The organism is Mycobacterium conspicuum, assembly GCF_010730195.1.
Classification (GTDB): domain Bacteria; phylum Actinomycetota; class Actinomycetes; order Mycobacteriales; family Mycobacteriaceae; genus Mycobacterium; species Mycobacterium conspicuum.
This window is the reverse complement of sequence record NZ_AP022613.1, coordinates 169768-284643: the sequence shown is the minus strand read 5'-3', so window position 1 is coordinate 284643 and position 114876 is coordinate 169768. Positions and strand designations below refer to the sequence as shown.

The 114876-nt window shown below is 68.1% G+C and carries 102 protein-coding genes, 1 tRNA gene and 2 pseudogenes (2 of these 105 cut by a window edge); 49 read left to right on the top strand and 56 right to left on the bottom strand.

Going from position 1 to position 114876, the window contains the following annotated elements:
- The 3 genes in view from G6N66_RS01310 to fgd are tightly spaced (each overlapping or abutting the next) and all read right to left on the bottom strand, a layout consistent with a single transcriptional unit that may run on beyond the window.
- A protein-coding gene (locus G6N66_RS01310; protein WP_085235164.1) for an acetate kinase crosses the window boundary here: on the bottom strand, positions 1–322 show its 5' portion. Its footprint begins 827 nt before the window's first position; 322 of the gene's 1149 nt are visible here — the first part of the coding sequence; its start codon is at positions 320–322; its stop codon lies beyond the left edge, outside the window.
- Positions 312–2402 (bottom strand): phosphate acetyltransferase, encoded by a 2091-nt coding sequence (pta, locus tag G6N66_RS01305; protein ID WP_085235165.1) that lies wholly within the window; start codon positions 2400–2402, stop codon positions 312–314. The genes G6N66_RS01310 and pta overlap by 11 nt, the downstream gene beginning before the upstream one ends.
- On the bottom strand, positions 2399–3406 hold the full coding sequence (gene fgd / locus G6N66_RS01300) for a glucose-6-phosphate dehydrogenase (coenzyme-F420) (RefSeq protein WP_085235166.1): 1008 nt from the start codon (positions 3404–3406) through the stop codon (positions 2399–2401). Before fgd ends, pta begins: the two co-directional genes overlap by 4 nt.
- Positions 3407–3448: 42 nt before the next feature.
- On the opposite strand from fgd, the gene G6N66_RS01295 reads away from it, so the two are divergent.
- Positions 3449–4204, top strand: a complete 756-nt coding sequence (locus tag G6N66_RS01295; protein WP_085235167.1) for an MBL fold metallo-hydrolase — start codon at positions 3449–3451, stop codon at positions 4202–4204.
- Here the strand turns inward: G6N66_RS01295 and G6N66_RS01290 are convergent, their stop codons facing one another.
- Genes G6N66_RS01290 through G6N66_RS01265 form a run of 6 tightly spaced genes read right to left on the bottom strand, consistent with a single transcriptional unit; the run spans position 4205 to position 9372 of the window.
- Positions 4205–5527, bottom strand: a complete 1323-nt coding sequence (locus tag G6N66_RS01290; protein WP_085235168.1) for an NtaA/DmoA family FMN-dependent monooxygenase — start codon at positions 5525–5527, stop codon at positions 4205–4207.
- Positions 5524–6633 (bottom strand): LLM class flavin-dependent oxidoreductase, encoded by a 1110-nt coding sequence (locus tag G6N66_RS01285; RefSeq protein WP_085235169.1) that lies wholly within the window; start codon positions 6631–6633, stop codon positions 5524–5526. Before G6N66_RS01285 ends, G6N66_RS01290 begins: the two co-directional genes overlap by 4 nt.
- Positions 6630–7703 (bottom strand): LLM class flavin-dependent oxidoreductase, encoded by a 1074-nt coding sequence (locus G6N66_RS01280; protein ID WP_085235170.1) that lies wholly within the window; start codon positions 7701–7703, stop codon positions 6630–6632. The genes G6N66_RS01285 and G6N66_RS01280 overlap by 4 nt, the downstream gene beginning before the upstream one ends.
- On the bottom strand, positions 7700–8185 hold the full coding sequence (locus G6N66_RS01275) for a GNAT family N-acetyltransferase (RefSeq protein ID WP_085235171.1): 486 nt from the start codon (positions 8183–8185) through the stop codon (positions 7700–7702). The genes G6N66_RS01280 and G6N66_RS01275 overlap by 4 nt, the downstream gene beginning before the upstream one ends.
- Before the next feature lie 57 nt (positions 8186–8242).
- The gene (locus G6N66_RS01270) at positions 8243–9004 is read right to left on the bottom strand and encodes a class I SAM-dependent methyltransferase (protein WP_085235172.1); all 762 of its coding nucleotides are present in this window, start codon (positions 9002–9004) and stop codon (positions 8243–8245) included.
- Positions 9001–9372 carry a DUF3054 domain-containing protein gene (locus tag G6N66_RS01265; protein ID WP_085235173.1) on the bottom strand — a complete coding sequence of 124 codons (372 nt, stop codon included), beginning with the start codon at positions 9370–9372 and terminating at the stop codon, positions 9001–9003. The genes G6N66_RS01270 and G6N66_RS01265 overlap by 4 nt, the downstream gene beginning before the upstream one ends.
- A 59-nt stretch (positions 9373–9431) precedes the next feature.
- Here G6N66_RS01265 and G6N66_RS01260 point away from each other — a divergent pair, with 59 nt between their 5' ends.
- From G6N66_RS01260 to G6N66_RS01250, 3 genes are read left to right on the top strand one after another with little or no spacing between them, the layout of a single operon-like run.
- Positions 9432–10178: an SDR family NAD(P)-dependent oxidoreductase gene (locus G6N66_RS01260; protein WP_085235174.1), complete on the top strand. Its 747-nt coding sequence runs from the start codon at positions 9432–9434 to the stop codon at positions 10176–10178.
- 5 nt (positions 10179–10183) lie between these two features.
- On the top strand, positions 10184–11368 hold the full coding sequence (locus G6N66_RS01255) for an acyl-CoA dehydrogenase (protein WP_085235175.1): 1185 nt from the start codon (positions 10184–10186) through the stop codon (positions 11366–11368).
- Between the two features lie 18 nt (positions 11369–11386).
- Entirely contained in the window at positions 11387–12004 is a 618-nt protein-coding gene (locus G6N66_RS01250) for a hypothetical protein (RefSeq protein ID WP_085235176.1), read from the top strand.
- Positions 12005–12006: 2 nt separating this feature from the next.
- On the opposite strand, the gene G6N66_RS01245 is transcribed toward G6N66_RS01250, so the two are convergent.
- Positions 12007–12393, bottom strand: a complete 387-nt coding sequence (locus G6N66_RS01245) for a DUF4333 domain-containing protein (RefSeq protein WP_085235177.1) — start codon at positions 12391–12393, stop codon at positions 12007–12009.
- 186 nt (positions 12394–12579) lie between these two features.
- On the opposite strand from G6N66_RS01245, the gene G6N66_RS01240 reads away from it, so the two are divergent.
- Positions 12580–13377, top strand: a complete 798-nt coding sequence (locus G6N66_RS01240; RefSeq protein ID WP_232079176.1) for a helix-turn-helix domain-containing protein — start codon at positions 12580–12582, stop codon at positions 13375–13377.
- A gap of 7 nt (positions 13378–13384) precedes the next feature.
- Here the strand turns inward: G6N66_RS01240 and G6N66_RS01235 are convergent, their stop codons facing one another.
- Positions 13385–14092 carry a sensor domain-containing protein gene (locus G6N66_RS01235; RefSeq protein ID WP_085235178.1) on the bottom strand — a complete coding sequence of 236 codons (708 nt, stop codon included), beginning with the start codon at positions 14090–14092 and terminating at the stop codon, positions 13385–13387.
- A 107-nt stretch (positions 14093–14199) separates the two neighbouring features.
- Between G6N66_RS01235 and G6N66_RS01230 the strand changes: the two genes are divergently transcribed.
- From G6N66_RS01230 to G6N66_RS01210, 5 genes are all read left to right on the top strand, one after another.
- Positions 14200–15102: a sensor domain-containing protein gene (locus tag G6N66_RS01230; RefSeq protein ID WP_085235179.1), complete on the top strand. Its 903-nt coding sequence runs from the start codon at positions 14200–14202 to the stop codon at positions 15100–15102.
- A gap of 115 nt (positions 15103–15217) precedes the next feature.
- Complete coding sequence (locus tag G6N66_RS01225; RefSeq protein ID WP_232079175.1) at positions 15218–16420, top strand: DUF7373 family lipoprotein; 1203 nt, start codon at positions 15218–15220, stop codon at positions 16418–16420.
- Positions 16417–17616, top strand: coding sequence for a DUF7373 family lipoprotein (locus G6N66_RS01220; protein WP_085235180.1), 1200 nt, complete (start codon positions 16417–16419; stop codon positions 17614–17616). The genes G6N66_RS01225 and G6N66_RS01220 overlap by 4 nt, the downstream gene beginning before the upstream one ends.
- Positions 17617–17623: 7 nt before the next feature.
- Positions 17624–19576 carry a serine/threonine-protein kinase gene (locus tag G6N66_RS01215; protein ID WP_163645758.1) on the top strand — a complete coding sequence of 651 codons (1953 nt, stop codon included), beginning with the start codon at positions 17624–17626 and terminating at the stop codon, positions 19574–19576.
- Positions 19577–19601: 25 nt separating this feature from the next.
- Complete coding sequence (locus G6N66_RS01210) at positions 19602–20981, top strand: NAD(P)/FAD-dependent oxidoreductase (protein ID WP_085236329.1); 1380 nt, start codon at positions 19602–19604, stop codon at positions 20979–20981.
- A gap of 7 nt (positions 20982–20988) precedes the next feature.
- Here G6N66_RS01210 and G6N66_RS01205 read toward each other — a convergent pair whose 3' ends face one another.
- The 3 genes from G6N66_RS01205 to lipY form a co-directional block, all read right to left on the bottom strand.
- Positions 20989–22203: an O-succinylhomoserine sulfhydrylase gene (locus G6N66_RS01205; protein WP_085236328.1), complete on the bottom strand. Its 1215-nt coding sequence runs from the start codon at positions 22201–22203 to the stop codon at positions 20989–20991.
- Between the two features lie 8 nt (positions 22204–22211).
- On the bottom strand, positions 22212–22628 hold the full coding sequence (locus G6N66_RS01200) for a rhodanese-like domain-containing protein (RefSeq protein ID WP_085236326.1): 417 nt from the start codon (positions 22626–22628) through the stop codon (positions 22212–22214).
- A gap of 139 nt (positions 22629–22767) precedes the next feature.
- Complete coding sequence (gene lipY / locus G6N66_RS01195; protein WP_085236325.1) at positions 22768–24060, bottom strand: triacylglycerol lipase LipY; 1293 nt, start codon at positions 24058–24060, stop codon at positions 22768–22770.
- Between the two features lie 211 nt (positions 24061–24271).
- Here lipY and G6N66_RS01190 point away from each other — a divergent pair, with 211 nt between their 5' ends.
- Positions 24272–27439, top strand: a complete 3168-nt coding sequence (locus tag G6N66_RS01190) for an AAA family ATPase (RefSeq protein WP_085236552.1) — start codon at positions 24272–24274, stop codon at positions 27437–27439.
- Here G6N66_RS01190 and G6N66_RS01185 read toward each other — a convergent pair.
- The 3 genes from G6N66_RS01185 to G6N66_RS01175 are packed head-to-tail and all read right to left on the bottom strand — an operon-like array spanning position 27436 to position 30403.
- On the bottom strand, positions 27436–28455 hold the full coding sequence (locus G6N66_RS01185) for an ATP-grasp domain-containing protein (RefSeq protein ID WP_232079174.1): 1020 nt from the start codon (positions 28453–28455) through the stop codon (positions 27436–27438). The two genes, G6N66_RS01190 and G6N66_RS01185, sit on opposite strands and share 4 nt — an antisense overlap.
- On the bottom strand, positions 28452–29108 hold the full coding sequence (locus G6N66_RS01180; protein ID WP_085236323.1) for a PaaI family thioesterase: 657 nt from the start codon (positions 29106–29108) through the stop codon (positions 28452–28454). The genes G6N66_RS01185 and G6N66_RS01180 overlap by 4 nt, the downstream gene beginning before the upstream one ends.
- Complete coding sequence (locus G6N66_RS01175) at positions 29105–30403, bottom strand: adenylosuccinate synthase (protein WP_085236321.1); 1299 nt, start codon at positions 30401–30403, stop codon at positions 29105–29107. The genes G6N66_RS01180 and G6N66_RS01175 overlap by 4 nt, the downstream gene beginning before the upstream one ends.
- A gap of 143 nt (positions 30404–30546) precedes the next feature.
- Here G6N66_RS01175 and G6N66_RS01170 point away from each other — a divergent pair, with 143 nt between their 5' ends.
- Complete coding sequence (locus G6N66_RS01170; protein ID WP_085236320.1) at positions 30547–31164, top strand: peptidase M50; 618 nt, start codon at positions 30547–30549, stop codon at positions 31162–31164.
- Between the two features lie 464 nt (positions 31165–31628).
- Here the strand turns inward: G6N66_RS01170 and G6N66_RS01165 are convergent, their stop codons facing one another.
- Complete coding sequence (locus tag G6N66_RS01165; RefSeq protein WP_163645757.1) at positions 31629–31817, bottom strand: hypothetical protein; 189 nt, start codon at positions 31815–31817, stop codon at positions 31629–31631.
- Between the two features lie 193 nt (positions 31818–32010).
- Here G6N66_RS01165 and G6N66_RS01160 point away from each other — a divergent pair, with 193 nt between their 5' ends.
- Together G6N66_RS01160 and G6N66_RS01155 are read left to right on the top strand one after the other, a co-directional pair.
- Positions 32011–32769 (top strand): site-2 protease family protein, encoded by a 759-nt coding sequence (locus G6N66_RS01160; protein ID WP_085236318.1) that lies wholly within the window; start codon positions 32011–32013, stop codon positions 32767–32769.
- A gap of 40 nt (positions 32770–32809) precedes the next feature.
- The gene (locus G6N66_RS01155; protein WP_085236316.1) at positions 32810–33721 is read left to right on the top strand and encodes a cation diffusion facilitator family transporter; all 912 of its coding nucleotides are present in this window, start codon (positions 32810–32812) and stop codon (positions 33719–33721) included.
- Here G6N66_RS01155 and G6N66_RS01150 read toward each other — a convergent pair.
- Positions 33718–34140, bottom strand: a complete 423-nt coding sequence (locus G6N66_RS01150; protein ID WP_085236549.1) for a DUF3151 domain-containing protein — start codon at positions 34138–34140, stop codon at positions 33718–33720. The two genes, G6N66_RS01155 and G6N66_RS01150, sit on opposite strands and share 4 nt — an antisense overlap.
- Positions 34141–34215: 75 nt before the next feature.
- On the opposite strand from G6N66_RS01150, the gene G6N66_RS01145 reads away from it, so the two are divergent.
- On the top strand, positions 34216–35016 hold the full coding sequence (locus G6N66_RS01145; protein WP_085236314.1) for an Rv0361 family membrane protein: 801 nt from the start codon (positions 34216–34218) through the stop codon (positions 35014–35016).
- Here G6N66_RS01145 and fbaA read toward each other — a convergent pair whose 3' ends face one another.
- Positions 35017–36051 (bottom strand): class II fructose-bisphosphate aldolase, encoded by a 1035-nt coding sequence (gene fbaA / locus G6N66_RS01140; protein ID WP_085236548.1) that lies wholly within the window; start codon positions 36049–36051, stop codon positions 35017–35019. It lies immediately after the preceding gene.
- A 76-nt stretch (positions 36052–36127) separates the two neighbouring features.
- Here fbaA and G6N66_RS01135 point away from each other — a divergent pair, with 76 nt between their 5' ends.
- Entirely contained in the window at positions 36128–36811 is a 684-nt protein-coding gene (locus tag G6N66_RS01135; protein ID WP_085236312.1) for a DedA family protein, read from the top strand.
- Here G6N66_RS01135 and G6N66_RS01130 read toward each other — a convergent pair.
- Positions 36769–37902, bottom strand: coding sequence for a glycoside hydrolase family 76 protein (locus G6N66_RS01130; RefSeq protein WP_085236310.1), 1134 nt, complete (start codon positions 37900–37902; stop codon positions 36769–36771). The genes G6N66_RS01135 and G6N66_RS01130 overlap by 43 nt on opposite strands.
- Before the next feature lie 36 nt (positions 37903–37938).
- Here G6N66_RS01130 and G6N66_RS01125 point away from each other — a divergent pair, with 36 nt between their 5' ends.
- From G6N66_RS01125 to G6N66_RS01115, 3 genes are all read left to right on the top strand, one after another.
- Positions 37939–38412 (top strand): (2Fe-2S)-binding protein, encoded by a 474-nt coding sequence (locus tag G6N66_RS01125; protein WP_085236308.1) that lies wholly within the window; start codon positions 37939–37941, stop codon positions 38410–38412.
- Positions 38399–40519: a xanthine dehydrogenase family protein molybdopterin-binding subunit gene (locus G6N66_RS01120; RefSeq protein ID WP_197747032.1), complete on the top strand. Its 2121-nt coding sequence runs from the start codon at positions 38399–38401 to the stop codon at positions 40517–40519. The genes G6N66_RS01125 and G6N66_RS01120 overlap by 14 nt, the downstream gene beginning before the upstream one ends.
- A gap of 93 nt (positions 40520–40612) precedes the next feature.
- The gene (locus G6N66_RS01115; protein WP_085236306.1) at positions 40613–41668 is read left to right on the top strand and encodes a beta-propeller fold lactonase family protein; all 1056 of its coding nucleotides are present in this window, start codon (positions 40613–40615) and stop codon (positions 41666–41668) included.
- A gap of 7 nt (positions 41669–41675) precedes the next feature.
- On the opposite strand, the gene G6N66_RS01110 is transcribed toward G6N66_RS01115, so the two are convergent.
- From G6N66_RS01110 to G6N66_RS01070, 9 genes are read right to left on the bottom strand one after another with little or no spacing between them, the layout of a single operon-like run.
- Positions 41676–43007, bottom strand: coding sequence for an adenylate/guanylate cyclase domain-containing protein (locus tag G6N66_RS01110; RefSeq protein ID WP_179968242.1), 1332 nt, complete (start codon positions 43005–43007; stop codon positions 41676–41678).
- A gap of 9 nt (positions 43008–43016) precedes the next feature.
- A complete protein-coding gene (locus tag G6N66_RS01105) occupies positions 43017–44225 on the bottom strand; it encodes a vWA domain-containing protein (protein ID WP_085236302.1) in 1209 nt (402 codons plus the stop codon).
- A gap of 6 nt (positions 44226–44231) precedes the next feature.
- Positions 44232–44906, bottom strand: coding sequence for an SRPBCC family protein (locus G6N66_RS01100; RefSeq protein WP_085236301.1), 675 nt, complete (start codon positions 44904–44906; stop codon positions 44232–44234).
- Between the two features lie 13 nt (positions 44907–44919).
- Positions 44920–45789 (bottom strand): AAA family ATPase, encoded by an 870-nt coding sequence (locus G6N66_RS01095; RefSeq protein WP_085236299.1) that lies wholly within the window; start codon positions 45787–45789, stop codon positions 44920–44922.
- Positions 45786–46673, bottom strand: a complete 888-nt coding sequence (locus tag G6N66_RS01090; RefSeq protein WP_085236297.1) for an XdhC family protein — start codon at positions 46671–46673, stop codon at positions 45786–45788. Before G6N66_RS01090 ends, G6N66_RS01095 begins: the two co-directional genes overlap by 4 nt.
- Positions 46674–46681: 8 nt before the next feature.
- Positions 46682–49081, bottom strand: a complete 2400-nt coding sequence (locus tag G6N66_RS01085) for an aerobic carbon-monoxide dehydrogenase large subunit (protein ID WP_085236295.1) — start codon at positions 49079–49081, stop codon at positions 46682–46684.
- On the bottom strand, positions 49078–49554 hold the full coding sequence (locus G6N66_RS01080) for a (2Fe-2S)-binding protein (RefSeq protein WP_085236293.1): 477 nt from the start codon (positions 49552–49554) through the stop codon (positions 49078–49080). The genes G6N66_RS01085 and G6N66_RS01080 overlap by 4 nt, the downstream gene beginning before the upstream one ends.
- A gap of 2 nt (positions 49555–49556) precedes the next feature.
- Positions 49557–50435 carry an FAD binding domain-containing protein gene (locus tag G6N66_RS01075; RefSeq protein WP_085236291.1) on the bottom strand — a complete coding sequence of 293 codons (879 nt, stop codon included), beginning with the start codon at positions 50433–50435 and terminating at the stop codon, positions 49557–49559.
- Positions 50436–50477: 42 nt separating this feature from the next.
- On the bottom strand, positions 50478–51647 hold the full coding sequence (locus tag G6N66_RS01070) for an XdhC family protein (RefSeq protein ID WP_169721548.1): 1170 nt from the start codon (positions 51645–51647) through the stop codon (positions 50478–50480).
- A gap of 23 nt (positions 51648–51670) precedes the next feature.
- On the opposite strand from G6N66_RS01070, the gene G6N66_RS01065 reads away from it, so the two are divergent.
- Positions 51671–52636 (top strand): LysR family transcriptional regulator, encoded by a 966-nt coding sequence (locus G6N66_RS01065; protein ID WP_085236289.1) that lies wholly within the window; start codon positions 51671–51673, stop codon positions 52634–52636.
- Positions 52637–52721: 85 nt separating this feature from the next.
- Here the strand turns inward: G6N66_RS01065 and G6N66_RS01060 are convergent, their stop codons facing one another.
- The 8 genes from G6N66_RS01060 to G6N66_RS01025 form a co-directional block, all read right to left on the bottom strand.
- Positions 52722–53393, bottom strand: coding sequence for a hypothetical protein (locus G6N66_RS01060; RefSeq protein WP_139825531.1), 672 nt, complete (start codon positions 53391–53393; stop codon positions 52722–52724).
- Between the two features lie 35 nt (positions 53394–53428).
- On the bottom strand, positions 53429–54073 hold the full coding sequence (locus G6N66_RS01055) for a TrmH family RNA methyltransferase (RefSeq protein ID WP_085236285.1): 645 nt from the start codon (positions 54071–54073) through the stop codon (positions 53429–53431).
- Complete coding sequence (locus tag G6N66_RS01050; RefSeq protein WP_085236283.1) at positions 54070–55017, bottom strand: hypothetical protein; 948 nt, start codon at positions 55015–55017, stop codon at positions 54070–54072. The genes G6N66_RS01055 and G6N66_RS01050 overlap by 4 nt, the downstream gene beginning before the upstream one ends.
- Before the next feature lie 131 nt (positions 55018–55148).
- Complete coding sequence (gene pyrE / locus G6N66_RS01045) at positions 55149–55694, bottom strand: orotate phosphoribosyltransferase (RefSeq protein ID WP_085236281.1); 546 nt, start codon at positions 55692–55694, stop codon at positions 55149–55151.
- Entirely contained in the window at positions 55681–56454 is a 774-nt protein-coding gene (locus G6N66_RS01040; RefSeq protein ID WP_085236279.1) for an SDR family NAD(P)-dependent oxidoreductase, read from the bottom strand. The genes pyrE and G6N66_RS01040 overlap by 14 nt, the downstream gene beginning before the upstream one ends.
- Positions 56455–56458: 4 nt before the next feature.
- On the bottom strand, positions 56459–57316 hold the full coding sequence (gene ttfA / locus G6N66_RS01035; RefSeq protein WP_085236277.1) for a trehalose monomycolate transport factor TtfA: 858 nt from the start codon (positions 57314–57316) through the stop codon (positions 56459–56461).
- Between the two features lie 112 nt (positions 57317–57428).
- On the bottom strand, positions 57429–59975 hold the full coding sequence (gene clpB / locus G6N66_RS01030) for an ATP-dependent chaperone ClpB (RefSeq protein ID WP_085236275.1): 2547 nt from the start codon (positions 59973–59975) through the stop codon (positions 57429–57431).
- 123 nt (positions 59976–60098) lie between these two features.
- Entirely contained in the window at positions 60099–61973 is a 1875-nt protein-coding gene (locus G6N66_RS01025; protein ID WP_085236274.1) for a PE family protein, read from the bottom strand.
- A 275-nt stretch (positions 61974–62248) separates the two neighbouring features.
- Here G6N66_RS01025 and G6N66_RS01020 point away from each other — a divergent pair, with 275 nt between their 5' ends.
- The 3 genes and pseudogenes from G6N66_RS01020 to G6N66_RS30305 all read left to right on the top strand — a co-directional run bounded on the left by G6N66_RS01020 (position 62249) and on the right by G6N66_RS30305 (position 69941).
- Positions 62249–63400, top strand: a complete 1152-nt coding sequence (locus G6N66_RS01020; RefSeq protein ID WP_085236272.1) for an FAD-binding oxidoreductase — start codon at positions 62249–62251, stop codon at positions 63398–63400.
- Positions 63401–63403: 3 nt separating this feature from the next.
- Positions 63404–64294 (top strand): aldose 1-epimerase, encoded by an 891-nt coding sequence (locus G6N66_RS01015; RefSeq protein WP_085236270.1) that lies wholly within the window; start codon positions 63404–63406, stop codon positions 64292–64294.
- Positions 64295–65090: 796 nt separating this feature from the next.
- Positions 65091–69941: pseudogene (locus G6N66_RS30305) on the top strand (PE family protein).
- 130 nt (positions 69942–70071) lie between these two features.
- On the opposite strand, the gene G6N66_RS00995 reads toward G6N66_RS30305, so the two are convergent.
- From G6N66_RS00995 to dnaK, 4 genes are read right to left on the bottom strand one after another with little or no spacing between them, the layout of a single operon-like run.
- Positions 70072–70458 (bottom strand): heat shock protein transcriptional repressor HspR, encoded by a 387-nt coding sequence (locus tag G6N66_RS00995; protein ID WP_085235492.1) that lies wholly within the window; start codon positions 70456–70458, stop codon positions 70072–70074.
- Positions 70458–71627, bottom strand: a complete 1170-nt coding sequence (gene dnaJ / locus G6N66_RS00990; protein WP_085235491.1) for a molecular chaperone DnaJ — start codon at positions 71625–71627, stop codon at positions 70458–70460. Before dnaJ ends, G6N66_RS00995 begins: the two co-directional genes overlap by 1 nt.
- A 40-nt stretch (positions 71628–71667) precedes the next feature.
- The gene (gene grpE / locus G6N66_RS00985; RefSeq protein ID WP_085235490.1) at positions 71668–72309 is read right to left on the bottom strand and encodes a nucleotide exchange factor GrpE; all 642 of its coding nucleotides are present in this window, start codon (positions 72307–72309) and stop codon (positions 71668–71670) included.
- Positions 72306–74177 (bottom strand): molecular chaperone DnaK, encoded by a 1872-nt coding sequence (dnaK, locus tag G6N66_RS00980; protein ID WP_085235489.1) that lies wholly within the window; start codon positions 74175–74177, stop codon positions 72306–72308. Before dnaK ends, grpE begins: the two co-directional genes overlap by 4 nt.
- A gap of 219 nt (positions 74178–74396) precedes the next feature.
- Here dnaK and G6N66_RS00975 point away from each other — a divergent pair, with 219 nt between their 5' ends.
- The 4 genes from G6N66_RS00975 to G6N66_RS00960 are packed head-to-tail and all read left to right on the top strand — an operon-like array spanning position 74397 to position 78046.
- On the top strand, positions 74397–74957 hold the full coding sequence (locus tag G6N66_RS00975; protein WP_085235488.1) for a nuclear transport factor 2-like protein: 561 nt from the start codon (positions 74397–74399) through the stop codon (positions 74955–74957).
- Positions 74958–74981: 24 nt separating this feature from the next.
- A complete protein-coding gene (locus G6N66_RS00970; RefSeq protein WP_085235487.1) occupies positions 74982–75791 on the top strand; it encodes a lysophospholipid acyltransferase family protein in 810 nt (269 codons plus the stop codon).
- Entirely contained in the window at positions 75792–76226 is a 435-nt protein-coding gene (locus G6N66_RS00965; protein ID WP_085235486.1) for an SRPBCC family protein, read from the top strand.
- 5 nt (positions 76227–76231) lie between these two features.
- Positions 76232–78046 carry an adenylate/guanylate cyclase domain-containing protein gene (locus G6N66_RS00960; protein ID WP_085235485.1) on the top strand — a complete coding sequence of 605 codons (1815 nt, stop codon included), beginning with the start codon at positions 76232–76234 and terminating at the stop codon, positions 78044–78046.
- Here the strand turns inward: G6N66_RS00960 and G6N66_RS00955 are convergent.
- Entirely contained in the window at positions 78003–78584 is a 582-nt protein-coding gene (locus tag G6N66_RS00955) for a Crp/Fnr family transcriptional regulator (protein ID WP_085235484.1), read from the bottom strand. The two genes, G6N66_RS00960 and G6N66_RS00955, sit on opposite strands and share 44 nt — an antisense overlap.
- Before the next feature lie 139 nt (positions 78585–78723).
- Between G6N66_RS00955 and G6N66_RS00950 the strand changes: the two genes are divergently transcribed.
- Both G6N66_RS00950 and G6N66_RS00945 read left to right on the top strand, forming a co-directional pair.
- Entirely contained in the window at positions 78724–79692 is a 969-nt protein-coding gene (locus tag G6N66_RS00950; RefSeq protein ID WP_232079172.1) for an amidohydrolase family protein, read from the top strand.
- Positions 79693–79769: 77 nt separating this feature from the next.
- Entirely contained in the window at positions 79770–81176 is a 1407-nt protein-coding gene (locus tag G6N66_RS00945) for an amino acid permease (RefSeq protein ID WP_085235483.1), read from the top strand.
- A gap of 51 nt (positions 81177–81227) precedes the next feature.
- Here G6N66_RS00945 and G6N66_RS00940 read toward each other — a convergent pair whose 3' ends face one another.
- The gene (locus G6N66_RS00940; protein WP_085235482.1) at positions 81228–81794 is read right to left on the bottom strand and encodes a nucleotidyltransferase family protein; all 567 of its coding nucleotides are present in this window, start codon (positions 81792–81794) and stop codon (positions 81228–81230) included.
- A 50-nt stretch (positions 81795–81844) separates the two neighbouring features.
- On the opposite strand from G6N66_RS00940, the gene G6N66_RS00935 reads away from it, so the two are divergent.
- From G6N66_RS00935 to G6N66_RS00895, 9 genes and pseudogenes are all read left to right on the top strand, one after another.
- A complete protein-coding gene (locus G6N66_RS00935) occupies positions 81845–84172 on the top strand; it encodes a xanthine dehydrogenase family protein molybdopterin-binding subunit (RefSeq protein WP_085235481.1) in 2328 nt (775 codons plus the stop codon).
- A complete protein-coding gene (locus G6N66_RS00930; protein ID WP_085235480.1) occupies positions 84169–85050 on the top strand; it encodes an FAD binding domain-containing protein in 882 nt (293 codons plus the stop codon). The genes G6N66_RS00935 and G6N66_RS00930 overlap by 4 nt, the downstream gene beginning before the upstream one ends.
- Positions 85043–85522, top strand: coding sequence for a (2Fe-2S)-binding protein (locus tag G6N66_RS00925; protein WP_085235479.1), 480 nt, complete (start codon positions 85043–85045; stop codon positions 85520–85522). The genes G6N66_RS00930 and G6N66_RS00925 overlap by 8 nt, the downstream gene beginning before the upstream one ends.
- A gap of 119 nt (positions 85523–85641) precedes the next feature.
- Positions 85642–86166, top strand: a complete 525-nt coding sequence (locus G6N66_RS00920) for a hypothetical protein (RefSeq protein ID WP_139825454.1) — start codon at positions 85642–85644, stop codon at positions 86164–86166.
- Between the two features lie 108 nt (positions 86167–86274).
- On the top strand, positions 86275–86736 hold the full coding sequence (gene msrB, locus G6N66_RS00915; RefSeq protein WP_232079441.1) for a peptide-methionine (R)-S-oxide reductase MsrB: 462 nt from the start codon (positions 86275–86277) through the stop codon (positions 86734–86736).
- Between the two features lie 26 nt (positions 86737–86762).
- Positions 86763–87224, top strand: a complete 462-nt coding sequence (locus G6N66_RS00910; RefSeq protein WP_085235476.1) for a hypothetical protein — start codon at positions 86763–86765, stop codon at positions 87222–87224.
- A 138-nt stretch (positions 87225–87362) separates the two neighbouring features.
- Positions 87363–89048 (top strand): Hsp70 family protein, encoded by a 1686-nt coding sequence (locus G6N66_RS00905; protein ID WP_163645754.1) that lies wholly within the window; start codon positions 87363–87365, stop codon positions 89046–89048.
- Positions 89049–89152: 104 nt separating this feature from the next.
- Complete coding sequence (locus G6N66_RS00900) at positions 89153–92056, top strand: heterodisulfide reductase-related iron-sulfur binding cluster (RefSeq protein ID WP_085235447.1); 2904 nt, start codon at positions 89153–89155, stop codon at positions 92054–92056.
- 48 nt (positions 92057–92104) lie between these two features.
- A pseudogene (locus tag G6N66_RS00895) lies at positions 92105–93375 on the top strand (pyridoxal phosphate-dependent aminotransferase).
- Between the two features lie 6 nt (positions 93376–93381).
- Here the strand turns inward: G6N66_RS00895 and G6N66_RS00890 are convergent.
- On the bottom strand, positions 93382–93705 hold the full coding sequence (locus G6N66_RS00890) for a PE family protein (RefSeq protein ID WP_085235448.1): 324 nt from the start codon (positions 93703–93705) through the stop codon (positions 93382–93384).
- Positions 93706–93804: 99 nt separating this feature from the next.
- On the opposite strand from G6N66_RS00890, the gene G6N66_RS00885 reads away from it, so the two are divergent.
- Positions 93805–95073 carry a YibE/F family protein gene (locus G6N66_RS00885; protein WP_085235458.1) on the top strand — a complete coding sequence of 423 codons (1269 nt, stop codon included), beginning with the start codon at positions 93805–93807 and terminating at the stop codon, positions 95071–95073.
- Here the strand turns inward: G6N66_RS00885 and rfbA are convergent.
- Genes rfbA through G6N66_RS00870 form a run of 3 tightly spaced genes read right to left on the bottom strand, consistent with a single transcriptional unit; the run spans position 95021 to position 97028 of the window.
- Positions 95021–95890 carry a glucose-1-phosphate thymidylyltransferase RfbA gene (gene rfbA, locus G6N66_RS00880; protein ID WP_085235449.1) on the bottom strand — a complete coding sequence of 290 codons (870 nt, stop codon included), beginning with the start codon at positions 95888–95890 and terminating at the stop codon, positions 95021–95023. The genes G6N66_RS00885 and rfbA overlap by 53 nt on opposite strands.
- A gap of 18 nt (positions 95891–95908) precedes the next feature.
- On the bottom strand, positions 95909–96253 hold the full coding sequence (locus G6N66_RS00875) for a hypothetical protein (RefSeq protein ID WP_085235450.1): 345 nt from the start codon (positions 96251–96253) through the stop codon (positions 95909–95911).
- A gap of 19 nt (positions 96254–96272) precedes the next feature.
- Complete coding sequence (locus G6N66_RS00870; RefSeq protein WP_085235451.1) at positions 96273–97028, bottom strand: maleylpyruvate isomerase family mycothiol-dependent enzyme; 756 nt, start codon at positions 97026–97028, stop codon at positions 96273–96275.
- 213 nt (positions 97029–97241) lie between these two features.
- Between G6N66_RS00870 and G6N66_RS00865 the strand changes: the two genes are divergently transcribed.
- The 3 genes from G6N66_RS00865 (at position 97242) to G6N66_RS00855 (ending at position 99777) form a co-directional block, all read left to right on the top strand.
- On the top strand, positions 97242–97643 hold the full coding sequence (locus tag G6N66_RS00865) for a limonene-1,2-epoxide hydrolase family protein (RefSeq protein ID WP_085235459.1): 402 nt from the start codon (positions 97242–97244) through the stop codon (positions 97641–97643).
- 56 nt (positions 97644–97699) lie between these two features.
- Positions 97700–98998, top strand: coding sequence for an adenylate/guanylate cyclase domain-containing protein (locus tag G6N66_RS00860; protein ID WP_085235452.1), 1299 nt, complete (start codon positions 97700–97702; stop codon positions 98996–98998).
- 140 nt (positions 98999–99138) lie between these two features.
- The gene (locus tag G6N66_RS00855) at positions 99139–99777 is read left to right on the top strand and encodes a hypothetical protein (protein ID WP_085235453.1); all 639 of its coding nucleotides are present in this window, start codon (positions 99139–99141) and stop codon (positions 99775–99777) included.
- Here G6N66_RS00855 and G6N66_RS00850 read toward each other — a convergent pair.
- The 6 genes from G6N66_RS00850 to G6N66_RS00825 all read right to left on the bottom strand — a co-directional run bounded on the left by G6N66_RS00850 (position 99774) and on the right by G6N66_RS00825 (position 107611).
- The gene (locus G6N66_RS00850; RefSeq protein ID WP_085235454.1) at positions 99774–101099 is read right to left on the bottom strand and encodes a UDP-glucose dehydrogenase family protein; all 1326 of its coding nucleotides are present in this window, start codon (positions 101097–101099) and stop codon (positions 99774–99776) included. The two genes, G6N66_RS00855 and G6N66_RS00850, sit on opposite strands and share 4 nt — an antisense overlap.
- 84 nt (positions 101100–101183) lie before the next feature.
- Complete coding sequence (locus G6N66_RS00845) at positions 101184–102650, bottom strand: DUF7159 family protein (protein ID WP_428842170.1); 1467 nt, start codon at positions 102648–102650, stop codon at positions 101184–101186.
- Between the two features lie 106 nt (positions 102651–102756).
- Positions 102757–104172: a DUF7159 family protein gene (locus tag G6N66_RS00840; RefSeq protein WP_085235456.1), complete on the bottom strand. Its 1416-nt coding sequence runs from the start codon at positions 104170–104172 to the stop codon at positions 102757–102759.
- Positions 104173–104288: 116 nt separating this feature from the next.
- Complete coding sequence (locus G6N66_RS00835; protein WP_163645753.1) at positions 104289–106220, bottom strand: DUF7159 family protein; 1932 nt, start codon at positions 106218–106220, stop codon at positions 104289–104291.
- Positions 106221–106344: 124 nt separating this feature from the next.
- Entirely contained in the window at positions 106345–106917 is a 573-nt protein-coding gene (dcd, locus tag G6N66_RS00830) for a dCTP deaminase (RefSeq protein ID WP_085233773.1), read from the bottom strand.
- A 37-nt stretch (positions 106918–106954) separates the two neighbouring features.
- A complete protein-coding gene (locus G6N66_RS00825; protein WP_179968240.1) occupies positions 106955–107611 on the bottom strand; it encodes a hypothetical protein in 657 nt (218 codons plus the stop codon).
- 273 nt (positions 107612–107884) lie between these two features.
- Here G6N66_RS00825 and G6N66_RS00820 point away from each other — a divergent pair.
- Positions 107885–107958, top strand: a tRNA-Gly gene (locus tag G6N66_RS00820).
- 54 nt (positions 107959–108012) lie between these two features.
- Here the strand turns inward: G6N66_RS00820 and G6N66_RS00815 are convergent.
- Entirely contained in the window at positions 108013–109209 is a 1197-nt protein-coding gene (locus tag G6N66_RS00815) for a tyrosine-type recombinase/integrase (protein ID WP_085233772.1), read from the bottom strand.
- A complete protein-coding gene (locus G6N66_RS00810; RefSeq protein ID WP_139825287.1) occupies positions 109202–109702 on the bottom strand; it encodes a helix-turn-helix domain-containing protein in 501 nt (166 codons plus the stop codon). The genes G6N66_RS00815 and G6N66_RS00810 overlap by 8 nt, the downstream gene beginning before the upstream one ends.
- A gap of 100 nt (positions 109703–109802) precedes the next feature.
- Here G6N66_RS00810 and G6N66_RS00805 point away from each other — a divergent pair, with 100 nt between their 5' ends.
- The 6 genes from G6N66_RS00805 to G6N66_RS00780 form a co-directional block, all read left to right on the top strand.
- Positions 109803–109985: a helix-turn-helix domain-containing protein gene (locus tag G6N66_RS00805; protein WP_085233770.1), complete on the top strand. Its 183-nt coding sequence runs from the start codon at positions 109803–109805 to the stop codon at positions 109983–109985.
- A gap of 180 nt (positions 109986–110165) precedes the next feature.
- Positions 110166–110459 (top strand): hypothetical protein, encoded by a 294-nt coding sequence (locus tag G6N66_RS00800; RefSeq protein ID WP_085233769.1) that lies wholly within the window; start codon positions 110166–110168, stop codon positions 110457–110459.
- 336 nt (positions 110460–110795) lie between these two features.
- Positions 110796–112127, top strand: coding sequence for an AAA family ATPase (locus G6N66_RS00795; protein WP_085233768.1), 1332 nt, complete (start codon positions 110796–110798; stop codon positions 112125–112127).
- 906 nt (positions 112128–113033) lie between these two features.
- Positions 113034–113870 (top strand): phage major capsid protein, encoded by an 837-nt coding sequence (locus G6N66_RS00790; RefSeq protein ID WP_085233767.1) that lies wholly within the window; start codon positions 113034–113036, stop codon positions 113868–113870.
- A gap of 239 nt (positions 113871–114109) precedes the next feature.
- Complete coding sequence (locus G6N66_RS00785; protein WP_085233766.1) at positions 114110–114355, top strand: hypothetical protein; 246 nt, start codon at positions 114110–114112, stop codon at positions 114353–114355.
- A 234-nt stretch (positions 114356–114589) separates the two neighbouring features.
- A protein-coding gene (locus G6N66_RS00780; protein WP_085233765.1) for a DUF2971 domain-containing protein crosses the window boundary here: on the top strand, positions 114590–114876 show its beginning. The gene runs 625 nt beyond the window's last position; 287 of the gene's 912 nt are visible here — the first part of the coding sequence; it begins with the start codon at positions 114590–114592; its stop codon lies off the right edge, out of view.

The window sequence follows — 114876 nt, the reverse complement described above, 5'->3', positions numbered from 1 at the left end:
GCGGGGCCAGCTCTGAGAGCTTCTCCAGGTCGACGATGGTGGCGTCGTCGAGCAGCGTCGGGCGATAAAAGTCGTTCCCGCCGTGCACGACTCGATGCCCGACGGCCAGCAGGCCGCACGCCTGCAGATCGACGCCGGCCTCCGCCATTTGTTCGAAGGCCAGCCGCAACGCCTCTTCATGGTCGCCCGCTCGTGACGACGGCTCGCCGATCTGTTGGATGCCGCCACCGGCTCGGGTTCGGCCGGACGAGGGTTCGACCAGTTGGTATTTCAACGACGACGAGCCGGAGTTGATCACCAGCACAACCTGGTCAGCGGTCATGGATACCCTGCGCCTGGATGGCGGTGATCGCGACGGTGTTGACGATGTCTTCGACCAGCGCGCCTCGGGACAGGTCGTTGACCGGCTTACGCAAGCCCTGCAGCACTGGCCCGATCGCGATCGCTCCCGCGCTGCGCTGCACCGCCTTGTAGGTGTTGTTGCCGGTGTTGAGGTCGGGGAAGATCAGCACCGTCGCCCGGCCGGCGACCGGCGAATCGGCCATCTTGGTGGCCGCCACCGACGGGTCCACCGCGGCGTCGTACTGGATGGGGCCCTCGACCGGCAGCTGCGGGTCGCGGGAACGCACCAAATCCGTTGCCGCTCTGACCTTCTCGACGTCGGCTCCGGTTCCGGATGCCCCGGTGGAGTACGACAGCATGGCCACCCGCGGCTCGATGCCGAACCGTGCCGCGGTGTGCGCCGAGCAGATCGCGATGTCGGCGAGCTGTTCCGGCGTCGGATTCGGCACGATCGCGCAGTCGCCGTAGGCCAGCACGCGATCGGGCAGACACATCAGGAAGACGCTGGACACCGTGGACACGCCGGGAATGGTCCGGATGATTTCGAACGCCGGCCGGACCGTGTGCGCGGTGGTGTGCACGGCGCCCGACACCATGCCGTCGACCATGCCGTTGTGCACCATCATGGTGCCGAAATACGTGGTGTCATACATGATCTCATGAGCCTGCTCGACGGTGACCCCCTTCGCCTTGCGCAGCTCCGCGTACTGCTCGGCGAAGTCGTTCCGCAAATCCGTGGCGCGCGGGTCGATGACCGTCGCCCCACCCAGGTCGACTCCGAGTTCGGCTGAGCGCAGCCGGATTTGGGCCTCGTCACCCAGGATGGTCAGGTCGGCGACACCGTGCTGAAGCAGGCGGCCCGCGGACTTGAGGATGCGGTCGTCCTCCCCTTCGGGAAGGACGAGGTGCTTGCGATCCGACCGGGCCTGCTGCTGCAGCCGGTGCGTAAACATCTGCGGTGTGGTGACGGTCGGGATCGGAATGGCAAGCTGCGCCAACAGATCCGCCGTGTCGACGTAGCGGTCCATCAGCTCCAGCGCCGTGTCGATCTTGCGCTGCGCCGTCGCCGTGAGCCGGCCGCGGGCCGCGGCGGCCGCGCTGGCCGTGTCGTAGGTGCCCAGCGTCGTGGTGATGATGGGCAGCCGCAGCCGCAGGCCGGCGACCAGGGCCGCGATCGACGGATGCAGCTGGAATCCGCCATTGAGGACGATGCACGACAGGGCCGGAAATCCCTGCGCCGCATGGGCGCTGGCAACGGCGAGCACAACGTCGGAGCGGTCGCCAGGGGTGATGACCGCCATGCCGTCGCGCAACCGTTCCAGGACGTGGTCGGCTGTCATCCCGGCCACCAGCACGTCGATGACCTCGCGTTCGCACAGCTCGGCGTCCCCGCTGATCGGCGTCCCGCTGACCGCCTTGGCGAGTTCGGTCACCGTCGGCGCCGACAGCAGCCGCTCTTCGGGCAGCACGTAGCTGCGGGCGGCGAACAGGTGCACTGCCTCGGAGACCGCGGCGAGTTGAGTTGGGGCGCAACGGTTGGCGATCACCGCCGTGGTGTGAGCGTGCTGGGCCGACAGTTCCGCCAGGCACACCTCGACCACACTGGCGACCTCGTCGGCGCTGCGGTTCTTGGCGCTCACCGCCAGCACCACCGGCGCACCGAGGTTGACCGCGATCCGGGCATTGACCGACAGCTCGGCGGGCGTGATCCCCATTCCCAGGTCGGTGTAGTCGCTACCGACGATCACCACCGCGTCGCACGACCGCGCCATGTCGTCATAGGCGGCGACGATGTCGGCGATCGCGGCGTCAGTGTCGGCGTGCAGCTGCTGATACGTCACACCGGTGCACTGCTCGTAGGACAGCCCGGCGGTCGCATGTTCTAACAGGAGTTCCAGAATGTAGTCGCGGTCTTCGCCGCGGCGGGTAAGTGGCCGGAACACACCGACTTTGGCCACGCTGGCGGCCAATCGATGCAGCAGCCCGAGCGCGATCGTCGCCTTGCCGGACGCCGGCTCGGGCGCCGCGATGTAGATCGCCGGTTTGGTTTGAAAGGTCACAGCCGCCGCAGCCGGGGCGCCAAGTCCTTCTCGAAGAGCTCCAGGAATCGGCGCTGATCGTGACCGGGCGCGTGGAACACCAGATGGTTAAGGCCCCACTTCACGTATTGACCGACCTTTTCGACGGCCTCGTCGGGGTCGGATGCCACGATCCAGCGCTTGGCGATCTGCTCGATCGGCAGTGCGTCGGCGGCCTTTTCCATTTCGATGGGGTCGTCAATGCTGTGCTTCTGCTCGGCGGTCAGCGACAGCGGCGCCCAGAACCGGGTGTTCTCCCGCGCCAGATCCGGGTCGGTGTCGTAAGAGATCTTGATCTCGATCATCTTGTCGATGTCGTCGGGGTTGCGGTCGGCGGCCGCGGCGCCCTCGAGCACGGCGGGCATCAATTTATCCGTGTAGAGCTCCTCGCCCTTGCCGGAGGTGCAGATGAAGCCGTCGCCGGCGCGACCCGCGTACTTGGCGACCACCGCACCGCCGGCGGCGATGTAGACGGGCACGCCGCCCTCGGGCACGTCGTAGATCGAGGCGCCCTTGGTGTGGTAGTACTCGCCCGGAAAGTCGACCCGGTCACCGCGCCACAGTTCCCGCATCAGCCGCACCGATTCGCGCAGCCGGGCGAACCGCTCCTTGAACTCCGGCCACTCGCCCTCATACCCGGTGGCGATCTCGTTCAGCGCCTCGCCGGTGCCCACCCCGAGGAAGATGCGGTTCGGGTACAGGCAGGCCATGGTGGCGAACGCTTGCGCGATGACGGCGGGGTTGTACCGGAACGTCGGAGTGAGCACCGAGGTGCCCAGCACGATCCGTTGCGTGCGTTCACCGACGGCGGTCATCCAGGCCAGCGAGAAGGGAGCGTGCCCGCCCTTGTGCCGCCATGGCTGGAAATGGTCGCTGACGGAGGCGCTGTCCATGCCGTGCGCCTCGGCGGCGACCGCTAGTTCGACGAGCTCGCGCGGTGCGAATTGTTCTGCGGATGCTTTGTATCCAAGCTTTAGTTCGGCCACGCGTTATTTCTACTCCTCGCGGCGATCCCTAAACTCTCCGGCATGGCAGACCCCTCGAAGTCACTGACCCTCTTTCAGGTCACCGAAAACGTGCACTTCGCGCGGGGCAGCGCGGTCAACTGGGTGCTGGTCACCGACGACACCGGCGTGATGCTGATCGACGCCGGCTATCCCGGCGACCGCCAGGACGTGCTGGAATCGCTGCGCCAGGTCGGCTACGGCGCCGGCGACGTGCACGCCATCCTGCTGACCCACGCCCACGTCGACCACCTGGGTTCGGCGATCTGGTTCGCCAACGAGCACGGCACCCCGGTGTACTGCCATGCCGAGGAGGTGGGTCACGCCAAGCGGGAATACCTCGAGCAGGCCTCGGTTGTCGATGTCGCGCTGCGCCTCTGGCGGCCGCGCTGGGCGGTGTGGGGCCTGCATCTGGTTCGCAACGGCGGCCTGGTCCGCGAGGGCATTCCGACGGCCCAGCCGCTGACCGCCGAACGGTCCGCCGAGCTGCCGGGTTACCCGATGCCGATTTTCACCCCCGGGCACACCAGCGGACATTGCTCGTATCTGGTCGACGGCGTCCTGGTCAGCGGTGACGCGCTGATCACCGGACATCCGCTGCTGCGGCATCGTGGACCGCAGTTGCTGCCCGAGGTGTTCAGCCACAGCCAGCAGAGCTGTCTGCGCAGCCTCGACGCGCTGGCCATGCTGGAAACCGAAATCCTGCTGCCGGGCCACGGCGACGTGTGGCGCGGCCCGATCCGCGAGGCGACCGACGCGGCAGCGGCGTTAGCCCGCTAGTTAGCCCGCTAGCCCCAGATTCTCGCGCAGCGTCGCACCCGCATACTCGGTGCGAAACGCGCCGCGTTCCTGCAACAGCGGCACCACGGTATCGACGAACTCGTCCAGGCCGTGCGGTGTCAGGTGCGGCACCAAGATGAACCCGTCGCACGCGTCGGCCTGGATGTAGCGGTCGATCTCGTCGGCGATCTGCGCCGCGGTGCCGACGAATTGCTGTCGGCTGGTGACCGCGATGATCAGTTCGCGGATGGATAGCCGCTCGGCCTCGGCGCGTTCTCGCCAGCGTTTGGCGACCGCGACGGGATCGCCGTGCCGCACCCGCCCCTGGGTGATGGTGCTGTCGGCGAGCGGGTCGACGTCGGGCAGGGGGCCATCCGGGTCGTGGTCCGACAGGTCGCGTCCCCACACCTGTTCCAGCATCGCGATCGCCGTCGGGCCGCTGACTTGCTGATGGCGGATGTGGCGCGCCTTGTCCTGCGCCTCGGCGGCGGTGTCGCCGAGGACGAACGTCGCGGCCGGAAAGACCTTGACCTGGTTGGGATCTCGACCGAACGCCTTGGCCCGGCCCTTGACGTCGGCGTAGTAGCGTTGGCCGTCTTCGAGCGACGAGTGCAGGGTGAACAGGGCGTCGGCGTGCCGGGCGCCGAAATTGCGGCCCTCGGGAGAGTCACCGGCCTGCAACAGAATCGGGTGCCCCTGCGGCCCCGCGGGCAACGTGGCGAAACCCCGCACGTCGAACTGGTCGCCGGAAAACTCCACGCTGTGGATGCGCTCCGGGTCGACGTATGTTCCGCCTTCGACATCGGCGAGCACCGCGCCGGCTTCCCAGCTGTCCCAAAACTTTTCGGCGACGGCGAGGAATTCCTCGGCGCGCGAATACCGGTCGGCATGATCGAGAAACCCGCCGCGCCGAAAGTTGGCCCCGGTGAACGCGTCCGACGAGGTCACGATGTTCCATCCGGCCCGGCCGTCGGATAGGTGGTCGAGCGTGGCGAATTGCCTTGCCACCTCGAAGGGTTCGTTGAAGGTGGTGTTGATGGTGCCGGTCAGTCCGATCCGCTCGGTGACGCCCGCCAGCGCGGCCAGCACGGTGAAGGTGTCCGGCCGGCCCACCACATCGAGGTCGTAGATCCGGCCGCGGTGTTCCCGCAACCGCAGGCCTTCGGCCAGGAAGAAGAAGTCGAAGAGCCCGCGCTCGGCCGTGCGGGCCAGGTGCCCGAAGGAGTCGAACTGAATCTGGCTGCCGGCGCTGGGATCGGTCCACACCGTGGTGTTGTTGACGCCCGGGAAGTGCGCGGCCAGATGAATGGGCTTGCGGGTCAAGGGGTTATCCCCCACTTTTCGGCGATCAGCTGATGGGAACGCAGCCGGTCCTCGTGGCGGTGAGTCACCGAGGTGACGACGAGTTCGTCGGCGCGGGTCAGCCGCTGCAACGCGGACAGCAGCTCGGCGACCTCGTCGGGGTCACCGACGAATTGCGTTTCCAGCCTGTCCTTTACCACGGGCAGCTGTTCCTCGGTGAGCGGTGGACAATCGTCGGGATCCGGATAGGGCATGGCGCCGACGCCGGTCCGGATGGAATACACCCACTGCCCGTAACCGGTGGCCAAATGCTTTGCCGTGGCGCTGTCGTCGGCGACGACGATGTCGGCGGAGACGACGACATAGGGTTCCTTAAGCGTGGCCGACGGGACGAATGTCTCGCGGTAGGCGTCGATGGCCTCCAGTGCGGTCGCCGGGGTGATGTGATAGCTCGCGACGAACGGTAGCCCGTGCGCACCGGCCAGCCGCGCGCTTTGCCCCTTGGTGCTGCCGAAGATCCACGGCGTCAGTCCGGATCGCTCGCCAGGCACCGCGTGCACATCAAAGCCGTTGACCTCGTAGGTACCGTCCAACATCGCGAGGATGTCGGCGAGTTGCTCGCCGAACTCGGGCACCACCGCCCCGGGCTGCTGCAGAATGCCCATGGTTGCTTGAACGCGGTCCTTGTCGAGCAGGCCGCGCAGATCGAACGGCAACGGGATCACCACACCGTCGACCTCGCGCCATTGCCGCGGCGTGCGGGGCCTGGTTTGCTTCGGTTTGAAGCCGGTGTCGCTGCGCTGCCCGCGGCCGATGCCGAAGTCGATGCGGCCGGGGTGGAAGGCCTCGAGCATGCCGAAACTCTCGACCACCGCCGGAACCGTGGTGTAGCCCAGCTGTACGGCGGCCGAGCCCACCCGAATAGTGTTGGTAGCGGCCGCGATTTGGCCGATCAGCACCGCAGGCGCCGAGCTGGCAACACCGACGAAGTGGTGCTCGGCGATCCAGAACCGCTTGAAGCCCCAGCGCTCGGCGTGCTGCGCCAGGTCGATGGTGTTGCGCAAGGCCGTCGCGGCGTCGCTGCCGGCGCTGATCGGCGCCAGGTCCAAAATCGAGAGCGGTATCACGGGCTCACCGCCGTGTAGCGATTCACTGCCACCGGCAGTCCGAGCCGCGCACGCAAGGTCTCGCCATCGCGATACTCGGTGCGGAATCGTCCGGCCCGCTGCAGGATTGGCACCACCTCGTCGACGATCACCGGAAGGTCGGTGGCGTTGATCGCCGGCCGCAGCCGCGCGCCGTCGATGCCCAGCCGCTGCCACTCCAGCAGCATGTCCACCAATTGTGTTGCGCTGGTGGAGATGACGAGGCAGTCGGAGCGGAAGTCGGCATCCCCGCCGAACGACACCACCACGTCGGCGAACACCTTCAGCCCGCGCACCTGCGCCAGGATCTCCCGCAGCGATGCCTCGTCGGTGGGCGTGACGAATACGACATCGGCTGTGGCCGCGGCGAATTCGTAGACCGGGCCGGCGTGTGCGAGCGCGGCCACCACCGGCTGGCCCTGTGGCGGTCGTGGCGTGATCGATGGCCCCTTGACCGAGAAGTACTTTCCGGTGAAGTCGATGTAGTGCAGTTTGTCGATGTCGATGTAGCGCCCGGTGCTCACGTCGCGGATCACCGCGTCGTCCTCCCAGCTGTCCCACAGTCGTCGTACCACGTCGACGTATTCGACGGCTTCGTCGAAGAGGGGAATCTGGGATCCGTCCCGTCGACCGAACAGCGCCGCCTCGTGCGTCGTCACGCTGACCCGCGGCTGCCAGCCCGCGCGGCCGTGCGAGACATAGTCAAGGGTGGCAACGGCTTTGGAGATGTGAAACGGCTCGGTGTGGGTCACGGTGGCCACCGGAACCAAACCGATGTGCCGGGTCGCGGGCGCCACCCGCGCCGCGACGAGCACCGCGTCGCCGCGACCTGCCAGCCGGCGCGGATCGATCCGCTCGCGGCGTCCGGGTTGCGGCATCAGGGTGTCGTCGATGGTGAGGAAGTCGAGCAGCCCACGCTCGGCGGTGCGGGCCAGCTCGGCCCAGTAGCGACCGCCGAGCACCGACGGGCCGCCGGGGCCGACCGTGCGCCACGCCTGGGGATGCCAGCCGTACCCGTCCAGCGCGACGGCCAGATGCAACGGAGCCGTCATGCCAACCACTTTTCGAACGCGATCGGGAGAACCAGGCCCGAGGTGGGCAGCGGCTCGGGCAGCCGGGTGTACCCGGTCGCCTGATAGAGCTCTTCGGCCTCGGGCTGGCGATGGCCGGTCACCAGATACACCTTCTGATAGCCGCCGGCCGCGATCCGGGCCTCCAGCTCGGCCAGCAACGCCATGGCGAAGCCGCGGCGGCGATGGGCACGATCGGTCCAGACCCGCTTCACTTCGGCCGTCTCTGCGTCGCGTCGCACGAATCCGCCGCCCGTAACCGGCCGCCCGTCCAACAGCCCGATCAACATGCCGCCGTCGGGTGGTGTGAATTCGTCAACAGGGCCCTTCTTCAACCAGGCCAGTATGGTCGGCGGCGTGCTGCCGTAGCGCTCGGCGTACTCGACGGCCAGCTCGTCCAGCAGTGGCTGCGCCAGCGCATCGTCCAGCGTGGCGGGCACAAACTGCAGTTGAGGGGCGGTCATCACCTAACTTTCTAACGTGCGTCGGCCGAAAGCATTCCAATTGAATTCCCGGCGGAATTAAACGCGGGTCGCGGTGACGTAACGCGTGGCCGCATCATCGGGGTCGCCGCGCCACCGTCTGCCCGGTCCGGTGGCGGCGAGCAGGTCGACGACGTCCCTATCGACGGTTTCCCAGCCGTTGGCCGCCAGATATTCGGGAACGCTGCGGTATTCGCCGGGGTAGGTCGGGCCGGTCAGGTGATCGGCGGCGAATCGGCTGCCGGCCGGGCTCAGCGCGGTGACATCGTCCAGCAACCGGTTCTGCACGGCCGGCGGCAGGTGCCCCACCAGCACTTGCTCGGCGATCCACACCGTGGGCTGCGCGTCGTCGAAACCGACCCGCCGCAGCGCCGCACGCCAGTCCTGACGAAGATCGATGCCGATCGCGCACCGATTTGCCGACAGCGTCGCGCCCAGACCACGCAGCACCTCGGCCTTGAAATCGAGGACTTCCGGCCGATCGAGCTCGTACACCGTCGTCCCGGGCGGCCACCACAGCCGATACGGGCGGGTATCCAAGCCGGACCCCAGGAGCACCGCCTGGCGGATGCCGGCCCGCCCGGCGTCGGCGAGGAACTGGTCCAAGAACCGGGTGTGGGTCACCAGGACGTCCATCAGCGCGGTAGCCGCGGGATCGTCCGTGACATCCCCGTACCGCTGGTTATCGACGAGTTGGGTGAAGTACTCCACTCCCGCGGCACGCACCAAGGGCTCGGCGAACGGATCGTCGATCAGCCCGGTGTTGGTGGCCACCGCCCTGGCCGCCGCACCGAACGTCATCCCCCGCCGCCGACGCGCCGCAGGGCCAGCCCCACGCTCGCTCGCCAGCCGAGCAGCAGCACCGCGGTGACCGACGATGCCACCACCACGAAACTCGCCGCCACACCCGCCGAGCTGGCCTTGCGCAGCAGCATGCCGACCACCACGGTGCAGATCCAGACGACCACCCCGGTGGGGACCACCGCCGTGGGCCGTCGCCAACCGCGCGACGCCAGCCAGCCGAGGACGGTCCCGGTGAGAAACGGCCATGCCGTGGACGCGACGCCGGTGACGGTGATGCCCTCGGCGTGGCTGCGCCCGCCGACGGCACAAAACACCAGCACGCCGATCACGTCTGCGGCCAGCCATGCTGGTGAGCGCCTATGCATTTCCGTGAGACTACGCAATCCTTGACCCCGTCGGCGCCGCGAACCTAGATTCGTCACCGATGGATGCCTCTTCACACGGCCGGCTCGCGGTGGTGACCGGCGCCGGATCGGGCATTGGCAAGGCAATAGCGCTGGCGTTCGCCGCGCAGGGTGACCGGGTCGTCGCCGCGGACCTCGACGAGGCGGCCGCCGCCGCGACCGCCGCGGAGCGACCCGAGCTGATCACCGCGTTGCCGGTGGACGTCGCCGACCCGGCCTTGGTCGAGGCGCTGCGGGACCGCACGCACGCCGAGCTGGGCGTGCCGTCCGTCGTCGTCAACGCCGCCGGATGGGACCGCACCGACCAATTCCTTCATGCCACACCGGAATTCGCGAGCAAGGTGGTGGCCATCAACTACCTGGGGCCGGTGCATGTCTGCCGCGCGTTCCTGCCCGGGATGATCGAGGCGCAGGCCGGCGGGCGCATCGTCAACCTGGCCAGCGACGCGGGCCGAGTGGGCAGCGCGGGCGAAACCATCTACGCCGGCGCCAAGGGCGGGGTCATCGCGCTGACCAAATCGCTGGCCCGGGAGATGGCCCGCCACCAGATCACGGTCAATTGCGTATGTCCGGGCCCGACCGATACGCCGCTGTTTCACGCCCAACCCGAGAAGCTGAAAGAGGCTCTGGTCAAAGCGATTCCGTTCCGCCGGCTGGCCCGCCCCGAGGAGGTCGCCGCGCCGGTGCTGTTTTTCGCGTCCGATGCCGCGTCGTTCATCACCGGCCAGGTGATCAGCGTCAGCGGCGGCCTCACTATGGCAGGCTGAATTTTATGACCAGCAAGACACCGCCCGCTTTCAACCGAGACGACCCGCTCGGCCTGGACGCGTCCCTGTCCGACGACGAGCTGGCGGTGCGCGACACGGTCAGGGGGTTCTGCGCCGAGCATGTCCTCCCCCACATCGGCGAGTGGTTCGAGATCGGCGACCTGCCGGCCCGTCAACTGGCCAAGCAATTCGGAGAGCTCGGGCTGCTCGGCATGCACCTGCACGGCTACGGCTGCGGCGGCGCCTCGGCCGTGCATTACGGCCTGGCCTGCACGGAACTCGAAGCCGCCGACTCTGGCATTCGGTCGATGGTTTCGGTGCAGGGTTCGCTGGCGATGTTCGCCATCTGGAACTTCGGGTCCGAGGAACAGAAACAGCAGTGGCTGCCCGGCATGGCCGCGGGCGAACTGCTCGGGTGCTTCGGGCTGACCGAGCCCGACGTCGGCTCCGACCCGGCCGCGATGAAAACCCGGGCGCGCCGCGATGGCTCGGACTGGGTGCTCAACGGCCGCAAGATGTGGATCACCAACGGCTCGGTGGCCGACGTTGCGGTCGTGTGGGCGGACACCGACGACGGGATTCGCGGCTTTATCGTGCCGACCGACACTCCGGGCTTCACCGCCAACACCATTCACCACAAGCTGTCGCTGCGCGCGTCGATCACCAGCGAGCTGGTGCTCGATGATGTGCGGCTGCCGGCCGACGCGCTGCTGCCGGAGGCCACCGGCCTGCGCGGGCCGTTGTCCTGCCTGTCGGAAGCGCGCTACGGAATCATCTGGGGGTCGATGGGCGCCGCACGCTCGGCGTGGCAGGCCGCGCTCGACTACGCGACGCAGCGGACCCAATTCGGCCGTCCCATAGCGGGATTCCAGCTGACCCAGGCGAAACTCGTTGACATGGCTATCGAATTGCACAAGGGCCAGCTGCTCTCGCTGCACCTGGGCCGCCTCAAGGACAGCGGCGGGCTGCGCCCCGAGCAGGTAAGCTTCGGCAAGCTGAACAACACCCGTGAGGCGATCAAGATCTGCCGGACGGCTCGAACGATATTGGGCGGCAACGGGATATCGCTGGAGTACCCGGTCATCCGGCACATGGTCAACCTGGAATCGGTGCTGACGTACGAGGGCACACCCGAGATGCATCAGCTCGTGCTGGGTCAGGCGTTCACCGGCAGCGACGCCTTCCGCTGACGAAACTAGGAGCTAGCCATGGGATTTATCGCGCATCGGGTTGCAGTGGGCATCGCCGCGGGTGGCCTGGCCTTGGCCGCCGCGACAACCTCAGCGCACGCCGATCCCGTCACGCTGCCGCCGATGGCGTCGACCGGCAGCGGACCCACCATCGGAGTCACCGGACCCTCCTCGCAGATGTCGCAGCAACTCAAAAGCCTCAACGACGCAGGAGTTCAAGAGGTCGACGGCTCCGATGCGGCTCAATTCATCGCGGCCGCAGCCAATGTCACCAACCGCGACCTGGCGGGCCCCTTCATGGCGTTGCAGCGCGCATTGAGCTGTCAGCAGAACAACGCGGGCTTCGGGGCCCGCGCCTACCGCCGCAACGACGGGCAGTGGGGCGGCGCCATGCTGGTCATCGCCAAAAGCGCGTATCCGGACACCGCGGCAATGAAAGCTTGCGAGATGTCCAACTGGCGCAGGCCTTCGGCGGGCAGCACCACGTCGATGTGCAACAACGGCTGGACCTATCCCCCGCAGACCTTCAACAACAAGGGCGGCGACTACGTAGTGCTGCTGGCCGGCACGAAATCCGACTTCTGCGACGCGCTCAACGCGAACTACCGGAACAACACCGCCTCCGGGTGGCCGTGATCTCAGCGCGCTCGACCGACCTGATAGCTGCCCGCGTCGTCGGTGAGCGTGACAACGAAGACGCGTTTCACGCGGTCGATGGTCGCCTCACAGGTGAAGGTGTTTCCCCGGGCGATCGTCGGATTTTGACCGTCGTTGCATTTGACGTCGCTGACGTTGCGTGCGCCGTAGCCCGCCGGATCGGACAAGACGTGCGCGACGCCGGCCTGCACCGCGGCGATGTCGAGTCGTCTGGCGGCCAATACGCCGTACACCAGCGCCACAATCAGGGCCGCGACGACGACGGCCGCCAACAAACCTGCGAGCAGCCACCGATGGTCTTTGCGGGGCGCGAAAGCCGCTGTGCCTGGCCCGTATTGGAGCCACGGCGGGGCCACGGTTCGAGTCATCGGTAGCCGCCGAATTCGGCCAGCGCCATCGCCTCATCGTCGGGATAGTTCTCGACCGTCATCGCTCCCCCTCCCGGCGCGGGCGCGCCTGCTACGACTTTAGCGAACGCCATCTTATGATGCAACGGTTAATTTGTTGCGCCAGCCCGCAGCGGGCGCGGCGGGAAACATGTAGCATCCCGAGTGATGCCCGAGATACCGGAGGAACCCGACCAGCCGACCGGCGTCCTGCACCCCGACACCGACGCGGAACAGTGGTGGCACGACGAGATCGATCCCGGCGTGCTGCGCGCCGGGCGCGCGGTCGCCGACCGCCGCCAAGAATTGGAGCTGACCCAGCGCAGCCTGGCCCGGGACAAGATCATCAACGCCGGCACGCTGATCGCCTTCGAAAAGGGGCGCAGCTGGCCGCGTCGCCAGACGCAAGCCAAGCTGGAACAGGCCCTCGGCTGGTCGCCGGGCACCATCATGCGCATCCGCAACGATGCCAGATCCGCCCCGGCAGCCGCACCGCGCGACGAGGCCACCGAGGTGCTCACCGACACCATCGGGGCGCCATTGCTGGCCGACACCGTCGAACTGGCGATGCATACCCTGACCGCGGCCATCGCAGAACTGCCCGACGCGTCCGATCCCGCGTTCACTGCGAAAGCCACCGCGGTCCTCGCCGATCTGCGCAAACTCGAGAGGCTGGCGGCCACCGCGGCGCGCAACTCCAGGGGCACCCCGTCGGTCGTCCTCGCCCTGAGCGGCGTGCGCCGCAGCTACAACGACCTGATGATGCGCGCCGCCCGAGCGCCGGCGGCGACCCTCGGACAGCGGCTCTACGGGGCGCGCCACCGGGCCGAACTGAGCCTGGAAGAAGCCGCCAACGCGGTCGGTCTGCCGCCGACGGTCCTGGAAGACGCCGAGGCCGAGCGTGCCATCGCGCCCGACGCGGTGGCGGCCGTCGAGTCCCTGATCGCGCAGCTGACCGCCGGCTGACCTGGGATCACGCCGACTGCGCTACGCCGGCCGCGATCTTGGTGATGACCTGACCGGCCTGGTCGGTGGTGTCGGACCCGCACCACAGGGTGTCGATGACGACGTTGTTGGCCAGCCCCACGGCGCGCTCGCAGGCAACGTCGCCGTCGGCGCTGGACTGCATGAGCCTGAGCGTGTTCCGACTCGACACCAGCTCGCCGAACGCCCAGGTGACGGGCTCGCGGTGGGGTCGCTGGACCGTGAGCGGCCGATTGGCGCACGCCGACCACCGCGATGCGGCCTGGCTGAAGAATTGCCGGGCCGAATCGGCATCGCGGAATCCGACCACGGCCTGCAGCAGGGCGTGCCGGAACGGGGTGGTCGAAGACGACGTGTCGTCGAGCAGCTGTCCCTGCACCGCCGTCCAGCTGCTGCCCTGATAGGCGGCGGCTTGGATCGGCGAATAGGCGTCCAGGCAGTTGCGATTCGAAACCGTCGCCTCGCTGTGTGACATCTCGGTGACCGGCAAACGCACGGTCATGGCGGTGCTGTGCGCGATGGCGTTGACGTCGGCGGCGCTGAGCAGCAGGTCGCCCAGCCGCTCGGACAGCACCGGCGCGGGCTGCCAGTGCCCCAGGTCCGGGGCGGCCGCCGGTCGCCCGGTGGCGGTGACGGAACAGCCGGTCAGTGCCAGGCACAAACCGAGCGCAAAGGTGCCGATCCTCGTCCAAGTCATGCGTCGCACGCTAGCAACAAACTCATCGCATCGCAACAGTAAAGTCGTTGCGCTAAGCCGCTTCGCTGTGTTTTGATTCGTAGCAGCCACTCGAAAGGACTAGAGCGATGACGATCCACCCGAACCCGCTATCCAGGGGCAACGCCGACGAGACGACCCAGGTGCTGCCGCGGCGAGCCGCTGCCCCGGCGATGCGGCCACCCATGCCGCCACCGCCGGCGATGCCGGGTTGGCCGGGGCCGGTATATCCGCCGCTTCGGCCGCAATCGCGCGGCGGCGGTGCGCGCACCTGGGCGCTGATCGGCACCGCCGCTGTGATCGCGGCGATCATCGTGTGCGTCGGGATCGGCGTGAGCCTTACCGGCGCGAGCCGACCGGACGCCACACCGGCGCGCTCGTCCGCGACGCCGGTCCGGCCCGCTCAAACAGCACCGGCGCCGACCGTGCCGTTGAGTGACCTGCCCGGGCTGCTGCTGGACGCGGGCACGGTCAACGACATCGAAGGCGCGACCGACATTCGGCTTGTGCCCGATCTTCGGCCCGGCTCACCGTGGGGCGAATTGTCCACCGACAGAACCGAATGCGTAGGCATCGCGCATCCCGCGTTGCTCGACGCGCTGCGCGGGACCGGTTATGTCGGTGTGCAGACCCAGTCCCTGCGCGATGATCACCACATCGTCGCCCAGGGGGTCATCAACTACCCCAGCGCTGCGGCGGCCGGCGCCTTCGCGGCCACCCAGGCCGAGAACTGGACTAAATGCAACGGCAAAATGATCACACTCACCACGCCCGCCGACGGGTCGAGCACCTTCATGGTCGGCACCGTCGCCAACCACGACGGCATGCTCACCGTGCTGTTCACCCAGGAAGGCGGCGACGGGTGGGGCTGCCAGCGGGCCCTCACCACTCGCAACAATGTCGTCATCGACACGCGCAGCTGCGGCTTGGCGCGCACCGATCAGGCCACCACCGAGGCCGCGCGGATTGCCGACCGCGTTTCGGCCCATTAACGGCCGGGTAGCATCAGCTACCAGTCTCGACATGCCCAGGGGGGCGGAAAGAGGACGTGCCGTGGCCCATCGCAGCGCAGCCCTCCGGGTGTCGGCGCCGGCGGCAGTGATCGCGGTGACCGCTGTGATTGCGGCGCTTGCCGGATGCAGTTCGGTGGTGACCGGCAGCGCGGTGAAGTCCGGCGCCCCTGCCGCCCCGACGGCCAACGTGGCGCTGCTGGACCCCGGGAACTATCCGCGCCGGCCCCGCGCCGCGCTGGGCAACGTGCCCAACGAGGCCGCGGGGCGGCGCGTGGAAGCGCAGCGAATGGCCGGCATGGTGACCGGACCCTGGGAAGTCGACCACACGCTGGTCTCCGCGCAATCGGACGTCGCCCCCACCACCGCGCTGCCCGACATCGGATCGCTTTCCGTGCTGGTCTTCGGCACGTCCCTGTCCGATGCTGCGAGTGCCCACCACTACGTGACCGGGTTCGTCAGCGGACGCGGCACGGTCGGCGGCGAGAAACCCATGGTCCTTGCCAACGCGGTGTTACGGTTCCCCAGCAACCAAGACGCCGCGGCGGCCGCCCCGGCGATGGCCGCGGCCAATTTGACCATCCCCCGCCAGGGTAATGTCGCGGCCACCCGACTCGGAATCCCGCGCTACCCAACGACTTTGGCCAACGTCGCCGCAGTGTCCGGGGGATTTGAGGCCGAGGCGTTCACCGCGCACGGACCCTACGTGCTCTATCAATACGCGGGCTCCAAGGACAGCGCGGCCGTCGTCGCCGACCTGATCGCCAAAACCCTTGACCTGCAAGGCCCCTCGGCGGACCACTTCCAGCCGACGCCGGTCGAGCGGTTGGCCGCGCTGCCCGCAGACCCCACCGGGTTGCTCGCGCGTACCGTGCCCACCACCAACCCGGGCGTCAACCAGGATGCCGTCTACGAGCCGCGCGGCGCACTGAATTTTCGTCCCGACCCGCTGGCCAGCCAAACCATGTACACCGATGCCGGCATCCAACATGTCGCCGCCGATCGCACCACCGTGTACGAGGCGGTGGATCCGACCGGCGCGTTGCGCGCCGTCGACGGACTGGTCCGCATGGACGTGCCCTACTTGGGCTACCAAACAGCGCCCGGCATCAGCGGACTGCCCTCCGCGCGCTGCTTTGACCGCGGACCCGGCAAGCCCGATAGCGCCTCCGATTTGGCTCAGGTGCGCTACATGTGTGTCGCCACCGCCGACCGCTACGCGTTCAAAGCCACCGCCAGCCAGGAACTCGACGTGCACCAAGTCATCGCCGCCCAATACCTCATGCTGACCACCTCATGATCGTGCGAATCGCAGCGGCCGTGGCGACGGTCGCGGCGCTGACCGTGGGATGCAGCTCCGGGATCGAGGGAACCGCCGTCAAGGCACCCGGGGGCGGCACCTGGGACGGCGTCGATCCGGCCGCGCTCGACGTCGGCAACTACCCCACCACGCCACGCCCGGCCCTGGGGGTGGCCGGTGACCCCGTGCAGGGCGGCTGGGCCGAGGCGCGCCGGCTGGCCACCAACGTCGTAGGCCCGTGGGAAGTCGATCCCGCGCTGACCCACTTTGCGCAGAACGCCACCGGCGTGGTGAAAGACTCCGACGGGGTCAACGCGCTGCTCGGGGCCCCGATGGGTGACGGCCTGGCCGGTCACAAGTTCGTCGCCGGGTTCTCCAGTTCTCGCTCCACCGACACGGGCAGCTACAAGGATCTGCTCAACGTCGTGTTGGAGACCGACACCCCCGCCGACGCCACCGCCGCCGTCGCGGACATGGCGGCCAAAGCCGCGGTCCTGACGATGCCATACGCCGAAAACCCGATCCCCACCCAACATTTCACGATCCCCCGCTACCCGGGCACAGCCGCGGTCACCTACCGGTGGACCTCGCACTACCCGACCGTAGGCGACCGGTACTCGGTGACCGCCCTGACCGCGCATGGTCAATACATCCTGGCCCAGACGGCCACCTCGGCCGAAAACCCCGACAGCGCAGCCAAATTGATTGCCACCGCGCTGGATCTGCAGCAGCCGCTGGTGGACAGCTTCAAACCCACGCCGTTCGACAAGTTGGCTCAGCTGCCCCTCGACCCCGATGGGTTGTTGGCCCGTACCCTGCCGCCACGGTCCGAGAACGAGACGATCAACGACGGCATCTACGACCAGCACGGAGCGCTGCACTTGGAAACCGACAACCCCTTGCACCGGCAGGCGCTGTTCAAATCCGCTGGCGTTCAACAAGTCGCCGACTTCGTCGAACTTCGCGTCTATCAAACCCCCGATCCCGGATCGGCCGCGCGCATCGTGGCGGACATGACCGACCCGCACCGCGTGGCCGGCGTCACCGGGATGCCCAAGGCGAAGTGTTTCACCGAAACCCTGGCCTTCTGGTGTGTGGCCGCCGCGGATCGCTATGCGTACTTCATTCAGAATGAACAAGAAGCGGCCCTGCACCAAATGATGGCCGCCCAATACCGCATGCTCACCGGGAAATGAACCGCCAATGCCACTAGCTGTCGGAACCATCGTGGCCGGCTACCGCATCGAAGGCGTGCTCGGCTCCGGCGGGATGGGCACCGTCTACCTGGCCCGCCACCCCACCCTGCCGCGTAACGACGCGCTGAAAATCCTGTCCGCCGAGCTATCGCTCGACCAGCAGTTCCGCGCCCGGTTCACCCGGGAGGCGGACTTGGCGGCCACGCTCAACCATCCCAACATCGTCACCGTGTTCAACCGCGGCGAAACCGAAGGCGGCCACCTGTGGATCGCGATGGAATATGTCGAGGGCACCGCCGCCAACGACATCGCCCGCGCCAACCTCACGCCGGGCCGCATCGTGCGCATCATCACCGACGTCGCCAAAGCACTCGACTACGCCCACTCCCGGCGCATCCTGCATCGAGACATCAAACCGGGCAACTTCCTGTTGTCCGCGCCGGGCACCGAACACGAACGAGTGTTGTTGGCCGACTTCGGCATTGCGCGTGCGCTCGATGATGCCTCCGCACTGACAGCGACGGGAACGCTGGTCGGCACCGCCGCCTATGCCGCGCCCGAGGCGATCGAGGGTGCCACGGTCGACCACCGAACCGACATCTACGCCTTGGGCTGCGCGCTGTTTCGGCTTCTGACCGGACGCACCCCCTACGGCGAAAACCAGGAATTGCCGGCAATGTTGATGGGGCATCTGATCGGTCCCATCCCACGCGCGACCGAAGTCGCCCCCGGCGTACCGCCCGCCATCGACGGAGTCATCGCTCAAGCGCTGGCCAAAAACCCCGACCACCGCTTCCCCACCGCCGGCGCGCTGGCCGCCGCCACCGCCGCCGCCTTCTCCGGCCAGCCCCAAAACCACACGGCCACAAGCGCTGTGGGCCCGGACCCCAGATCGCGCACCAATCCGACGCTGTCCTACCCGCCCACGCCGCCCCCGCCGCCCGTCGCCGCTCCACCGTGGCAAGCTCAGCCAGCGCCGCCCGCGCCCCCGCGGCGGCGGCGTGCCCGCGGTCGGCTGATCCTCGGCGCGGCATGTGTTTTGGTCGCGCTGGCGGTGGCGGCGGTCGTGGCCGTCCGGCTGATCAGTCACCCCGGCGGCGGTCTGGCGCCGTATCATCCACAAACGCTGAACGGCAAGTTCGGCGCGGTCAATCTGCAGCACCGGCCGCTGGCCATCGCCGCACTCGGACCGGGCGATGCCGATGCGGTGCTGTCGCTGGGCGTGCAGCCCGTCATCATGACCCAGGCGCACGCCAAAGTGCCGAGTTGGCTTGCGCCGCTGGTGCATTCCTCGAGCCCCGTCCTGGCCGACGTCGACCCCACCGCGGTCGCGGCCGCCAAACCCGACCTCATCATCGACACCGGCGACATCGACCAACCCACCTACAACCAGCTCAGCGGCATCGCCCCCACCCTCACCCAATCCGCCGACAGCTCCCAGGTCTGGACCTGGCAGACGCAGCTGAGCTGGATCGCCAACGCGCTCGGCCGCGCCGACACCGCCAAATCACTGCTGAACGATGCGACGTCGCAACAGAACAAGATCCGATCCGAGCACCCGGCGTTTTCCGGCAAGTCCATCGTCGCCGTCAACTACACGGGCACCTCGACCACCGCGGCCGCACACGAATCCCCACCCACCGACTATCTCGACGGCATCGGCTTCGCCTACAGCGCGCATTACAAACGGGGCCCCGCCGATCCGCCCGACGCCCCGTTCGACATCGACAAGTTCGAGGTCGCCGGCCAAGGCACCGACGTGCTGCTGCTGCTGCGCACCGACCCGGCCGCCGGCGGCGGCGGATACGCCGGCCTGCCCGCCAAGTACAGCGGGTACGGCGGAATCCTGGTCATCGTCGATGATCCGGCCACCATCGCCGCGCTCGACACCGGCGGCCCGGCGGCCACCACCTACCTCAACACCGCGCTGGTCAATAAACTCAGCAACCAGATCCATTGACAAACGGATGAAAAAGGGGAGTGGCATGTCCCGACATCGCGTCGTCATCATCGGAAGCGGGTTCGGCGGCCTGAACGCCGCCAGGGCGCTCAAACGCGCCGATGTGGACGTCACCCTGATCTCCAAGACGACCACGCATCTGTTTCAGCCGCTGCTCTATCAGGTCGCGACGGGAATCCTGTCCGAGGGCGACATCGCCCCGACCACCCGGCTGATCCTGCGCAAGCAGAAGAACGTCCGGGTGTTGTGGGGCGAGGTCGAAGCGATCGACCTGCAGGCGCGGACGGTCACATCGCACCTGATGGGCATGGAAACGGTGACACCCTACGACAGCCTGATCGTGGCCGCCGGCGCCCAGCAGTCCTACTTCGGCAACGACGACTACGCCGCCTTCGCACCCGGCATGAAGAGCATCGACGACGCCCTGGAACTGCGGGCCCGAATCCTCGGCGCGTTCGAGGCGGCCGAGGTGGCCACCGACCCGGCCGAGCGGCAACGTCGCCTGACGTTCGTGGTCGTCGGCGCCGGGCCGACGGGCGTCGAAGTGGCCGGGCAGATCGTGGAACTCGCCGAACGCACGCTGGCGGGCGCGTTTCGGACCATCAAACCCAGCGACTGCCGGGTGATCCTGCTCGACGCGGCGCCCGCGGTGTTGCCCCCGATGGGCGAGAAGCTCGGCCTCATTGCGCAGCGTCGGCTGGAGAAGCTGGATGTGGAGGTCCAACTCAACGCCATGGTGTCCGCGGTCGACTACGAGGGCATCACGATCAAGGAAAAGGACGGTGGCGAGCGCAGGATCGGTTGCGCGTGCAAGGTGTGGGCGGCCGGCGTGGCGGCCAGCCCGCTGGGCAAGATGATCGCCGAGCAGTCCGACGGAACCGAAACCGACCGCGCCGGAAGGGTAATCGTGGAGCCCGACCTCACGGTGAAGGGACACCCGCACGTCTTCGTCATCGGCGATCTGATGTCCGTGCCGGGCGTGCCCGGCATGGCGCAGGGCGCAATCCAGGGCGCGCACTACGCCACCACCCAGATCAAGCACGCGATCAAGGGGCACGACGACCCGGCCACCCGCAAGCCGTTCAAGTACCTCGACAAGGGCAGCATGGCGACCATCTCGCGGTACAGCGCCGTCGCGCAGGTCGGCAAGCTCGAGTTCGGCGGCTTCTTCGCCTGGTTGGCGTGGCTGCTCCTGCACCTGTACTACCTGGTCGGCTTCCGCAACCGCGTCGCCGCCATGTTCTCTTGGGGCATCTCGTTTTTGGGCCGCACACGCGGCCAGATGGCCATCACCAGCCAGATGATGTACGCCCGCCCGGTGGTGGATTGGGTGGAGAAGCAGGCGCAGGAGGGAACGCTGGCGGCGGCCGAACGCATCGAAGCGGCCGAGAAGGCGGCGGGTTAGCGCAGAGTCAGCTCAGGGCCTGGTCGATGTCGGCGATCAGGTCGTCGGTGCCCTCCAGCCCGACCGAGATGCGCACCAGGCCGTCGCCGAGGCCGATCGCTGCCCGACCCTCCGGGCCCATCGCGCGGTGAGTTGTGGTGGCCGGGTGGGTGATTAGCGATTTGGCGTCGCCGAGGTTGTTGGAGATGTCGATCAGCCGCAGCTTGTTCAGAACCTCGAAGGCTCGTTCCTTGGCGGCGCCTTCCGCCGTATCGAGTTCGAAGGTGATCACCGTCCCGCCGCCCGACATTTGACGCTTGGCCAGGTCGAACTGCGGGTGCGACGGCAGGAACGGGTAGCGCACCCAACGCACCGCCGGATGGGTTTCGAGGAACTCCGCGATCCGGTGCGCCGAGGAATTGCAGTGCTCGACCCGAACCGCAAGCGTCTCAAGGCCTTTCAGTAGCACCCAGGCGTTGAACGCGCTCATCGCCGGGCCGGTGTGGCGCATCAGCTTTTGCACCGGACCGTCGATGTACTCCTTGTCGCCGAGGATGGCACCGCCGAGGACCCGGCCCTGGCCGTCGATGTGTTTGGTGCCCGAATACACCACCACGTCGACCCCGAGCGGAAAGCCCTGCTGCAGCAGCGGTGTGGCAAACACGTTGTCCAGCACCACCTTTGCGCCCGCGGCATGGGACAGCTCGGTGACGGCGGCGATGTCCACCAGCGACTGCATCGGGTTCGACGGCGTCTCGAAGAACACCGCCTGCGTCGGCTTCGACAATGCCTGCTCCCACTGCGCGAGATCGTCGCCGTCGACGAAGACGGTCTCCACGCCCCACCGCGGCAGGATCTCGTTGCACACCACGAAACACGACCCGAACAGGCTGCGCGCAGCGACCAACCGGTCACCGGCGCCCAGCAACGCGCCCAGCGAGGTGAACACCGCGGCCATGCCGCTGGCGGTGGCGAAGGCCGCGGGCGCCCCCTCGATCAGCCGCAGCCGCTCCTCGAACATCGTCACGGTGGGGTTGCCGTAGCGCGAGTAGACGAAGTGGTCCAGCTCGCCGGTGAACGACTGCTCCGCGACTTCCGCCGACGGGTACACGTAGCCGGACGTCAGGAACATCGCCTCGGCGGTCTCGTCGAACCCGGATCGCAACAATCCACCGCGCACGCCGATGGTGGCCTGGCTGACGCCGTCGGGCAGGGCCTTGGGCGTGCGAACCGACTCGGTCATCCCTGCTGCTACCCCTGTTTCCAAGGAAGCCCGACCGCCCGCCAACCGCTGTCACCGCGGTGGCCGTGGGCATCGAGCTGGCCTTCGAAACCGTCCAGCACGTTGTACGACGGGGTGATGCCCGCCTCGGTCGCCACCTCGGCGGCGCCGATGGACCGGTTGCCCGAGCGACACAGGAACACCACCGGCCGCTCCCCCTGGGCCGTCGGGACCTGGTCCTGCAGCTCGGTCAGAAAGTTCTCGTTGCGCCTGCCGTCAGACGAATTCCACTCGATGAAGACCACCTCACGGCCCAGGCTAGACAGATCCGGCACGCCCACGAACCGCCATTCGGCGTCGGTGCGCACGTCCACCAGGACCGCGTCCGGGTTATCACTGAGCAGCTTCCATGCCTCGAGCGGCGTGATATCTCCTGCGTAGCTCATCCGCGTTCGACCTCGTCCTTCGTCAGCATTGTGAGCCACAATATCTCTGCCCAAACCACACCACGAATCCGGTGACGCGCTGGGAGGCCGGACTGCGATGGCCGTTCCGGGTGGTCAGCTTTCTGACGAGCACCCGGCTTTAGGCGCCGAGTTCATGTTCGATCTGGGCCCAATAGCGCACACCGCCGGGGCTGAGCAGGATCCAGTCATGGAATCCCCCGTTGGCCAGCACGAAGCTCATCGGTGCCGATTCGGTCACGGCTTTTTCCGCGAGTGCAAGCGCGTCGGGTGCGGCCGGATCGATGGAGCCCGCGTAGACATACGTCGGCGGGATCCCGTCCAGCGAGCCGTACAACGGACTTACCAGCGGGTCGTTGAGGGCAAGGTTGCCGGCCCAGCGGGGGAAGATGTCGAAATACTTGCTGGTCCCAGGAGCCGGCAGGAAAGGATCGTGCACCAGCCCGAGGCTGGGATTGGTGAGTGTCAGGTCCACCGCTGGAGACAGCAGAACCAGTGCCGCCGGTACGGTTTCGTTGTGTGCCACCAGGTATTCGACGGCCGCCAAGCCGATGTTGGCGCCCGCCGAGTCACCGAGCACGCTGACGTGGGGGGCACCGTGCGCAGCGATCTCTGCGGAAAGGAAGCCGGCGATCTGGGGTACCACAGCGCCGGCGGTGCCTCCTTGCTGTAGCAATGGGTAGATCGGCACTTCGAAGGTCGCGCCGGTTTGGTAGGCCATCACCGAGTAGTCGAGCCAGCTGAAGATCGCGGGCTGCCAGACGAACGCGCCACCGTGCAGGGCGACCACGTAGTTGCCGTCGGGATGGGCCGGGGTGATCTGCACCACGCTCATCCCGTCATAGGTGGTGTACTGGACCGTCTCCCCCAGCAGCGCCGTCAATAGCTTCGGCGGGGAGGTGCTGAAGAGCGGCCTCAGGGCGTTGCCGGCAAACAGCCGGTCGGCGAGCGAATTCGGGTTCCCCATCTGGTCGTAGATTCCGGATAGGGTCAGGACATTCCTAACCTGGCGCATCGCACCGGTTTCGATTCTGAGGGTCAGCGACGGTTTGCCGCTGAATGTCGGATGCTGCGTGGCGGGAACCGGTGAAATGGCTGCTGACCCGAAGATTGCGGTCTTGAGCGTGTCTATCGCCTGGGCCTCGGCGCCGGCATATGCCTGCGCACTCGCGTGCAATGACCGCACCAACTGGTCGTGAAACGCCGACGCACGAGCGCTGACGGCCTGAAAGCCCTGGGCGTGTTCGGAAAACAGCCGCGCAATGGCCGCCGATACCTCGTCGGCTGCGGCGCTCAGCACCTTGGTGGTCGAGGCGGCGGCGGCCGCGTTTGCCTCGCCGAGCGACGAGCCGATGCCCGCCAGATCCGTCGCCGCCGACGCCAGCATCTGCGGTGCCGTGATCACATAGGACATGTCTTTCACCCACTAACTCGCCAGGCCGACGTGCACAATTCAGCGTCACGTGAATCGATGTGGCGGTCTGCAGTAGCCGCCTACTGAAAATTGGGGCGGCCTGAGCGCCGGCATAGTTCACTGCCTAGCCGGTCTGGGCGATATCACCTGCGTCTTCCCACCAGCGGTGACAACATAATGCCGTGGAGCGACAGTGGGCTGGCCGCGTTCGATGACGGCGGCAGCCCTGGTCTGCGGGTCGTGCGGCGCTGAGCTGCCGCCGAACTCGAAGTTCTGCAACGAGTGTGGTGCCGCACTGATGCCGGCCGCGAAGCCGGCCGAGTACAAACAGGTGACGGTGCTGTTCGCCGATATCGTCCGCTCGATGGACATCGCGGGCGCCGTGGACATCGAGCGATTGCGCGAAATCATGACCGCGGTGGTGGAACGGTCGGCGGCGGTGGTGCGCCGCTATGGTGGCGGGACCGTGGAGTACACCGGCGACGGCGTGATGGCGATCTTCGGCGCCCCGGTTGCGTTGGAAGATCACGCTTTTCGGGGATGCCTTGCCGCCCTGGCCATCCAGGAGGAGGCCCGCCGGCTGGCGACCGAGGTGCAGCGCCGCGACGGCGTGACTGTGCGGTTGCGGGTGGGCCTGAATTCGGGTCGGGTGATTGCCGGTTCGACGACGCGGGGGTACACGGCGACCGGGGAACCGGTCGGTTTTGCGCAGCGAATCGAATCGGCGGCCCCGCCGGGCGGGGTGATGCTGTCGGAGTCGACCGCGCGACTGGTTGAGCACACCGTGCTGCTGGACGCGCCGGAGTGGGTGCACATCAAGGGCGCCGACAAACCGGTGCGCGCACACCGACTGTTGGCGATCGCCCCGCGGGATGCGCTGGCCGCGCGCTCCGAGGCGAGCCTAGTCGGCCGGCGGTGGGAGATGGCCGTTCTCGACGCCATGGTGGACCGCGCGATCGGTAGCCACGGCGGTGTGGTGACTGTGGTCGGACCGCCGGGCATCGGCAAGAGTCGGACGGCTCGCGAGACGGCGGGCTGCGCGGCGGGTCGCAACGTCGAAGTGTTTTGGACGTTCTGCGAAGCGCACGCCAGTGACATTCCCTTCCGCGTGGTGGCCCACCTCCTGCGCGTGCGGACCGGCATAGCCGACCTCGACGGTGAAGCCGCCCGTGCCCGGGTGCGGAAACAATTCCCGGATGCCGATCCTCAGGATTTGCTGTTGCTCGACGATCTAGTCGGCATTGCCGACCCCGACGTGCCTCCGCCCCAGATCGAGCCGGATGCGCGGCGGCGCCGGCTGATCGCGCTGATCAACACCGCAGCCCTGGCGACAGCCGAACCGTCGCTGTTCATCGTCGAAGACGCCCAGTGGATCGATGCGGTCAGCGAATCGATGCTGGCCGACTTTCTCTCAGTCATCCCGCAAACCCGGTCGATGGTGCTGATCACCGCACGTCCCGAGTATGCGGGCGTATTGACGCGGGTGCCCGGCGCACAGACGATTTCGCTTGCGCCACTGGGCGATTCGGACACCGAGGCACTGATCGGTGAGCTGCTGGGGCCGGATCGGTCAGTCACCGAGCTGGCGGCGACCCTCGCCGAGCGGGCCGCCGGGAACCCTTTCTTTGCCGAGGAGATGGTGCGCGAGCTGGCCCAGCGCGGGGTGCTGGCCGGCGAGCACGGCAACTACGTCCGTGCGGCGAATACCGCCGAAGTCACCGTGCCGCCGACCGTGCAGGCAACCATCGAGGCGCGCATCGACCGCCTGAACACCCCGGCCAAAAGGACCCTGCACGCCGCCGCGGTGATAGGGGTTCGGTTCGAGGCGGACCTGCTGGCCGCGCTGGGCATCGATGCGGTGCTCGATGAGCTGCTGGGCGCGGAGCTAGTTGACCAGGTCCGGTTCACTCCGAGCGCCGAGTACGCCTTCCGGCATCCGCTGATCCGCGCCGTGGCCTACGAGTCGCAGCTCAAATCGGATCGGGCGCAGTGGCACCGACGCCTGGCCGCGGCCATCCAGGAGCGCGAGCCGGGCTCGGTGGAGGAGAACGCGGCGTTGATCGCCGATCATTTGCAGGCCGCCGACGAGGTGCACGCCGCGTATGAGTGGCATATGCGCGCCGGCGCCTGGTCGACCAACCGCGATCTTGAGGCGGCCCGTGGCAGCTGGGAGCGGGCCCGGCGCATCGCCGACGCACTACCCCCCGACGATCCGCACCGCTTGCCGATGCGCATCGCCCCCCGAACCATGCTGTGCGCCACCGACTCCCAAGAGGGAGTCGGGGAAAGCCGGAGCCGCTTCGCCGAGCTGCGCGAATTGTGCAGCGCGGCGGGGGACAAGGTCTCGCTGGCGATCGGCATGACCGGACCGCTAGCCGAACTCCTCTACGCGGAGCGTGCGCGTGAGGCCTCGCGGCTGGCATCCGAACAAATGGCGCTGCTCGAGTCGATCGGCGATCCCACGTTGACCATCGGGTCGGCGCACGCTGCGTTCGCCACCTGGGCGGACGCCGGCGACTTCGACGAGATCCTGCAGTGGTCGCAGACCGTCATCGACTTGGCCGCCGGTGACGCCGCCAAGGGCGCCGGCTTCGGATTCGGATCACCCCTGGCTGTCGCGTTGGCGTGGCGCAGCACCGCCCGGTGGTGGCTGGGCCGTCCCGGGTGGCGCCAAGACCTCCACGACGCCGTCGCGATGGGCAGACGCAGCAATCACGCGACCACGTTCGGCGGCGTCCTCATCTGGAGCTACGGCTACGCGATTCACTTCGGGGCGGTTCGGGCCGACGACTCCGCGGTGCGCGCGAGCGAGGCGGCGTTGCAGACCGCCGAGAGAACCGGCAACGACCTCGCTGTGAGCATGGCGAAGTACACGCTGGGTGTAGCGCTGCTGAGTCGGGACACCGCGGCCGAGCGCCACCGCGGCATGGAGCTGATGATGCAGGCCCGCGCTATCTGGGTGCACAAGCAGATTGCACTGCAGATGCTTCCGGTTACCGATTTGTGGGCGGCGCGGGAAGGTGCCGCGGGCGACCGCGATGCTGCCATTGCGGTGATGCGCCAAGCCGTGGACGGGATGTACGAGGATGGACGGCTCGGGTGGGGCGTCTGGGGCACCGGCATTCTTCTGCAGACCCTGCTGGATCGTGGGGCCGACGGTGACCTGACCGAAGCCGAAGCGGTGATTGAACGATTGGCGGTCGCGTCGGCGGCAGATGGCCGGGCGATGCCAGATATCTGGCTGCTGCGGCTGCGCGCACTGTTAGCGCGGGCTCGCGGCGACGACGCGGCTTACACGAACTTTCGGGATCTATACCGCGACGCGGCGAAATCGCTTGGCTTCGAAGGGCATATCGCGTGGGCCGGGGCGCTGCCTTAACGCACGGTCTTCAGTCGGCTCGCGACTTGTCGGGCACGGTCGCGCGCGGTCGCGACGTCCGGCGCGGTCGCCACTGCGACGGACCCCAGGACATCGCTTTCCGGCACGGCCAGCGCGGCGGCCAACGCGTCGGCGCCCGCCGCGCCGGTATCGGGACCCAAAACCCGGGCGGCCCCCGGCGACACCATCAGCGTGTCCACCGGAAGGCCCAGCACCGCGCGGGCCTGCAGTTCGTACACCGAGAGCCGCTGGCTGCGTAACGTCACCCAGGCGCTGGGGCACGGGCCCGCGGCGACGTCGGCGAAGTACACCTCGTCGCCGTTGACCATCAACTCGACGCTGAACACGCCGCGGCCGCCGAGCGCCTTGACGATGCGCGCGGCGACCGACTTGGCGGCGTCGGTCGCGGCCGGGCTGAGCCGCTGCGGCTGCCAGGACTCGGCCCCGTCGTGACCGATCGGCGTGCAGAACTCGACCGTGGGCCCATCGGTGCGCACGGCGAGCAGGCTGACCTCGACTTCGATGTCGACTTGCGTCTCGACCAGGATCCGCCGCGGCGCGGTGCCCACCGCACGGCGCCAGGCCGGCTCGATATCGTCAGGACCCGCAACACGCTGCGCCGCCCCCGCCGTCGGTTTGAGCAACAACGGGAACCCGGCCTGGCCGGCGACGTCTGTGAGCTCGCCCACCGAGCCGACGAACCAAAACGGGGCGGTGGGCAGCCCCAGCTCCTCGGCGGCCAACCGGCGCAACGCTTCCCGGTCGGCGGTGAGCCGCACGCTGCGGGCACTGGGCACCAGTTCGGCGGTGCCCGTCTCGAGGACCTGCATGACGTCATCCGAGACAAGATCGGTGACCGTCACGAAATCGGGCTCCAGCCTTGCCAATTCGGCCGGCACGGCGTCCTCATCGACGGCGATCACCTCCGCGCCGAGGCGCCGCAGGGCGACCGTCAGCTCCCGGCCGGGCTCACCCGAACCCAGCAGCAGCACCCGGGGACCGGTGGGCTCGCTCAAGGCTGGCCAGGCAGCAATCGCACCATCAGGCCGTTGCCCTCGGCCAACACGGTCTCTTCGGCATCAAGCAATTCCGCCGACACGAACGCCTTGCGGCCCTCGGTCTTGGTAACCCGACCGCGCAGCAGCAGCGGCGCCTCGATCGGGGTGATCTTGCGGTAGTCGACGTGCAGGAAGGCCGTGCGGCTGATCGGCCTGCCGGACGCGTGCGAAACCATGCCGAACATGTGGTCAAACAGCAGCGGCAGCACACCGCCGTGCACGGCCATGTTGCCGCCGACGTGAAACCGGGTGAAATGTCCGGTCATTTCGCAGCCGTCGGGACCGTATTTGGTCAGGATCCACGGCGGCAGCAGCAGGCTGCCCATGCCGGGCAGACCGGGAGTCCGGCCGGCTGGTGCCGTGCCCTCGGCGGCCCGGAACGGGTCCATCAGCGCGACGAGGGCCTCAGCGCGATCGGCCGCGTCGTCCCACACCGCGTCATCGGGGTTGGCGGACACGGCCAGATCCTGCAAACGACGCATCGCCGCGACGAAACGTCCGAAACCCGGGCCGGGGTTGGCCGGCCCGTACTCCGGAAAGCCGCCGTGGTGGTGGTATTCGGGATCGAGTTCTTCGGGATCCTGCTCGGAATGCTGCCTGGTGTCCGTCACGCGCGGGCCGCCAGCACGTCGCGGCGCACGATGGTCTGATCCCGCCCCGGGCCGACGCCGATGCACGAAATATGTGCTCCGGCAAGCTCTTCCAGCCGCAACACGTAGTCACGCGCCTTGGCGGGCAGATCGTCGAACTGCCGCGCGTCCGAGATGTCCTCCCACCAGCCGGGCAGCTCTTCATAGACCGGAGTGGCGCGGTGCAGTTCGCTTTGCGTCATCGGCATTTCGCGGGTGCGCTTCCCGTCGATTTCATAGCCGACGCAGATCGGCACCGTTTCCAGGCTGGAGAGCACGTCGAGTTTGGTGAGGAAGAAGTCGGTGATGCCGTTGACCCGGGTGGCGTAGCGGGCGATGACGGCGTCAAACCAGCCACAGCGGCGGCGACGTCCGGTGGTGACGCCGAATTCGCCGCCGGTCTTGGACAGGTATTCGCCGTTCTCGTCGAACAGTTCGGTGGGAAACGGGCCCGAGCCCACCCGGGTGGTGTAGGCCTTGAGGATTCCCAGCACGGCGGTGATCCGGGTGGGCCCGATGCCGGAGCCGACCGCCGCACCGCCGGCCGTCGGGTTCGACGACGTGACGTAGGGGTAGGTGCCGTGGTCGACGTCGAGCAGGGTGCCCTGCGAGCCTTCCAGTAACACCGTCTCGCCGGCCTCCAGCGCGTTGTTGAGCAGCAGCCGCGTGTCGGCGATGCGATGCCGGAAGCCTTCGGCCTGTTCGAGCAGCGCCTCGACCACGTGCTCGGGGTCCAGCGCCTTGCGGTTGTAGATCTTGACCAGGATCTGGTTCTTCAGTTCCAGCGCGCCCTCGATCTTGTGGCTGAGCACCTCGGGATCGAGCACGTCGGCGACCCGGATGCCCTGGCGGGCGATCTTGTCCTGGTAGCACGGACCGATCCCGCGGCCGGTGGTGCCGATCTTCTTGTTGCCCATATAGCGCTCGGTGACCTTGTCGATGGCGACGTGGTAGGGCAGCAGCAGGTGCGCGTCGGCGGAGATCAGCAGCTTGGACGTGTCGACGCCGCGCTCCTCAAGACTCTTCAGCTCGTCGAGCAGCACCGCCGGGTCGACCACCACGCCGTTGCCGATGACGTTGGTGACGCCGGGCGTGAGGACCCCGGACGGAATCAGGTGCAGCGCGAAGTTCTCGCCGGTGGGCAGGACGACGGTGTGCCCGGCGTTGTTGCCGCCCTGGTAGCGGACCACCCATTGCACGCGCCCACCGAGCAGGTCAGTGGCCTTACCCTTGCCCTCGTCGCCCCATTGGGCGCCGATGAGGACGATTGCCGGCATGACATGCTCCCTGCTTAGTTGTGGTGATCGCGGGCGCGGCCGTCAGGTCAGGGTCCGGGCGCAGCGGGTCACCACAATAATTGTTCGTCATTGGTTGGCCGAGCCGGTGACCCACCCTATCCCAGCAGGTTGCGAGGAGTGTCGTGATTTTCGATGTGGCGGTGTTGCCGTCCGGCGATCGCCAGCCGCGAAGCCTGGCCGGCCTGCGGACGCATCGTCCCGACGATCCGGCGGCCATCGGCCCCTACCGGCGGCTGGTCGTGGTGGGTGCGGACGCCGACCTGGCCGCCGTGCTCACTCGGCTGCTGCGCGCCGAGCGACTCGACATCGAGGTGGCGTACGTCCCGCGTCGGCGCACCGCGGCGACCCGAATCTATGGGCTACCGGCGGGCAGAACGGCGGCCCGACGCGCGCTGCGCGGCTCGGCCCGGCGGGTGCCGCTGATTCGCGATGAAACCGGGTCGGTGATCGTCGGGCAGGCGTGTTGGCTGCCCGCCGATGCGGGGTTGCTGCGCGGGGAGGCGGTCGTCGACGACAGCGTCCTATTCGACGGCGACGTGTCGGGCGTGCGTATTGAGCCGACGCTGTCACTGCCCGGCCTGCGGGCCCGGGTGCTAGGCAAGCGCCGGTGGATCACCGGCCGCGCGGCCCAGCTGGGCAGCACCGGTGTCGCGGTGGTGCGCGACGGTGTCGCGGCCCCACGCACTGCGCGGCGTTCGACGTTCTATCGCAACGTCGAAGGCTGGCTGGTGGTGCGGTAGCCGATTCGCCGCCGGCGGATGGCGGCGCGGCCGTCCCGTGCGAGCTCGTCGATGTGTTCAACGCAGCCGCACAGGCCGTCCCTCGTTTGGTGGGTGGCTTCGCGTGCGCAGCCGATTTCGAAGCACACCGCGCAGTAGAAAATGTGGGAACTGCAATCGAGTGGTGTGCTGATCGGTTGGCGAGCCGGCGAATTGCAAGGCGCTATACGCGGTGACAATTGCTTCGCGCGCTGTGGAGCAGAAGTCGCAGTATCAGGCGAAGCCTCAAGACGAGTCGGGCTGGTCATACTTCACCTCGATTAAACAATCCCGCCCCAAAACCCGGATGCGGGTTAAGGCGCGCTGGCGAATAACACAAGACTATCCGCAGGAGGTCGCAAATCGGCGACATAAACGCGAAAATTTGGGCGTCAAATATTCCCGGTGACGGCTATTTGAATCGGATTTCCTTTGCCGCCATTACTTCAGGTACGTCCCGCGGCGATTTTAGCGGCTGAGAGCATCTCTTCGGTATGTCCTGCCTGTGCATCCCAATCCGCCAGAGCATGAACCGGAGAAAACGGAGCTACTGAAGGCGTTTTAAGTCCTTTGAGCATGGCAACTATCGATACTTCATTCCCTTTTCGCGCAACTGAAAGATAATCGACTCCCACCCGAATTCACCGAGATAATTCGCCCGCGCCATGGCTCCCTGTCCTCCCACTTCGTAGTCATACCCCAGCGACCCGGCCCAATTGTCTTCTGCGACACGGAAATTGACCGCGAACCCGGGCCGCGGAGGGCGAACCGACGAAGCCTGCGGAGTTGCGCGGCTGCGGGTCGGCCGGCGTCGGGTAGCTTCGATGCGTGCGCGAATCGGTGCGGCCCAGCCCGCTGTTTCTCGGCTTGGTCGCGTTGACGGTGGTCGGGGGCGCACTGGCCTGGCTGGCCGGAGACAGCGTGCGGCCGATGGCTTACGCCGGCGTGTTCACCTTCGTGGTCGCCGGCTGGCTGGTGTCGCTGTGCCTGCACGAATTCGGGCACGCGCTGACCGCGTGGCGATTCGGTGATCACGACGCCGAGGTGCGTGGCTACCTGACCCTGGATCCGCGGCGCTACAGCCATCCCGCGCTGTCGCTGCTGGTGCCGATGATCGTGATCGCGCTGGGCGGCATCGGCCTGCCCGGCGCCGCGGTGTACCTGCGCACGTGGTTCATGACTCCGCGGCGGCGCACCCTGGTCAGCCTGGCGGGGCCGGCGGCCAACCTGGTGTTGGCGGTGCTGCTGCTGGCGCTGACCCGGGTGCTCTACGACCCCGACCACCTGGTGCTGTGGTCCGGGATGGCGTTCCTGGGATTCCTCGAACTCACCGCGGTGCTGCTGAACCTGCTGCCCGTCCCCGGCCTGGACGGATACGACGCCCTGGAACCGCATTTGAGTGCCGAGACGCAGCGCGCGCTGGCACCGGCCAAGCAATACGGCTTTTTCATCCTGCTGGTCGTGCTGCTGGCGGCCAGCCCGTGGCTCTTCACCGTGGTGCTGTGGTTCTTCGATTTCTCCGGGGTGCCGCACGCGCTGGTGGGCTGGGGCAACTCGTTGACCCGGTTCTGGAGCCGCTGGATCTAGCGGTTGCGATATATGCGTGTGCGCGCATATATTACTGGCCATGGGCGCCGGTCACAGTCACAATCCCGCGGAGGCCTCGGACCCGGCCTCAGCGTCTCGGATGATTCCCCGGATGATCGTCGCCGCGGGGATCCTGGCGACGTTCTTCGTCGTCGAACTCACCACCTCGCTGGTGATCAACTCGATGGCCCTACTGGCCGATGCCGGGCACATGCTCACCGACGTGGTCGCCGTGTTCATGGGGCTGGCGGCGGTGACGCTGGCCAGGCGCGGCAGCTCGTCGCCGTCGCGCACCTATGGGTGGCACCGCGCCGAGGTGTTCACCGCGGTCGCCAACGCCGCGCTGCTGATCGGCGTCGCGGTGTTCATCCTCTACGAGGCGATCGAACGCCTCAAGGAACCCGTGACCATCCCGGGCGTGCCGATGGTGGTGGTGGCATTGGCCGGCGTGGCCGCCAACTTCGCGGTGGCGCTGCTGCTGCGTTCGCACTCGGAGGCCAGCCTGGCGGTCAAGGGCGCGTACATGGAGGTCGTCGCCGACACCGTCGGCAGCATCGGTGTGCTGATCGCCGGCGTCGTCACCATCACCACGCGCTGGCCCTACGCCGACGTGGTGGTCGCGGTGCTGGTGGCGCTGTGGGTGCTGCCGCGGGCGATCTCGCTGGCCCGGGCGGCGTTGCGGATCCTCTCCGAGTCGTCACCGGCCCACATCGACGTCGAGGAGCTGCGGTCGGCGCTGAGCGCCGTCGACGGCGTGACCGACGTGCACGACCTGCACGTGTGGACCCTGTCGCCCGGCAAGGACATGTGCACCGCGCATCTGCGCAGCGCCGCCGATTCCGCCCGCGTCCTCAGCGACGCGCGCGCGGTGCTGCAGGCGCGCGGACTGGACCACGCCACCGTCCAGGTCGAGTGCCCGGACGGCACCGGGCACTGCGAGCAGACGTTCTAAAGACCCAGCTGCTTGCGAGCTTCGGGATCGCAATCGTCGAGCAGGTCCAGGCAGCGCTGGAATTCGTCGGTCTCGCCGATGGTGTCCGCGGCGCGCGCCAGCGCCGCCACACAGCGCAGAAAGCCCCGGTTGGGTTCGTGCGCATACGGCACCGGACCGAAGCCCTTCCAGCCGTTGCGGCGCAGCTGGTCCAGGCCCCGGTGATAGCCGGTGCGCGCGTAGGCGTAGGCCGTGACGGCCTTGTCGCCCGCGCCGGAAGCCCACGCCTCCTCGGCCAGCGCCGCCCAGGCCACCGACGCCGACGGATGCGCGGCGGCGACGACGGCCGGGCTCTCGCCGGCCAACAGTTCGGCCTCGGCGTCAATGTCACCGGGCAGCAGGATCGGATCAGGTCCCAGAAGGTCACCCATCGGCGTCATGGTTGCCATTCTGCCGTGTTACCTACGGTCGCTAAGCTCCAACTATCGACTCGACAGCGGGAGGAAGCCGCACTGATGCCCAATCCACCCGAGCCTGACCGCGACGAAGAGCTCACCGAGGCCCAGCCGTTGGTGCCGAACGACTCGGAGACCGAGACGGTGGTGATCCATTCCGATCCCGAGGGTGAACCGGAGGAGCAGACCGAGGGACAACCCCGCGAGCGGCGGTTCACGGCACCCGGCTTCGACGCCAAGGAGACCGCGATCATCGCCACCCCCGCCGAGCCGGCGACGGAAGTCTTCGCCACCCCACCGGGTAAGCCGGGCCCGGCGCCGCAGGCCGCACCACCCCCGCATGCTCAGAGTTCACCGAAAACCGCTACGCCACAATCGATTCCGCCTCGGCGGGGCATGAAGCTGGCGACCTCGCGGCAATACAACTGGGGCTGGGTGCTCGCGATCGTCGTGATCGTCCTGGCGGTGGCGGCGATCGCGATCCTGGGCACGGTATTGCTGACCAAGCACAAATCCGTGTCGACCTCGCCGGAAGACCAGGTGCGCCAGACCATCCAGAGCTTCGACGTCGCGGTGCAACGAGGCGACCTGAAAACGTTGCGCAGCATCACATGTGGCACCACCCGCGACGGCTACGTGGATTACGACGAGCACGCCTGGGACGAGACCTACCGGCGGGTGTCGGCCGCCAAGCAGTTCCCGGTGATCGCCAGCATCGACCAGGTCGTGGTCAACGGCCAGCACGCCGAGGCGAACGTCACCACGTTCATGGCCTACGACCCGGCGCTGCGGTCGACACGCAGCCTGGACCTACAGTTTCGCGACGATCAGTGGAAGATCTGCCAGTCCCCCAGCGGGTAGTTATGCGCTTACTGACTTTCCGGCGCAGTGCAGGTCGTTGCACGCCTCGATGACCCGCTCGGTCATGGAAGCCTCGGCCTTCTTGAGGTAGCTGCGCGGGTCGTAGACCTTCTTGTTGCCCACCTCGCCGTCGACCTTGAGCACGCCGTCGTAGTTGGCGAACATGTGACCGGCCAGCGGCCGGGTGAACGCGTACTGCGTGTCGGTGTCGACGTTCATCTTCACCACGCCGTACCGCAGCGCCTCCTCGATCTCCGACTTCAGCGATCCCGAGCCGCCGTGGAACACGAAGTCGAAGGGCTTGGCGCCGTCGGGCAGGCCGAGCTTGGCGACCGCGACCTTCTGGCCCTGATCCAGGATGTCGGGGCGCAGCTTGACGTTGCCGGGCTTGTAGACGCCGTGCACGTTGCCGAACGTGGCGGCCAGCAGGTACTTGCCGTGCTCACCGTGGCCCAGCGCGTCGATGGTCTTCTCGAAGTCCTCCGGGGTGGTGTACAGCTTGTCGTCCATCGCGCCCTCGACGCCGTCCTCCTCGCCGCCCACGACGCCGATCTCGACCTCGAGGATGATCTTGGCCGCCGCGGCCTCCTTGAGCAGCTCCTTGGCGATGGCGAGGTTCTCGTCGATCGGCACCGCGGAGCCGTCCCACATGTGCGACTGGAACAGCGGATTCTTGCCGGCGGCGACCCGCTCGGCCGAGATGGCCAGCAGCGGGCGCACATAGGTGTCCAGCTTGTCCTTGGGGCAGTGGTCGGTGTGCAGTGCGACGTTGATCGGGTACTTGGCCGCGATCGTGCGGGTGAACTTGGCCAGCGCGACCGCGCCGGTCACCATGTCCTTGACCCCCAGGCCGGACGCGAATTCGGCGCCGCCGGTGGAGAATTGGATGATGCCGTCGCTGCCGGCGTCGGCGAAGCCCTTGATGGCGGCGTTGACGGTCTCCGAGGACGTGCAGTTGATGGCCGGGAAGGCGTACGAGTTTTCCTTGGCGCGTCCCAACATCTCCGCGTAGATCTCGGGCGTGGCGATGGGCATGAGGGACTTCCTTCCTGACGACTGGGCCCCGATGGTGGCGCTGCCCAGTATGGCAACGCCGGTATGTTGAAGCATCATGAGCACCACCGTGCTGGCCTCGGGGAGCATCCTCGACCCGATGTTTTGGATCGGACCCCAGGGTCTGTTCGCCTCGGCGGTATTGCCGACGATCCTCGTCATCGTCTTCGTGGAGACCGGGCTGCTGTTCCCGCTGCTGCCGGGTGAGTCACTGCTGTTCACCGGCGGGTTGCTGGCCGCCCACGGCACGCTGGACATCTGGGTGCTGGCCCCGGCGGTCGCCGTCGTCGCCGTGCTTGGTGACCAGACCGGGTACTTCATCGGCCGCCGGATCGGTCCCGCGCTGTTCAAAAAGGAAGACTCGCGCTTCTTCAAGCAGCACTATGTGACGGAGTCGCACGCGTTCTTCGAGAAGTACGGGCCGTGGGCGATCATCCTGGCGCGGTTCATGCCGTTCGTGCGGACGTTCACCCCGGTGGTCGCCGGGGTGTCGTACATGCGGTATCCGGTGTATCTGGGCTTCGACATCGTCGGCGGGGTCCTGTGGGGTGGCGGAGTCACGGTGGCCGGCTACTTCCTGGGCAACGTGCCGTTCGTACACCAGAACCTGGAAAAGATCATCCTGGCCATTTTGTTCGTGTCGATGATTCCCGCGTTCATCGCGGCCTGGCGCGGGTACCGCGGGCGGCGCAAGCCCGCTCAGGCGACCGATGAGTCGGACGACTCAGCGGTGACGCTGTAGGCCGCCTCCATCAGCATCCAGCCCGACAACTGCACCGACAGGTCCCGTTCGGGAATCTGCGAACTGGTCACCGCGCCCGCTACAAATTGGCCCTGGTCGCCGCCCACTGTCGGCAGCTGCGCGTCACGGTCCCAGAAGGACCCGAACATCGGCAGGCCGTCGACGGTCTGCCGGTAATCCCACGCCGATTTCGCGCTGGACAACACGATCTTGCGGGCGGTGTCGCGGGCCACGGCGTCGTCGGCCGACTCCCCCGGCAGCGTGGTGGCGACCAGCGCGAGATAACGCGCGGTGACACCCGCGAACAGGCCGCCGTCGCCGCCGCCGGCGCCCTGCAGGACACCCGACGGCGCCATGTGCTCGTTGACGGCGGCGACCAGCCGCTGCACCCGCGCCGCGTGCCGCTGCCGGGCCTCCGCTCCGGTACGGGCCGCCAACTCGGTTTCCAGCCCGAGCACCACACCCTGGCAGTAGGTGTACTGCAGGCGCACCAGCGAACCGCCCTTGATGCCGTCGAACACCAGGTGGGTCTCCGGGTCGATCAACGTCTGGTCGATCCAGTCCCCCATCTGCTCGGCCCTTTTCAGCCGGTCGCCGTAGCGGGCCAGGAAAATCCCCGCCGGCCCGTTGGCCGGGGCGTTGAAGAATTGGTCTTGCTTGCGCCACGGGATCCCGCCGCCGTCCTCGGGCACCCAGGCCTTGACGAGCTGGTCGGCGAGCTTGGGCAGCGCGCGGCGGCGCCGCACACCGACCAACCGCTCGGCGCGTTCCAGCGCCAGCGCCAGCCACGCCATGTCGTCGTAGTAGTTGTTGGTCCAGCGGAAGTTGTTGCGCAGCCGATGCGCGCGGATCTGCCGGTCGATCCTGGTGCGCCGTTGCGGCTGCGGGTCGCGCAGCTGCGCGTCGATCAGGCAGTCCAGCAAGTGCGCCTGCCACCAGTAGTGCCAGGTGGCGAACAGCCGGTCTGAGCGGTCCGACGGCCAGGACACCACGCCCAACTGCGTTCCCGGCAGTGCCCAGAGATGTTTCAGGTGCCGCCGCGTCACCGCGGTTTCGGCGGTGGCCGCCCGGTTCGCCCATACCTGATCCATGAGTCGATCCTGCCCTAATCCGTGGATGCTGGAGTGATGGAACTGACCGTGAACGGGCGGCGCTGCGAGGTTAGCGCCGAAGACGACACGCCGCTGCTGTATGTGTTGCGCAACCACCTGGGCCTGAAGGGGACGCGGTTTGGCTGCGGCCTCAGCTTGTGCGGCGCGTGCTTCGTGCTGGCCGACGGGCGGCCCATCTACTCCTGCGAGACGCCGGCGTCGTCGGTGGCGGACCAATCGATTCGCACCGTCGAGGGCCTGGGCGCCGACGGCGCGCCGCATCCGGTCGCCCGCGCTCTGATCGCCGGGCAGGCTGCGCAGTGCGGGTATTGCATGTCGGGGATTGTGGTGGCCGCCGCGGCGCTGTTGGCGGAAAACCCCGACCCGACGGAGGCGCAGGTGCGAACGGCGTTGGACGCCAACCTTTGTCGGTGCGGCTCGCATAACCGGGTCGTTGCAGCGGTGCTGGATGCGGCGGCGGAGATGAGGCACGCCGGTGACCGTTGCTGACCTGCCGCTGTCACTGGCCGCCAATCCGGTTCTGGCGAACTGGATTCGGATCAGGTCGGACGGCGTCGTGGAAGTGCGCTCCGGCAAGGTGGAGCTGGGTCAGGGCGTGTTGACGGCATTGGCCCAGATCGCCGCCGAGGAGCTCGACGTGGACGTCACGCGCGTGCGGATGATCGCCGCGGCGACCGATTTCAGTCCCGACGAGGGCTTTACCGCCGGAAGTTTGTCGATCCAGCTGTCCGGGGCGGCGCTGCGCCAGGCGTGCGCCGAGGCGCGGGCCATCTACCTCGAGGTCGCGGCGGCCAAGTTGGCCGTGGCGCCCGACGAGCTGGACGTCGATGACGGTGAGATCACCGGTCCGCACCAGCAGAGCACCAGCTATTGGGAGCTCGCCGACGACATGCTGCTGGATCGCGAAGCCACCGGCGCGGCGGCGCCGAAGCCGGAGTCGGGCTATCGGTTGGTCGGCACCGCCGTGGCCCGGCTGGATCTCCCCGACAAGCTGACCGGGCGACCGAGCTACCTGCACGACCTGAGCCTCGACGGTCAGCTGTACGGACGGGTCGTTCGCCCTCCGTCGCGCGGCGCGACGCTGCGCCACGTCGACACCGCGCCCGTGGACGCGCTGCCGGACGTGGTCGCCGTCGTGCGGGACGGTGAATTCCTCGCGGTGGTGGCCGAGCGCGAAGAAGTCGCGGTGCGCGCCGCCGAGCGGCTGCGCCGCGCCGCCAGCTGGGACGAGCGGCCGACCCTGCCGGACGAGGACGACCTGCCCGGGTATCTGGTTTCGGCGCACGCCGAGACGTCGGTGCTCGCGCTCAAAGAGGCCTCGGGCAACCGCGCGCCGACCAGGTCGCACTCGGCGCGCTATCACCGGCCGTACCTGGCGCACGCCTCGATCGCTCCGTCGGCCGCGGCGGCGCTCGCGCATCCCGGCGGCCGTCTCGAGGTGTGGTCACACAGTCAGGGGGTCCACGTGCTGCGACGCGAATTGGCTGCGGCACTTGACCTGCCGGTCGATGCGGTGGTGGTGCGCCACGTCGAGGGAGCGGGCTGCTACGGGCACAACGGCGCCGACGACGCGGCGATGGATGCCGCGCTGCTGGCGCGGGCCGTGCCCGGCCGACCCGTGCACGTGGTCTGGTCGCGCTCCGATGAATTGGCTTGGGCGCCTTTTGGTCCCGCGGCCGTGGTCGAGGTCGCCGCCGATTGCGCCGACGACGGCAGCGTGGTGTCCTGGCGCCACGAGATCTTCAGCGGCAGCTATATGGGCCGTTCCGGAACGACGGCGACCAACGCGCTGCTGGCGGCCAGTCACCGCGCCGGCGGTGAACCGATCCGCGCCGGCGGGGAGCCGCCGCTGGAGCACGGCGGCGGTGCCGGACGAAACGCGGTGCCCGGCTACGATTTTCCGGCCCATCGGGTGACCAACCACCTACTGACCGACATGCCGCTGCGCACGTCGGCGCTGCGCTCGCTGGGCGCTCATCTCAATGTCTTTGCCGCGGAATCGTTTATGGACGAGCTCGCCGCCTCGGCGGGTCGCGATCCGCTGGAGTTCCGGCTGGCGCACTTGTCGGATCCGCGCGGACGCGCGGTGCTGCACGCCGCGGCGTCACGGGCCGGGTGGGCGCACCGGTCCCCGCCGGGGTCGATCGGGCACGGGATCGGCTATGCGCGGTACAAGAACTCGTCGGCGTATTGCGCGGTGGTCGCCGAGGTGGAGGCGATCACCGAGGTCAGGGTGCGCCGGCTGGTGATCGCCGTCGATGCCGGGCTGGTCATCAACCCCGACGGGGTGGTCAACCAGATCGAGGGCGGCGCCATCCAGGCCACCAGCTGGACGCTCAAGGAGCGGGTGCGCTTCGACCGGCTGAACGTCACCAGCGACACCTGGGAGACCTACCCGATATTGCGGTTCTCCGAGGTTCCCGCCGTCGACGTGGAAATTGTTGCCGCCGAAGGCAATCCGGCGCTCGGCGTGGGTGAGTGCGCGCAGGGCCCGACGGCCGCGGCCATCGGCAACGCCGTCTACGACGCGCTGGGCATCCGGGTGCGCTCGTTGCCGCTGACCGCCGACCAGCTCGTCGCGGCGATGCCCGACTAGTGGTCCAGCGTGCCTGGTGGATGTAGCCGCCGTAAAGAGGCAGAATCGCTAGCGGAGGTGCGGTAATGCCAGGGATGCCGGTGTATAGGGGAAATGCTTTTAAAGCGTGAGGCAGCAGAGGACCAGCGCTGGCTGGGCCTGGGTCGGAAGCGCCAGCGGCTGGTGGTGACGGGCGTGCTCGCCGTCGTGGGTGTCGCCGCGCTGGCCGTGGTCCTCGGTAGGTGCGGAGGCGCAACATATGCTTCCGTCACCGTGCCCGTCGGCAAGAACCCGGTCGGGGTGGCGTTGGACCCGGGAACCCGCACGGTGTACGTCACCAACAGCGGCGACAACACGGTGTCGGTGATCGACGGCTCGAAACACACCGTCGCCGCCACCGTGCCCGTCGGCAAAAAGCCCGAGGGGGTGGCGGTGGACCCGGGCAGCCACACCGCCTACGTCACCAACCGCGACGACAACACCGTGTCGGTGATCGACGGCTCCAAACGCACCGTCACCGCCGCCGTGCCCGTCGGCAGGAAGCCGGCCGCGGTGGCGGTCGACCCGGGCACCCACACCGCCTACGTCGCCAACAGCGACGACAACACCGTGTCGGTGATCGACGGCTCGACCCGCACCGTCACCGCCACCGTGTTCGTCGGCAGGAACCCGCAGGCGGTGGCCGTCGACCCGGGCACCCACACGGTCTATGCCGCCAACGGCGGCGACAACACGGTGTCGGTGATCGACGGCTCGAAGCACACCCTCACCGCCACCGCGTGGGCCGGCGGCTATCCGGACGGGGTGGCGGTGGACCAGGGCACCCACACCGTGTACGTCGCCGACCGAGACGGCGCCACGGTGTCGGTGATCGACGGCTCGGCGCGCACCATGATCGCCACCGTGCGCGTCGGAGGCGCACCCAAGGGGGTCGCGGTGGACCCGACTACCCACACCGTCTACGTGACCGACAGCCGCGGGTGGACGGTGTCGGTGATCGACGGTCCGAAGCGGGTCGTCACCGGCACGATGGCCGAGAAAATCAGGGATATCCGCCACGTCGAGTTCGGCGGCATGGCCCCCTCGGGGGTGGCGGTCGATCCGGCCAGCCACAGCGTCTATGTCGCCAACCGCGGCGACAGCTCGGTGTGGGTGTTCGAACGGCGTTAGCCCGTCATCAAATCCGTTGCGGCAGAGGATATTCCGCTGACTCACTAGTTTCTTTGGCCGTGCGTCGGCCGACCAAAAACCAGGTGCGCAGCAGGCCCTTGCCCTTCACCGCAATCTCGCCGCGTTCCTCAAATACGAAGTCCCCCTTGAGCTTTTCGTACACGTCCTGCGGGACCTGGATTCGCCCCTCGACGCCGGTCGACTCCATCCGGGAGGCGACGTTGACGGCGTCGCCCCACACGTCGTAAAAGAAGCGGGCGGTGCCGACGACGCCGGCCACCACGGGGCCGGCGCTGAGCCCGATGCGGATCGGCACGTGCTCGCCGGTGTGATCGGTCAGCCGGTTCGACACGTCGGCCAGGTCGAGCGCAAGGCACGCCAGCGCCTCCAGGTGATCGGGCCGCGGCTGGGGCACGCCGCTGACCGCCATGTAGCAGTCGCCGGTGGTTTTGATCTTTTCCAGGCCGTGCCGCTCGACGAGCTGGTCGAAGGCCGTGTTGACGTGGTTGAGCAGAGCCACCAGTTGGTTCGGCGTGGTGTGGGCGGCGCGTTCGGTGAAGCCGGCGATGTCGGCGAACAGCACCGAGGCGTCGTCATACTTGTCGGCGACGATCGTGGTATGCGGGTTCTTGAGCCGGGCCGCGATGCTGGTCGGCAAGATGTTGGTGAGCAACGCCTCGGAGCGTGCATGCTCCAGCTCGATCGCTCGCTGGGCCCCCTCCATCTCGCGCTGCGTGTACCACACCGTCGCGATGATCATCCCGCACGCGGCGACCGCCGAGATCGCGAAGCCAAGGTCCATCGCCCAGACCGGCTGTGCCTTGGTGCGTACGGGCCGGACGTAGTTGATCGTGATGATGAGGGCGGCGCTGGTGGTCACCACGAACGAGGCCACCGCGATGTGCTCGGAGCCCAGCACCATCACGGCCACCAACCCGGACATCACGAAGAAGAAGGCGATTCCGGTGTGCGTGCCCATCTTCCAGCCGACCACGATCATGAACGTGTCCGCGGTGGCAACCAGGGTCAGCGGGGCCACCAAATCACCGAACCGGTGCAGCAGGGGAACCAGGGCGAAGATCAGGGCCGTCGCCGCGTTGATCCCCGCGACCGGCCACAGTCGCGTCGTCATCAATTCGATCGCCGCGAAGCTGGCGCAGACCGCGGCGGCCATCCCGGTGGTGATGTTGAGGACTTGCCGCCGGCGCGTCACCCTGTCGGCGTAGTGCCGATCGCGCTCCACGTTCGCCGACTTGAGGTGCAGCAGCGGGCCCCTGAGGTGCGCGGGTGCCGCTACCACCTCGCCGTTCGCGCCTTTCACGCCTTCCACGCCGGGCACGGCGGAAGCCTATCGAACGGGAGTCAGCGCCAGCAGAAATTCGCGCAGGCCGGTCAGCGAATGCGCCGGCAGGAACAGATCGCAAAACGGCAGCGCCGCCGCCATCGAACCGGCCAGCGGCTGAAATTCGCGCTGTGCCGCACGCGGATTGAGCCAGACCAGGACTTCCGCGCGGCGGCGCAGCCTGGCCATCGCGTGCCCGAGGACATCGGGCGGGTCGCTGTCCCAGCCGTCGGACGCGATGATCACCACCGCGCCGCGCAGCAGGTTACCGTCGGGCGGCGCCAGCAGGGCGGCGAGACTGCGGCCGATGAACGTGCCGCCGTAGCGGTCGGTCACCTGCGCGTTGGCGCGTTCCAGCGCCACCTCGGCGGAACGGTGCGACAGCACCGCGGTGAGCCGGGTCAGCGATGTCGAGAACGCGAACACCTCCGGGCGCATCCGCGCTTGATGTAGCACCGCCGCGCGCATCAGATGCAGATAGATCGCCGCGTAGGGCTGCATCGAGCGGCTCACGTCGCAGACCAGCACGACCCGGCGGGGACGCCGGCGGGGGCGCGTGCGCGCCAGCAGCACCTGCTCCCACCCGGTCCGCCGCGACGCGTTGATCGTGGCCCGCAGGTCGATCCGCTTGCCGTGCGGGCTGGGCTCCGACCGCAGGCTGCGGCGCCGAGGCCAGCGCGGCACCGCGCCCTCCAACCACGAACCCAGCAGCCGCAGGTCGTCGGCATCGAATTGGTCGAACGGCTCGTCGGCGAGCGCGGCGATGCGGCTGGGTAGCACATCGGGCAGGACGACGCCGGCGGCCGCCGCGTCCTGATCGGCCGCCCGGCGGGTGACCCAGGGCAGCCGTGCCCCGCTGTCCGAGCCCGGCTGGGCCGGGCTACTCGCGGGTTGCACGATGCCGGCCGCGGGCGTCTTGGGTCCCGGAATCGGCAGCAGCGACTCGGGCCTTCGGGTGTCACCGGACTGGATGCTGCCGAACACCTCGCGCAACACCGCGTCGAAGGCGGGCAGGTCTTCGCTGCGGTTGACCAGGCTCAGCCTGGCCGCCCAGTACAGCTCCGCTGTGGTGTGCGGGACCAGATGTTGCAGCGCCTGCACGAATGTTGCTTGGCCGCTGGCTGATACCGCGACCCCGCCGCTGCGCAGGCGCGCCACCAGTGCCGCCGCGAACGCCGCCAGGTCGACGCCGCGAAACAGCAGCGGGGTGTTCATGACCAGTTAGCGCCGCCCCAGCCACCAGATCAAGACCAGCACGGCCAGCACCGCCGCCGCGACGGGAGCGTACTTCTGCAGCTGGCCGGCGCCGGTGAGCTCCAGCAGGTCGATGGGGGCGGGCTCGGCGGCGGGCGCGGCGTGGCGGGGCCCGGCGACTTGGCCGTTCGGGGTACCCGGCGCGCTGGCCGTGGCTGGCGTTTCTGGGCCCGCCGGGCTTGCCGAGCCTTCTGAGCCTTCTGAGGCCAGCTTGGCTTCCAGCGACTCCACGAACTGGCCCAGCAGCTTCTCCGACACCTGCTGCAGCATTCCGCTGCCGAACTGGGCCAGCTTGCCGACGATCTTCAGATCGGTGTCGACGGTGACACGGGTCTTTTGACCGTCCTCGTGCAGCTGGGCGGTGACGGTGGCGGCCGCGTTGCCGGTGCCCCGCGCCTCCTTGCCCTTGCCGTCGATGACGGCGCGGTGCTGGGCACGGTCCTGTTCGACGAACCGCACCTTGCCGCTGAATTCGCTGGTCACCGGCCCGACCTTGACCTTGACCTTGCCCAGGTAGTCCTCGCCCTCGTGGCCGATCAGCTGCGCGCCCGGCATCAGCGGGATCACCTGCTCCAGGTCGCACAGCACGTCCCAGGCCTGCTCGATCGGCGCGCTGACGGTGAACTGGTTGGCGATCTTCATAGGTGCGGTCCTCTCAGGTGCGGCTGTATTCGATAAACGCGTCGCGAATCAGGGTACGGTCGTCCGGCGTCTTGGCCAGCGCCCCCAGGCTGGTCAGAGCCGAATCGTCCGCCAGATCGGCCGCCCCCAGCGACACCAGCGCCGCCACCCAGTCGATGGTCTCGGCTACTCCGGGCGGCTTGTCCAGGTCGAGATCGCGTGCGCGCCCCACGAATTGGGTGGCATGCTCGATCAACGGCGCACTCGCCCCCGGCACCGTCCGGCGGATGATCGCGGCCGCCCGGGCCGGCTCGGGGTAGTCGATCCAGTGATACAGGCACCGCCGGCGCAGCGCGTCGTGCAGGTCGCGGCTGCGGTTGGAGGTCAGCACCGCGATCGGCAGGCGCTCCGCCGTAAAGGTGCCCAGCTCGGGCACGGTGACCGTGGCCTCGCCGAGGAACTCCAGCAGCAGCGCCTCGAATTCATCGTCGGCCCTGTCGATTTCGTCGATCAGCAACACCGGCGGGATCGGTCCGCGATGCCGCACACAGCGTAGGATGGGCCGATCCACCAGATAGGTCTCGCTGTACAGGTCCGCCTCTTCGATCGCGCCGCCTTTCGCCTCCGCCAGCCGGATGGACAGCAGCTGGCGCTGATAGTTCCAGTCGTAGAGCGCCTCGCTGGCCGTCAGACCCTCGTAGCACTGCAGCCGAATCAACGTGGTGTTCAGCACCGCCGCAAGGGCTTTCGCCGCGGTGGTCTTGCCGACGCCGGGCTCGCCCTCCAGCAGCAGCGGCCGGCCGAGCGTGACCGCAAGGTAGATCGCCGACGCGGTTCCGGTGTCCAGCAAATAGTCCTGCGCGTCGAACTGGCGGATCACGTCGTCGGGGCCCGTGAGGGTCATGCGCCCGCTTTCCCCGCAGCGAACGCCGCCCGACATCCCGGGCCGCAGAACCAGTAGTCGGCGCCTGCCAGTTGCAAATGCTCGGTGGCGGGTCCGATCGGCACCGTCATGCCGCACACCGGGTCGACGGCCTCGGCCGGCCCGCCCTCGGCCGGCGCGCCGTGCCGGGCCAGGCTGCCGTCACGCACGGCGGCAATGATTTCGGCCGCGATGGACACCGCTATCTCCGCCGGGGTCTTGGCGCCGATGCGCAACCCGACCGGCGTGTGGATGCGGGTCCGCTCGGCGTCGGACAGTTCGAGTTCGTTGAGGATCGACGCGCCGCGCACCTTGCTGGCCACCAGGCCGATATACCCGACGCCGTTATCCAGTGCGGCGCGGATGATCTCGGCCTCCGGGCCGCCGTGGCTGGCGATCACCACCGCGTCGGCGTCGGCCAGATCGGTGTCGCGCTGTGCGTCTCGTCGGGCTTCGTAGCCCAGCACGCCGCACAGATCGACCAGCGCGTCGGCGATCGGGGTGGCCCCGTACACCCGGATCAGCGGCGCCGGCAGCTGCGGCGTCAAAAAGATCTCCAGCGAGCCCCCGGACAGGCACGGGTTGACCACCACGCAGGCGCCGGGGGCCTCGGGGAAGTGCACGTCGCCGTCGGGAAGCACGCGCAGCAGCACGCTTTCGCCCGCCTGCAGCACACCCAGCGCCGCCTTGCGCACCGAGTTCTGCGCGCACTGCCCGCCGACGAACCCCTCGATTGTGCCGTCCGCCAACAGGATTGCCTCATCGCCGGCGTGCGCGGAGGTGGGCGGCTGGGCACGCACCACCTTGGCGTGCACGAACGGTGTTCGTGCCGCCAACAGCTGCTGGGCTCGTTCACTGATGGTCATGTGGCTCGCTAGATCGGTGGCCTCGCGCGGCCCTGCATGGCCTCCCACACCCGCGACGGCGTCAACGGCATGTCGGCGTGGCGAACCCCGAACGGCGCCAACGCATCCACCACGGCGTTGACCACCGCGGGTGGCGACCCGACGGTGGCCGATTCGCCGATGCCCTTCGCGCCGATCGGGTGGTGCGGCGACGGCGTGACGGTGAACCCGGTCTCGAGATGCGGCACCTCCAGCGCGGTCGGGATGAGGTAGTCCATCAACGACCCGCCCAGGCAGTTGCCTTCGTCGTCGAAGGCGATCATCTCCATCAACGCCATCCCGATGCCGTCGACGATGCCGCCGTGCACCTGGCCCTCGATGATCATCGGATTGATGCGGGTGCCGCAGTCGTCCACGGCCAGGAAACGGCGCACCTTGACCACCGCGGTGCCCGGATCGACGTCCACCACACAGAAGTACGCGCCGTACGGATAGGTGAGATTCTCCGGGTTGTAGCAGATCTGGGCATCCAGGCCACCCTCGATGCCCTCGGGCAAGTCGCCCGCGCCGTGCGCGCGCATCGCGATGTCCTGGATCGTCACCGCCGCCGACGGGTCACCCTTGACGTGGAATTTGCCCTTCTCCCAATCCAAGTCGGCGACCGAAACCTCCAGCATGCCCGAGGCGATGATCTTGGCCTTGTCGCGCACCTTGCGCGCGACCAGCGCCGCGGCCGCACCGGAAACCGGCGTGGACCGGCTGCCGTAGGTGCCCAACCCGAACGGTGTCTGGTCGGTGTCGCCGTGCACAACCTCGATGTCGTCGGGCGGGATGCCTAACTCCTCGGCGACGATCTGCGCGAACGTCGTCTCGTGCCCCTGGCCTTGGGTCTGAACCGACAGCCGCACAACGGCTTTGCCCGTGGGGTGTACCCGCAGCTCGCAGCCGTCGGCCATGCCCAGGCCGAGGATGTCCATGTCCTTGCGCGGGCCGGCGCCGACCGCCTCGGTGAAGAACGACATCCCAATGCCCATCAGTTCACCGCGCGCACGGCGCTCCTTCTGCTCGGCGCGCAGCGCGTCGTAGCCGATCATGTCCATCGCCTTGCGCATGGTGGCCTCGTAGTCACCCGAGTCGTACACCCAGCCGGTCTTGCTCTTGTAGGGGAATTGCTCGGGCCGCAGCAGGTTTTTCAGGCGCAGCTCGGCCGGGTCCATCTTCAGGTCGAAGGCCAGGCAGTCCACCAGCCGCTCGACGAAGTAGACCGCCTCGGTGATCCGGAACGAGCAGGCGTAGGCCACCCCGCCGGGCGCCTTGTTGGTGTACACCGCGGTCATGTGGCAGTAGGCGGCCTCGATGTCGTAGCTGCCGGTGAACACCCCGAAGAAGCCGGCCGGGTATTTCACCGGCGCCGCGGTGCCGTTGAACGCGCCGTGGTCGGCCAGCACGTTGGACCGGATCGCCAGGATCTTGCCCTCCTTGGTGGCGGCGATCTCGCCGACCATGATGTAGTCGCGCGCGAAGCCCGTCGAGGTGAGGTTCTCGCTGCGGTCCTCCATCCATTTGACCGGCTTGCCCAGCAGCAGCGACCCGACGATCGCGCACACGTAGCCGGGATAGATCGGCACCTTGTTGCCGAATCCGCCGCCGATGTCGGGCGAGATGACCTGGATCTTGTGCTCGGGCAGCCCGGCGACCAACGCGTAAAGGGTGCGGTGCGCGTGCGGCGCCTGGCTGGTTGACCACAGCGTCAGCTTGCCGGTGACCGGATCCAAATCGGCTACCGCACCGCAGGTTTCCATCGGCGCCGGGTGCACCCGGGGGTAGACGATCTCCTGCTTGACGACGACGTCGGCGTGCGCGAACACCGCGTCGGTGGCGGCGGCGTCACCCGTCTCCCAGTCGAAGCAGTGGTTGTCGGTCTTGCCCTCCAGGTCGGTGCGGATCACCGGCGCCGACGGGGCGAGTGCCGTGCGCACGTCGACGACGGGTTCCAGCGGCTCGTAGTCGACGTCGATGAGTTCCAGGGCGTCGCGGGCCGAGTACCGGTCCTCGGCGACGACGAACGCCACCTCCTGGCCCTGGAAGCGCACCTTGTCGGTGGCCAGCACGGCCTGCACGTCGTTGGACAGCGTCGGCATCCACGCCAGGCCCTTGTCGGCCAGGTCGGCGCCGGTCACCACCGCCTTGACCTTCGGATGTGCCTGTGCGGCAGTCACATCGACGCCCGCGATGCGGGCGTGCGCGTACGGCGAGCGCAGGATGGCCAGGTGCAGCATGCCCGGCAGCGTGACGTCGTCGACGTAGTTGCCGCGGCCCCGGATGAATCGGGGGTCCTCCTTGCGCAGCATTCGCCCGTAGCCGCACGGCTTTTGGTCGTTATCCGCGGTGTCTTCCGGTGACGGTGGGCGGGACTCGATGGTCGTCATGCTTGCGCCTCCACGGTTGGGTGCTGCGCGGCCCACTGAATGGAGCGCACGATCGTGGTGTATCCGGTGCAGCGGCAGATCTGCCCGGAAATCGCTTCCCGGATGGTTTCCTCGTCGGGGTCCGGGTCGCGGTCCAGCAGGGCGCGGGCGGTGATCATCATTCCCGGTGTGCAGAAGCCGCATTGCAGCCCGTGGCAGCGCATGAATCCTTCCTGCACCGGGTCGAGTTGGCCGTTAGCGGCGAGGCCTTCGACCGTGCGGACGCTGTGGCCCGAGGCCATCACCGCCAGCATCGTGCAGGACTTCACCGGTACGCCGTCGACGTCGACCACGCACGTTCCGCAGTTGCTGGTGTCGCAGCCCCAGTGGGTTCCGGTGAGCCGCAGCTGATCCCGCAGGAAATGCACCAGCAGCATCCGGGGTTCGACGTCGGCGGTGACCTGCTCACCGTTGACGGTCATGTTCACCTGCATGGCTAGTTTCCTCCTGCACGTACTCGTTCGGCCGCGGTGCGCAGCGTGCGGATGGTCAGTTCGGACGCGAGGTGCCGCTTGTACTCCGCCGTGCCGCGGATGTCGGTCACCGGATCGCAGGCTTCGGCGGCGCGTCGGCCCGCCTCGGCGAAAGTCTCTTCGCTGGCCGGCTTTCCGACCAACGAAGCCGAGAGCTCACGCAGCGCCGCCCGGTCGGGGATGACCGCGGTCAGGCCGATGCGGGCGGCGGCGATCGCATCACCATCGAGCGTGACGGCCGCGCCGGCCGCAGTGACGGCCCAATCGCCAACGCGCCGTTCGACTTTCGCGTACGCGCTGGACGTGTTGTGCCGCACCGGGACTCGGACCTCGATCAGCATCTCGTTGGGCGCCACGGCCGTCTCGTACGGGCCGAGGTGAAAATCGTCGATGCCGATCTCGCGTTCGCCGGACGGTCCGCGCACCAGGCACACCGCGTCGAGCACCTCGCAGACCGTCGTCAGGTCCTCGGCCGGATCCGCCTGGCACAGCGAACCACCCAGCGTGCCGCGGTTGCGCACCACCGGGTCGGCGATTACCCGTTCGGCGTCGCGGAAGATCGGGCACACCGCGGCCAGGCTGTCGGACTCCAGCAGCTCGCGGTGCCGGGTCATGGCGCCGATGCGCACCAGCGTCGGATCAGTGATCACGTATCCCAGCTCGAGCGCCAGGTCGTTGATGTCGACCAGGTATTCGGGGTTGGCGATGCGCAGCTTCATCATCGGCAGCAGGCTGTGCCCGCCGGCGACGACCCGCGCCGTATCGCCCAACCGATCCAGCAGTCCGATGGCGTGGTCGACGCTCGTCGCGCGTTCGTACTCGAAGGGGCCAGGTACTTGCATTGCTGCAGTGTGGGCCGCGTCACAGTCGGCGTCAATGGCGAGTTAAGTAATCGTTGAACTAGCCCTGTACTTGCTCTCTACCTGCGCGTCATGGTGGATTCGGCCCACGATTTCGGCCAGCGGGCGGCCGCCACCGCCCCACCGCCGGGCGATGATGTCGGCGGCGATCGAGACCGCGGTCTCCTCCGGCGTCCGGCCGCCCAGGTCCAGCCCGATGGGGCTGGACAACCGGCTCAGCTCGGCGTCGGTCAGCCCGGCCGCCCGCAGGCGCTCGGTGCGGTCGTCGTGGGTCCGGCGCGATCCCATCGCGCCGACATATCCCACGTTGGGCAGGCGCAGCGCCACCTCGAGCACGGGGACGTCGAACTTGGGGTCGTGGGTGAGCACGCAGATCACCGTGCTCTGGTCGACGGCGCCCGCCGCCGCCTGCGCGGCGAGATACCGGTGGGGCCAGTCGACGACCACCTCGTCGGCCGTCGGGAAGCGTGTCCGGGTAGCGAACACCGGGCGGGCATCGCACACCGTGACCCGGTAGCCGAGGAACGAACCCTGCTGCGCCAGGGCCGCGGCGAAGTCGATCGCGCCGAACACCAGCATCCGCGGGCGCGGGGCGTAGCTCGACACGAAGACCTCCATGCCCTCGCCGCGGCGCTGTCCGTCGGGTCCGTATTCGAGGATGTCACTGCGGCCCACCGCGAGCAGGCCACGCGCGTCGTCGGTGACCGCGGTGTCGGCGCGCGGCGAACCCAGCGACCCCCCGACCGGGCTAGCCGAGTCCGGCCGCACGATCAGCCTGCGGCCGACCCAGTGCGGATCGGGGTGCGCGATGACGGTGGCGACCGCCACCGGGCGGTGCGCGCCGACGTCGTCGGCGATCGCGTCGAGCTCGGGAAACGTCGCCCGCGAAACGGATTCGACAAAGACGTCGATGATGCCGCCACAGGTCAGGCCGACCGCGAAGGCGTCGTCGTCGCTGACCCCGTAGCGTTCCAGCCGCGGTATCCCGGTCCGGGCGACCTCGGTGGCGAGGTCGTACACGGCGCCTTCCACGCAGCCGCCCGACACCGACCCAGTCACCGAGCCGTCGGGGGCCACCAGCATCGAGGCGCCCGGCGGCCGCGGCGCCGACCGCAAAGTTCGCACCACGGTGCCCAGTCCCGCGGTCTCACCGGCACGCCAGATCGGCATCAGCTCAGCAAGCACGTCCCGCACGCCTTTCAACGTAGGCTCATTGAATGACTCCGGCGCAACTTCGGGCCTATTCGGCGGTGGTGCGCCTGGGTTCGGTGCGCGCGGCCGCCACGGAACTGGGCCTTTCCGACGCCGGGGTCTCGATGCACGTGGCGGCGCTGCGCAAGGAGCTCGACGACCCGCTGTTCACCAGGACGGGTGCGGGACTGGCGTTCACGCCCGGCGGGCTGCGGTTGGCCAGCCGGGCCGTCGAGATCCTCGGCCTGCAAGAGCAGACCGCCATCGAGGTCAACGAGGCCGCGCACGGCCGCCGGTTGCTGCGCATCGCGGCGTCGACCGCGTTCGCCGAACACGCCGCGCCGGGGTTGATCGAGCTGTTCTCGTCGCGCGCCGACGACTTGTCCGTCGAGCTGAGCGTGCACCCGACGCGGCAATTCCGTGACCTGATCTGCTCACGCGCAGTTGACATTGCGATCGGGCCGGCTTCTGAGAGTGCGCTCGGTTCCGACCCCTCGATCTTCGTCCGGCCCTTTCTGAAGTATCAGATCATCACCGTGGTGGCGCCGAATAGCCCACTGGCCGTGGGTGTTCCGACTCCTGCGCTGCTGCGTCAGCAGCAATGGATGCTGGGCCCCTCGGCGGGCAGTGTGGACGGTGAGATCGCAACCATATTGCGGGACTTGGCAATTCCGGAGTCGCAGCAGCGGATCTTCCAAAGCGACGCCGCCGCGCTCGAGGAGGTCCAGCGGGTCGGCGGGGTCAACCTGACGATCGGTTTCGCCGTCGCCAAGGACTTGGCCGCCGGGCGGCTGACGCACGTGACCGGCCCCGGGCTGGACCGCTCGGGCGAATGGTGCGCGGCGACGCTGCCGCCGTCGGCGCGCCAGCCCGCGGTGTCCGAATTGGTGCGCTTCATCACCACCCCGCGATGCATTCAGGCGATGATCCGCGGAACCGGCGTGGGGGTGACCAGGTTTCGGCCCAAGGTGCATGTCACGCTGTGGAGTTAGTGGTCCCGCGGACATGGCGCCACCGAGCGTGAACTCAGGGCGGAAAAATCGCCAAATCCACGCCGCCAGTTCACATTCGGCGCAGTCAGCGCACTGCCCGTAGCTCCATATCCGGCGGTCTGTTTAGCCATGCGGTGGCGACGGCGGACCAGTGCGCAACGGTGGCGTACCGCGGCGGGTGAGCGAGCAGCAACCCCGTCGGCGACAAATGCACCGCATCCCAGGATTCGGCGATCGCGGGCCAGTCCGGGTACTTATCACCCTCAACCACAAGCGGATTCGAGTCGATCAGGTCGATCCAATCGCGGGCCGAATCGATGCGCGCGAGGCGAACCCGGGTGATGTCGAAATGGACTTCCCATCGCGGGTCGTTGCGGCGCAGGTTCTCTCCGCACAGCAGCCAAGAATCCTCGTCGTTAAGCGGAGTCGAGGTCCAGAACGAGCCAATGGGCAAGCCATGCCATGGGTCATTGCAGACGACCGGCGCCGCCAGGCTGCTGATCGTTCCCTGATGAATCTGCGGCGAGTCGAGCGTCGACAGCTTCGACAGTGCTTCCAGCGCGGCGGTGGCGAACTGCTGAAGTTCTGTGTAGTCCGGACTGCGCCGCGATACCTCCAGTCGATCGTCGGAATAGAGGTGGCGGCCGACCGCCCAAGTAGCGTCCCGGATAAGCGCTTTGGCGTCCAGGGCACCGACGAACGCGGTGGGCGTTACTCCACTGGCGCGATACCCCCACCGAAGCTGCTTGACGAACAAGCGGCCCGGCCCGGTATCGAGCAGAGATTCACCGTTCACCAGGCGCGCCCAAGGTCACCATGCTGGCGGATCCAGGCGTGCATCGCGATGCCCGCCGCCACGCCGGCGTTGATGCTGCGGGTGGAGCCGAATTGCGCTATCGACACGGTGATTGCCGCGCTCGTCCTGGTGTCGTCGGTGATGCCGGGGCCTTCCTGACCGAACACTAGCAGGCATTCCCGCGGCAGCGAGGTCTGCTCCAGGCGCGCGGCCCCGGGAACGTTGTCGACGGCCACCACGGTCAAGCCGGCGTCGGCCGCGAAGTCCATCAGCTCGGCCGTGCTGTCGTGGTGACACAACCGTTGATAGCGGTCAGTCACCATGGCGCCGCGGCGATTCCAGCGCCGGCGCCCGACGATGTGCACGGTGTCGACGGCGAACGCGTTGGCCGTCCGCACCACCGAGCCGATGTTGGCGTCGTGACCGAAGTTCTCGATCGCGATGTGCAGCGGGTGACGACGCGTGTCGATGTCGGCGATGATCGCGTCGCGCGTCCAGTACCGGTAGGCGTCGACGACATTGCGAGTGTCACCGTCGCGCAACAGAACTGGGTCATACCGCGGATCGTCGGGCAGCTCCCCCTCCCAGGGGCCGACGCCGGTGGCCGGCGCGCCCCATTCGGTGGGTCCGGGCTCGCTCACTTGACGGTCCAGACACCGGCGTGGGTGCCGGCGATCGCCACCGTCGCGTACAACAGCGCCTCGTTGATCTCCCCCTGAGTGCACAGTGACGCGTTGACGCGCACCGCGTCCAGCGAGGCGTCGGGCAGGATCAGCACCGAGGATCCGTACGCCGCGCAGGCCGGATTCAGTCCCTTGCCGGGCAGGGTCGGCGAGGCCAGCAGCATCATCGGGCCGCCGCGAGCCGCGGACTCGTCACGGTATCGGGCCGCGATGGCGCTGGCCTCGAGCCCCAACAGCATGTAGCCGTTACCGGTGAACGCCGCCGGGTCGCCGAGCTGCGCCTTGGTCACCGGGGCGCCGTCGGCGCGCCAGGCCGACAGGCTGGTGGTCTTGATCGCCACGCCGGTGTCGTTGCCGTTGATCGGCGGCAGTCCGACCGGAAACGCCGCGCCGTATGCGGCGGTGGTCTTCGGTATCCGGTCGTGCGGCGAGTAGGCGTACACCCCGCGGACGGCACTGCGGTCTTTGAGCGGGCCCAGACACACCGTGCCGGTGAGCCGGTCGGGTGGCGCCGACAGCGGTGCGCTGATGTCGTGCACCTTGGGACCGGCGGCAGCCATCGCCTCGTCGCAGCTGCCGAGCCCGCCCGCCTCCATCGGATGCGACAGCGCACCGTAAAGACCGAAGCGCAGGTCCTCGGGTTTGGCGTGCGAAGCCTTGGGATCCGTTGCCGCGGCGTCGATGTCGATCAGCACGTAGTCGTCGTCCCAGCGCAGGTTCGACACCGACATGTTCCACCCCAACAGCCCCAGCGCCTCCCCCAGCCGTGCGCCCTGAGCGCCGTAGGGCCGAACGGGATGGTTGGCGGTCGAACAGCCGGCCAGGCAGACCAGGGCGAGGAAAAGGCACAGGAGCCGCGCCAGCGCGGTCGCATCCGGCCGAGCAGTTGAGTGTGAAGCCATGGCTTTCGGTGTGTACTGAGGGCGAAGTTTTGCCCGTTTTGGCCGCCGTGGGTTCACACTGAAAACCTTGCGCTCACTCAGGACAACGACTCGAATTGTCGCTCGAAGGCGGACGGGTCACGGCGCGCGCCCTAACCCAGCCCCAGATCGGTCAGGCCCAGCACGCTGCGGTACGGCAATCCCTCGGCTTCGATCGCCTCGGCGGCGCCGGTGGCGCGGTCCACCACGGTGGCCACGCCGATCACCGAGCCCCCCGCGTCTTGCACCGCGTGCACGGCCGTCAGCGCCGAGTTGCCCGTTGTGCTGGTGTCCTCGACCACGAGCACGCGCTGGCCGGAAACGTCCGAGCCTTCGATAAGGCGTTGCAGGCCATGGGTTTTCGTCGACTTCCGCACCACGAACGCGTCGATGGGACGGCCCGGCGCGTGCATGATGGCGGTCGCGACCGGGTCCGCCCCCAGCGTCAGTCCGCCCACCACCGCGTAGTCCCAGTCCTCGGTGAGTTCGCGCATCAGCGTGCCGATCAGCGCGGAGGCCCGATGGTGCAAGGTGGCGCGGCGCAAGTCGACGTAGTAGTCCGCCTCCTTGCCCGACGACAGCGTGACCCGGCCGTGCACCACCGCCAGGGTGCGCACCAGTTCGGCGAGCTCGCGGCGCAAAAGCTCAGGTTCGGCCATTGGCGCCCCCGGCTAGTTTGACCGCGGCCCGCAGCAGACCGCGCGGAACCAGTCGCCCCGCGCCGACAATCGCCTTGTACTGGACGCCCGGGATGCTGATCAGCTTGCCGGCGGCGATGTCGGCCAGGCTGGCGCTGACCACGTCGTCGACGTTGAGCCACAAAAACGACGGCGTCTTGGCCATGTCGATCCCGGCCCGGACGTGAAATTCGGTGCGCACGAACCCCGGGCACACCGCGTGTACGCCGACGCCGGTGCCGTGCAGCTCGGTGGACAAGCCCTCAGTGAACGAGATCACCCAAGCCTTCGACGCCGAATACGTCGCCGCGCGTCCCGGCACCAGCCCGGCGACGCTGGCGATGTTGATGACGGTGCCGGCGCCGGCGCCGAGCATCGCCGGCAGCGCGGCGTGCGTCAAGCGCAGCACCGCGGTCACGTTGACGTCGAGCTGCGCCTGCAGCCGCGCGGGATCCGTCGTCCAGAATTCGCCGGACGTCCCGAAACCGGCGTTGTTGACCAGCACCTGCACCCCCGCGGCGAGCCGGTCGGCGACCTTGTCACGACCGGCGGCGTCGGCCAAATCCGCGGGCAGAACCTCGATCTGGCCCCCGTCGCCGCGCAACTCGTCGGCCAGTTTCTGCAGGCGGTCGACGTCGCGGGCGACCAGCACCAGGTCGTAGCCGTCGCGCGCATAGCGCCGGGCATAGCCGCCGCCGATACCCGAGGTGGGCCCGGTGATCAGGGCGATCGGACGCGGCACGCTGTCAGTGCGGGTAGTGGCCGGCTTGGTTGCCGTTGCGCCCCACCGGCGGCGGGCGGCGCACGCCCTCGGGGCGACCCTCCTCGCGGCGCAGCGGCTCCGGGGCGCGCCGGGCCGCGTCACCGAGGAACCCGGCAACATCATGCTCGGGACGGCGCTGCGGCAACTCGGCCCGCCCGGCCGGGGCCAGCGGACGGCTGGGCGCCGCATTGCGCAACGCCAGCGGTGCCCCCGTCTCCTCCGCGCTTTCCGGCGGCAGCGGCGGCAGCACCCGCAGCAGGTCGTTGAACTGGCGCACGGTGCGCAGGCCGTCGTCCCACTGGGTGCGGGTGCTGGAGATCGGCATGGCGACCAGCGTCCAGTTCTGCTCGTTCCACATGATCTCGGCGCAATCCGGCGCGGTGTGCGCGAAGGTGACCATGCGCCGGTCGCAGGCCCGGCGGGCGGCGTCCAGATTGGTGGAGTACACCATCCGCGGCCCGATCGCGCCCAGCAGCCAAATGTCGTTCTCCCGTGGCTCTTTCAGCCCCTTGAGGCGTAGGTCGACGACGACGTTGGTGCCCACCTTGCGGTGCAGGGCGATCACCGTGGCGACTTCCTCGAGGTCGAAGATGTAGACCGCCTCGCCGCGGATCTGCCCGAGCACGACGTTGTGGGCGGGTACGTCACCCACCGTCGACATCACGCCGCGCTTCCAACGCTTGAGGATGTCGGTGGACTCGCGCTCGTAGTCGAATCCGTGCGACCGCGCCCACGATTTGCGCCGCCTGCTGCGACCCCGGCGTCGATCGATATCGACGTACAGCAACACCACCGCACCGACGAAGCACAGCGCGGACAGCGTGAACCAGAGGGGGACCATCCCAAACAGGGTATCTGCTGTTCCGCCGGAACCGACAACGCGACCGGGTCACAACCGAGTTACAGCCTGGCACCGTCCGGCCGCGCCTCGCCGCGGCCGCCCGGCGGCCGGACTAGCCCAACACCAGCGAGTCCCCGTCGGGGCTCACGTTGACGGGAACGACGTCGCCGTCGTGCACCTCGCCGGCCAGCAGCAACTTCGCCAACTGGTCGCCGATCGCCTGCTGCACCAACCTGCGCAACGGCCGCGCGCCGTACACGGGGTCGAACCCGCGCTGCGCCAGCCACTTCTTGGCCGGCAGCGACACCTCGAGCTGCAGCCGCCGTTGGGCGAGCCGCTTGGCCAGCTGCTGCAGCTGGATGTCGACGATCTGCACCAACTCCTCGGGGTTGAGCCCGTCGAAGATCAGCACGTCGTCGAGGCGGTTGATGAACTCCGGCTTGAACGCCGAGCGCACCGCCGCCATCACATGCTCCTCGTTGCCGCCCGACCCGAGGTTGGACGTCAGGATCAGGATGGTGTTGCGGAAGTCGACCGTGCGGCCCTGCCCGTCGGTGAGCCGGCCCTCGTCGAGGACCTGCAGCAGCACGTCGAAGACGTCCGGGTGGGCCTTTTCGATCTCGTCGAACAGCACCACCGTGTAGGGCCGCCGGCGCACCGCCTCGGTCAGCTGGCCGCCCTGGTCGTAGCCGATGTAGCCGGGGGGCGCGCCCACCAGGCGGGCCACCGAGTGCTTCTCGCCGTACTCGCTCATGTCGATGCGGACCATCGCCCGGTCGTCGTCGAACAGGAAGTCGGCCAGCGCCTTGGCCAGCTCGGTCTTGCCGACGCCGGTGGGGCCCAGGAACATGAACGATCCGGTGGGCCGGTTGGGGTCGGCGACCCCGGCCCGGCTGCGGCGCACCGCGTCGGAGACGGCCTGCACCGCCTTCTTCTGCCCGACGACGCGCCTACCGAGCTCGTCTTCCATGCGCAGCAGCTTGGCGGTCTCGCCCTCCAGCAGCCGGCCGGCCGGGATACCGGTCCATGCCGACACCACGTCGGCGATGTCGTCGGGTCCGACCTCTTCTTTGAGCATGACGTTCTCGCGGGCCTCGGCCTGGGGCAGCGCGGCCTCGAGCTTCTTTTCCACCTCGGGGATGCGGCCGTAGCGCAGCTCGGCGGCCTTGGCCAGGTCGCCGTCGCGCTCGGCCCGCTCGGACTCCCCGCGCAGAATCTCCAGCTGCTCCTTGAACTCGCGAACGGTGTCGATGGCGTTCTTCTCGTTCTGCCAGCGGGTGGTCAGCTCGGCCAGCTTCTCCTTCTGGTCGGCCAGCTCGGAGCGCAGCTTTTCCAGCCGCTCCTTGGACGCGTCGTCCTCCTCCTTGGCCAGCGCCATCTCTTCGATCTCCAGCCGGCGCACCAGCCGCTCCACCTCGTCGATCTCGACGGGGCGGGAGTCGATCTCCATCTTCAGCCGGCTGGCGGCCTCGTCGACCAGGTCGATGGCCTTGTCCGGCAGGAAGCGGGCGGTGATGTAGCGGTCGGAGAGCGTCGCCGCGGCAACCAGCGCGGAGTCGGTGATGCGCACGCCGTGGTGCACCTCGTAGCGGTCCTTCAGCCCGCGCAGGATGCCGACGGTGTCCTCCACCGACGGCTCGCCGACGAACACCTGCTGGAAGCGGCGCTCCAGCGCGGCGTCCTTCTCGATGTATTTGCGGTACTCGTCGAGCGTGGTGGCGCCGACCAGGCGCAGCTCGCCGCGCGCCAGCATCGGCTTGATCATGTTGCCGGCGTCCATCGCGCCCTCGCCGGTCGCACCGGCGCCGACGATGGTGTGCAACTCGTCGATGAACGTGATGATCTGGCCCGCCGAGTTCTTGATGTCGTCGAGGACGGCCTTGAGGCGTTCCTCGAACTCGCCACGGTACTTGGCGCCGGCCACCATCGAGCCCAGGTCCAGGGAGATGACGGTCTTGTCGCGCAGGCTCTCCGGGACGTCGCCGGCGACGATGCGCTGGGCCAGGCCCTCGACAATCGCGGTCTTGCCGACGCCGGGCTCGCCGATGAGCACCGGGTTGTTCTTGGTGCGCCGGCTCAATACCTGCACGACGCGGCGGATCTCGTTGTCGCGCCCGATGACCGGGTCGAGCTTGCCCTCCTTGGCGCGCGCGGTCAGGTCGGTGGAGTACTTCTCCAGCGCCTGGTAGGTGGCCTCGGGGTCAGGACTGGTGACCCGGGCGCTGCCGCGGACCTTCTCGAACGCCTCCCGCAGGGCCTGCGGGGAGGCGCCGTGCCCGGTCAGCAGCTTGGCGACGTCGGAGTCGCCGGTGGCCAGGCCCACCATCAGGTGCTCGGTGGAGACGTATTCGTCGTCCATCTCGGTGGCCAGCTGCTGGGCGGTGGTGATGGCGGCCAGCGATTCGCGCGACAGCTGCGGCTGCGAGCTGGCGCCGCTGGTCTGCGGCAGCCGGTCCAGCAGGCGCTGCGCTTCGGCGCGAATGGTCGCGGGCTCCACGCCGACAGCCTCCAGCAGCGGCGCGGCGATGCCGTCGTTCTGCGTCAGCAGCGCCAACAGCAGATGAGCGGGCCTGATCTCGGGATTGCCGGCGGATGAGGCCGCCTGCAGCGCCGACGTCAGGGCCGCCTGCGTCTTGGTCGTCGGGTTGAAAGAGTCCACGGAACCTCCGTTCGGAGTGTGTAGGGAAAATGCTTGTCGCGTTGTTCAACGCCGTCAAGGTTGAGTCTGTTCCGCTCAACTCTAATGAATTTTTCCCATCCGTGGGGGGCAGGCTGGGGCGACCTACCCCTCTTGGCCGTCTTGGCCGAACAAGAGCCCGCGGTGACCGCCCGTACCGGGGGTGCCGCCGTTGACGGCGTGTCCGCCGTCGCCGCCGTTGCCGATCAGCCCGATGGCGTTGCCGCCGTCGCCGCCGTTCGCGGCGCCCGTGCCCACATCGACGGCGTCGCCGCCGCGACCGCCGTTGCCGAACAGGATTCCGCCGTCGGCGCCGGGCTGCCCGGATCCGCCGTCACCGCCATTGCCGATCAACGCACCAGCCGCTCCCGCCATGCCGCCGGTCAGGCCGTTGGCACCGCCGTCGCCGCCGTTGCCGAAGAAGTAGGCGTAGCCGCCGTTGCCCGCGACGCCGTTCTGGCCGTTGGGGCCGCCCACCTGGGCGTCGCCGCCGTCACCGCCGCTGCCGATCAGGCCCGCGTTGCCGCCCCAGCCACCGCTGCCGCCGACGCTGCCGTCACCGAAGGCGAGGCCGCCGTCGCCGCCTCGGCCGCCGTGGCCGACCAGCGTGCCCGCGTCGCCGGCGGACCCGCCGTCGCCGCCGGAGCCGTTGGCTGAGGTGCCGCCGTCGCCGCCGTCGCCGCCGTCGCCGAACACGCCGGCGGAGCCGCCTGCACCGCCGCTGGCGGCCAGGCCGGACGGGGTGCTGCCGCCGGCCGCGCCGTTGCCGCCGTTCCCGATGAACCCGCCGGACCCGCCGCTGCCGCCCGCCGTGGGCGTGGCGCCGCTGAAGCCGAGCCCGCCGTTACCGCCATTGCCCCAGAATCCGGCGTCGCCGCCGTTGCCGCCCGACTCAGTCGCGGTGCCGGGCCCGCCGTCACCACCGTTGCCGAAGAAGATCCCGGCATCGGCCCCGCGCTGGCCGGATCCGCCGTTGCCGCCGTTACCGACGAACGCCCCGGCGTGCCCGGCGAGTCCGCCGGAGCTGCCGTTGAGGCCACCGTTGCCGCCGTTGCCGACCAAGCGGGCGTAGCCGCCGTTGCCGGCGACGCCGTTCAGGCCGCTGCCGCTGCCGGCCTGGGCGTCGCCGCCGTTGCCGCCGCTGCCGATCAGCCCGGCGTTTCCGCCCCAACCTCCGTCGCCTCCGGTGCCGGCCGCGCCGGCGGCGGTGCCGCCGTCGCCGCCGTGACCGCCGCGTCCGATCAACGTTCCGGCGTCGCCGCCCGAGCCGCCGCCACCGCCTGAACCGTCGGCCGAGTTGCCGCCCATGCCGCCGTTGCCGCCACCGCCGCCATACAGACCGCCGGCGCCGCCGGCGCCGCCGAAGGCGCCGGTTCCGGAGGTCGCGCTGCCGCCGGCCCCGCCGTCGCCGCCCCTACCGAACAGGAATCCTCCGTGCCCGCCGCTGCCACCGTTGGTGGGTGTCGCGCCGCTGAAGCCGGCCCCGCCGTTTCCGCCCCTTCCGAACAACCCGGCATCGCCGCCGTCGCCGCCCGCCTGGGTCGAGGTGCCGGCACCGCCGTTGCCGCCGTTGCCGATCAAAATGCCGCCGTCGCCGCCGTTCTCGCCAGGCCCACCATTGGCGCCATTGCCGATCAGCGGCCGGCCCACGAGCGCCTCGGTGGGCTTGTTCACCGCGTTCAGCATGGCCAGTTCGGCGTTGGCGGCCTCGGCGTGGACATACGCGGCCGCGCCGCCATTCATCAGCTGCACGAACTGGCCGTGGAACGCGGCGGCCTGGGCGCTGAGCGCCTGGTAGGCCCGCCCGTGCTCAGCAAACAATGTGGCGATGCGCGCGGACACCTCGTCGGCGCCCGCCGGGAGCAGCGCAGACGTGGGTAAAGCCGCCGCGTTGCTGGCCTCGCGCAGGGTCGATCCAAGGTTAGCTAGATCTGAAGCCGCCGCTGCGAGGAATTCCGGCGCCGCGATCAAAAACGACATGTCGCACCTCCATTGGCACACAAATGGCGGCTCGGCCACCCGGCCGAGTCGTCGCTCGATAGTCGCTAGGCGGGATCATAAACCCTTCTTACCGCCCAGTAACAGACCTTTTTTACGCACGAGTCAGATAGTGCCGTGCGCGCGAACCCGCATCCGGTGCTAGCTAACGTTTGAAATGGTCGTCAGGCATGGCACGTCTCAGCCCCTCCGCCCGCCGTGGCTGCCGTCCGCCGGGGGAACGGGGCCGCAGCGTCGCGAGCCTAGAATCGGGCTTCGTGGGCCTAGAGGACCAGGATGCGTTGCGGGTGTTGCGCGACGCCTTCGACGTCGAACTGGTCCACCGCTTCTACACCCACTGGTTTGCTCTCGACGTCTCGGTGCGCGACCTATTTCCCCCCGAAATGGATGGCCAGCGCGCGGCTTTCGTCCACGCGATGGCGTGGGTGTACGGCGAACTGGTAGCGCAGCGCGCCGAGGAACCGGTCGCGTTCCTCGCCCAGCTTGGCCGCGATCACCGCAAATTCGGTGTGTTGCCAAGGCATTACGACACGTTGCGGCGCGCCCTGTATGCGACGCTGCGCAGCCACGTCGGCGAGGCCTGGACCGCCGCGATCGACGCCGCGGCCGATCAGTCGCTGAACCTGATCACCGGCGTGATGAGTGGCGCCGCCGACGCCGAGCCCGGACCCGCCTGGTGGGACGGCACCGTCGTCGAGCACATCCGGGTGTCGCGCGATCTCGCGGTGGTTCGGCTGCGGCTGGACCGCCCGATGCACTATCACCCGGGCCAGTACGTCAATGTCCATGTGCCGCAATGCCCGCGCCGGTGGCGCTACCTCAGCCCGGCCATTCCAGCGGACCCGGACGGCGGGATCGAGTTCCACGTTCGCCTTGTTCCCGGCGGCCTGGTCAGCACCGCTGTCGTCAACGAGACCCGGCCCGGTGACCGGTGGCGGTTATCGAGTCCGCACGGTGGCATGCGGGTCGACCGCGACGGCGGCGACGTGCTGATGGTGGCGGGCAGCACCGGCCTGGCGCCGCTGCGGGCGCTGATCATGGACCTCAGCCGCTACGGGGTGAACCCCAGGGTGCACCTGTTCTTCGGTGCGCGGTATCGCTGCGAGCTCTACGACCTGCGCACGCTGTGGGAGATCGCGGCGCACAATCCGTGGCTGTCGGTGTCGCCGGTCGCCGAGTACAGCCAAGATCCCTCCTGGGCGGCCGACTACCCCGACGTTTCACCACCGCGTGGCCTGCACGTCACCCAAACCGGCCAGCTGCCCGAGGTGGTCACCAAATATGGTGGCTGGGGCGACCGGCAGATCCTGATCTGCGGCGGCCCGGCCATGGTGCGCGCGACGGAGGCCGCGCTGATCGCCAAAGGCGCACCGCCGGAACGCATTCAGCACGACCCACTATCGAGGTAGGCCATGCACACAGTCACACTGACCGACCCGTCGTCGTCGGTCGCCGCTCAGTTCGTGCCCGAAGCCGGGATGATCGGCATCTCGCTGACCGACGAAGGCGTGGAACTGCTCGGCCAGCGGCGCGGCCTGGACGCCTACATCAGCGCCGGCAAGACGATGGGCATCCCGATTCTGTATCCGTGGGCAAATCGGTTGGGCGCCAACAGCTATGCGGCCGAGGACGCGACCGTGACGCTGACCCCGGGCGAGCACGGCGTGCGCGCCGACCCCAACGGGTTGCCGATCCACGGGGTGCTCGCGGCCTACGACGGTTGGCGGGTGATGACCGAATCGGCCCACGAGCTGGTCGCCGAATTGGACTTCGGCGCCGACCCGGCGCTGCTGGCCAGCTTTCCGTTCCCGCACCTACTGGTGGTCCGGGTGGCGCTGGCCGACCGGACACTGACTGTGCACACCACCGTCGCGGCCACGGCCGACAAGGCCGTGCCGCTGTGCTTCGGTTTTCATCCGTACCTTCAGGTGCCCGAGGTGCCGCGCGCGCAGTGGACCATCGAAACACCTGCGATGCGGCACCTGGCGGTCGATGACCGCGGGCTGCCGACCGGCGAGAGCTCTGCTCAAGATGGCGGCTTGGAAGTATTGGGCGACAAGGCTTTTGACGACGGCTACGACCAGCTGGCCGACGGCGCGGTCTTCGCGGTCTCCGGCGGCGGCCGCCGCATCGAGGTGCGCTTCGACTACGGCTTCCCGGCGGCGCAGATCTTCGCTCCCCCGGCGGAGGACCTGGTGTGCTTCGAGCCGATGGCCGCGCCAACCGACGCGTTGCGTCGCGGCGGGTACCGCGTCGCGCGCCCGGGCGAGCCGGCGGAAGCGCAGTTTTCGATTCGCGTGTAACTGGCCGGACGGGCCGTCCTTGCCGAGCACGCCGCCGTTGCCGATCAGCTGCGCGACGGTCGCGGCATTCGCCTCGCCGATCGTCGACCCGATATTCGGTAAATCTGTGGCCGCCGCTGTGAAGAATTCCAACCGCAATGACAAGTTAGTCTCGGAAACGATATCTCGCGGGCAAAGAGTGTATTCCGGTCTAAACAATTCGAACAAAATTCGCGGTCGATACTGATGAAACTCATAGAAGCCGGCAGATTCCTCAGCGCGGCTTTGCGAGCACGCTGGTTGGCGCGCAAGTCCGCAACCACCTCGGCCAATTCGCGCACCTTCGCCTGAACGCCTCGACATGGTTGTCCAGCCCGATGATGCGCTCCAGTCTGCTGCCTCAGAACCGTGAGCGACAAGTCTTTTGACGACAGTGTCCGGTGTTGAGCGCCACATGAAGGTGCACTTCGACCACAGAGTCCCGGTGAGCGCGCTCCCCCGCGGGCACCCCGGGCGGCGTACCTCGGTCAAGTCAGACGCAACGGGCAGCTGGCCGGCACGGGAAGATTGCGCGGTGCGCCCGGGTCGAGGGCGTCGCAGGGTAATTGTGGCAACGGTTCGTGATTAATCGACTGTCGTTAACTCGCCGTTGGTGCATTGCCCAACTTCGCGATTCTCCATTTGCAAGTTTCCGATGGGCTTTTATATTTTACTCGCGCCCAAGAGTCGCCCATCGTTGTGCGGTCGGTTCAGGTCAACGGAGTTGCGTCATGCCCAGCGCATGTTGCCGAGGTGACGGGAGTTTGAGTTGTCATCGTTGCTGATCGTCAGAGCAGGAGAACTCGAGTCAGCCGCGCAGCGGTTGGCCGCTATCGAGTCGGCGATTCGCAGTGCGCATGGGGCGGCGGTGGGGCCCATTACGCAGCTGGTGACTGCGGCCGACGATGAGGTGTCGGCCGCGATTGCAGCGTTGTTCGGGACCTATGGGCAGCAATATGCGGGGCTGAGCGCCCAGGCAGCGGCGTTTCACGGGCAGTTCGTGCAGACGTTGGCCGCGGGTGCGGGCGCGTATGCCGGCGCTGAGGGCGCCAACGCATCGCCGTTGCAAACGGTGGTCCGCGACCTTCTGGGCGTGGTCAACGCGCCGACCGAGGCGCTGCTGGGGCGTCCGTTGATCGGTAACGGTGCCGACGGCGCGCCGGGCACGGGACAGGCGGGTGGAGACGGCGGGATTTTGATCGGTAACGGCGGCAATGGAGGGTCGGGAGTGCCCGGCACCGCCGCCCATCCCGCCGGCGGGGCTGGCGGGGCCGGTGGGCATGCGGGCCTGTTCGGCACGGGCGGGACCGGCGGCGCTGGTGGGGCGGCGTTCGGCGGGAGCGGTGCCACCGGCGGTACCGGCGGTCATGGTGGCGCCGGTGGCATCTTGGGTGGTTCGGTGGGGCTGGCGGAGCGGGCGGACTGGGCGCTGCCGGTGCGGCCGGTGTTGCCGCAGGCGCGGGCGGCACCGGTGGGGTGGGGGGCGCGGATCGGGCGCTGCTGGGATGGGCGGCGGGCAGTGGTGGCGCCGGCGGGGCTGGTGGTAACGGGGCGGTCGGAGCCGCGGCGACCGGGCCGGGGCTGGCCGGCGGGGCGGGTTCGGCCGGGGGCGCCGGGGGTGGGGGCGCGGATGGAGGGGCGGCGGCGGCGGGTATGGGCGCTGATCGGCAGGTCGGCTCGGTAGGCGGCGATGGCGGCAATGGGGGTGCCGGCGGGGCCGCGGGGGCCGCAGGGGTTGGAGGTTCGGGGGGATGGCTCGGCGCTGATGGTGTCAGGGGCGCCATCGGCGTCGCCGGCGCCGGGGGGGCCGGCGGTAACGGCGGGGCCGGTGACAACGGCGCTGCCGGCGTCGCGGGCGTGACGGGCGGCAAAGGCGCGGCCGGCTTTGCCGGCGGGGCCGGCGGTCAGGGCGGCCAGGGCGGAGCCGGCAATGGCGGCACCAACGGCGCCGGCGGTGCCGGCGGCAACGGCGGGGCCGGGGGTGCGGGCGGTGCAGGCAGCAGCGGTGTCGGATTGACCACCGACGGTGGTGCCGGTGGTGCCGGCGGGGCCGGCGGCAACGGCGGCCTTGGCGGGGCTGTCGGCAGCGGAGGCACCGGCGGGACCGCCGGTCACGCGGGCAACGGCGGTACCGGCGGTGCCGGCGGTAACGGCGGAGCCGGGGACAACGCGACGGTCAGCGGGGCCGCCGGGTTTAACGGCGGCGCCGGAGGCGAGGGCGGTCAGGGGGGCACCTCGGGTGCTGGAGGCATCAACGGCGACGGCGGGCTGGGCGGCAACGGCGGTGCCGGCGGGGCCGGTGCCGACGGGAGCGCCGGGCTGGGCACCGACGGTCAGGCCGGTGGCGCAGGCGGCGACGGCGGAGCAGCCGGCGCCGGCGGAGCCGTCGGCAGCGGAGGCACCGGCGGGACGGCGGGTCATGCGGGTAACGGCGGCAACGGCGGTGCCGGCGGTAACGGCGGAGCCGGGATAGGGACGCGGCCGGGGCGAGGACGGCGGTAACGGCGGTGGACGGCAGTGGCGGGGGTCGGCGGAGCCCAGTGGGCCGGAGTAAGGCGGTCAACGGCAGGCGGCAGCCGGCGGTTCCGGCGGACGGCGGCAATGGCGGCAAGGCACAGCGGGCGGCCGGAATGGTGGATCCGGCGGGTGGAGGGCGGGTGGCGGCAACGGCGGGGCGGCGGGTGGGTCCGGCCGGGTACAAGCGCGGCCGGTGGTAACGGGGGTTATGGCGGGACGGGACGGCAGTGGGGCGGCAGTGGACGGGCGGTGGGGTGGAACGGTGGCGGCGGCGTCCGGCGGGTCGGGGGGCCGCGGCGGGGACGGCGGCGACGGCTACGACCCGTCAACACAGGGCGGCGCCGCCGGCGCCTCCGGTGGTAACGGCGGTGACGCCGGTGCGGGTGGCAACGGCGGGGCCGCGGGCACCGGAGGCACCGGGGTCGGCACGGCCGGCGACGGCGGTGACGCCGGCACCGCCGGTGCCGGCGGCAGCGGAGCCACCGGCGCGGCCGGCGCCAACGGCGGGAATGGCGGCAATGGTGGCAACGGCGCCGCCGGTGGGGCATCCGGTGGTGCGGGCGCGACCGCGGGGGCCGCCTCCGCCGGCGGCAACGCCGGCGACGGCGGAAACGGCGGCGACGGGGCGACCGGCACCAGCGGTGACATCAACGGCACCGCCGGCGGGCAGGGCGGTAACGGCGGTCACGGCGGCAACGCTGGCGATGCCACCGTCGCCAACGGCGACGGTGGGTCGGGGGGCCGCGGCGGTAACGGCGGCGACGGCTACGAACCGCCGACACAGGGCGCCGCCGGCGCCTCGGGCGGCAACGGCGGTGACGCCGGTGCCGGTGGCAACGGCGGAGCCGCCGGCAGCGGAGGACAAGCGGGCACCAACGGCGACGGCGGCGACGCCGGCACCGCCGGCGCCGGCGGCAGCGGAACCACCGGCGCGCCCGGCGCCAACGGCGGCAACGGCGGCAACGGCGGCAACGGCGCCGCGGGTGGGGCATCCGGTGGTGCGGGCGCGAGCGCGGGGGCCGCCTCCGCGGGCGGCAACGCCGGTGACGGCGGTGACGGCGGCGACGGCACGGCCGGTACCAGCGGTGACATCAACGGCACCGCCGGCGGGCAGGGCGGTAACGGCGGTCACGGCGGCAACGCCGGCGACACCACCGTCGCCAACGGCGACGGTGGGTCGGGGGGCCGCGGCGGTAACGGCGGCGACGGCTACGACCCGTCAACACAGGGCGGCGCCGCCGGCGCCTCCGGTGGTAACGGCGGTGACGCCGGTGCGGGTGGCAACGGCGGGGCCGCGGGCACCGGAGGCACCGGGGTCGGCACGGCCGGCGACGGCGGTGACGCCGGCACCGCCGGTGCCGGCGGAAGCGGAGCCACCGGCGCGGCCGGCGCCAACGGCGGGAATGGCGGCAATGGTGGCAACGGCGCCGCCGGTGGGGCATCCGGTGGTGCGGGCGCGAGCGCCGGGGCCGCCTCCGCCGGCGGCAACGCCGGTGACGGCGGCGACGGCGGCGACGGCACGACCGGCACCAGCGGAGACATCAACGGCACCGCCGGCGGGCAGGGCGGTAACGGCGGACACGGCGGCAACGCCGGCGACGCCACCGTCGCCAACGGCGACGGTGGGTCGGGGGGCCGCGGCGGTAACGGCGGCGACGGCTACGACCCATCGACACAGGGCGGCGCCGCCGGCGCCAATGGCGCCAATGGCGGCAACGGCGGCGACGCCGGCGCCGGCGGCAACGGCGGAGCCGCAGGCACCGGAGGACAAGCGGGCAGCGGCACCAACGGCGACGGCGGCGACGCCGGCACCGCCGGCGCCGGCGGCAGCGGAACCACCGGCGCGCCCGGCGCCAACGGCGGCAACGGCGGCAACGGCGGCAACGGCGGCAACGGCGCCACCGGCGGCGCATCCGGTGGTGCGGGCGCGAGCGCGGGGGCCGCCTCCGCCGGCGGCAACGCCGGCGGAGGCGGCGACGGCGGCGACGGCACGACCGGCACCAGCGGAGACATCAACGGCACCGCCGGCGGCCAGGGCGGCAACGGCGGTCACGGCGGCAACGCCGGCGACGCCACCGTCGCCAACGGATCAGGTGGTACCGGAGGCCGCGGCGGTAACGGCGGCGACGGCTACCACCCGCCGACACAGGGCGCCGCCGGCGCGGCCGGTGGTAACGGCGGTGACGCCGGCGCCGGCGGCAACGGCGGAGCCGCGGGCAGCGGAGGACAAGCGGGCAGCGGCACCAACGGCGACGGCGGTGACGCCGGCACCGCCGGTGCCGGCGGCAGCGGCACCACCGGCACGACCGACAACAACGGCGGCAACGGCGGCAACGGCGGCAACGGCGCCACCGGCGGGACCGCCGGCGGGACCGGCGCGACCGCCGGGGCCGCCTCCGCCGGCGGCAACGCCGGCAACGGCGGCAACGGCGGCAACGGCGGCGCCGTGGGCAATGGCCACGGTGGTGGCGGCGGCGGCGCTGGCGGTAACGGCGGCAACGGCGGCGCCGCAGCCGCGGGCGGCACCGCAGGCAATGGTGGAACCGGCGGCGCTGGCGGTCAAGGCGGGCAAGGCAACCACTTCGGCGCCGGCGGCGGCGGTGGCGGCGGCGGCAACGGCGGCCAAGGCGGCGCTGCGGCTGCGGGCGGCGCCGCCGGAATCGGTGGCGGCGGCGGCAACGGGGGCGCCGGCGGCCAGGGTGGCACGACGACTGCAACCGGCGGCGTCGGAGGGAACGGGGGCGTCGGCTTCGCCGCCACCGGAGCTTCCGGTGGCGCCGGCGGTGGCGGCGGTGGTGGCGGCGGTGCCGGCGGCGATCTCTCTTCCACAAACACTGGCGGGATCGGTGGTAACGGTGATGGCGCTGGAGGCCCGGCCACCGCTGGCGCCACTGGCTCCGACGGCGGTGCCGCCGGTGGTAATCCGGGTGCCGGTGTGGGTGCTGGTGGTGGTGGAGGCGGCGGCGGTGGCGGGAACGCCGGCCCCGGTGGGAGCGGCGGCGGCTCCGCTGGCCCCGCCCACCAAGGCACCCACGGCCTGGGCACCGGTGGTGACGGTGGCGGCGGAGGTGGCGCCGCGGGCAACGCGGGCGCCCTAGGCGGCTCGAACTAGTCCTGGTAAGCAGGGAGGTTCGCGCGAGCAACGACGGCAATTACCCGGCACGGAATCCGGAGCCAAGTGCGTCGTCGAGCTGACCGTGAAGCATCAGCGGACGAGGGCTGCCCAACCGGCCGCGCGCAAATCAGCGAGACTTGCGGGGTTGCCAGACCACCAGCGCGGTGCTCTTGGGCACCACCGCGACCTCGCGACGCTGGTTGGCGCGCAAGGCCGTAACCTCTTCGGCCAACTCGCGCACCTTCGCCTGCAACGCCTCGACCTGGTTGGTCAGCTCGATGATGCGCTTGATGCCGGCCAGGTTGACGCCCTCGTCCTGCGAGAGCCGTTGCACCTCGCGGAGCAAGTCGACGTCATTCTGCGAGTAGCGCCGTCCCCCACCGGATGTCCGGCTCGGGCTGACCAGCCCGAGCCGATCGTAGGTCCGCAGCGTCTGCGCATGCATGCCGGCCAACTCGGCGGCCACCGAGATCAGAAACGTCCGCGCCTCAGAATGCTTGGGATTCTTCGCCATCAGCGATTACCTGCCCATCCCGCGCGGGGATCGAAGCCGCTCGCCCGTTCGGCCGCCGCGTAGGCCTGCAACGCCTCCTCGGCGGAGCCCTGGACATTCGGCGGGACGGCCACCTTTACGGTGACCAACAAGTCCCCGCTGCCACCGCTGCGCTTGGGCACGCCGCGTCCACGCACCCGCAGGATGCGGCCGTCGGCCGTGCCCTTCGGCACCCGCACACCGACCGTGCCATCTAACGTCGGCACCGAAAGCGTTGAGCCCAAAGCCAATTCGGTGAAGCTGACCGGAACGGTCACGGTGAGGTCGTCGCCGTCGCGCCCGAACACCTTGTCCGGCCGCACATGCACGGTGACGTACAGGTCACCCGACGGGGCCCCACGCAGCCCGGCCTCGCCCTGCCCGGCGAGCCGGATGCGTTGTCCGTCTTCGACTCCCGGCGGTATCCGCACGTTGATGGTGCGCGTGCGGGTGGTGACACCGGTGCCCTTGCACTCGTCGCAGGGGTGCTCGATGATCGAGCCGCTGCCCCGGCAGTCGGCGCAGGGTTCGGAGAAGCCGAACGCACCCTGGTTGCGGTTGATCACACCCGCGCCATTACAGGTGGGACACACTTTCGGGCTGGTGCCCGGCCGGGCGCCGCTGCCATGGCAGTTGGTGCACGGCGCCGGACTGGTCAGCCGCAGCGGCATCGCGACGCCCTTGGCGGCCTCGATGAAGTTAAGTTCGGTCTCGGTCTCCAAATCGTTGCCGCGACGAGGCCGGCTCGGACGCGTCCTGGCGCCGCCTCCGAACAGCCCACCGAACAGGTCGCCGATGTTGGCGCCGCCGGTCCGCCCGGCGGCGTCGAACAAATCGTTGAGGTTGAACTCGGCGCCGTCACCGCCCACGTTGAATCCACCGAAGCCGCCGCCGTCAAATCTGCGGCCGCCAAAGCCCCCGCCGGCGAACAGCCGACGGGTTTCGTCGTACTCCTTGCGCTTAGCCTCGTCGGACAACACGCTGTAGGCCTCGGACACCGCCTTGAACCGTTCGGCTCCACTCGGGTTCTTGTCCGGATGCAGATCCGAGGCCAACTTGCGGTAGGCCGTCTTGATGTCTTTCTGGCTGGCGTCAGAGGAGACGCCCAGCTCCTTATAGAAGTCTTTTTCGACCCATTCACGCTGGGCCATGCCGCGTCACCTCCTTACCCCTTCTTGTCGATTCTGAGCCCTATTCGGCTGTGGTGTCGTCGTTATCGGCCGTGTCGGACTGCTCCGCCTGCTCGACGACCTCGCCGACCGTGTCGACCGTGTCGACGACCCCGACCAGCGCGTGCCGCAGCACGTTGTCACCGAGCTTGTATCCGTGGCGCATGACCGTGCCGATCACCGGCCTCGAGCCCTCGCCGCCGTCGCCCTCGTGCTGCACGGCTTCGTGCAGCACGGGATCGAAGTCCTCGCCCTCGGCCCCGAACGCCGTCAGGCCGAGCCCGGACAGCGCGCCGTCGAGCTTGTCGGCGACCGACTTCAGCGGACCCGATTCCAAATCGCCGTGCTTGCGGGCCCGATCGAGATCGTCGAGCACGCCCAGTAATTGGCTGACGACGGCGGCCTTGGCTCGGTCCGCCGCCGCCTGCTGGTCGCGCAGCGCCCGCTTGCGGTAGTTGGCGAAATCGGCTTGCACCCGCTGCAGATCGGCGGTCAGCTCGGCGACTTTGTCGCCCGCGGCTGCGCCCTCCGGTGCGGCGGCCGGCTCCGCCCCTCCCGCTGCCCCTCCCGGTTCACTGGGAGGGGCATGCCGGACTTCGCCGGTCTCGGGATCGATGCGCCGCTTGTCGGTGACCGTTACCTGTTCCGGATTCCGTTCGGTCACTTGGCCTCCCGGTCGTCGTCGACCACCTCCGCGTCCACGACGTCGTCAGCGGAGCCCGCCTGCGAGCCGCCGGCGTCGCCGCCCGGAGCTCCCGCCGCGGCGGCCTCGGCCTGGGTGGCCTCGTAGATGGCCTGTCCGAGCGCTTGGGACTCCTGGCCGAGCTTCTCCATCGCCGCCTTGATCGCGCCGATGTCGGTGCCCTCCAGCGCCGTCTTGGCTTCTGCCACAGCGGCATCCACCTTGGACAGGGTGTCCTCGGGGACCTTCGACCCACCCTCGGCCTCGCGCTGCTCCTTGACGAACTTCTCCGTCTGGTAGACCAGCGACTCGGCCTGGTTGCGAACGTCGGCCTCCTCGCGGCGCTGACGGTCCTCCTCGGCGTGCGCCTCGGCGTCCTTGATCATCCGGTCGATCTCCTCCTTGGACAGGCCCGAGCCCTCCTGGATTTTGATCGTGTTCTCCTTGCCGGTGCCCTTGTCCTTGGCCGTGACGTGCACGATGCCGTTGGCGTCGATGTCGAAGGTGACCTCGATCTGCGGGACACCGCGCGGCGCCGGCGGGATGCCGGTCAGCTCGAAGGAGCCGAGCAGCTTGTTGTGCGAGGCGATCTCGCGCTCACCCTGATAGACCTGGATCTGCACCGACGGCTGGTTGTCGTCGGCGGTGGTGAAGGTCTCCGACCGCTTGGTCGGGATCGTGGTGTTGCGCTCGATCAGCTTGGTCATCACGCCGCCCTTGGTCTCGATGCCCAGGCTCAGCGGCGTAACGTCAAGCAGCAGAACGTCTTTCACCTCACCCTTGAGGACGCCGGCCTGCAGAGCCGCGCCGACGGCAACCACCTCGTCGGGGTTGACGCCCTTGTTGGGCTCCTTGCCGCCGGTGAGCTCCTTGACCAGATCGGTCACCGCGGGCATCCGGGTCGAACCGCCGACCAGCACGACGTGGTCGATGTCGGCCACCGAGATGCCGGCGTCGGCGATCACCGACTGGAACGGCTTGCGGGTGCGGTCCAACAGGTCCTGCGTGATCTTCTGGAACTCGGCGCGCGTCAGCTGCTCGTCGAGGAACAGCGGGTTCTTGTCCGCGTCGACGGTGATGTACGGCAGATTGATCGACGTGCTGCCCGACGAGGACAGCTCGATCTTGGCCTTCTCGGCCGCTTCCCGCAGCCGCTGCATCGCCATCTTGTCCTTGGTCAGGTCGATGCCGCTGGTGCCCTTGAACTTGTCGACGAGCCACTGCACCACGCGCTCGTCCCAGTCGTCGCCACCGAGGTGGTTGTCACCGGAGGTGGCACGCACCTCGACCACGCCCTCACCGATTTCCAGCAGCGAGACGTCGAAGGTGCCGCCGCCCAGGTCGAAGACCAGGATGGTCTGCTCCTTCTCCCCCTTGTCCAGCCCGTAGGCCAGCGCCGCGGCGGTCGGCTCGTTGACGATGCGCAGCACGTTGAGGCCGGCGATCTGGCCGGCGTCCTTGGTGGCCTGACGCTGGGAGTCGTTGAAGTAGGCGGGCACCGTGATGACCGCGTCGGTGATGTCCTCACCGAGGTAGGCCTCCGCGTCGCGCTTCAGCTTCATCAGCACCCGCGCGCTGATCTCCGGCGCGGTGTACTTCTTGCCGTCGATCTCCACGGACCAGTCGCTGCCCATGTGCCGCTTGACCGAACGAATGGTGCGGTCGACGTTGGTCACCGCCTGGTTCTTGGCGGGCTGGCCGACCAGCACTTCGCCGTTGCGGGCGAACGCGACGACGGATGGCGTCGTCCGCGAGCCCTCGGAGTTGGCGACGACGACGGGGTCGCCACCCTCCAGAACCGCGACGACGGAGTTGGTGGTCCCGAGGTCGATTCCGACCGCACGAGCCATGGTGATTCCTCCTGATAGTAGAGCTTTTGTCCTGCTGATATATCTGCACGTTGCTGAGTGAACCCCGCTCAAGCCTGCCCGTGGGGGCGCCAGCCTGTCAACTCAGGATTGAGTCTGATCCGCTCAACTTGTTGATCATCCTAACGGCGCGCACCGCCAAGTTGTTCCCGGGGCGGGGAAAAGGCCGGCGTCTAGAGCCGGACGGAGCAAACTGAGCACGTGACCGAGCTCATTGATCGCTCCAAGACAACGTCGCTCATCGAGCAGCGAATCGCGAAGACCACCAACCCGCGCCACCTGCTGATGCTCAACAGGCTGCTGCAGCACGCCACCGGCGAGGTCACCCTGGATCTGGACCTGGTGATGTCGACCCTGACGGCGGACCCGCGCTACGTCGCCTGGGGTGCCCCCGAGGACATGAGCCCGGTGGGACGGCAAGCGGTGCGCGCCTTCTACGAGGACACCATCGTCAAGGGCGGCCAGTTCTACCTCGAATTCGATATGGACCGCATCGTGGTCGACGACGACACCATCGTCACCGAAGGCAACTACCGGTCGCTGTACTACGGCGCCGACGCGGCGAAGCGAGGCTTTCCCGTCGACGACCCGGAGGGCTGCTATCTGCTGTCACTGCGCATGCTGATCGTCTGGCCATTCGACGCCGACGGCTTCATCAAAGGCGAGGAGACCTACAGCGCGGTCACGTCGCCCGATTTCTTCACCAGGGTCGAAGAATCCGAGGTGCCGAAGGAGTTCCGAGACTTTATCGACGCGCGTTAGCCAAAGCGGTTTAGTCTCGACGAGATGACCGACGCCGCCATCCCCGAGGAACTCCGCAAGCGCGATCCGGAATTCATCCGCGCCGTGCTGCCCGCCCTGTGGTTGGCGTCGACGGTGTGGTTTCGGGCCGAGGTGCACGGCTTTGAAAACCTTCCCGATGAACCCGTGCTGTTCGTCGGCAACCACAGCGGCGGTGGCTCCACCCCGGACACATTCGTGTTCCTGTTGGCGTACAACACGTTTTTCACCGTCGAGGGCCGGCCACTGTATGCACTGGCGCACGACACCATCACGGCCGCACCAGGTTTCGGTAATTTGACCCGCAAGCTCGGCGTCGTCCCGGCCGCCAACTCGTTCGCGGAGCAGATCTTCAAAACCGGTGGATCGGCGCTGGTCTACCCCGGCGGGGATGTCGAGGCGCTGCGCCCGTGGCGAGACCGGTACAAGATCGTCTTCTCCGGCCGCACCGGCTTTTTGAAGTTGGCGCACCGGTGCAAGGTGAAGATCGTCCCGGTGGTCGCCACGGGCGGTCACGACACCTTGGTCATCCTCAACGACGGCCGTCGCACCGCCGAGTTGCTGCGGCTCGACAAGTTGGCTCGGGTGAAGAGCCTGCCGATGACGCTGAGCCTGCCGTGGGGTTTGTCGCCGCTACCGCTGCCGCATTTTCCGCTTCCGGCCAAGATCCGCATGCAGGTGCTCGAGCCGATCGATCTGCGCGCCCGCTTCGGCGCCAAGCCGGACTGGGATCACGCCTCCGACTACGTCACCAGCGTCATGCAGGTCGGGCTGTCAAAGCTGGCCAGCAGGACCGTGCTCCCGATGGTGCGGTAAGTGACTCAGACGGTACGCGTTTCCCGACACATCCGACGCCCGGTCGAGGACAGCGGCGCGTTCATCACCGACCCGCACAAGCTGCTTTCCGCGGTGTCCACACTGAGCCGGTGCCGGTTCATCGAATCCTGCAACGACGGGGAACTCTGGGACATCTATTTAGACAGCGGCACAGTGCATTTGGGCGGTCGAGTGCTTATCAGTCCGTCCGACGGCCGCCGGTTACGATGGCGGTCGGTGCGGGGGACGCGGCAATCGTTCGAGGCTCTCGTCGAGCCCGACGGTGAGGGCACCCGCTTCACCATGTCTTTGACGTTTTCGGTCACCGGGTTGGGGATCGCCTGGATCAGCGAGATGATCGGACGCGGTTTGGTCGCGCGCAACCTGGAAGCCATCGCCGAGGAAGTCAGACATCACCTCGAATTCGAGACCTAACGTCGATGCGCCGCACCTGGACTTGGACATTCGATCTGCCACCGGACCAGATCTGGCCGATCCTGGCCGATACCAACCGTTTCAACGAGGCCCTGGGGCTGCCGCCCTACCGGCTCGAGGAGACGCCGCAACCAAACGGCACGGTGGTCCGGCGCGGACGCGAGAAGGCGGCGGGTTTCCTCTTGGAATGGGAGGAGAAGCCGTACGAGTGGATAGCGGGACGGCACTTCCGTCAGACGCGGGTGTTCACCAAGGGCCCGTTTCGCCGCTTCGGCCCGGTGTTCGACCTCGAGTCCGACGGCAAAGGGGGCTCGCGCGTCAGCTACACCCTCGAATGGGAGCCGCTGGGCGTGGTCGGCCGCCTGTCCGGCGCACGGCTCGCGGCCCGGGCGGGCGAGAACGTTAGCAAGCGCGTCCTGGAGGCCATCGACTTTTTGAACCTCGCTCGCGGCGACCCCTCCTCCCGGCGGTTGACGCCCTTTGTGTTGCCGCAGCCCGTGCTGCCCCAGGGCGCGCGCGAGCGCGCCACCGCGATGGCGCGCGAGATCGACCGCAGCCCCTACGGCAACGGACTCGGCGCACGGCTGAGCGAGCTTGTGCTGGAAGGCATGGCGGCCGACCTGACCGATATCCGGCCTAAGGTGCTGGCCGCCGATCTCGGTGTGCCGCCGCGCGCAGCCACCGAGGCCTGTCTGGCCGGCGTAAAGGCGGGGCTGCTCGACATGAAGTGGGGGTTGCTCTGCCCCAACTGCCGCGGAGCCAAGATCAGCGTCGCCACGCTGTCCGACTTGCCGCACGGCGCGCACTGCCCGACGTGCAACATCGACTACGACCGCGATTTCGAGCGCAACGTCGAGCTGACGTTCAAGGCGGCACCGGCGATACGGCCGTTGCCCGACAACTATTACTGCCTGTCGGGGCCCATGGGGACGCAACACGTCGCGGTCCAGGTGCTGCTGAGCCCGGAGGAGCGACGCGCCGTCAGCGTCGACCTGCCGCCGGGCTCCTACCGGGTGCGCACGCTTCACCCCGGCGCTTCGGTGGACGTCGAATACGAGTCCGGGCCGTTTCCCGACGTGCGCATCACGGCGTCGGGGGTGCAAACGCTGGACCCGGTTGGCGACCCCGACAGCGTGACGTTCGTCAACGATGCCGGCTTCGAGCTGGCCGCCCTGATCGAAGACCGGTCCTGGACGCGCACGGCGCTGACGGCGCCAGAAGTGATCTCGCTGCAGGCCTTTCGCGATCTGTTCGCCGAGGCCACGCTGCGACCGGGCGACGACGCCGGCGTCAGCCAGGTCGCACTGCTGTTTACCGACCTGCGCGGCTCGACCGCCCTCTACGAACGGGTCGGCGACGCCACCGCCTACAACCTGGTGCGCGCGCACTTCATGCTGCTGGCGGCGATCGTGCGCGACCACGACGGAGCGGTGGTCAAGACGATCGGCGACGCGGTGATGGCCTCGTTCACCGACCCGGCGCAGGCGGTGCGCGCCGCCCTCGCCATGCAGGCGGGGATCGCCTCCTCACCGCACACCAGCGACCTGGTCCTGAAGGTCGGCGTCCACGCCGGCCCCAGCGTGGTCGTCACCCTGAACGGCCGGCTCGACTACTTCGGCTCGACCGTCAACATGGCCGCGCGCCTGCAGGGCCAGAGTGCCGGCGATGACATCGTGCTGTCCCACGCCGTCGCCGCCGACCCCGCAGTGCAGGAGATACTGGGCGCCGTGCCGCAGCGTCAGGAGACGGTTCCGCTCAAGGGCTTCGAGGAGCCGGTCAGCTTCCTGCGCCTGGTGCCTGCCGTTCGATCCACTGGGTGAGCGCATCCTCCAGCGCGGCCGCGACACCCACGCCGGCACTGTCGGCGGCCCGTTCGAACCGATCCACCAAATCCGCTGGGACGGAAGCATTTACCTTCCGCTTCGGAGCATCCTGTGGCCGGACCACCGGTGGGTGCCGCGCGACGGTCGCTTCCATGGTTTCGCGCAGTGCGGGTATCTCGGCGAGCAGGCGGTCCAGATCGTCGCGCTCGATGCGCAGCACCTCGGACGGCCCCATCGTCGTCACGGTGGCCGAACGCAATTTTCCACGGCGCAGGGCGGATTCGCCGATCACTTCGCCCGGACCCAGCGCCGCGATGCGGTCCTGGCCGACGTACACCCCCGCCTCTCCGCTGAGCAGGATGTAGCAGGCGTCCGACGGGGTCTGTTCACGAATCAGCGGCCATGGCACGGTCCGGGAAATGTGATGTGCGGATTGCACCAGCCGTTCTAGGTCAGCATCCGAGAAGTTGGCGAACGCGGTGAACTCCCGTAGCCGACGGGCATGCTGCCCAACTTCCGTCGCGTCGAACGTCATAGTTGGCTCCATTGCGCGATGTGACCGTGACCCCGGGAGCCTAACGCGATTTTGCAGGCGTTTTCGATATTTGGCATTTCCGCGATGAACCCATGCGCGTCGGTGAACGTGTTCTCTTGGCACCCATAGTGTTAGAGGAGTGACGACCATCAGAACCTCGAGAACCATCGCCCTCGAAGAGCATTACGCGACACCGGGATTCCTCAACGGTCCGGGCAGCTGGCACAAGTCCCGTCCCGGCCTGGCCGAGCGACTCACCGACCTCGGCGACGGGCGCATCGCCGAAATGGACGAGGCGGGCGTCGACCTGGCCGTACTGTCCCTGGTGGCGCCCGGGGTGGAGCAACTCGACGCCCCGGCGGCCGTGCGCACGGCCCGCGCGTGCAACGACGAGCTGGCCGCGGCGGTGCGCCGGTACCCGGACCGGCTGGCCGGTTTCGCCGCCCTGCCGATCAGCGCACCCGACGCCGCGGCCGACGAATTGCAGCGCGCGGTGCACAAACTCGGCTTCGTGGGCGCCGTCGTCAACGGCCATTGCCAGGGCGTGTACCTGGATGATCCGTGCTTCGAACCGGTGCTGGCCCGCGCGGTGGACCTCGACGTCCCGATCTACCTGCACCCCACCGTCCCGCCGGCGGCCGTGATCGAGTCCTGCTACGGCGGGTTTTCCGAGCAGGTCACCTTCGCGCTCGCCACGGTGGGCTGGGGCTGGCACATCAACACGGCCACGCACGTGCTGCGCATCATCCTCGGCGGGGTGTTCGACCGCCACCCCACGTTGCAGATCATCATCGGTCACATGGGCGAGGCGACGTCGTTCATGCTGCCCCGGTTCGACGCGACGCTGCGCCCGGAACTGACCGGCCTGCGGCACCCGGTGAGCACCTACCTGCGGGAGAACCTGCACTACACCTTCGCCAACTTCAACGACGAGGCGACCTACGCGAACCTGGTCGCGCAGGTCGGCGTCGCGCGGGTGGCGTTCTCGACCGACTACCCCTTCGGCTCGATGAAAAATGCGTGCGCGTTTTTGAACCGGCTGCCGCTCGGCACCGACGACCGGGCGAGCATCAGCCATCGCAACGCCGAACGACTCCTGAATTTGTAGCCGGCCACCCCGTTGACGAGCCAGGCACGCGCGGGTCGGTTAGCCTGACAGCCAGTCCGGCGATAGGAGCTCCCGCAATGGCGCCACCCCTCGACGCCGCCGCCGAGCGGCTGACCCGTGAAGACGCCGGCTATCACAAGTCCCTCAAGAACCGCCAAATCCAGATGATCGCCCTCGGCGGTGCGATCGGCACGGGTCTCTTTCTCGGCGCCGGAGGACGGCTCGCGTCGGCCGGACCCGGTCTGTTCATCGTCTTCGGCATCTGCGGCATCTTCGTCTTTCTGATCCTGCGCGCGCTGGGCGAGCTGGTGCTGCACCGCCCGTCGTCGGGATCATTCGTGTCCTACGCGCGCGAATTCTTCGGGGAGAGAGTGGCTTTCGCCGCCGGCTGGATGTACTTCCTGAACTGGGCGATGACCGGCATCGTGGACACCACCGCGATCGCGACGTACTGCCGCTACTGGCACGCGTTCCAAATCGTCCCGCAGTGGCTCCTCGCGCTGATCGCGTTGGTCGTGGTGGTGTCGATGAACCTGATCTCGGTCAAGCTGTTCGGCGAATTGGAGTTCTGGGCCTCCTTGATCAAGGTGCTGGCGCTGGTGACGTTCCTGGTGGTTGGCACGGTCTTCCTGGCCGGCGGCTTCAAGGTCGACGGTCAGGACACCGGCCCGGGGCTGTGGAGCAGCCACGGCGGGCTGATGCCGACCGGGCTGCTGCCACTGGTGCTCGTCACCTCCGGCGTCGTATTCGCCTATGCCGCTATCGAATTGGTGGGCATCGCGGCGGGGGAAACCGAGAACCCGGAGAAGGTGATGCCGCGCGCGATCAACTCGGTGGTGTTCCGGATCGCGGTGTTCTACATCGGGTCGACCGTGCTGCTCGGCCTGCTGCTGCCCTACACCTCCTACAAGGCCGGGGTCAGCCCGTTCGTCACCTTCTTCGCCAAGGTGGGGTTCCAGGGGGCGGGCAGCCTGATGAACCTCGTGGTTCTCACCGCCGCGCTGTCCAGCCTAAACGCCGGGCTGTATTCGACGGGCCGTATCCTGCGGTCGATGGCGATGAACGGCAGCGGCCCGAAGTTCACCATGCCGATGTCGCGCAACGGCGTGCCCTACGGCGGCATCCTGCTGACCGCCGGCATCGGCCTGTTCGGCATCGGGCTCAACTTTTTCGTTCCGCACCAGGCCTTCGAGATCGTGCTGCACATCGCCTCGGTGGGTGTCGTGGTGGCCTGGGCCACGATCGTGGCGTGCCAGCTGAAGTTCCATCAGCTGGCGAAAAGGGGCGAGCTGGAGCGGCCCAAGTTCCGGATGCCGTTTGCGCCCTACAGCGGTTGGGCCACAATGGCATTCCTGATCGGCGTCATCGTGCTGATGTTCTTCGACAAGGTGCAAGGCCCGTGGATGCTGGGCGCGGCGGTGATCGGCATTCCCGCGCTGATCGGCGGCTGGTTTCTGGTCCGCGATCGCGTACGGGCGAGTTGACTCTGCGCGTATGGCGCAAAAGTGCGAGTAGGGCCCGCCACCAACGCAGAGTCAACGTGGGGTGTCGACGTCCTCACCCCCGGCGAGGTCGGCGCAGTCGACGTTTTCCACATCTGGCCGTCCGCGCAGGTATGCGCCCGCGCCCTGATCTCCGGATAGCTGCTCCAGCACCGCCGGCCAGTGCCGGCGCGCGATGACGACGGGATGGCCGGGACGAGCACCGAACCAGGCGCGTGCCAGCCCCGCTTGCGACGACAGCGCACGCTGCAGCACCCGGCGCACCACGGCGGCGCCCACGTCGGGGGTGTCGACGACGTGCAGGACGGCGTAGTCCGCGCCCATGCCCTCGGCGCCGAGCAGGCCCGCCCGAACCGAGGCGCTCAGGCCAGCATCCCAGTCCGACGCGACGACCACGGCCACGCCCGGCGGGGCTGGCACCTGAGCCGCGCCGAGAACCAGGATCACGTCCGTGCAGCCCCCGTCGCACAGCGCGCCAAGGGCGGTCGCAAGCCAACCCTCGACCAGCACCTTCGGCTTGCCGTAGCGCCGGCCGGCGCCGGCGGCCAGCAAGACCCCGACGATGCGGGCCGACGATTCCTCCGACGGCGGTAACGGCACTCTCCTATGATGACATTCACCTTCTCACTAAGTGACAACGCTGGAGCGCCATGACTCAGGACGTGCGAGTGCCCGTTGAGCCCCGGTACGCCGGAACCCGGGTGCCGCGGGTGGAAGACGGCCGCCTGCTGACCGGTCACGGCAGCTTCGTCGACGACATCTCCCGGCCCGGAATGCTGCACGCCTGCTTCGTGCGTTCGCCGTTCGCCCGCGCCCGGATCAACGGCATCGACGCCTCGGCGGCGCTGGACCTGCCCGGCGTGCACGCGGTGTTCACCGCCGCCGACCTCAACCCGGACGTCAAGGAGGCGTGGCACGCCGTCGCGGGCAAGGACGTCCCGGACACCCCGCGCCCGCCGCTGGCCGAGGGCGAGGCCAAGTTCGTCGGGGACCCCGTTGCGCTCGTCGTCGCCGAGAGCCGCTACCTAGCCGAGGACGCGCTCGAACTGATCGACGTGGACTACGAACCGCTGCCCGCGGTCAGCGACTTCACCCGCGCGCAGACCGCCGAGGTGGTGGTGCACGACGCCTACCCCGACAACGTCGCGGGCGGCATGGCCGGAGCGCCGCCGGACGAGGAGATCTTCGCCAACGCGGCCTACACCGTCGAAGAGACTGTGTACCAACAGATTTACGCGCCGGTGCCGATCGAGACCCGCGGCCTGGTCGTCGAGTGGACGGCGGCCACCGGAGAGCTGACGCTGTGGGCGTCCACGCAGACTCCGCACGAGTTGCGGGCGTTCTGCGCGCGGCTGTTGGGCATTGCGGCACAACGGGTTCGGGTCATCATGCGCGATACCGGCGGCGGCTTCGGCCAGAAGGTCGTCCCGATGCGCGAAGACATGTGCATCATGCTGGCCGCGCGCAAGGTCCCGGCGGCGCTGAAGTGGATCGAGGACCGGCGCGAGAACCTGATGTCGGCCGGGCAGGCCCGCCACGTCGACGGCACCGCCCGCATGGCCTTCGACGACGACGGCAACATCCTGGCGGCGGACATCAACTTCGTGCAGGACGTCGGGGCCTATCCGACCCCGTACCCGGTGCTGACGACGGCCGCCATCGGCATGTTCTTCCCCGGCCCCTACCGCGTGCCCAAGTCCAGCTTCAACTACAAGACGGTGTTCTCCAACACCAGCGGCCTGGCCGCCTACCGCGGTCCCTGGCAATACGAAACGCTGGCGCGCGAGATCCTGCTGGACATCGCCGCGCGCAAGATGAACATGGATCCCCTCGAGTTGCGTCGGCGAAACCTGTTGCACGGCAACGAGATGCCTTACGTCAATCCCAACGGCATGCCGTACGATCACGTCGCTCCGATCGAGACTCTGGAGCAGGCCGTGAAAATCCTTGACCACGAAGGCTTTCGGAAGGAACAGCAAGAGGCGCTGGCGCAGGGCCGCTACCTCGGGCTCGGCTACTCGGCCTACATCGAGCCCACCGGCGCCGCCACCGGCCACCTGGGCACCGAAGGCGCCACCATCCGGATGGAGCCGACCGGCAAGATCAACGTCTACGTCAACGGCGGATCGACGGGGAACAGCATCGAGACCACCGTCGTCCAGCTGACCGCCGACGTGCTGGGCGCCCACATCGACGACGTGGCCACCATCCAGGGCGACACCGCCGTCACCCCGTACGGGGCCGGCACCCAGGGCAGCCGCAGCGGCCCAATGACCGCCGGGGCCGTCAACGAGGCCGGGACCATCCTGCGGGGGCGCCTGGTGGCGCTGGCCGCACACCACCTCAAGGTCGCCGAATCCGAAGTGCTGCTGGAACAATCGACGGCCACCGTTCGGGACGATCCGTCGAAGACGGTGTCCTTCGGCGAGCTCGCCTACCAGGCCTACTACTCGCCGCAGCAGCTGCCCCCGGGAGTCTCGTGCCTGGAGGTGACCGCCCGCTTCGCCTCGCCGAACCCCATCCACTGGGCCAACGCCACCCACGCCTGCACCTGCGAAGTGGACGTGACCACCGGCAAGGTCACGCTGCTGCGCTACATCGTCAGCGAGGACGTCGGGCCGATGATCAACCCCGCGGTCGTGGAGGGCCAGATCGCCGGCGGCACGGTCCAGGGCATCGGCGGCGCGCTGATGGAAGACCTGGTCTACGACGACGACGGCAACCCGCTGGCCACCACCTTCGTCGACTACCTGCTGCCGACGGCCACCGAGGTCCCGCCAATCGAATTCGGCCACGTCGAGATCCCCGGGCCCGGGCCCGGCGGGTACAAGGGCTGCGGCGAGGGCGGCGCGATCGGCTCGGTGCCGGCGGTGATCAACGCGATCAACGACGCCCTGGCGCCGCTGGGCGTGACGGTCACCCGGCTGCCGGCCAGTCCCGCGTCGATCGCGGCTTTGCTGACGGGAGACGGCGAATGAAGCCCGCCGCGTTCGACTATCACCGCCCCGACACCGTCGAGCAGGCGGTGGGCCTGCTCGCCGAGCTGGGCGATGACGCGAAGGTTATCGCCGGCGGCCAGAGCCTGGTGCCGATGCTGTCGATGCGGCTGGCCTACTTCGACCACCTCATCGACATCTCCCGGCTGAGCGAGCTGCAGGGCATCGAGCGGCGCGGTGAGGAACTGTGGATCGGCGCGGGCACCACCGAGGCCACGGTGGGTGCGGATGCGCAAGTACGCCAAGCGGTTCCGCTGCTGACAAAGGCGACCCCGTACGTCGGGCACTTCCAGATCCGCAACCGCGGCACCCTGGGCGGGTCGATCGCGCACGCGGACGCGGCGGGCGAATACCCCGCCGTCGCCCTGACCCTGGACGCGGTGATGGAGGTGGCCTCGCCGCGCGGACGGCGCGAGATCGCCGCCGCGGATTTCTTCACCGGCGTGTGGGAGACCGCGATGGAGCCCGACGAGATGCTTACCGCGGTGCGATTCCCGGTGTGGGGCAACAGGTCTGGCTTCGCGGTGCACGAATTCGCGCGTCGTCACGGCGATTACGCGATCGCCGGCGCGCTGGTCGCGGTCCAGTTGGACCAGGACGACCGGGTGTCACGCTGCGCGATCGGGCTGCTGGGACTGGGCAGCACGCCCCGGCGTGCCACCGCGGCCGAGCAGGCCGTCGTCGGCAAGCGGGTCGGCGAGGTGACACCCGAAGAGATCGGCCGGCTCGCGATGACGGGACTCGACGACATTCCGGAAGACCTACAGGGGTCGGCGTCCTACCGAAGAAGGGTCGGCGCCGCAATGACGGCGCGCGCCTGGACCGAAGCAACCCAGGAGGCGGGGGCGAACAATGCATGACAAACCGGTCCACTTGTCGGTCAACGGGACTCCGATCGCGGCCACCGTCGAACCCCGCATGACGCTGGCGGATTTCCTGCGGGACCGATGCGGCCTCACCGGCACCCATCTCGGCTGCGAACACGGGGCGTGCGGCGCCTGCACCGTGCTGGTGGACGGCGCCGCCGTGCGGTCGTGCCTGCTGTTCGCGGTGCAGGCCGACGGCGCGGAGGTCACCACGGTCGAAGGCGTCGCCGCACCGGACGGCACGTTGTCACCGGTGCAGGCCGCGCTGCGGGAATGCCACGGGCTGCAATGCGGCTTCTGCACTCCGGGTTTCGTCATGTCGCTGACCGCGCTGCTGCGCGACAATCCCGACCCGACGGACGCCGAGATCCGCGAGGGCCTGTCCGGAAACTTCTGCCGGTGCACCGGCTATCAGGGAATTGTCGCCGCCGCCCATCGGGCCGCCGAGTCGGTGCCGCAGCGGTAACAGCTTGCCATCGGCGCCGTTCCAAATGCGCGTCACTGCAGTAACTTGCGTAACGTCTTGCGTACTCTTGGCGCGTGCGGTTACTGCATCAGGCACGCTGGGCCCTGCTGGCCGGCGTCATGCTGGTTGCTGGCTGCAGCACGGTCATCGAGGGTAGGCCCGTCGCGCTGCCGGGGACGGGACCAACCGAACCGTCGTTCCCCACCGCGCGGCTGAGCCCCGAGCCGAGCATCCCGACGCCGGCACCCACCGCGGGCCCAGGCCCCACCGCCGGGCCGGCCAACCCAACCGCCCCGGCCGGCGCCATTCCCCTGCCGCCCGACCAGAACGGCTACGTGTTCATCGAGACCAAGTCCGGCGTGACGCGCTGCCAGATCAACAAGGACAGCGTCGGCTGCGAAGCACCCTTCACCAACTCACCCATGCAGGACGGCGAACACACCAACGGCGTCAGCATCACCGCCGGCGGCTCCGTCCAATGGGTGCTGGGCAACCTCGGCGCCATTCCGACCGTCACCATCGACTACCGGACCTACGACGCGCAGGGCTGGACGATTGACGCCACCACCGACGGCACCAGGTTCACCAACAACCACACCCACCACGGCATGTTCGTCAGCGTCGAGAAGGTCGACACGTTCTAGGCGCCGGCGTTACGTTGGTGGCGCCGGATTCCCTTCTCAGCTCAGGATTCTCAAGCCATGGACGTGACCCGACGACGGTTTCTGATCGCCGCGCTGTCGACGGTCGCGATGACCGCCTGGGCCGACGGCGTCGCGTGGGCGTCACCGGACGGCCAGTTCGTGGTGACCCACACCGACGCCGAGTGGCAGAACCTGCTGACCCCGACCCAATACAACGTGCTGCGCAAGGCGGGCACCGAGGCCCCGTACAGCAGCCCGCTCAACGACGAGCACCGCCGGGGTTTTTTCAGCTGCGCGGGCTGTGCGCAGCACCTGTTTTCCTCGGAGACCAAGTTCGACAGCGGCACCGGGTGGCCGAGCTTCTGGAAGGCGCTCGAGAATGCGGTGCTCGAACGCCCGGACACCAGTCTGGGCATGACGCGCACCGAGGTGCTCTGCAGCCGATGCGGCGGCCACCTCGGCCACGTGTTCAACGACGGACCCCGGCCCACCGGCCTGCGCTACTGCATGAACGGCGTCGCGATGACCTTCACCGCGTCGCCCCCCGGCACGGCTGATGAGCAGCGCTGACAGCTGGGATCAGTACCATCGTTCCCGTGGCAGGCAACGGCCCATCCGACGACTTCAACAATCAACAGACCACGAAGGCCGCCTACGGCCTGGAGGAGACCGCCGAACCCGAACGCGAGGGGTTCCAGCCGTCGCCGTGGTATCGCAGTCCCCCGCTGCTCATCGCCTGGCTGCTGCTGGTCCTGATCCTGATCGCGCTGATCGTCTACGGGATCGGCGAGTTGATCGGCGGCAACGAAAGAACCACCCCGGTGCCGTCGACGACGACCAGCACGACCGCGCCGACGTCCACCACCGAAACGACCCCGACGACCACCACCTCGCCACCACCGCCGAGCACCACCACCGAAACGACGCCGCCCCCAACCAGCGAAGCGCCGCCGCCGCCGACGCACCAGCAACCGACCTACCAGCCGACCAATCCGCCGTCGACGAGGCATCACCCGCACCTGCCTCAGCTGCCGCCGGGGATACACCTGCCATTTTGAGTGCCATTTTGATTGCCATTTCGATGCCGTTTTGATCTCCGGCGGCGCGCGTGCCCAGCGTCCGGGCCGCGGTGATCCCGCTATGGTGAGGACGGCGAGCCGACAGCCAGCGATCCGACAAACACAGGGGTAAGCGATATGACCGAGTCGCTGGGGTTGTCGATCGGGGCGGCCAATCTGGTCGCCGCGCGGGCGGGCAGCGCCCCGGTGCGCCGCACATCGGTGTTGACCATCTTCGACCACCGAGCCGGCGAGGTCGGCCTGCCGGAGGAAAACCCGAACCTCAACGAGCCCGGCCTGGTGATGCGGGGATTCGTCGAGCGGGTCGGCGACGGGTCGCCGTTGGTGGCGGCCGACGGGACGAAGTACCTCGGCGAGGCGCTGATGGTCGAAGCGCTCGAGGCGATGGCGCGAACGGTCGGCTACGGCACGCCGATCACCATCGCGGTCCCCGCGTATTGGACCGAGCGACAGACCGCGGCACTGCGCGACGAGTTTTTCGCCCAGCCGGCCTTGGCGCCCGACGGTGTGCCTCCGCTGCTGCTCTCGGACGCCACGGCCGCGCTGACCGCGCTGCGCACCACCCCGGGGTTCCCGACGCACGGCGTCGTCGCGCTGTGCGACTTCGGCGCCGGCGGGACCACCGTCACCCTGAGCGATGCCGGGTCGAACTTTCAGCAAGTGGGCTCGTCCGTCCGCTACCCCGGGTTCGCCGGCGACGAGATCGACCAGCTGCTGGTAAATCACCTGCGGGACAGCGGATCCGGCGCCGACACCGGCGCCACCATGCGGATGGGATCGCACACCCGGCTGCTGGGCGAATGCCGGCGCGCCAAGGAAGCACTGTCGGGTGCCGGTGAGGCGACCATCGCGACGGGCGAGTCAGCTATCCGGCTGTCCCGCAACGAATTTGAGCAACTGATCGCCGGTCCGTTGGATCGTTTTGTGTCCACCGTCGAAGATATCTTGCAGCGCAACGGAATTCGCGGCAACCTGGCGGCGGTGGCCACCGTCGGGGGCGGCGCCAGCATTCCTGCGCTCGGTGCCCGACTGTCCGAACGCCTGCAGGTACCCATCCTCAACACCGCGCAACCCGTGGCCAGCGCCGCGGTCGGCGCCGCGGTGCTCGGCCAGCAGCGGTCGTCGGCGGGCGCGCCGACGGCCGCGGCGGCGGTCGTGGAAGTCCCTGAGCCGACGCAGTTGGCCCCCTCCGCCGCTCCCCCGACCCAGGCGGTGCCCACCGCGTCGGCGCCGCCGGCGCCGCTGGCCTGGTCCGAAGACGCCGACGCGGCCGACGAGCCCGTCCCGTACACCGGCGGCGAACACAGCGGCGAATACGCCCGCGAGGCAGCGGAATTCGATGACGCCGAGGACAACCGGTACGCGGCGGAGGCTGGAACACTGCCCTGGTACAAGCGCACCGCGCTGGTGCTCACCGTGGTCGGCGCCGCGCTGGCCGTGCTGGTGGCGGTGGTGCTGGCGCTGATGACCCGCACCACGCAGAACAACCCGGTCAACACCACCCCGCCGAGCGCGCCCCCACCGACACCACAGACCGTGACGATCACCGCGCCCGACAGCAGCACGTCCACCACGGTGATCATGCCGCCCCCGCCACCGCCGACGACCAGCAACCCGCCGCCGGTGACGACCACCTATGAGCCCCCCACCACCACGTACACCCCGCCGCCCACCACGACGGCCCCGCCGGTGACGACCACCCAGCCGCCGGTGACGACGACCCAGCCACCGGTGACGACCACCCAGGCGCCGCCCACCCGGGAGAGGCCGTTCCCGCGCTTCGAGCCGCCCTGGCGGCGGTGACCACCGCTACTTAGGGCAGCCTTTCTCGCGTCGTGACCGGCGCAGATGTCACTATGGGCAAACTGATTGCACGCGTAAATGAATAGGTATTGGGGAGACTTTCGGTGACCACGCAGACGCTCATCAGGTTGGTGCTGGGCCTCAGCATGACGGCAGTCGTGGGTTTGTTCGCCGCGCGGCGCGTCTTGTGGCTGTTCAAGCTGGTCATGTCCGGTCAGCCGGTGAGCGGGCGCACCGACGAGCTGGGCACCCGGGTGTGGACCCAGATCGCCGAGGTGTTCGGGCAGCGCCGGCTGCTGAAGTGGTCGCTGCCGGGCTTGGCGCACTTCTTCACCATGTGGGGCTTCTTCATCCTGCTCACGGTCTACATCGAGGCCTACGGCGTGCTGTTCCAGCCCAACTTCCACATCCCGATCATCGGCCGCTGGGACGCGCTGGGCGCCCTGCAGGACTTCTTCGCGCTGGCCGTGGCGACCGGCATCATCACCTTCGCGATCATCCGGCTGCGCAGCGAGCCCAAGGAATACGGTCGCAGCTCCCGGTTCTACGGTTCGCACACCGGCGGGGCGTGGCTGATTCTGTTCATGATCTTCAACGTCATCTGGACGTACGCCATCTTCCGCGGCGCGTCGGTGAACGCCTTGGGCGACGAGTTCCCGTACGGCAAGGGCGCATTCTTCACCCACTTCATGGGCAACTTGATGGCACCGCTGGGACACAACGCCAACGAGATCATCGAGACCGTCGCGCTGATGCTGCACATCGGCGTGATGCTGTCGTTCCTGCTGATCGTGTTGCACTCCAAGCACTTGCACATCTTTCTGGCGCCGATCAACGTCACCTTCAAGCGGCTGCCCGACGGGCTGGGGCCGCTGCTGCCGGTCGAATCGGACGGTAAGCCGATCGACTTCGAAAACCCGCCGGACGACGCCTCATTCGGCCGCGGCAAGATCGAGGACTTCAGCTGGAAGGGCATGCTCGACTTCGCCACGTGCACCGAGTGCGGGCGCTGCCAGTCGCAATGCCCGGCATGGAATACCGGCAAGCCGTTGTCGCCCAAGCTGGTCATCATGGACCTGCGGGACCACTGGATGGCCAAGGCCCCCTACCTGCTGGGCCAGCAGACCGCCGAGCCGCTTGAGGGTCTGGACCTCGAGACGGTCAAGGAAGAGGGCCACCACGTGCCCGAGTCCGGCTTCGGCCGGGTGCCCGGGCACGGCCCCGAGCAGGCGACCCGCCCGCTGGTCGGCACCGCCGAACAAGGCGGCGTCATCGACCCCGACGTGCTGTGGTCCTGTGTGACCTGCGGCGCCTGCGTCGAACAGTGTCCGGTGGACATCGAGCACGTCGATCACATCGTCGACATGCGGCGCTACCAGGTGATGATGGAGTCGGAGTTTCCCGCCGAGCTGTCCACGTTGTTCAAGAACCTGGAAACCAAGGGCAATCCCTGGGGGCAGAACGCCGCCGACCGCACCAACTGGATCTCCGAGGTCGACTTCGACGTGCCGGTCTACGGCGAGGACGTCGACAGCTTCGACGGCTACGAATACCTGTTTTGGGTGGGCTGCGCCGGCGCCTACGACGACAAGGCCAAAAAGACCACCAAGGCAGTCGCCGAACTGCTGGCCATCGCCGGGGTCAAGTACCTGGTGCTGGGCACCGGGGAGTCCTGCAACGGCGACTCGGCGCGCCGGTCCGGCAACGAGTTCCTGTTCCAGCAGCTGGCGCAGCAGGCCGTCGAGACGCTGGACGGGCTGTTCGAGGGCGTGGAGACCGTCGACCGCAAGATCGTGGTCACCTGCCCGCACTGCTTTAACACGTTGGGCAAGGAGTACCGACAGCTGGGCGCGAACTACAGCGTGCTGCACCACACCCAGCTGCTCAACCGGCTGGTGCGCGACAAGAAGCTGGTCCCGGTCAGTCCCGTCTCCCAGGACATCACCTACCACGACCCGTGCTACCTGGGCCGGCACAACAAGGTGTACGAGGCGCCGCGCGAGCTGATCGGGGCCGCGGGAGCGACCCTGACCGAGATGCCGCGCCACGCCGACCGTAGCTTCTGCTGCGGCGCGGGCGGTGCCCGCATGTGGATGGAAGAGCACATCGGCAAGCGGATCAACCACGAACGCGTCGACGAGGCGCTGGCCACCGGCGCCGCGACCGTCGCCACCGGCTGCCCGTTCTGCCGGGTGATGGTCACCGACGGCGTCAACGACCGGCAGGAGGAAGCCGGCCGCAGCGGCGTCGAGGTGCTCGACGTCGCCCAGATCCTGCTCGGGTCGCTCGAGTACGACAAGGCGACGCTGCCGGAGAAGGGCACGGCCGCCAGGGAAGCAGAAGCGGCCGAAGAACGCGCCGCCAAGGCGCCCAAGGCTGCCGCGCCCGCCGCCCCGGCCGAGGCGCCCGCGGAGGAAGAAGCCCCCGCAGAGACGGACAAGCCCACCGCAGCCAAGGCCGCGCCCGCCCCCGCCAAGGGCCTGGGCATCGCGGGCGGGGCGAAGAAGCCGGGCGCCAAGAAGGCCGCACCCGCCGCGGAGGCGAAGACGGCCGAGGCACCGGCCGCGCCCGCCAAAGGGCTCGGGATGGCCGCCGGCGCCAAGAAGCCGGGCGCGAAGAAGGCGGCGCCGCAAGCCAAAGCCGAAACCGCGGAACCCGCCGCGCCGGTCAAGGGCCTGGGCATGGCCGCCGGCGCCAAGCGCCCCGGCGCGAAGAAGGCCCCCGCCGCGGAAAAGCCGGCAGCCGAGCCGGCTGCGCCCGCCGAAGAGGCCAAGGCGCCCGCGGCACCGGTCAAGGGCCTGGGCATCGCGGCCGGCGCCAAGAAGCCGGGCGCCAAGAAAGCCGCGCCGGCCCCAACACCGGCCCCAGCGAAGGCCGAGCCCGAAGCAAAGCCGGAAACCCAGCCGGAATCCACGGCCGACAAGGAACCCGCGGAACCGGCCCCGCCCACGGCGCCGGTGAAAGGCCTGGGCATCGCGCGGGGGGCCCGTCCGCCGGGTAAGCGCTGATCACGGTTCGGTAAGAGTCAGCAAATATCGGTAGACAGCAATGGCACCATGGTGAGGTGAGCACCCACCAGCTGCCCGTGCACGCCCCCGGTCATCACCGGCCGCGGTCGTTCGCGCAGTCGTCCAAGCTTCAGGACGTCTTGTACGAGATCCGCGGCCCGATACATCAGCACGCGGCGCGGTTGGAGGCCGAAGGCCACCGCATCCTCAAGCTCAACATCGGCAACCCGGCGCCGTTCGGGTTCGAGGCCCCCGACGTGATCATGCGCGACATGATCCAGGCGCTGCCGTACGCGCAGGGCTACTCCGATTCGAAGGGCATCCTGCCGGCCCGCCGCGCGGTGGTCACCCGCTACGAGCTGGTCGACGGCTTCCCCCGCTTCGACGTCGACGACGTCTACCTGGGCAACGGGGTCTCCGAGCTGATCACGATGACGCTGCAGGCCCTGCTGGACAACGGTGACCAGGTGCTGATCCCGGCGCCCGATTACCCGCTCTGGACGGCGTCGACCTCGCTGGCCGGCGGCACACCGGTGCATTACCTGTGCGACGAGACCCAGGGCTGGCAGCCCGACATCGCCGACATGGAAGCCAAGATCACCGAGCGCACCAAGGCGCTGGTGGTGATCAACCCGAACAACCCCACCGGCGCCGTCTATAGCCGCGAGATCCTCACCCAGATCGTCGACCTGGCCCGCAAGCACCAGCTGCTGCTGCTCGCCGACGAAATCTACGACAAGATCCTCTACGACGACGCCAAGCACATCAGCCTGGCCACCCTGGCGCCCGACCTGCTGTGCCTGACGTTCAACGGCCTGTCCAAGGCGTATCGGGTCGCCGGATATCGGGCCGGGTGGCTGGCCATCACCGGGCCCAAGGACCACGCCGGCAGCTTCATCGAGGGCATCAGCCTGCTGGCCAACATGCGGCTATGCCCCAACGTTCCCGCGCAGCACGCGATCCAGGTCGCCCTCGGCGGCCACCAGAGCATCGAAGACCTGGTGCTGCCCGGCGGCCGGCTGCTCGAGCAGCGCGACGTGGCCTGGACCAAACTCAACGAGATCCCCGGGGTGTCCTGCCTCAAGCCCGAGGGCGCCCTGTACGCGTTCCCGCGGCTGGATCCCGAGGTCTACGACATCGAGGACGACGAGCAGCTGGTCCTCGACCTGTTGCTGCAGGAAAAGATCCTGGTCACCCAGGGCACCGGGTTCAACTGGCCGGCGCCGGACCACCTGCGGATCGTCACGCTGCCGTGGTCGCGTGATCTCGCCGCCGCGATCGAGCGGCTGGGAAACTTCCTGACCAGCTACCGGCGCTAAGGGGAATTACCCGAGCAGGTCGCGCACACCCATCTGCATAATTTGCGCGTTGTCCGCCTCGGCGGTCGCATACGCCTGGCCCGCGGCACTTACCGCCTGGACAAACTGCTGGTGAAAGTCCGCGATCTGAGCCCGGACGCTCTGGAATGCCTCGGCGTGCCCGGAGAACATCTGCCCGATGGCCACCGACACCTGGTCGGCGGCCGCCGCGAGCTCGCCCCTGGTCGTGGCCCCCGCCACCGCGGACGCAGCATCGATCGTCGAACCTATGTTCGACAGATCTTGGGCGGCGCTTGCCACCGCTTCGGTTGCCGCGACGACAAACGACATACCGGTCCCTCCGATGCTAATGACCAGATCGTATCGCCGTTCGGGTGGCCAGTCCCGGAATTGGCCAACCTGGTGATCAATAACCCTACCGTGGATCGGGTGACCCACTCGCACAACTTTTCGTCGGGCCCGTCACCGCTGGATCCGCTGCCCGCCAAGATCGTGGTAGGGCTGCTGGTCGCGATCGGTATCGGGGTGATCGCCGGTGCGGTCTGGCTCTGGCCCAGCCGCGAGCATGTCGACATTCCGCTGCCCTACCAGAGCGCCTCGGGCGGCGCGGTGACCACGGTGAGCGGGCACGTCCTGTCCAGCGGGATGGGCGACTGCGGCAGCCCGTCGGCCGGTCAGGTGCTGACCACGGCACCGCTTCCGGCGATCCCGGGGGCCGGGCGATGCGCGCTCACCCGAGTCGCGATCGATTCCGGACCGAACGCCGGCACCAGCACGTTGCTCGAGTTCTCCCCCGGTCCCGGACAGCCGCGGCTCGGCGCGGGTGATCACATCCGGGTGATCCGCACCGTCGACGCGCAGGGCGCCACGACGTACGCGTTCTACGACTTCGAGCGGGGCTGGCCGCTGGTGGTCCTTGGCCTGGCGTTCGCGGTAGTGATCGTCGCGGTGGCCCGCTGGCGCGGGCTGCTGGCGCTCGCCGGCATCGTGGTCGCCTTCGCCGTGCTGGTGCTGTTTCTGCTGCCGGCGCTGCGCGACGGCGCGCCGGCGGTCCCGGTGGCGCTGGTGGCGTCGGCGGCGATCCTGTACGCGGTGATCTACCTCGCGCACGGGGTCAACCTGCGGACCAGTGCGGCCCTGCTGGGCACGTTGTCAGCGCTGCTGCTGGCGGCGGGCTTGTCGTGGGGGGCGATCGGCCTGGCTCATCTGACCGGCTTGTCGGACGAACAGAACTCCCAGGTCACCGTGTACCTGGGCAATGTGTCGATCAGCGGCCTGCTGCTGGCAGGCTTCATCATCGGGTCGCTGGGTGTGCTGAACGATGTCACCGTCACCCAGTCGTCGACGGTGTTTGAGCTGGCCCGGCTCGGCGGGAACACCTCGCGCCGGGCGATCTTTGGCGGAGCGATCCGGGTGGGCCGCGACCACATCGCCAGCACGGTGTACACGTTGGTGCTGGCCTACGCCGGCAGTTCGCTGCCGCTGCTGTTGCTGTTCAGTGTCGCCAACCGGTCGCTGAGTGACGTGCTGATCAGCGAGAGCGTGGCCATCGAGCTGGTCCGCTCGGCGGTTGGCGGCATCGCCCTGGCGCTGTCGGTGCCGCTGACGACGGCAATCGCCGCGGTGCTGGCCAAACCGGGCGGCGTTACCGCGGACGTTCCAGCAGCTCCAGCAGGTAGCGGCCATAGCCGGACTTGACCACGGTGCGCGCCCGCTCGGCCAGTTCCTGGTCGGTGATCCAGCCGTGCCGCCAGGCGATTTCCTCGGGAACGCTGACCTTGAGGCCCTGCCGTCGTTCCAGCGTGCGGACGAAGTCGCTGGCGTCCAGCAGCGAGTCGAACGTGCCGGTGTCCAGCCAGGCCGTGCCGCGGGCCATCTCCTCGACCGCCAGCTGCCCGCGGTTGAGATAGATCCGGTTGACGTCGGTGATCTCGTATTCGCCGCGCGCCGATTTCTTCAGGCTCTTGGCGATCTCGATGACGTCGTTGTCGTAGAAATACAAACCCGGGATGGCGTAATTGGACTTCGGTGTTTCGGGTTTCTCCTCGAGTGACAGCGCGATGCCGTCGGCGCTGAATTCGACGACACCGTAGGCCGACGGATTGGCGACCCAATAGGCGAAAATGGCTCCGCCGCTTATGGATTGGAAGCGGCTCAGGCTGGTGCCCATTCGGGGTCCGTAGAAGATGTTGTCCCCCAACACCAAAGCCGCGGAATCGTTGCCGATGTGGTCGGCGCCGAGGACGAAAGCCTGTGCCAGACCGTCGGGTTGGTGCTGTTGGACATAGGTGAGGTTGATGCCGAATTGCGAGCCGTCGCCGAGCAGCCGCTGGAACCCGGCCGCGTCGTGCGGAGTCGTGATCACCAGGATGTCCTGGATGCCGGCCATCATCAGCGTCGACAGCGGGTAGTACACCATCGGCTTGTCGTACACCGGCAGCAGCTGCTTGCTGATGCCCATGGTGATCGGATGCAAGCGGGTCCCCGAACCCCCGGCCAAGATGATTCCGCGCATATAAAGCTCCTTTTGCCCCTACCTCACCAGGTCGGCCTCGGAAAGCTCGGTGGCTTCCAGCGCCGACGCCAAGCCATCATGCCGGAACACCGAGGTGACGCGGTCGCGAACAACACGAAATGCCAGCGCAGCGTCATCGAGTTCGACGACGACGATGCCGTCGCGCACGTACATCTGGCCCAGCTCCGCCCCCGTCGTCTGCTGCGCTTCCGCCCATCGGCGTAGCGCCGCATGCCCCTGGGCGGCTCCATGCGCGTCGCCGATGTCGATGTCGCCGCTGGACAAGGCCACCAGGGTGTCGAGGTCCGCGGCGTTGAGGGCGTCGTGCCAAGCCAGCACGGTGGCGATCTCCGATGTGGTCATGGTCTGCAAGCTTAAAGACTTAAAGGGGTGTGCGATCCAGCCATCGTTGCCAGGTGGCGGCGTCGCCGTAGAGCTCAATGGCGGTGTCGGCGACCGGCACTCGGCGCAGCATCGCCAGCAGCAGGTCGGTGGCGCCCCCGCGCAGCGCCACGGTGCCCTTGCCGTGTTCGTGTGCCCAGCTGATCCCGCCGTCGTTGACGCCGACGGTCCATTCGCCGGCTTCACCGAGGCCTTCGTCGGTGGCGTGCAGATGCAGGGTGTCGCCGTTCTCCAGCGGCAGCGGGGCGCCGTTGCCTCCGGCCTGGATCGCGACGCGTTCCAGCCACTCGGTGATCCCGTCGGCCGCGATCTGGGATTCCAGCGTGAAGGCTGCGCCTATCGCGATGGCGACGTCGGCGCGGTGCACCGCCACCTCGTGCAGTCGTCGCCGGATCCACCAGTTCGCCGGGCGCGGGCCGAGGAAGGTCCAGACCGGGGCCTCGACCCCGGACAGCTCGACCGCGTCGATCAGCCGTCGCGCGCCGCCGCGCAGCCAGGAGATGGTGTCGTCGGTACCCGGCGGCGGCTTGCCGCCTTCGACCTCGCGGGGATCGAGGTAGTCGTCACGCCTTTCGCTGACGATCTGCGCCGCCCAGCGGTCGCCCCGACCCACGTGCCGCAACAGCTTCTGGATGTCCCAGCCCGGACAGGTGGGCACCGGCAGGGATTGGTCGGCGTCGCGGATCAGATCCGCAAAGACGCGGTTCTCCTCGAGCAATGCGGCCGCGTAATCCACGACGATCAGGCTACGCCCGCTCGGGGTTATCCATGTTGCGACTTCATCGAGAGCCGTCGATTCCGACGGAGCCGCCCGATACCTCTTTCTAACTGTATGAAACTGCGATGAATTTGGCGGCACACCATTCGTCTTTCCCTACACGAGGTATCTAATGGCTTGCACCTCTTCCGAGCGCACCTGGGAGCTCCCGACAACACACTGCGAGGCGCGATGAAGCCTGAGGAGATCGTTCGGGCCGAGATGGCTGCATGGGGAAGAAACGACGTCGACGAGGTCATGAGCCACTTCGCCGAAGGTGCGCGTTTCGATATTGGTCCGGCCTATCCGAAGCTCACAGGCCGCGACGCCATCGGCAAACTCATGAAGCAATTTTTTGGGCGCGGAACGTGCGTTGAGCTGGAAATCCGCCATCTAGCCGTGGACGGGAATGTGGTGCTGATGGAGCGCCGCGATCATTGGATCCTGGACGGGAAAGACACAGGTTGGCCCGTGATGGGCGCCTACGAGGTGCGCGACGAAAAGATCACGGCCTGGCGGGAGTACTTCTACCCACCGACTGAAAGCGCCTTCAACGGACAGCGGCAGGCAGCAACTCGCCAAAGGACGCATTAATAGGCACATAAAAATGCACCGAAACCAGACCCGGTTCCCGGCTTAGACTTCCGTAAATGTTCTCGGAGACGCGCTATGCGCTGAACGGGGACTTGCGCGTCGCTTATCGCGCCTCCGCTGAGCGCGAGCGCGACATTGTGTTCGTCCCAAACTGGTTCACAAACTGTGAGGTCTTTCCGGAGCTGCCGTCGCTGCAAGGGTGGGCCGAGGCGATGACATCGCTTGGTCGGCTGATCTTCTTCGATCAGCCTGGCACGGGAGCATCGGATCCCGTCGCGCCGGGCGCGCTGCCGACCTTGGAGCAGTGGGCCGACAGCATCACCGCTGTGTTGGACGATCTCGGGAGTCGCGAGGCGGTTCTTTTGGCACCCAACGGCGGGTCCGCGCCGGCCGCGCTGTTCGCGGCGACGCATCCGTCTCGAACAACCGCGCTGGTGGTGCTCGAGGGCTACTCGGGCACAGAGCGACTAGCGCCCAAGGAAGTCCGGGCCGCCGTGCCCGCCACGTGGGGGACGGGAGAGTTCCAACATGCGCTCAATCCGGATATGCCGTGGAACGAAGAGATTCGGGCAGCCTGGGCGCGACACGAACGCCTGGCGGCGAGCCCAGGGGCCCTATCTCTCGTGCTGAGTCTCGCAACCGAATTGGATGTGCGGGCGATCCTGCCGACGATCCGCGTGCCAACCCTCATCCTGCACCACACCGACGACGCGTTGGTCCCGACCGCTGGCGGGAAGTTCATCGCTGATCGCATACCGGGCGCGAAGTACGTTGAGCTACCAGGACGCAACGCGTTCCAGTTCGTCGACCCGTGGCACCAGTCCTTCCGCGAGGTCGCCGAGTTCCTCACCGGCCAGCGGCCCGACGTGCCAGATGATCGGGTGCTCGCCACGGTGCTCTTCACCGATATCGTTGACTCGACGCGCCGCGCGGCGGAGATCGGCGACCGTGACTGGCGTGCGTTGCTTGATGCCCACGACGCCGTCGTACGGTCACAGCTTGCACGGTTTCGCGGTCGCGAGGTGAACACGTCGGGCGACAGCTTCCTGGCGATGTTCGACGGCCCGCAACGGGCGATCCGCTGCGCCATCGCGATCCGCGATGCGGTGCTGGCGTTAGGCATCCAGGTGCGCGCCGGATTGCACACCGGCGAGTGCGAGGTCCGCGGCGATGACATCGGTGGGATCGGTGTGCACATCGGGGCGCGGGTGAGTGCCCTGGCCGGGCCCAACGACGTACTGGTGTCCAGCACGCTGCGCGACCTCGTGATCGGGTCAGGACTTGCATTCGAGGATCGCGGCGCGCACGAGCTTAGGGGCGTGCCCGGCGAGTGGCGCCTCTTTGCCGTCGCATAGCTTCTTGCGCATGGCACCACTTGCTCGAAGCTTCTGGTCGAGGCCAATGGCCGAGCGGATCTGATCCGGATTTAACGTCCCCGACCCCGCCCCGACACGACTTGGCGCAACATTGATTCGGGAGAGGGAGTGCCTCAGCGATGAAAGTGATCAACAACCCCTTCTGGGATGCCGTCAAGGATTTCGTTGCCGCCGATAGCTTCCGGGGCAACCCGGTGGTCGGCGAGTTCCGCCTGGACCGGCCCGTCGCCGAGAGCATGGCCCTGCTCCCGAACCGGCAGCTGCTCGTCCGGAAGTACTGCTGGACCATTCCCGACCCCGATACCGTCGCGTTCGTGGCCGAGCACGCGCACGGCGGCTTGGTCGATCCCATTGCGGGCACGGGGTATTGGGCCTACCTGCTTGCACAACTGGGGATCGACGTCGCCTGTTACGACCTGAACCCGGGCGCGACGTTGGTCACCAACGGTTGGCACGGCGGCGACCTGTACGCCGAGGTCGCCGCGAAGGACTGCGCCGAAGCGGCGGCGCTGCACCCCGACCGCACGCTGTTCCTGTCCTGGCCACCCTTCGCCCAGGATGTCGGTGCGCGAATAGTGAAGGCCTACAACGGGAATCGCATCATCTACATCGGCGAGCAGCAGGGCCACACCGGCGACGAGGAGCTGCACCGGTTGCTCGGCAGAGACTGGATCGAAGTGGATTCGCGCCAGCCAGTCCAATTTTGGGGTGTTTACGATCAGCTGACGGTGTACCAGCGCGCCGCCTCGGGACCCTAAGGCAGCGGCGCGCCCAGCCGGAATACCCGCCAACCGGCGGCCTGCCAGAGTCGGGCATCGAGGCAATTGCGGCCGTCGACGATGACCCGGGCCCGCACCCGCTCGGCCAGATCGCCGGGGGCGAGGTCGATGAACTCCTGCCATTCGGTCAACACCAGGACCGCGTCGGCGCCCTCGCACGCCTCGGCGACGGTCACCGCGTAGTTCAGCGTGGGGAATTGCCGACGGGCGTTGTCCAGGGCCTTCGGGTCGTACACGTTGACCGCGGCGCCGTTGAGCTGTAGCTGGCCCGCCACGTTGAGCGCGGGCGAGTCCCGCACGTCGTCGGATTCGGGTTTGAAGGCCGCGCCGAGCACGGCGATGTTGGCGCCCAGCAGCGAGCCGCCGCACGCGGCGGTGGCCACTTCGACCATCCGGGTGCGCCGGCGCATGTTGATGCTGTCCACCTCGCGCAGAAACGTCAGCGCCTGGTTGGCCCCCAGTTCGCCGGCCCGGGCCATGAACGCGCGGATGTCCTTGGGCAGGCATCCTCCGCCGAAACCCAAACCGGCGTTGAGGAATTTGCGCCCGATCCGCGAGTCGTACCCGAGCGCATCGGCCAACACGGTGACGTCCGCTCCCGCCGCCTCGCACACCTCGGAGATCGCGTTGATGAACGAAATCTTGGTTGCCAGAAAGGCATTGGCCGACACCTTGACCAACTCCGCGGTCTGCAGATCGGTCACCAAGAACGGCACATCGGCGTCGAGCATCGGTGCGTAGAGCTCGCGCACCACCGCCTCGGCTCGGGGCGAATCATCCTGCACGCCAAGCACAATGCGATCCGGTTCCAAGGTGTCGCGCACGGCGAAGCCCTCGCGCAGAAACTCTGGATTCCAGGCGATCTCGACGTCCACTCCGGGACGCGCCAGCGCCGCGGCCCGCTGGCCCAACTCGGCCGCGGTGCCCACCGGAACCGTCGACTTGCCAATGAGCACAGCCGATCTGGTCAGCTTCGGCACCAGCGTGTCGATCACGGCATGCACGTGGCGCAGGTCGGCTCCGTATTCGCCCTTCTTCTGCGGCGTGCCGACGCCCAGGAAGTGCACGTCGGCGAACTCGGCGGCCATGTCGTAGTCGGTGGTGAACCGAAGCCGGCCCGCGGCAAGGTTTTTGGTTAGCAGGTTGCGGAGGCCGGGCTCGTAGAAGGGGATGTCGCCGCCGGCCAGCTTGGCGACTTTGCCCGGGTCGATGTCGACGCCGACGACCTCGTGCCCGAGTTCCGCCATCCCGACGGCGTGGGTGGCGCCCAGGTAGCCGGTGCCAAAGACGGCGCAACGCATACCACCGTGTGTAGGTGGCCGCGATGAGCTAACCGCATCGCGCTGTTGAGCGGCAGGCAAACGCCAGGTGACAGGTGCAGGTGGCTATCGGCCGTGACCGCCACCGTGGCCGCCGCCGAAGCCGCCGCCGAAGCCGCCGTGACCACCGCCGCCGGGGAATCCGGGGAATCCGCCACCGCCGTGGCCGCCGCCGAAGTGGCCGGGGGGGCCTTCCCCATGGGGGCCTCCGCCGTAGTGGCCGCCGGGCGGGCCGCCGAAGATCGGCAACGGTATCGGGACGGGCACCGGGACGGGCGGCGGTGCCACCGGCGGCGGAACCGGCGCCGGAGCGGCGGGAACCGGAACAGGGGCCGGCGCCGGAGCTTCTGGTATGGGGGCAGGAGCCTGCGGCGCCGGCGCCGGGGCAGGCGCAAGTTCCGGTGCCGGGGCAGGCGCCGGGGCCTGCGGCGCCGGCGCTGGCGCTGGCGCGGGAGCCACCGCGGGCGCGGGAGCGGGAGCCGCCGCCGGCGGCTGGGCGGGCGCGACGGCGTTGTGCCCGGGATTCGGCCGCACAGCGGCCGTCGGCCGGATGGTGACCGCCAGCGACACCACCAGCGCCGCCACGCCGACGACGAAAATGGCCGCCAACGCGCTGCCGATCAGCTTGAACGACCTGTGCTCGGGATATTCGGCGTCGACGACGCCGGTCGCGCCGGTCCGTGCAGCCGTGTAGGCGTCGGCGTAATCGTCGGGAACGGCGCTGTAGGCAAGCGCATCGGCCGCATCCGCACCGGCGGGGACGTCGTAGTAACCGGCGCCGGCCACGTACGGCAGGACGGCCCCGGTGCCGGGGTCCTGCGCGTAGGCACGCGCCGCGGTGGACGACACGAACAGCGGCGCATGCGCCGATGCCAACGCCGCCCCGCGGGCCAGCGCCGTCTCGGGCTCCTCCGGCGCGCTCAGCGGCAGCGTGGTCGCGGCCTCGAGCACCGGCTTGATCAGCGGAACGTCGATGCCGGAGCCGACGACGAACACGCCCTCCGGGCGGGTGTCCAGCGCCTCGGCGCCCGACACCAAGGTGGTCAGCTCGGCCACCGCCGCGTCGTCGTCTTCGGGCAGGGCCCGGCGCTCGACATCGACGATCGAGCCGTCGGCGGTGTCGACGACCGCCAACGTCGCGGTGTCCGGCTCGACGAACAGCAGCGCGGTGTGGGCGTAGTTGGTGGCGCTGCCGACCGACTGAGCCAGCGCGGCGGCCGCCAGGAACGCCGAGACCAACATCACGTTCTCGACCTTGTGAGCGGCCAGCGCGTCGCGCAGGGCCGCGGCCTCGATCGGGTCCGTCCAGGTCACTCCGGTCGACGTGAGCTGGTAGCCGCCGGCGGCCGCGCCCTCGCGGGTGCCCAATATGGCCGAGATCACCTGGCCGGCCGCGGTGGCCGGCGCCGTGTCTTCGCCAGCGGCGACATCGAAGTTGTCTTCATCGACGGTCGCGCCGTCACCGTTTTCGCCTTCGACCAGTACCATTCGCACGGCCGTCGGCGCCATCGACACACCAAGAACCGTGTCCAAAGCTCCCCCAAAAGAATTTCTTGCAGCCGTTCAGCGAGTACTCCCCCGAATTCCCCGCAGCCGCCCAGTTTACGCGTGTGAGGGCCGGGACGCTTTGGGCCAGGTGCTAGCGGTGGCCGAACCCGCCGAACCCGTGACCCCCGCCAAAACCGCCAAAACCGTGGCCAAATCCGCCGAAGCCGTGGCCGCCGAAACCGTGGCCGCCGAAACCGTGGCCGCCGAAGCCGTGGCCGCCGAATCCGTGGCCGCCAAACGGTCTGCCGAACCCGCCGTGTCCGCCGCCGAACGGCACGCGCCTGAAGGGCTGCCGCGGAGCCACCGGAATGCGCATCGGACGCTGGATGGGCACGGGCACCGGCGCCACCGGAATCGGGGCCGGCGCAACCCTGGGCGGGGGCGCCGGCGCCGGCACGTTCAACAATCGGGGCGGCGCAATGGACTTGGGCGACGGGGGTGGTTGCCTGGGGACGGCAGCCTGCGGCGGCGGGCTGTGCTGCTGTGCCGGGACGATGAGGTTTTCGTTCGGGTTGGGGCGCAAGGCGACGGTCGGCCGGATGCCTATCGCCAAGGCGATCTCCAGCGCGACGACCGCGCTGGTGACGATCACGGCCAGCGAGCTGCCCAGCAGCAAGAGCGGCCGGCGCCGCGCCGCGGACTCATCCAGCCCGGCGCCGTCGGCTGGTGCCATCCCGGTGTCGGCGTCGGCGTCCTCGTCCGGGACGGCGCTGTAGGCGACGTTGTCCTTGCCCGGCTTGCTCTGTTCCGCGATCGGGTAGCCGCGATGACTCGGCCCACCGGTGCCGTGATCCAGCGCGTAGGCCAGCGCCGCCGTGGACGATGCGAACAACGGCGCATTCGCCGACGCCAGCGCGGCGCCGCGGGCCAGCGCCAGCTCTGGTTCTTCGGGCGTGCACACCGGCAGGGACGTCGCGGCTTCCAACGCCGGCTTGATCATGGGGATGTCGACGCCGGAACCGACCACGACGACGCCGGCTGGGTGGGCGTGCAGCAATTCAGCGCGGGAAACCAGCTCGAGCAGTCGGGCCACCGCCTGGTCTTCGTCGTCGGGTAGCAGCCGGCGGTGCACTTGGGAGATCGACCCGTCGGCGCTTTTGACGACGGCCAACGTCGCGCTATACGGCTCGACGTAAAGCAGCGCGGTCTGGTCGTAGTCGGTGGCGTCGCCGATCGCCTGCGCCATCGCGGCCGCGGCCATGAACGCCGACACCAGCATCACGTTTTCGACCTTGTGGGCGGCCAGCGCATCGCGCAGCGCCGCGGCCTGGACGGGATCCGTCCAGCTCACACCCGTGGAGAGCAGCTGCAAGCCGGCCTCGTCGGCACCTTCCCGAGTGCCCAAGATGGCCGAGACCACCCGAGTGGCCGCGGCCTCGGCCGACGAGTCCGCGGTCACATCGAGGTTGTCCTGGTCGACGGTGACGCCGTCGGCGTTTTCGCCCTCGACCAGCAGCATGCGGACTTTGGTCGGCGCCATCGAGACACCGAGCACGATGCCCACCACCGCGATGTCTCCCTCCGACGTGCTGAGGGGAATGGGCGGGTCCGCTTGTCAACCGCCCGCGATGTTTTCGAGGTTACTCGCTTTTCACGGGAGCGATTGTAAAAACTCGGTTGCGGCTAGTGGTGTCCGCCGCCGCTGTGGCCGCCGCCACCGAACCCACCACCGCTGTGGCCGCCGCCACCGAAGCCGCCGCCGCTGTGGCCGCCCCCGCCGAAGCCACCGCCGCTGTGGCCGCCGCCGCCGAAGCCGCCGCCCCCGAAGGGCCCGCCGCCGCCGCCGAAGAGTCCGCCGCCGCCACCGAACGGTCCGCCACCGCCGCCGCCGAACGGTCCGCCACCGCCGCCGCCGAACGGTCCGCCACCGCCGAAGGGTCCGCCGCCCCCGGGAGCGCCGCCGCCGACATGACCGGGCTCGGAACCGGGGGCGCCGCCGCCGACATGACCGGGCTCCGAGCCGGGGACGCCGCCGCCGACATGACCGGGCTCCGAGCCGGGGGCGCCGCCGCCGAACGGTCCGCCACCGCCGAACGGTCCGCCACCGCCGAAGGGTCCGTTACCGCCGAACGGTCCGCCACCGCCAAACGGGCCGCCGCCGCCGAACGGGCCGCCGGGCTCTGGACCGGGTCCGTTAACGGGTCCCGAGCCGGGTTCATCCGGGTGGCCGCCGTGAATCGGCCCGGGCCCACTCGACGGTCCGGTGCCCTCGCCGCCGGGTTTCTTTGGCTTGGGGGACGTCCCTTGCTGCCACGGCGGGGTTTGATGCAGAGGCGGAGATTGGTCCGGGAGGATTGCCCGGGGTCGGGGAATCTCGGGATCCAAGGGCCGCACCGGCGCCTCGAGGATGGGCGGGTGCACCACCGGTGCGGGAACGATCACCGGCGGGACCACGACGGGGACCGGCGGAGCCGGCGGGGCCGGCGGGGCCACCGGCACGGGCGCCGGGGCCGGCAGGTTCAGCGGCTTGGGCGCGGCCAACGCGACTGGGGCCTCGATCTTCGGCTGCGCGTGCGACGCCACCGGGTTGGGGCGCGCCGGCGCCTGCTCGGCCGGCACGATCAGTTGCCGGCCGGGGGTGGGCTGCTGCAGCGCGACCGTGGTGCGGATGCCGACCGCCAACGCGATCTCCATCGCCACCACCGCGGCGATGCCCGCCACCGCCAGCCCGCTGCCCACCAGCAGGGCCGGCCTGTGCCGCGGCTGGCCGTCATCCAGATCCATTGGCGCGCCGATGACGACGGTCGGGCTTTCGGCATCCTCGTCGCGCACGGCGCTGTAGGCCAGGTCGCCGTCACCGAGCTCGCCGCTGAGGTATTCGGGCAGGGCGTGCGCTTCGACCGCGCCCGTGCCGGGGTCTTGGGCGTAGGCCAGCGCCGCCGTCGACGACGCGAACAACGGCGCGTTCGCCGATGCCAACGCGGCCCCGCGGGCAAGGGCGGTCTGCGGCTCTTCCGGCGCGCTCACGGTGAACGAAGTCGCCGCCTCGAGCGCGGGCTTGATCGCGGCGACGTCGACGCCCGAGCCGACCACGAACACACCGCCCGGGTCTAATCCCGTGTCCTCCAACACGGCGAGCATCCCGGTGAGTTGGGCGGTCGCCTCGTCGCTGTACGGGTTGTCGATCGGTTCCTTGTAGAAGTCGGCGATCGATCCGTCGCAGGTTTCGACGACCGCCAACGTCGCGTTCTCGGGTTCCACGAAAAGCACCGCCGTGCGGTCGTAACCCATTGCGCCGCCTACGGATTGGCCCAATGCCGCCGCGGCGAGGAACGACGACACCAGCATGACGTTCTCGAGCTTATAGGTGGCCAGCGCGTCGCGCAGCACGGCCGCCTCGAGCTGGTCGGTCCACGTCACCCCGATCGCCGACAGCTGCAGGCCCGCGTCGGTGGCGCCCTCGCGGGTGCCCAGGATGGCCGAGATTACGCGGTCGGGCGCACCGACGCCCTGCAACACGTCAACGTCGGTGACGACGAGCTCGTCCTCTTCAACCGTTGCGCCGTCGGCGTTTTCGCCCTCCAAGACGACCATTTGAATCGATGAGGGTGCCATCGACACCCCAAGCACGACATCCAAGACCCCTCCAGAGGTTTCATTGCGGCCATAGCCTGCGCGGAGGAGTAGCGCAGACCTACCAATGATCTCGCAGTGACGCCATGATTGCGCGCTGGTGAACTTATGTAGATCTTATGAAGTTCTCGTAGGACCGCGACGGCGTCGGCCCGCGCTGGCCCTGGTACTTCGAGCCGACACGCGAACTGCCATAGGGATGTTCGGCCGGGCTGGTCAATCGCAGGATGCACAGCTGCCCGATTTTCATACCCGGCCACAGCGTGATCGGCAGGTTGGCGACGTTGGACAGCTCCAGCGTGATGTGACCGGTGAAACCCGGGTCGATGAAGCCCGCGGTCGAATGCGTCAGCAGGCCCAGGCGGCCCAGCGACGACTTGCCCTCCAAGCGCCCCGCCAGATCCTCGGGCAGGGTGAACAGCTCCAGCGTCGAGCCGAGCACGAACTCGCCCGGGTGCAACACAAACGGTTCTCCCGCAGCGGGTTCCACCAGGCTGGTCAGCTCGTCCTGCTGCTTGGCGGGGTCGATGTGGGTGTAGCGGGTGTTGTTGAAGACGCGGAACAGCGAGTCGAGTCGGACGTCGATGCTGGAGGGCTGCACCAAGGTGTCGTCGAACGGGTCGATGCCCAACCGCCCGGCGGTGATTTCGGCCCTGAGGTCACGATCAGAGAGCAGCACGGGTGTGAGCCTAACCGCCTGCGGCGAGGATGCCCGCTCAGCGGAGGTAGGTTTCCCGACCGGTTGGATATCCGCCGCCGAGCGTGGTGACGTGGACGTGGTCGTAGTGGCCCATTCCCATGGCCCGCGCGCCGTGCGGCGTGTAGTACATGCCGCGCCAGATCGCGTCTTGCATCGCGAATCGGTCGGCGTTCTCCAGCACGTACGCGACGATCCGGTCGCCGAGCGCGATACCTTCAGCGGAACTGGGGTTGGGGATCATCACGTCGATCGCCAGCCCGCGCGGATGCCATGGCTTCGAATCCGGTCGCACGCCGCCCATTTCGTGGATCTCGGGGAACGCCGCACTGATGGCGCGAGCCGCCAAGATCGTTCTGACTTGCAGGCCCTGCTCGTTGACCCTGCCGACCGGCAGGAAGCGGCTGTCGACCCGCAACCGCGATGCCCGGACCAGTTCAACTTGGTCGTCGCCTGCACCCTTCGCGGGTCTGCTGGCGGGTGGTGCCGCGACGAGCTCCCAGCAGCACGGCTCGACGTCGGGAACCACCGGCTTGCTGCGCTCGTGGGCGGCGGCCGCGTAGACGTCGCCGCCGGCCCCGAAGAACGCGGCTGCCACGGCCGCGCCGGCGGTCAGGATGATCGGCGACTTTCGCCGAGCCTTTCGCCGAGACCTAGGTAATTCGTGCCGACCCACGGAAGGCAGATTACGGCACGATAACGAAAGAATAAATATCGGGCCTTCACCAGCACGAGGCGAGCATTCTTTCGGCACCTCTACGAGGGCGGATGGGTTACTCGGGGCTGCTCGGCAAAGCTCTCTATGTTGATAGCGACGCCGATTCCCGCGCTTTCAATTCGTCTTCGCATCTATGCCCGACGGAGCCGCAGTGATTCGGCGGCGGCGGACAAAGCCGACGGCCGGGGCGGCCGGGATGCTAGCCTGCTCAAGCCGGACTCTCCCGAGCGCGCCGATGTAGTTCAATGGCAGAACATCAGCTTCCCAAGCTGAATACGCGGGTTCGATTCCCGTCATCGGCTCCACGTCTACCTGCGGCGATGCACTCAATCGCTCGGCCCACAACCTCCGTGTTGCGCTCAATGTTGCAAGTAGTCGATGGCTGTTGCAGCCAGCTTCAAAGCGTCATCCTGCGAATGCGCGTAGAGCTTCATCGTCAGCGATGCATCTTTATGTCCGATCCATGCTGCGATCACAGCGACCGGCACGCCATCGAGATGCATGAGCGTGGCGGCCGTGTGTCGAGCCCCATGCAACTTCAGGTGCCGCATCCCACACCGGGCCAGAGTGTCGCGCCAGTACCGGGACAACACAGCGGGCGAGTAGGGTTCGCCGATTTCGTTGGAGACGACGTAAGCGCCTGAGCGGTACGCAGGGCCGGCCTCGACGCGTTCGACACGTTGACGCTCACGCGCATCATGCAAGGCGCCGACGAGACGATCTGGGAGCGGAAGCGTACGCCTTGACGTGAACGATTTGGGGTCGTTCTCTACTGCGACCCCGCCAGCGGAGACGCGGTTATTGGCGATGGTGAGCGTTCCGCCGTCGAAGTCGACATCCGACCACCGCAGGCCTGCAATCTCGCCACGACGCAAGCCCGACAGAGCCAAGTGCCAGGCGTGAGCCAGACGGTCATCCGTGAGCGCCGCGAGGAGCTTCTGCACCTCGGCTTGCGTGAACGTGTCGAGCGATTGGTGAGATGACGCCACGCGGGTCACGCCCACGGCGACGTTGCGCGGAACCATGCCCTGACGGTGCGCGTCTTCGAGCAGTCGGGCAGTGGCAGCGATGACTTTATTAACCGCCTTTGGTCCCCACGGCTTGCGCTTGCGGCCATTCGGAAACTTCTTCGTTGGTGGTGTGGTCGTCCCGCCTGCGACGAGCTGGCGCACCATTCGGTCGATGTGAGCCTTGGTCAGTTGTTGCAGGCCCAAGTCACCCTGAAATTGCTTGAGCACCCCGAGGTCGTAGGTCAGCTTGGATAGCGAAGTAGCGCGCAGATTGTGACGGGCAGCGACGTAATCATCTACGGCCTCAGCGACGGTGAGCCTCTTGCGCGCAACGAACGTTCCTTTGGACGCTTCGTGCAGGACCTCGGCGAACGCATCACGGGCTTCGCGTTCAGTCTTGAATCGCCGTCTGACGTGTCTGCGTCTGCCGGTCGTCGGGTCGTCGCCAACGGTGGTGAATAGCTCGTAGCGAGTCAGAGCCTTTCCCGTGCGGCGATCCTTGATTTCGATTTTCTTGATCTGTGGCGGAAGTTGTTGCCTACTCATCGTTGACGACCCAGTTATATACGCGTATTCCGTGGTCGCGGGCCCCCTTCGCCGCGCGCCGCGCTTCGGCGGCTGCGGCACTGTTGCCAGCCTCCTCGTGCTGACCCGCTGCGTACTGGAAGTTGTAGTAGTCCCAAAACGTCCCCATCGACGTGAACTCAACGGACTCGTCGTCGGGATGACCAACGAAAGCCAGGATGGCGTCTTCGGTAGTGGCAATGTGATCGGGGACGTCCTCGACTTCTCCATACAACAAGTCGGGGTAGATCAGCGAAATCGGTGCAACGTTAAGAGCTTTCGCGAGAACGATCAGTTCAGCGACATCCACTGACTTCTTTCGACCACTCTCAAGGTTGGCGATGGTATCGCGAGTTATGTGGTGACCGAGTTCTTTGGTCTTGTCAGCAACATCTTGCGCAGACACGTCGTCGCCTCGGGCGGCCCTCACCGCGCGGGCAATCCGCCGATTCACATCTTCGCTCCACTGTGTCATTTCAACACTATACAACATAGAGTTGCGCGGTTTCAACTCTCATGCGTATGATCGACATTGAATCGCAGTGATCTGCGCAGAACTGACACAAGGAGCCACCATGGTTGAACGCCTGTACCGACCCGAGGAAGCAGCTCGGCTACTTGGATGCGGGCGAACGCGCGTCTTTGCACTGATTGGGTCAGGAGACCTTCGGAGCGTCAAACTCGGCGCGTCTCGTCGCATTCCGCGTAGTGCTATCGACGAGTTCATCGAGAGGCTCGAACACGCCGAGAGCGGTTGATGTTCCATACGAACCGATGCCGACGTTGCGCATCGACCGCTTCGCGTTCATCGAAGATTACCCGCTCAGTTGCTGGTTTCGAGACCCGGAAATGTTGGAGAAGAACAACACTCATGAGTAACAGCGAATTTAACCTCCGGACCCGTCGACCCAAAATTGCTCGACGCACTGTGGAGCCATATGCAGCCACTCTGGACAGACGAGAGCGAACTTCTGCTCCGAGTAGTCGAGACCGATCCCGACTGGATCGCGGTTGCCGACAGCTTCAGCGGCAACAAGGGGTACGACACAAAGGACGGGAGAGGCCCGGACCCGCTCTGCCCCGAATGCGGCACCGTGTGGACCTCCATCTACATGAAAATTTGGCAGAGGGGTGACTTCACTATCTGCATCGACACGTTCGACTGCGAGCATAGCCACCGCTGGACCAGATCGACCGGGCCACACCTGATGTCGCTCGACGACGAGTCCTGATCTAGATCGAGTCCTGCCCATGCTCATTGGGTATTAGCCCGGACCTTTTCAATTGCCGCACAGCGCATTCCGCCACATCAACTCGGTGGGGACTCCAGCAGGAGTTCGTTCGTTTTATCGTGATGTAGCAGCGACCAGCAGGGACACGAAAGAGGAACGAAATGGCCTGGCCCACAAGGGATGACACCGACTACAGGAAGAAAGTCGACGCCTACAACGCCAGAAGGCGCAAGCGCCGGGAGGACGAGGCATACAAAGCGAAAGAGACCGCCCGACAACGGGCATCAAAGGCGCGTCTAGCTGAGCGACGCAAAGCGGAGGAATGGGAGCGGCGACATGGCAAGGAGGGCTGAACCAAGAGTCATAGATTTCAGTCGGTGCGGCGAGCAGCAGGAGCACGACGAGTACCAAGCGATAGTGATGGCACTTCGTGGCGGTCCCCATGAATCCGTTGCGAACCGTCCGCCTGCAGACCTGACGACGGTCAACTCCACTGTTCTGGAACACATTCGCACGGTTGCGCAGAGGCTTCGGAACCAGGACGGCTATATGTCCCAATTCGTCGAACTGACCAAGCCTTTGCACATGTACTTGGGCGACGACCTCGACGGTGTCCTGGACCGAGTGTGGCGCGAGACCAAGGCGAACAACTCAAAAGAACGTTCCGTGGCCGAATACGCCGATAGCAGTCGACCGCGGGTCTGGAAAGCAACTGAACTCGAAGGTTCCAAGCCGAAGATATGGCTTGCGAAGCAACGCATTCCGCGAGCGGGCGTGACTGTGCTCGTCGGCGACGAAGGAATTGGCAAGTCGCTGCTCTGGGTCTGGATTGTCGGTGCGGTCACGACGGGTAAGCCATTGCCCGAGTTCGGTATCCCGGCACGCGAGTCGCAGCATGTGCGTCTGGTTCTCACCGAGGACGACTGGTCCACCGAGGTTCGTCCACGACTCGAATTGGTCGGTGCAGATCTCGACTACGTGACCGTGATCGCGACGGCCAAGGATGGGTCGGGCGCGCCAGTGTTTCCGTCCGACGACATGGAGCTGGTTTATAAGGACCCTGTACCGGCGCTGGTGATCGTTGACGCCTGGCTGGATACGGTGCCAGGGTCGCTCAACGTACAGACGCCTCAGGATGCGCGACTTGCGCTGCACCCGTGGAAAGACGTGGCGGTCCACACCGGCGCGGCTGTGGTCCTGATGACGCACACGAACCGCGCTAAGGGGACTGCGCGTGAAAAGTACGGCATTACTGGCGAATTGCGCAAGAAGGCTCGTATGGCGCTGTTCGCCCAGCGGGATGAGCAAGGACGGCTCTTGGTGGGCCCCGAGAAGGCCAACGGGACGGCCATCGTGGCGGCGTCGATGTTCACCATCGAGGTCGTTCAAGTACGCCAGGCGACTGATGATGACGACGGCACCGTGGCGCGAGTCAAGTATCTGGGGCAGTCCGACCACAACGCTGCGGACCTCGCCGACTCGTCTTCGATGAAGCCCGAGCACATGTGGCTGATCAATCACCTCGGCGAGGGTCCCCGCCAGAACGTTGTCGAGCGCGCCGTCGAAGAAGGATTCAAGGCATACAAGATTCGACTGGCGGCCAAGGATCTCAAGGTCAAGTTCGACCGCGTTGGCTACCCGGCTGTGTCCGAATGGTCGTTGCCATGAGGGGCCGACATGCGTTTATTGCACGACTATCAACGACTGGTTTGACCTGCGGAAATGCATTGCACGACTGGTTGCACGACCATTGCACCGCCGTTGCACCACTGACGACCAGTCATCCAACAGTCGTTCACCAGTCATGCAATCAGTCATTCAATGCATTTACGCACGTCAACGTAGTTGTTCATAGTCGTTTAAAAAATGTGTTCACGTCATGCGCGTACGCGGCATGGCCAGTTCAGAAAGGTAGAGAGAAATGATCTGCACACACGCCGACAAACTCACGCCATGCTCGGGCGACCCGAAAACATGCCCGTCACAGAAGAAGTGGGACCAAATGCGGCGGATCGCGGCGGACGCTCACACGATCACCGCTCATGAGACGCGCCCGATTGAAGACCCTGAGCGTGAGGGGCTACTCGGCATGGAACGTGTGGAACTGGGCACATTCAACGCCGGATTCGTCGCGCCTGCATCTCCGTGCTGCGATGCGCCAGGCGACGAACACCGAACGGACTGCCCGCACTACGGGCATGCCGAGCGTGACAACGACGAAGGAGTCGATTAGAAGGTCCTGAGCGTGTCCGTGCGCGACTTCTGATTATGTGGCGTGACATTCGTTGCAGGGCAATAGATCAGACGCTCAACAGGGCTCTCAGGGGCGGGGGTTGAACCTCGAATTTTTCGGTTGTAATGTCACCGGCACGCCAACGTCAGCGGTAATGACGGCGTCCCACACCAGGACGGTAAAGCGGTGGTTCGCCTGACGAGGCTAAACGGCAACTGATTACTTCCTGAGCGTCATCGTGAACGCTCGCACGCCTCACCGACTGGCCCGGTGTGGGCGATCCCAAACACTTTCATTGAGTGCGGGAAGCGCGCTCTTACCCAAAGGAAAACCGAAGAAACATGACTACCGTAATCACCCCTACCTCACCGAAGGCGTTCGCGCTCGATGTGTTGGGGTTGGCACCTGAGCAGACGATTCCGCAATCGGTTTTGATAACCTGCACGAGCAAGGCGGGCGAAGTCGAAGGCGATGAACCGGCTGTCCGCGTCCCTGCCGTAAATCTCGATGACTCAACAGGATTCGTCGCGGAGGGTTCAGAAATTCCTGAATCAGAACCGGATCTGTCCGAACTAGTAATCCTTACGGGCAAGGTGGCGGTATTGGTCAAGGCGTCGCGTGAACAATTGAAGCAGCCTTCAGCACTGGATATCATCACAGCGGAAATCAAACGATCCATGCTGGCCAAAGTTGACTGGGCGTTGCTTCAGCAAGCCGCACCAGTGGCGCCTGCTACGCATCCACCTGCAGGCCTGCTGTCGAAAGCGACAAGCGCGGGAACCGTTGAGAACAACTTGGACAGCGTGATCGATGCTGTCTCGTTGATTGAATCGCTACCGGGAGGCACGTGCACCAACATCATTTCGGCACCGGATGCGTGGGCCTCGCTGGCCAAGCTGAAGGACGAGGAGACTTCGAATCGGTCACTGATCGGTGCGGGCACTGAGTCGCCCACCAAGACGCTCCTATCAATTCCTGTCACGGTTACGTCCGCAATGCCGGCGACCAAGGTTCTGTTGCTTGACCGCAACAAGACGTTGAGCGCATATGGACAACTTCTCGTGAGCCGCTCCGATGATTTCTACTTTGGATCGGACAACGTCGCATTGCGGGCTACCTTGCGGTTTGGGGCAGGCTTTGTTGACGTCCACGCAGGTCAGATCTTAACTGTCACATAACAACTGAATACCCGAATCTCGTGTCGCATCTGCCACGTGCGCACGACCTCGAAGGGCAACGTGTCTCACTCCTCGATGCGTTGCCCTTCTTGGTGGGATTACCGCACCCGCCAACCATGTTCTTGCTGCGTCATAGTCTGTAATGCGCAATGCATGTTGTTGTGTGGGATACACTGGGCCTCAACATGTTTCGTGTGGTACCCCGTTGTCTGCGTACGTCTGGTCTCTTAACATTGACTATGACCACGACGAACAACGCGCCTGTCTTCATCGATGTCTACGCGCTCGACGATTCCGACGCCTCCGATCCTGATCCGATCTACTACGCGACCGCGAACAACGTTGACGAACTTCAATCTGACTTGATCGATGCAATGGGTGATGTGACTCTCGAGTTCCTATTCGCCGACGCTGACACGAACGTCTACAACGTCCGCAATGCCGACAACGTCCTGATCGCCATCGCTCGCATGGGAACCGACTGACCACACCGCTGCGCCTGCCTGGGTGCTCACGCGTCGCACACGTGGGGTGTGGGCATGTCCGCGCGTCAATACCCTGGGGGCCAACCCCCTCACGTCGCTCCAGAGCCCCGAACAGGCTTTTACGCTCACACCGCGTACACATTCCCCAGCCTGAAAAAGGAAAGTAGTTGACTTGCTCGAATGTCGTGCAAATGGTCTTGTTTTTTGGCGTCTCATCCTGATTAGGTAGGCCGTATGTTCAACAGGCTTCCCGAGACGTTGTACCACTACACGGGCATCTCAGGGCTGAGGGGAATTCTCGATAGCTCAATGCTATATGCAACCAATATCGCGTATCTGAACGACGCGCAGGAAATGAAGCACGGCATAAAGGAGGTTTCATTTCTGCTGTCGCCGGCTTCGCCCGTGGTTAAGGATCTAATCAGCGAAAATCCGCCTTTCGAAAAAGCCATTAACGAGGTGTTATCGCGCCTTCGCGCCGAATTTGTTTCGGAGCACCATCAGTCGCTTCTTCAAGCCCC

Excerpts from the sequence above, each read along its gene's own strand:
- G6N66_RS00810 (WP_139825287.1), bottom strand. The coding sequence starts at position 109,702 with ATGACACAGTGGAGCGAAGATGTGAATCGGCGGATTGCCCGCGCGGTG.
- G6N66_RS00800 (WP_085233769.1), top strand. The coding sequence starts at position 110,166 with ATGCAGCCACTCTGGACAGACGAGAGCGAACTTCTGCTCCGAGTAGTC.
- dnaJ (WP_085235491.1), bottom strand. The coding sequence starts at position 71,627 with ATGGCCCAGCGTGAATGGGTCGAAAAAGACTTCTATAAGGAGCTGGGC.
- G6N66_RS01205 (WP_085236328.1), bottom strand. The coding sequence starts at position 22,203 with ATGACCGAGTCGGTTCGCACGCCCAAGGCCCTGCCCGACGGCGTCAGC.
- pyrE (WP_085236281.1), bottom strand. The coding sequence starts at position 55,694 with ATGGCCGAACCTGAGCTTTTGCGCCGCGAGCTCGCCGAACTGGTGCGC.
- G6N66_RS01260 (WP_085235174.1), top strand. The coding sequence starts at position 9,432 with ATGGATGCCTCTTCACACGGCCGGCTCGCGGTGGTGACCGGCGCCGGA.
- G6N66_RS00785 (WP_085233766.1), top strand. The coding sequence starts at position 114,110 with ATGACCACGACGAACAACGCGCCTGTCTTCATCGATGTCTACGCGCTC.
- G6N66_RS01275 (WP_085235171.1), bottom strand. The coding sequence starts at position 8,185 with ATGACCGCCCCTCAACTGCAGTTTGTGCCCGCCACGCTGGACGATGCG.
- G6N66_RS00930 (WP_085235480.1), top strand. The coding sequence starts at position 84,169 with ATGAAGCCCGCCGCGTTCGACTATCACCGCCCCGACACCGTCGAGCAG.
- G6N66_RS01210 (WP_085236329.1), top strand. The coding sequence starts at position 19,602 with ATGTCCCGACATCGCGTCGTCATCATCGGAAGCGGGTTCGGCGGCCTG.
- G6N66_RS00865 (WP_085235459.1), top strand. The coding sequence starts at position 97,242 with ATGAAGCCTGAGGAGATCGTTCGGGCCGAGATGGCTGCATGGGGAAGA.
- ttfA (WP_085236277.1), bottom strand. The coding sequence starts at position 57,316 with ATGGTCCCCCTCTGGTTCACGCTGTCCGCGCTGTGCTTCGTCGGTGCG.
- G6N66_RS01200 (WP_085236326.1), bottom strand. The coding sequence starts at position 22,628 with ATGAGCTACGCAGGAGATATCACGCCGCTCGAGGCATGGAAGCTGCTC.
- G6N66_RS00875 (WP_085235450.1), bottom strand. The coding sequence starts at position 96,253 with ATGACCACATCGGAGATCGCCACCGTGCTGGCTTGGCACGACGCCCTC.
- G6N66_RS01220 (WP_085235180.1), top strand. The coding sequence starts at position 16,417 with ATGATCGTGCGAATCGCAGCGGCCGTGGCGACGGTCGCGGCGCTGACC.
- G6N66_RS01295 (WP_085235167.1), top strand. The coding sequence starts at position 3,449 with ATGGCAGACCCCTCGAAGTCACTGACCCTCTTTCAGGTCACCGAAAAC.
- G6N66_RS00920 (WP_139825454.1), top strand. The coding sequence starts at position 85,642 with ATGCTGGTTGCTGGCTGCAGCACGGTCATCGAGGGTAGGCCCGTCGCG.
- G6N66_RS00790 (WP_085233767.1), top strand. The coding sequence starts at position 113,034 with ATGACTACCGTAATCACCCCTACCTCACCGAAGGCGTTCGCGCTCGAT.
- G6N66_RS01145 (WP_085236314.1), top strand. The coding sequence starts at position 34,216 with ATGCCCAATCCACCCGAGCCTGACCGCGACGAAGAGCTCACCGAGGCC.
- G6N66_RS01150 (WP_085236549.1), bottom strand. The coding sequence starts at position 34,140 with ATGACGCCGATGGGTGACCTTCTGGGACCTGATCCGATCCTGCTGCCC.
- G6N66_RS01245 (WP_085235177.1), bottom strand. The coding sequence starts at position 12,393 with ATGACTCGAACCGTGGCCCCGCCGTGGCTCCAATACGGGCCAGGCACA.
- G6N66_RS01115 (WP_085236306.1), top strand. The coding sequence starts at position 40,613 with ATGCTTTTAAAGCGTGAGGCAGCAGAGGACCAGCGCTGGCTGGGCCTG.
- G6N66_RS01215 (WP_163645758.1), top strand. The coding sequence starts at position 17,624 with ATGCCACTAGCTGTCGGAACCATCGTGGCCGGCTACCGCATCGAAGGC.
- rfbA (WP_085235449.1), bottom strand. The coding sequence starts at position 95,890 with ATGCGCGGAATCATCTTGGCCGGGGGTTCGGGGACCCGCTTGCATCCG.
- dnaK (WP_085235489.1), bottom strand. The coding sequence starts at position 74,177 with ATGGCTCGTGCGGTCGGAATCGACCTCGGGACCACCAACTCCGTCGTC.
- msrB (WP_232079441.1), top strand. The coding sequence starts at position 86,275 with ATGACCGCCTGGGCCGACGGCGTCGCGTGGGCGTCACCGGACGGCCAG.
- G6N66_RS00945 (WP_085235483.1), top strand. The coding sequence starts at position 79,770 with ATGGCGCCACCCCTCGACGCCGCCGCCGAGCGGCTGACCCGTGAAGAC.
- G6N66_RS01240 (WP_232079176.1), top strand. The coding sequence starts at position 12,580 with ATGCCCGAGATACCGGAGGAACCCGACCAGCCGACCGGCGTCCTGCAC.
- G6N66_RS01250 (WP_085235176.1), top strand. The coding sequence starts at position 11,387 with ATGGGATTTATCGCGCATCGGGTTGCAGTGGGCATCGCCGCGGGTGGC.
- G6N66_RS00795 (WP_085233768.1), top strand. The coding sequence starts at position 110,796 with ATGGCAAGGAGGGCTGAACCAAGAGTCATAGATTTCAGTCGGTGCGGC.
- G6N66_RS01050 (WP_085236283.1), bottom strand. The coding sequence starts at position 55,017 with ATGGCTTCACACTCAACTGCTCGGCCGGATGCGACCGCGCTGGCGCGG.
- G6N66_RS01280 (WP_085235170.1), bottom strand. The coding sequence starts at position 7,703 with ATGACGGCTCCGTTGCATCTGGCCGTCGCGCTGGACGGGTACGGCTGG.
- G6N66_RS00855 (WP_085235453.1), top strand. The coding sequence starts at position 99,139 with ATGAAAGTGATCAACAACCCCTTCTGGGATGCCGTCAAGGATTTCGTT.
- G6N66_RS01085 (WP_085236295.1), bottom strand. The coding sequence starts at position 49,081 with ATGACGACCATCGAGTCCCGCCCACCGTCACCGGAAGACACCGCGGAT.
- G6N66_RS01015 (WP_085236270.1), top strand. The coding sequence starts at position 63,404 with ATGCACACAGTCACACTGACCGACCCGTCGTCGTCGGTCGCCGCTCAG.
- G6N66_RS01235 (WP_085235178.1), bottom strand. The coding sequence starts at position 14,092 with ATGACTTGGACGAGGATCGGCACCTTTGCGCTCGGTTTGTGCCTGGCA.
- G6N66_RS00815 (WP_085233772.1), bottom strand. The coding sequence starts at position 109,209 with ATGAGTAGGCAACAACTTCCGCCACAGATCAAGAAAATCGAAATCAAG.
- G6N66_RS00835 (WP_163645753.1), bottom strand. The coding sequence starts at position 106,220 with ATGGCACCCTCATCGATTCAAATGGTCGTCTTGGAGGGCGAAAACGCC.
- G6N66_RS00995 (WP_085235492.1), bottom strand. The coding sequence starts at position 70,458 with ATGGCGAAGAATCCCAAGCATTCTGAGGCGCGGACGTTTCTGATCTCG.
- G6N66_RS00935 (WP_085235481.1), top strand. The coding sequence starts at position 81,845 with ATGACTCAGGACGTGCGAGTGCCCGTTGAGCCCCGGTACGCCGGAACC.
- G6N66_RS01125 (WP_085236308.1), top strand. The coding sequence starts at position 37,939 with ATGGAACTGACCGTGAACGGGCGGCGCTGCGAGGTTAGCGCCGAAGAC.
- G6N66_RS01105 (WP_085236302.1), bottom strand. The coding sequence starts at position 44,225 with ATGAACACCCCGCTGCTGTTTCGCGGCGTCGACCTGGCGGCGTTCGCG.
- G6N66_RS01230 (WP_085235179.1), top strand. The coding sequence starts at position 14,200 with ATGACGATCCACCCGAACCCGCTATCCAGGGGCAACGCCGACGAGACG.
- G6N66_RS01130 (WP_085236310.1), bottom strand. The coding sequence starts at position 37,902 with ATGGATCAGGTATGGGCGAACCGGGCGGCCACCGCCGAAACCGCGGTG.
- G6N66_RS01135 (WP_085236312.1), top strand. The coding sequence starts at position 36,128 with ATGAGCACCACCGTGCTGGCCTCGGGGAGCATCCTCGACCCGATGTTT.
- G6N66_RS01265 (WP_085235173.1), bottom strand. The coding sequence starts at position 9,372 with ATGCATAGGCGCTCACCAGCATGGCTGGCCGCAGACGTGATCGGCGTG.
- G6N66_RS01025 (WP_085236274.1), bottom strand. The coding sequence starts at position 61,973 with ATGTCGTTTTTGATCGCGGCGCCGGAATTCCTCGCAGCGGCGGCTTCA.
- G6N66_RS01175 (WP_085236321.1), bottom strand. The coding sequence starts at position 30,403 with ATGCCGGCAATCGTCCTCATCGGCGCCCAATGGGGCGACGAGGGCAAG.
- G6N66_RS00860 (WP_085235452.1), top strand. The coding sequence starts at position 97,700 with ATGTTCTCGGAGACGCGCTATGCGCTGAACGGGGACTTGCGCGTCGCT.
- G6N66_RS00960 (WP_085235485.1), top strand. The coding sequence starts at position 76,232 with ATGCGCCGCACCTGGACTTGGACATTCGATCTGCCACCGGACCAGATC.
- G6N66_RS00905 (WP_163645754.1), top strand. The coding sequence starts at position 87,363 with ATGACCGAGTCGCTGGGGTTGTCGATCGGGGCGGCCAATCTGGTCGCC.
- G6N66_RS00850 (WP_085235454.1), bottom strand. The coding sequence starts at position 101,099 with ATGCGTTGCGCCGTCTTTGGCACCGGCTACCTGGGCGCCACCCACGCC.
- G6N66_RS01270 (WP_085235172.1), bottom strand. The coding sequence starts at position 9,004 with ATGACGTTCGGTGCGGCGGCCAGGGCGGTGGCCACCAACACCGGGCTG.
- G6N66_RS01190 (WP_085236552.1), top strand. The coding sequence starts at position 24,272 with ATGACGGCGGCAGCCCTGGTCTGCGGGTCGTGCGGCGCTGAGCTGCCG.
- G6N66_RS01065 (WP_085236289.1), top strand. The coding sequence starts at position 51,671 with ATGACTCCGGCGCAACTTCGGGCCTATTCGGCGGTGGTGCGCCTGGGT.
- G6N66_RS00805 (WP_085233770.1), top strand. The coding sequence starts at position 109,803 with ATGGTTGAACGCCTGTACCGACCCGAGGAAGCAGCTCGGCTACTTGGA.
- G6N66_RS01075 (WP_085236291.1), bottom strand. The coding sequence starts at position 50,435 with ATGCAAGTACCTGGCCCCTTCGAGTACGAACGCGCGACGAGCGTCGAC.
- G6N66_RS00890 (WP_085235448.1), bottom strand. The coding sequence starts at position 93,705 with ATGTCGTTTGTCGTCGCGGCAACCGAAGCGGTGGCAAGCGCCGCCCAA.
- G6N66_RS01095 (WP_085236299.1), bottom strand. The coding sequence starts at position 45,789 with ATGACCCTCACGGGCCCCGACGACGTGATCCGCCAGTTCGACGCGCAG.
- fbaA (WP_085236548.1), bottom strand. The coding sequence starts at position 36,051 with ATGCCCATCGCCACGCCCGAGATCTACGCGGAGATGTTGGGACGCGCC.
- G6N66_RS00970 (WP_085235487.1), top strand. The coding sequence starts at position 74,982 with ATGACCGACGCCGCCATCCCCGAGGAACTCCGCAAGCGCGATCCGGAA.
- G6N66_RS01090 (WP_085236297.1), bottom strand. The coding sequence starts at position 46,673 with ATGACCATCAGTGAACGAGCCCAGCAGCTGTTGGCGGCACGAACACCG.
- G6N66_RS01255 (WP_085235175.1), top strand. The coding sequence starts at position 10,184 with ATGACCAGCAAGACACCGCCCGCTTTCAACCGAGACGACCCGCTCGGC.
- G6N66_RS01155 (WP_085236316.1), top strand. The coding sequence starts at position 32,810 with ATGGGCGCCGGTCACAGTCACAATCCCGCGGAGGCCTCGGACCCGGCC.
- G6N66_RS00955 (WP_085235484.1), bottom strand. The coding sequence starts at position 78,584 with ATGACGTTCGACGCGACGGAAGTTGGGCAGCATGCCCGTCGGCTACGG.
- G6N66_RS01100 (WP_085236301.1), bottom strand. The coding sequence starts at position 44,906 with ATGAAGATCGCCAACCAGTTCACCGTCAGCGCGCCGATCGAGCAGGCC.
- G6N66_RS01080 (WP_085236293.1), bottom strand. The coding sequence starts at position 49,554 with ATGCAGGTGAACATGACCGTCAACGGTGAGCAGGTCACCGCCGACGTC.
- lipY (WP_085236325.1), bottom strand. The coding sequence starts at position 24,060 with ATGTCCTATGTGATCACGGCACCGCAGATGCTGGCGTCGGCGGCGACG.
- G6N66_RS00925 (WP_085235479.1), top strand. The coding sequence starts at position 85,043 with ATGCATGACAAACCGGTCCACTTGTCGGTCAACGGGACTCCGATCGCG.